Below are 111,735 nucleotides of genomic sequence, written 5' to 3' on the forward strand. Positions count from 1 at the left end.
TGTTGATTTCCACGCAGAACTGACCCACTGCCACAGGTAATTTCCGTCCAAATCTGACCCACGTAAGAACCCTAACCTGCTGCTTTTTGCGGCAGGAGCACAGGAGTGATTGACGTGGCGACATTGAGTGTCATCAGGCGTTGGGCACTGCGTGAGCATCTGTCCCTGCGCGAGATAGCCCGGCGCACCGGCCTGTCTCGCAACACCATCAAGAAGTACCTGCGGGCCGGTGAGGCYGAGCCGCGTTATGCCAAGCGCGTGGGCATCAGCAAGCTGGACCCCTTTGCTGAGAAGCTGTCYGGCTGGCTCAAGACCGAGACCGGCAAGTCGCGCAAGCAGCGGCGCACGGTCAAGCAGATGCATGCCGACCTGGCCGCGCTGGGCTACGACGGCTCGTACAACCGCGTGGCGGCCTTCGCGCGTGTCTGGCTGGCCAAGCGGCAAGAGGCCGAGCGGACCACCGGCCGCGGCACCTTCGTTCCGTTGACCTTCGGCGTTGGCGAGGCGTTCCAGTTCGACTGGAGCGAGGACTGGGCTCTGATTGGCGGTGAGCGGACCAAGCTGCAAGTGGCCCACACCAAACTTAGCCATAGCCGGGCCTTCATCGTGCGAGCCTACCTGCTGCAAACCCACGAGATGCTGTTCGACGCCCACAACCACGCGTTCCGCGTACTGGGCGGCGTGCCGCGGCGCGGCATCTACGACAACATGAAGACCGCCGTCGACAAGGTGCGCCGGGGCAAGGAGCGCGACGTCAATGCGCGCTTCAGCGCCATGGTCAGCCACTTCCTGTTCGAGGCGGAATTCTGCAACCCGGCCTCTGGCTGGGAGAAGGGCCAGGTCGAGAAGAACGTGCGCGATGCGCGCCACCGGCTCTGGCAGCCCGTGCCGGCCTTCGCCACGCTGGCGGCCTTGAACGACTGGCTGGAGGCGCGGTGCACGGCCCTGTGGCGCGAGATTGAGCACGGCAAGCTGCCAGGCACCGTCGCCGACGTCTGGGCCCAGGAGCGGGCACTGCTGATGCCGCTGCCGCGTCCCTTCGATGGCTTCGTGGAGCACACCAAGCGCGTCTCGCCCACCTGCCTGGTGACCTTCGAGCGGGTGCGCTACAGCGTGCCGGCCTCGCACGCGAATCGGCCGGTGAGCCTGCGCGTCTATGCGGAGCGGATTGTGGTGGCGGCCGAAGGCCGGCTGCTCTGCGAGCACCGGCGCATCATCGAGCGACGCCACGACAGCGCCGGCCACACCGTCTACGACTGGCGGCACTACCTGGCGGTGCTGCAGCGCAAGCCCGGAGCGCTGCGCAACGGTGCACCCTTCGTTGAACTGCCAGCGGCGTTCCGCCAGCTGCAGGCCGCTCTGCTCAAGCAACCCGGCGGTGACCGCGAGATGGTCGAGGTGCTGGCCTTGGTGCTGCACCACGAAGAGCAGGCCGTGCTGACCGCCGTCGAGCTGGCTCTGGAGGCCGGCGTGCCGACCAAGATGCACGTGCTCAATGTGCTGCACCGACTTCTGGACAGCAAGGCCGCGCCGCCACCGGTGACCGCACCTCAGGCGCTGCGCCTGGTCCGTGAACCGCTTGCCAACGTGAACCGCTACGRCGACCTACGCGCATCGGAAAGGAAGGTGCGCCATGCGCCATGACCCYGCCAKYGCRGCCCTCGTCATCATGCTGCGCGAACTGAAGATGTTCGGCATGGCGCAGGCCGTCTCTGAACTCGCCGAGCAAGGGGCACCGGCCTTCGAGGCCGCGCAGCCGATGCTCGCGCAGCTGCTCAAGGCCGAGACGGCTGAGCGCGAAGTGCGGGCCGTGGCCTACCAGCTCAAGCAGGCCAAGCTGCCGGCGTACCGGGACTTGGCCGGCTTCGACTTCAGCAACAGCGAGGTGAACGAAGCCCTGGTGCGCCAGCTGCACCGCTGCGAGTTCATGGAGAACGCGGAGAACGTGGTGCTGGTCGGCGGTCCAGGCACCGGCAAGACGCACTTGGCCAGCGCCATCGGRGTGCAGGCCGTCGAGCACCATCGACGCCGGGTTCGCTTCTTCTCCACGGTCGAGCTGGTCAACTTGCTGGAGCAGGAGAAGGGCTGCAACAAGAGCGGGCAGATGGCCCATCGCCTGGCCCACATGGACATGGTCGTGCTCGACGAGCTGGGCTACCTGCCCTTCAGCGCCTCGGGCGGGGCCTTGCTGTTCCACCTGCTCAGCAAGCTCTACGAGCGCACCAGCGTGGTCATCACGACNGGACATGGTGGTGCTCGACGAGCTGGGCTACCTGCCCTTCAGCGCCTCGGGCGGGGCCTTGCTGTTCCACCTGCTCAGCAAGCTCTACGAGCGCACCAGCGTGGTCATCACGACCAACCTGAGCTTCAGCGAGTGGGCCAGCGTGTTCGGCGATGCCAAGATGACCACGGCGCTGCTGGACCGCCTCACGCATCACTGTCATATCCTTGAGACCGGCAACGACAGCTACCGGTTCAAGAACAGCTCCGCGCAACCCATCAAGAAGGAGTCCAAGACCAAGAAGTTATCCACACCGTGAGCCCTGCTGGGCTCTATCCAGGGTGGGTCAAAGTTCGATGGAAATGGTGGGTCAGGAATACGTGGAAATCAACACTGTGGCGTGCCCAAGGCCGTGGCGAACTGCTTGCGCAATTCCTTGGACAGCGGCCACCTGGNACCAAGAAGTTATCCACACCGTGAGCCCTGCTGGGCTCTATCCAGGGTGGGTCAAAGTTCGATGGAAATGGTGGGTCAGGAATACGTGGAAATCAACACTGTGGCGTGCCCAAGGCCGTGGCGAACTGCTTGCGCAATTCCTCCACCACAGCCGGCTGCGTACCCTTGGGCAAGAGGATGCCAAACCAGGCAGATGCCTCCATCGAAGGCAGAACGGTCTCGGCGACCGTGGGCACGTCCGGCAGCAAGCTCGCGCGGCTCTTGTTCATCACGGCAAGGATCCGCACCTTGCCAGCGCTGACCATGGGCAGCATGGCGCTGACGTTGTCGCTGTCGCAGTCGATCTCGCCACCAAGCAATGCGGTCAGCGCCGGAGCGGAGCCCTTGTAGGGAACCGCAGCGATGTCGAGCCTGAGATCGGCTTTCATCTGCTCGAACGCGAGATTGGTGACGGTGGCACCACCCCCGCCGCCGGCGCAGTTGAGCTTGCCGGGCCGCTTGCGGGCCGCTTCCACGAAGTCGCCGATGGTGCGGTAGGGCGCGTCCGCCTTGACGGCGATGACGATCGGCGACTGCGACACGCCCATCAACGGCGTGAAGTCGGCCACGGGGTCGTAGGAGAGCTTCGGGTACAGAGCGCGCTGTCCGGCATGGCCAGCGGTGATGAACAGGACCGTGTGGCCATCCGGCGCGGCCTTGGCGACAGCCGCCGCTGCGATCGTGCCGCCGGCGCCTGGCTTGTTGTCGATGACCACCGGCTGCTTCAGATGGACATTCTGTGCGAGGACGCGCGCCACCACGTCGGCTGCACCACCTGGCGAGAACGGGACGACCACCGTGACGGGCCTGGTGGGGAAGTTCTGGGCACAAGCGCTGGCCAAGCCGGCAAGGGCAATGCCGATGCCGGCTGCAAGGCTGCGCAGCAAGTGGCGGTTTCCGGTGTGCATGAGGTCTCCTTGTGGGGCGCACTCGCCCTGGGTGAAAGTCGCCAAACTGTAGAAGCTCAGGGCGTTTCGGAAAAGTGATCATTTCGAATCATGCGATGCAAGAATCGCAACATACTTTGGAGACTGTGAGCATGGCCCGAAGCGCCCTTCCCATCGAACAGCAGCGGCTGGCCCGCCGCGCGCATCTCTTGCCGGATTTCCTCGCGGTGGCGCGTGCGGGCGGCGTGCGTCAAGCTGCACAGCAGGTTGCGGTGACGCAGTCGGCGCTCACGAGACGCATCCAGGAACTGGAGTCGGCGCTGGGTGTCCAGCTTTTCGAGCGCAGCGTCCTCGGCATGCGGCTGACGCCGTTCGGTGAGGCCCTTCGCCACCATGCAGAGCTGATGGAACTGGACTGCAGTTACGCGGCTGCGGAGATTGCCGAGTTGCTGGATGGCGAGGCGGGCGAGCTGCGAATCGCCGCCGGGCCAGCCTGGGCCCATGAGATCGCACCCGACGCTGCAGGCGCCTTGGTCGACAGCATGCCGGGCGTGCGCTTGACGATGCTGACCGGCATGAACGAAGTGACCTTGCCGATGCTCCGGGCGGGTGAACTGGACGTCGTGCTCGGTGGGCTGCCGCCCGACGACGAGCGCCTGCCAGAGCTGGCCTATCTTCCCTTGATACGTGTCGAGCATGAGGTGTTCGCCGCGACGGACCACCCGCTGCATCGGCAGAAGCAGGTCCCGATCAAGACGCTCGCCCATCAGCCCTGGATCTGGCTGAGGGATTCCGTCTCAGCGCGCACGCATTTGTCGCGGGCACTTCGCAAGGCGGGCGCGCCGATGCCGCCGGTGTCGATCGAAACCACGTCTATACAGTTTGCATTTCGACTGCTCAAGCGAGCCCGACATCTGATGGTGCTGCCTTCGACGCTGCGCGCCTCGGCAGCGCGCGAGCAGGTGGCACCGCTCGCGTTGTCGGCAACGATGGGTTCCTTCGACGCCGGCGCGATGTACCGCCCGACGCTGGAGCGATTGAAGGCGTTCCGCTGCCTGAAGGAGGCTCTGCTTGAACAATGTTCCGCGGTGTCGCCGCGCGTGACCTAGTTGCGGCAAGGGCATCCGCGATGGAGAGCCCTGCGCCTTGCTGGTCGCCGCGAAGCGGCGCACCTGAGCCACGAGCAGGCGCTCAACGGCACCAGCTTCATGTTGCGTTCGGGCATCCCGTGGGAGGATCTGTCGCAAGAGTTGGGCTTTGGCAGCGGCATGACCTGCTGGCGGCGGTTGCGCGATGGCCAGGCGGCAGGTGCGTGGCATGGTCTGCACTTTGCGTTGCTCGCCGAACTACGCCACAGTGATCAGCCCACGCACCGCACGCAGCCAGGTTGAAGGCGGAGTACGTCATTCCGGTCGCTGCGACATCGGACGCGTCGAGGTCGACTGCGTCGGAAAGCCCGATCGCCCCTTCAACGCGCTCGGCGCGCAGGCCGGGGCCCAGGCTCATGGAAGCCGCTCGCGCAGGACCTGGATGAATGCCTGCAGTGCAGAGGGAATCTGCCGATGCCCAGGGTAGTACAGGAAGAGACCTGGTCCAGGCGGGCACCATTCCTCCAGCACGGTGACCAGGCGGCCACTGCGCAGGAACGGCGCAACGGCGGGGCGCGGCACGAACGCCACGCCCCGGTGTTCGAGCGCCGCGTCCACCATCAAAGCGATGCTGTTCAGGGTCAGCCGGCCGGGCACATCGAGCACAGCCTTCTCGCCGCGCCGCTCGAACTCCCAGCGGTACAGCTTGCCGCTGGGCATCCGGTGACGCACGCATGCGTGAAGGTGCAGATCTTCCGGTGCCTTGGGGTGCCCCGCCCGCTTGAGATAAGCCGGCGACGCCGCCATGACGAACTGCATGTCGCCCCCGAAGCGCACGGCAACCATGTCCTGCGGCACCGTTTCGCCCAAACGCACGCCAGCGTCGAAGCCGGCTTCGACGATGTCCACGAACCGGCCTTCGGTGACCAGGTCCACCGCCACCTCGGGGAAGCGGTCCAGCACCCACGGGACCACGTCGCGCGCGAGCATCAGCGCGGCGGTCTCCGGCGCGTTGATGCGCACGGTACCGGCCGGCACATCGCGCGTGGCAGACGCCTCCGCCAACGCCGCGTTCACGTCTTCCAGCACCGGTGACAGCCGCGCAAGCAGGCGGTCGCCGGCCTCGGTGAGGGCGACGCTGCGCGTGGTGCGGTTCAACAGGCGCACGCCGAGGTTGGCCTCCAGCGTCTTCATGGCGTGGCTCAGTGACGACGGCGCCATGCCGAGCTCGTCGGCGGCGCGGCGAAAACTGCGGCGGGTCGCGACCAGCACGAAGGCACTCAAGTCATTGAACGACGGACGGGGCATGTCGGGTGGATTTCTGTGGAGCGGCGCGTGCCGGATTGGTGGCCCATTTTCACCAGCACGTTCGATGCTGTCCCACCAATCCGCGGCCGTCCGGGGCCTACGCTCGATGCATTCCCTTTCCACGACGGACCAGCATGAACAAGACATGGCTCATCACCGGAATCTCCTCCGGCATCGGCCGGCTATTGGCCGAGAAGGCGCTGGCCCGCGGCGACCAGGTCTTCGGAACCAGCCGCAACGGCGACGCGCTGGGCGACCTGCGTGAACGCCATGCGCAGCGGCTCCACGTCCTCGGCCTGGACCTGCGGGTGCCGGACGCTGTGCGCCAGGCCGTGGACAGCGCATTCCGGCGCGCCGGACGCATCGACTTCGTCGTCAGCAATGCGGGGTACGGCGTTTTCGGTGCAGCCGAGGAGACGAACGATCGGCAGCTGCAGGACATCGTCGGGGTCAACCTCGTCGGCTCGATCGCGCTGGTCCGCGCCGCACTGCCACACCTGCGCGCGCAGGGCGGTGGGCGCATCCTGCAGATCTCCAGCGAAGGCGGCCAGCGCGCGTATCCGGGCTTCAGCCTCTACCACGCCACGAAGTGGGGCGTGGAAGGCTTCATCGAGGCCGTGCGCCAGGAGGTGGCGGCCTTCGGCATCCAGATCGTCCTGGTCGAGCCCGGCCCGGCACGGACCGACTTCGGCCGCCATCTGGTGAGGACCGCACCCATGGCCGCGTACGCAGGCACGCCAGTGCAGGCACTGCGCCAGGCGCTCGACGGCGGTTGGCCCATCAAGGGAGATCCGGACCGGATGACGACCGCCATGCTGGCGCTCGCAGACCGGCCAGGGCCCCTGCCCATGCGGCTCGTCCTCGGTGCCGACGCCTATGCCGGGCTCAAAGAAGCTTTTGCCGGCCGGCTGTCCGAACTCGAAGACCAGAAGGACGTCGCGCTGTCGGCCGACCACACCCCGCAAGAACTGGCCCGGATGCAAACGCAGCCGCCAGGCAACCAACCCAAGGAACTGTAATGAAACGCCTGCCGCCCCGTTCTTCCCGCAGGACCGCCATGGCCCGGGTTTCGGCGGGCCTCGCCATCGGCATGCTGGCGGCCGGTGCGGCAGCGCAGCCGTCCCAGGCCGTACCGAACAAGGTGGCCGGCACCTGGCAGATGGTGAGCGCATCCATCGATCCCGACGGCGCCCGCATCCCGGCCTACGGCGCCCGGCCGCGCGGGATGCTGGTCTTCACCACCGACATGCGCTACGTCGAAGTGCTGACCGACGGCGATCTGCCCCGGTTCGCCTCGGACGTCCGCGGCCAGGGAACGGACGAGGAGAACCGCAAGGCCATGGCCGCCAGCATCGGCATGTTCGGCCGCTACACCGTCGACGCACAAGGCGACTTCTCCGGCAACGTGGTGGAGGGTGCCACCTTCCCCAACTGGATCGGCAATGTGCGGACCACGGCCGAGCTTCGCTTGCGTGTCGAGGGCGACCGGATGTTCGAGGAGTTCCGCCGGCCCGACGGGACACGCATCGCGATCGAGTTCCAGCGCGTGCGTTGAGCGCGACTGCGCCCATCGGCCTGGCGGCATGTGGACATCGGCCGCCAGGCATGGGCAGGAAGCAGGCGCCTCGAAACAATCCAGCCAGGCCCGCGCCCGTGCGGGCCGGAGCACTCCAACACGCCATGCAGAACATCCCGAGACACGACAACCATCCCGCCGGGCAGGGCGCATGCGCCACTTGGCACCGGCAGGCACACCATCTGCTGCTGAGCGCGGCCGCCACGTTCGCGTGCACGACCGCCACCGCTGCCGACGACTATCCGACCCGGCCGATCCGGATGGTGGTCCCCGTCTCCGCGGGCAGCAGCGCCGACACGGCGGCACGCGCCTTCGCCCAGAAGCTCGGCGAGACGCTGGGCAAGCCTGTCGTCGTGGAGAACAAGGTCGGTGCCGGGGGGCGCATCGGCGCTGCCGAGGTAGCACGCGCCACGCCCGACGGCTACACGCTGCTGTACGGCACGTCGATCACGCAGGCGCTGTACCCGGCCCTGGGCAACAACGTGACCTACGACCCGTTCAAGGACTTCGACGCGCTGGGGCAGACCTTCTGGTTCGCCACCGCGGTCGTGTGCCACAACCAGGTCCCGTTCAATGACTTCAAGGGCTTGCTCGCCTATGCCAGGGCCAACCCCGGCAAGTTGACCTTCGCCAATTCCGGCAGCGGCGGTGGCAACCACTTCAGCACCGAACTGCTGGCGACGATGGCGGGCATCAAGATCCACCATGTGCCGTTCCGGGGCAACGCACCCGGCATCCAGGCCGTGCTCGGGCATGTGGTCGACTGCACGCTGCAAACGGAGGTCAAGCCCTTCGTCGAATCCGGCCAGTTGCGTGCGTTCGCAACGACGGGCAAGGAGCGCGACCCCCGGTTCGCCAATGTGCCGTCCGTCGAAGAACTCGGCGTCAGCGGCTACGTGACCACGTGGTGGCATGCCGTGTACACGCCTGCGGGAGCGCCGCCGGCCGTGCGCCGCATGCTGGAGAGCGCAGTCAAGCGCGTCGCGCAGGATCCCGCAGTCTCCGCACGCACGGCCGAGATCGGCCTGCTGCCGCAGTACCTGCCACCGGACGAGGTGACGCAGCGGACCAGGACCGACATCGCGACCTTCAAGCGCATCGCGGCCGACAGCCGCATTGCGCTGGATTGAACAACGCCGAGCTCCCACCAGCACGATCCATCCGAACCATGGCGAGTGAACCGAAGAGGATCCTGATCACTGGCGCAGCGCGGGGCCTCGGCCGTGCGTTGGCGATCGAGGCTGTCCGGCACGGGCACCACGTTGCCATCAACTACAGGTCCGATCGGGCCAGGGCCGAGGCACTGGCCGCAGAACTGCGCTGCGGCACCGGCCAAGCCGTCGCCCTGCAGGCCGACGTGACCGATGCCGCACAGGTGCAGGGCCTGGTGGATGCCACCGTCGCGCACTTCGGCGGCCTGGACTGCGTCGTCAACAACGCCGGGGTCGGCACCGTCGTCGATCTGGCCATGCTCGACGAGGCGACCTTCGAATCCGTCTTGCGGGCCAACCTGACGAGCGCCTTCCTGGTCTCGCAGGCCGCATGGCCGCACATGCTGGCCGAGGGTGGCCGTCTCGTGTTTCTCTCCTCGGGCGCAGCGCGCTCGGGCGGGCGCCTGTCTGCAGCCTACGCTGCGTCCAAGGCGGGCATGGAGGGCCTGATGCACTACTACGCCACCTACCTGCGCGCGCGCCGGATCACAGCCAACGCCATCGCGCCGGCCATGGTCCAGAGCGACATGGTCGAGGGCATGGCACCGGTCGACACCGCCAGCCTGCCTTTCGGCCGTCTCGGTCGCGCTGCTGAACTGTGGCCGGCGCTGCGCATGGTCCTGGACACCGAATACCTGACGGGCCAGACGATCCACATCGATGGTGGCCGCTACATGACATGAACGGTCACCGGGCGCCGTCACCGCTGGGCGCCGCGAACGGTGCCAGCCGGATCAACCTCCAGCTGCTGTCCTATCTGGTCATGCTGGTGTCCGAGGAGCACGTCACCCGGGCAGCCGACCGCATGGGCATCTCGCAGCCGGCCATGAGCACCGCGCTGGCCAGGCTGCGCCGGGTGTTCAAGGACCCGATCCTGGTGCGCACGACGTCTGGCATGCAGCCGACGGCGCGTGCGCTCCAGCTCGCGGAGAAGGCGCGCGTCGCGCTCGAACTGCTCGATGGCGGCAGCCAGGACGGCGCGTTCGACCCGGCCCTGGCGAACGGCCACTTCCGGATCATGGCGACCGAGGGTGTGGCTGCCGTGGTGATCCCGGAGCTGCTGGCCGCTGTGCGCCAGAGCGCCCGCAACCTGCGGTTCACCGTCAAGTCCGGCGACATCCGCCGTTCCCCCGAATTCCTGCGCGATGGCGAGCTCGAATTCGCCATGGCCTTCACGCAGAGCAAGACGGACGACCTGCACCAGATGCTGCTGTACCCCCAACGCATCGTATGCCTGGCCAGCCGCCAGCATCCGCAGATCCAGGGCCAGCTCTCGTTCGACCAGTTCATCGCCCAGGGCCATGTGGTCTGGGGGGCGGACCCGGTCCCTTTCCCGGCGATCGAGACGTTGGTGGACGAGGCGCTGGCGCTGCGTGGCGTGTCCCGCCATGTCGTCGCCCGCGTGGCCAATCTGTCGACATCCGCCGCGCTCGTGGCCAGCTCCGACCTGCTGGCCATCGTGCCGCAGCGCATGGCCATGGATGGCGCGGTCAGGGCGCGCTGCCAGGTGCTCGCGCTGCCGTTTCCGACACCGGCTTTCGATGTGCGCCTGATCTGGCATGCGCGCTGGCACCACGACCGCACCCACACCTGGCTGCGCCAGCTGTTCCGCCAGTGCGCGGCATCCATCCAGTCGCGCGGCGGCGCCTCCGGCTGAGCGCGCGCCGCTGCCTGCCCAAAGCGGCCCGGATCCACCACCGCGGCCGCAGCGCGATAACGCCTGGCGCATGTCGGCATCGGTACCGCGGCATGGCCGGCCGGCCCGCGGAAACCTAGAGTCGACGCCGACATGCCGCACCCGGCGCGCATGCACTTGACCGAACGAGGACGACGAATGAGCAGACTGGACGCAAGCCCCCAGGACATGGGGTTCGATGACGAGAAGCTGGCACTGCTGCTGGGGTCCGTGCAACGCGAGATCGACGACGGCGTGTCCGATGGCTCGGTGCTGCTGATCGCCCGGCGTGGAAAGATCGTCCTGCACCAGGCGCTCGGGTTCGCCAACCGCAAGGAGCGCCGGCTCGCCAGCACCGATGACGTGGTTCCCGTGATGTCGCTGACCAAGCAACTGACCGCGGCTGCCGTCTTCCGCTACATCGACCGCGGGCAGCTCAGCCTGACCACACGCATCGCCGAGGTGGTGCCTGAGTTCGCGCAACACGGCAAGGGCGGCGTCACGGTGCGGGACGCACTGAGCCACCAGGCCGGACTGCCGATGCAGCATCCTGTGGAGGACTGGCGAGAAGGCAACGCGTCCTATGTCGCCAAGATCTGCGCGATGCGGCCCGAGCCGGCCCCGCCGGGCGTGGTCAATTACCACGCCGGTGCCGCCCACGCCATCCTCGGCGAGGTGATGCGCCGTGTGGACGCGGGGCAGCGCTCGCTGACGCGGATCCTGGCCGAGGAGATCTTCGTGCCGGCCGGAATGTCGGACACGGCGCTGACGCTGATGGGCCGCAGCGATCTGGCACGGCGCCTCGCGCCCATCAACATGCTGCTGGACGCCGAGGGAACCATCCCGCAGCGCGACATCGAGCAGATCGCGGAGATCTCGGCCACGACCGAGTTCCTGGCGGGCGACGCGTCATCCACCGCCTACGACATCTTCAGGTTCGCGGAGATGTTCCGCTGCGGCGGTGCGCTGGAGGGCCGCCAGATCCTCTCGCCGGCCATCGTCGATGCGGCCATGACGATCCAGACCGGCGACAAGGTCAGCGGTCTGTACAAGGCCGCCGTCGAGTCGCAGGCGGAGACGCCGTTTCCCGCCAATATCGGCCTGTCGTTCTACGTGCGTGGAACAGGTGTCTTCCTGGCCAGCATGGGCACGCTCAGTTCACCGCGGACCTTCGGCGGGTCCGGCTTCGGCGGCCAGCTGTTCTGGGTCGATCCCGACAGGGAGATCACCTTCGTTCACCTGGTGGTCGGCTACCCCCAGCTCTACACCTCGCGCAAGCGCTCGCAGCGGCTGTCCGACCAGGTGGTCACCGCGCTCAAGCATCCGTCCGCCCGATAGCGGCCCGCACCGGTTTCGGGTGTGCCACCCCAGCCATTCAACGCCACACGGCCTGTGCGACTGGGCAAGAACCGGCCTGAGCAGGTCGCGACGACGCGAGCGGCCCGTTCCACCACGTGAACGCGGCCTGGCTGCGTATTTGAAAAGATGTTGTCCGCACGGTCGCCTCCACATTTCATGCGGGCCATCCGCGCCGTGTTCCGGGCGGACGGCCTGGCGGCCGTCGCGTGGCGTGCCTAGCGCGGGCCGGTCGCCCAGTCGAGCGCGAAGCGGTCCCGCGGCGCCCGCCGGATGTAGGTGGCGTAGGGTGGGCCGAAGTGCATCGGCAGCAGCAGGGCCTGGTGGTCGGCGCAGTGCGACAGGATCTCGTAGCGGCTGCGGCGCGCCTGCGCCTTGTCCTCGCAGGGCCGCGAGTTCACTTCCCAGTGCAGCACCTGCAGCGGCGTGTGCAGCATGTCGCCGCAGAAGCTCGCGTGGCGGTCCTGCGACAGCAGGTCGGCGCGGCAGTTGCCCGGCGTGTGTCCGGGGGCCGGCCGGACGATGAAGTTGTCGTCCACCTGGTGCGTGCCGTCCAGCAGGCAGGCCAGCCTGGCGTCGACCACCGGCAGGATGCTGTCGGCGTACATGTTGCGCTGCCAGGCCGGCCGCGCCGCGTCATGGCTGCGCTGCGCCCAGGTGTCGTGCTCGGTGCGCGACATCAGGTAGCGCGCATTCTTGAAGGTCGGCACCCAGCGGCCGTTCTCCAGGCGCGTGTTCCAGCCCACGTGGTCCGCATGGAGGTGGGTGCAGAACACGAAGTCGACCTCGTCCGGGTGCACGCCGGCGGCGGTGAGCCGGTCCAGGTACCGGGTGTCGAGCTGGTCCGACATGGGCAGGCCTGGGCGCGGCTTGTGGTTGCCGTTGCAGGTGTCGACGAGGATGGTGTGGTGCCGGGTCCGCACCACCCACGAATGGAAGTGGAACAGCGTGGACCGCGTGGCCGGATCGTAGTGGTTCGGCGCCAGCCAGTGCGCGTGGGCCTGCAGGCATTCCTCCGTGAGTTCGGGAAAGAAGCCGAGCATGGGCTCGGGCAGAGGCGCGCGTTCCTGCACGCGCGTCACCACCACGTCGCCGATCAGATGCTGGTCCATCGTGCTTGTCTCCTGCAGTGTGTTGGTCGGTTCAGGCGCCGCGCAGCGTGTCGATGCGCGCCAGCGCGTCGTCCGGCACGGCATCGCCACGCCAGGCGACATGGCCGTCCGGCCGAACGAGGGCCAGGCCCGCGCCATAGGCAGCCCAGGCAGCGCGCGCGGCCGCAGGGTTCGAGTCGCGGGTCTGCAAGGGCGCACCCCGGGTGGCCGCAGCCGCCTGCCGTGCCGCCGTGTCCGCCGTGGGGTCCAGCCGCAGCAGCACGAAGCCACGCCCGAAGTCCTCGAGGCTGGAGCGGCCTTCGGCCAGCCAGACATGCGGCGCGCGTGCGCCCGGACGCGCGGTCTGGGTGTAGGTCATCACCCCGGTGGCCGGCACGGGCGTGCCATCGGCCACGACGATGGGCGCGTCGTCGTAGCGGTAGCCCAGCGCCAGCCCTTCGGTCTCGAGTTCGCGGTGGAAGCCGCCGTGGCGGATGGGGGGCCTGACCTTCTCGCGCAGCCATTCGCCGTCGACACCCGGGGTGTGGACCTCCGGGCCGGTCGGGATGCCCGACAGCCGCCGGGCGTTCTCGCCGGCTTCGCCCACGTTCAGGGCGGCCTGGGGACTGTGCTCGGCCAGCCCGTCCAGCCGCGTGCGGGAATGCAGGCGCACCGAGGGCTGCGCCGCGGCGTGGCGCTGCAGGATGGGCACGACGAAGGTCTGCGGGCAGGTGCACGACACCTCGGGCGTGTTCGCGGCAGCGGCCTGCCGCTCGGCGCGGGTGCCGTCGTCGTGGTCGTGCAGCAGCTCGCCGTCCAGCGCGGTGACGAAGGCCACGCGGCGCGGAACGTCGAGCGGGGAGCCCGACTGCTTGACCTCCTCGGCGATGCCCCGGCGGCCGCAGCACTCCATGGTGCGCGACCAGTGCCTGCGCCAGGCCGACAGGGCCGGACCGGACGATCGCGATGCGCACATCAAGCTCCCTGCCCGAAGCGCGGCAGCACGTCGCGTCGCCAGACCTTGAGGCTGCCGTCGGCCTGACGCTTGTAGCTGTCCTGGCCGACCGCGACCAGGAAGGGGTTTGCGTCGTGCGTCGCCTCGTCGCTGCGGAACAGGGTGAGCACCCATTGCGCGCGCACCAGCTCCGGCGTGCTCTCCTGGATGCGCAGGTTCGAGATGGTGTGCTGCGAGGTGCGTTGCACCATGGCCTGCCGGCGCTCGAAGGCGGCGGTGATCTCGGCAATGCCCACGCTGCGGTTGCCCAGCAGGTTCTGCTCCGCGTCGGCACAGAACAGCGCGGCCGCCGCTGCCGCGCGCCCTTCGTCGATGCACCAGGCCCACGCGCTCAGCAGCTCCTGCACCTGCAGGTGGGTTTGTATGTCCGTAGAGGTCATGACGCCCTCCGTTCGACCGGGTTGCTCAGCGTACCGATGCCGTCGACGCACACGTCGACGCGGTCGCCGGGCTGCAGCCAGACCGGTGGCGTGCGGGACAGGCCCACGCCCGCAGGCGTGCCGGTGGCGATGACGTCGCCGCGCTTGAGCGGCGTCCAGGTGGAGATGTAGGCCATGATGGCGGGAATGTCGTAGATGAGCTGGCGGGCGCTGGCGTGCTGCATCTGCTGGCCGTTCACCAGCGTGGTCAGCGTCAGTGCGCGGGGATCGGGAACTTCGTCGGCCGTGACGATCCAGGGCCCCATGGCCCCTGACTCCGCGAAGTTCTTGCCGACGGCCAGGGATTGCTTCTGGTAGTCGCGCACGCTGCCGTCCATGAAGCAGCTGTAGCCGAACACGTGCTGCAAGGCCTGCGCGCGCGCGATGTCGCGGCCCGGCTGGCCCACGACCACCGCGATCTCGCCCTCGAAGTCGAACTGCGGCGACACCGCCGGATAGGCCAGCGGCTGCAGATGCCCTCGCAGGCTTTCGAGGGTTCGCAGGAACACCGAGGGCTGACCCGGCACCTGGCGGCCGACCTCGGCCGCATGGTCCTGGTAGTTGACACCCACGCAGAAGATGCGGGCGCCGGCGGTCACCGGCGGCAGCAGTTGGACCTGCGCGAGCGGCAGCGGCCCCTGCGCCGTGTGCGCCGACGCCGTTGCGGGCAGCGTGAAGCCCGCACCGGGCGCGTCGGCGGGCCACAGGGCGTGCGCGCGCACCATGTCGCCCTCGACGATGCCCTGCCCGCGCTGGCCACGGTGTTCGAAATGGACGATCTTCATGGCATTTCCACCGCAGCCGGCGTGGGCAGCGCGTCCGCAGCGGTGCGCTGTGCGATGAACTGCTCCGGGTCGATCGGGTGTCCCTCGACGTTCTGCCGGAACCCGTCCGAGCCGAAGAAGGCCATGTACTCCTGCTCGGTGGCGAAGTTGACCGCAGAGAGCTCCACGGTGTTGCCGTCGGGATCGCGGTAGTAGAAGCTGCTGCTGGGCCCGTGGTTGAAGCAGTGGGTGGGGGTCACGCCCTGGTCCTTCAGCATGGCATAGCGCACGAACAGGTCGGCCAGGCTGCGTTCGCGGAACTGCATGTGGTCCAGACCGGCCTGCATGCGCGGCGCCACGTCCGCGCCAGGCACCTCGAAGATGCCCAGCACCTGGGTATAGGGAAACGCGGCGTGGATGCGCAGGAAGCACAAGCGCTCGATGTGGGGTACCGACTTCAAGCGGCCGCCGGTGCCCGTCTCCAGGCTCGGACGCAGGCCGCCGAAAAAGACCTGGTACCAGTCCTTCAGCGCATCGAACCTGCTGGTGCGCAGGATGATCTCGCTGATCTGCAAGGGGCCGGGTGGCCGGGGAGGTGTGGTGGTGTGCATGGAGGGCTCGCAGGGGGTGGGACGCGCCGCAGCGCGCGGGAAGGATGGGCCGGCACGGGACCTCACTCGCGCTTGAGGCCGATCTGCCGGGCGAAGCGGGACCACTGCGCGGGGTTCCTGTCGAGGAAGGCGCCGAACTCCCGGTGCGCCCAGCGAGGCTTGTCGACGCAGATGCCGGGGCCGCCCAGCAGGGCCAGCGCATGTCGTCGGTTGTGTTGCATCGCGTCTCCCGTGCTCGTTGTTCGGTGTCGCGTCGGCATCTTGTCAGGAGTCGGATGCGCAGCCCGCTACAACTTTTTCATAGGGTCATAGCGGTTTGCTATGTGCCGCATGCCTGCGGCCAGTGGCGCACCTGCAATGCCCGCGCTGACCGGCACCGGCCGCGACGGCACCGCGGGGTATAGGCGATTGGCATGGCCACATCGTGGGTTTGAATGGGGCGGGCATGCATGGGCGTCCTAAGCTTTGCAGTACAAGCATGGAGACCCAGATGCGCATTGCCATGAGAAGAATCACCCGCCGCGGGCTCGTCGCCGCGGGATGTCTGTGGGGGCTCGCCGTCGCGGCCCAGACCTACCCCACGCGGCCGGTGACGCTGATCGTTCCATTTCCGCCGGGTGGTGGCACCGACGTGGCGGCGCGCCTCTTCGCGAAGGAACTCGGCGATCGCCTCGGGCAGAGCGTGGTCGTCGACAACCGGGCCGGTGCCGCTGGCAACCTGGGAACCGGTGTCTTCGTGCGCGCGGCGGCCGATGGCTACACGCTGCTGTTCACCGCCCAGAGCCCGGTGACCATCGCGGACAGCATCAGCCCGAAGCTGCCGTACAGCCCGACCCGAGACCTCGTGCCTATCGCCTTGACGCAGCTGACGCCCGTGCTGGTCGTGGTGCCCGCCAACCTGCCGGTGAAGTCGCTGGCCGAACTGGCCAAGGTGTCCCGCGCCAACCCTTCCAGCCTGTTCTTCGGGTCGCCGGGCACGGGCAACGAGCTGCATCTGGCGGGGGAATGGCTCAAGCGCGAAGCACGGATGGACATCACCCACGTGCCCTACAAAGGCTCCGGCCCCGCGTTGCAGGACTTGCTCGCCGGCAGGATCCAGATGCTGGTCGCTTCGCCGGCTTCGGTCAGCCAGCACATCGCCGACGGCAGGCTGCGGGCCATCGCCACGCTGTCGACGCAGCGTCTGGCGGGCTTCCCCGACGTGCCGACGGCGGCCGAGAGCGGCTACCCGCAGTTGGTCTACGACGCCTGGTTCGGCCTCTTCGCGCCGAAGAACACGCCGGCGCCGGTGGTCAAGCGGCTGGAACAGGAGGCGGCCGCGATCGCGTCGGTGCCCGGCTACCGCAGGCAGTTGTCCGATCTGGGGGTGCTGGCCTCGGGCGACGGCGCGCAGGCATTCGCCGGCACCATCGGGAAAAACCGTGCCGTCTGGTCCGACCTGGTCAAGTCACTCCACCTGACGGAAGACATCTACAAATGACGCAAGCCCTCCCCGCGAACAGAACCCGCATCCATGTGGTGGTCTGCAGCACGCGCCCGTCACGGATCGGCCCCGCCATCGCGCAATGGTTCATGCGGGCGGCGCAGCCGCACGCAGCGGCCGACCTTTGCCTCGTCGATCTGGCCGAGTTCGCGCTCCCGGTGTTCGACGAACCGAAGCATCCGCGGCTTCGGCAGTACGCCCACGACCACACCCTGCGCTGGGCGGCCAGCGTGGACCGGGCCGACGCCTTCGTCTTCGTCACGCCCGAGTACAACTACGGGCCGCCGCCTTCGCTGCTCAATGCCATGACCTACCTGGTGCACGAGTGGAAGTACAAGCCGCTGGCCTTCGTCAGCTACGGCGGGGTGTCCGGCGGTCTGCGCGGCGTGCAGGTGACCAAGCAGGTGGCGACGACGCTGCGAATGGTGCCGATTTTCGAAGCGGTCGTGATCCCGGGGGCGCCAACCCAGATCGATGCCGAAGGCGTCTTTGTCCCGAACGCGCTGCAGGAGGCCTCTGTGGCGCCGCTGCTGGAAGAGCTCGACCGGCTCGCCACGGCGCTGTCGGTTCTCAGGCGCTGAAGCGGACCGGGCGGTCAGCGACGCGCCTCACGTAGCCGATGCCGGCCGCGCTTTCGCAGGGGACCTGTTGTCGAAGCCGGACTCCCGGTAGCGCCGCAGCAGGCTGTCCAGCAGACGACGGGAGAACTCGGAATGCTCCGTCAGCCGGAGCGCTCCGATCGGCTGTCCCTGCGGCTCCATCTGGATGGGCAGCCGCACCATGCGGCCGTCGCGCACCAGCTCGTGGACATGGTGGACCTGGAACGCCGACAGCAGGTCCGACTCGGGCACCAGCGTGCGCCGCAGCGGCACTTCCTCGACCTCGATGGCCACGTTCGGTGCCAGGTCGTGTTCGGCCAGCATGTGGTCGACGCGGCTGCGCATCATGGAGCCGGGCGGCCCGAGCACCCACTGGGCCTGCGCCAGGTCGGCCAGCCGCACCGAGGGCTGCCGGGCCAAGGCATGGCCGGCACGGCAGTAGACGCCGGCCTGGTCGTGGTACAGCACGTCCTGGCGCAGCAGCGGGTAGTCGGCACTGTGGAGCAGCTTGCCGAACACCATCTCGACCCGGCCCTCGTTGAGGGCTTGCAGCATTTCTTCCTGGGTGCCGGTGACGATGCTGATGTGCACATCCTGGAAGGCCTCGGAACATTCGACGATGGCCTGGCTGAACTGCAGGATGGGATGGACCGACACCGCGCCGAGGCGCACGGCATTGCGCCGGTCCTGGCGGAAGCGCTCCACAGTCTGCTGCAGCTGTTTCATCTCCGCGCGCAAGGCCTTCACACGGTCCATCAGCACGGCGCCCAGGGGCGTCAGCGTCACCCCCTTGGAGCCGCGCTCGAAGATCCGCTCGCCCAGGCGGATCTCGAAGTCGCGCACCGTGCGCGTCAGCGACGGCTGCGACACGTGCAGGATGTCGGCCGCGCTGTTGATGCTGCCGCTCTCGGCCACGGTCAACAGCACCAGCAGGCCATCTGCGCTGATCGGACGGGTCGTCATGGTTCCATTGCCTCGTTGGAGCGTCCGGCGCCGAGTGTACCGACGTGTACCGGCCCCACAGCGTCGGCACGGGCCGGAGCGGCACGCCACGACAGGCAAGCACATAACGGGATAGCAACATCGGATAGCCCGCTGCGACCCGGCGCCGCGAACATCCGCACGACGGTTCCCACAACAAGGAGACAGCAGTTGAGTGCCTCATCCCCCCTGGTCATCGACACCCATGCCCACGCCATCATGCAGCAGTGGCTGTCTGCGCTCGAGCAGTCCCGCGGACCGGCCGCCGGCCCGCTGCGCATCGCCGGCTCGCCGGTGCCACCCTGGACGCCCCGGATCCACGTGGACGCGATGGACACCCACGGCATCGGCGCCAGCGTGCTGTCGTGGCCCAGCGCGACCTCGTTCCTGACGGGGCAGGCCGCGCGGTCGCTGGCCCGCGCCATGAACGAGGAGTTCGCGCAGGCCATCGCCGACCATCCCACCCGTTTCGGTGCCTTCGCGATCCTGCCTTGGGACGACATGGACGCGGCCCAGCGCGAGATGGAGTACGCACTGGACGTGCTGCAGCTCGACGGCGTGTCCTCGGCCACGCAGTACCGCGGCACCTACCTGGGGGCGCCCGCGCACCAGGAGCTGCTGGCCGAGATGAACCGGCGCGCCGTGCCGCTGTTCGTGCATCCCACCACGCCGCCCGGCTTCGACCTGGTCAGCATGGGCTTGAACGCCGCCCTCATGGAGTTCATGTTCGACTCCACGCGCATGGCGACGCACATGGTGCTGACCGGCTCGAAGGCGCGCTTCCCCAGGATCGACGTGATCTGCTCGCACGGCGGTGGCACCGTACCCTACCTGGCCCAGCGCATCGGCATGCTGGAGACGCACTTCGGCGCCGGCGAAGGCCGCACCACGCTGACGGCCGACGAGGTGCAGGCCGGCCTGGCCTCCTTCCACTACGACCTGACCGCCGCCACCTCGGCGGCGCAGCTGGACGCCATCCGTCGGCTGGTGCCGGTGGAGCAACTGCTGATGGGCTTCGACTACCCCATGATGCCGGAGTGGACCATCCAGCCCGCGCGCCAGCGCTTCGCGCGCTACGAGGGCTTGAACGCGGCGCAGAAGGCCCGCATCTACAGCGGCAACGCACTGAAGCTGTTGCCCGGCCTGGCGGCGCGCCTGCAGGCGGAGCCGGCGCTGCCATGACCCCGCAACCATCGACCGGCGCCCAGAGCATGGTGCGCACGCTGGTGGCCTGCGGCGTGGACGTCTGCTTCGCCAACCCCGGCACTTCCGAGATGCACTTCATGGACGCGCTGGACACCGTGCCCGGCGTGCGTGGCGTGCTGGGCCTGTTCGAAGGCGTGGTCACCGGCGCGGCCGACGGTTATGCGCGCATGGCCGACCGGCCGGCCGCGACCCTGCTGCACCTGGGCCCGGGCCTGGCCAATGCCGCGGCGAACATCCACAACGCGCGCCGGGCCCGCTCGCCGATGGTCAACATCGTGGGCGAACATGCGAGCAGCCACCTGCAGCACGACGCACCGCTGACCTCGGACATCGCGGGCATCGCCCGGCCGTTCTCGGACTGGGTGCACACGGTGGCAGGCGCCGGCACCGCCGCGGCCGACACGGCGCGCGCGGTCCGTGCCGCGCGCAGCGCGCCCGGCCAGATCGCCACGCTGATCCTGCCGGCCGATGCGGCCTGGAGCGCCGCAGGAGATGTCGCGGGGCCGCTGGACGTGCCGGCCCTGGCACCCGCGGACGACGCCGCGCTGCGCCAGGCCGTGGCCGTCCTGCGCTCCGGCGAGCCCACTGCCATCGTGATGACGGGCCTGGCGCTGCGCGAGGCGCCCTTGCAGGTCGCCGGGCGCATCGCGGCGGCCACCGGCGCGCAGCTGCTGGCGCAGACCTCCAACGGCCGTGTCGCACGGGGCGCCGGCCGCGTCGAGGCACGGCGCATTCCCTACGCGGTGGACGCGGCGCTGGCTTTCCTCGCGCCGTTCCGCCACCTGATCCTCGTCGGCGCGAAGGCGCCGGTGGCCTTCTTCGCCTATCCCGGCAAGCCCAGCGTGCTGACACCGCGGGGCTGCAGCATCCACCAGCTCGCGACCGCGGAGCAGGACGGCCCCGCGGCGCTGCAGGCGCTGGCCGATGCGCTGGATGCCAGCCACGTGCAGCCCGTGCTGCCGCCCGCGTGGCCGGACGACCCGGCCGCGGACGGCCCGCTGAACCCCGCCACCATCGCCGCCGTCGTGGCCGAGCTGCTGCCCGACAACTCCATCGTGGCGGACGAGTCCGTCACCACCGGCCGCGACTTCTTCCGCCTCACGCGCAGCGCCCGGCCGCACGACTGGCTGCAGGTCACGGGCGGCGCCATCGGCTGCGGCATCCCGCTGGCCTGCGGCGCGGCCATCGCCTGCCCGGACCGCAAGGTCATCAACCTGGAGGCCGACGGCAGCGCGATGTACACGGTGCAGGGCCTGTGGACGCAGGCGCGCGAGAACCTCGACGTGGTGACGGTCGTCCTGAACAACCGCGCCTATGCGACGCTGGCGAAGGAAATGGAGAACGTGGGCATCCCGCGCCCCGGGCCCAAGGCCCTGGCCATGATCGAACTGCAGCGGCCCGCCATCGACTGGATGGCCGTGGCCCGCACTTTCGGCATCCCGGGGCTGCGCGCCACCACGGTGGCCGAGTTCCGCCGTCACCTGCAGGCGGCCGTGCGCGAACGCGGCCCGATGCTCATCGAAGTCCAGTGCTGACCCCATCCCATGACGACGCTCCAAACCCAGGACCTGCAGTCCTCGCCGGCCAAGCTGGCGCACATCGTGTTCAAGACCCGCGACAAGGCCCGCATGCTGCAGTGGTACCGGCAGGTACTGAATGCGCGCATCGTGTTCGACGCCAGCTTCATCGGATTCCTGACCTACGACGACGAACACCACCGCGTGGCCGTGATCGAGAGCCCGGACTTCGGTGTGCCGGCTCCCGCGGCCGCAGGCCTGCACCACACGGCCTTCACCTACGACACGCTGGCCCAGCTGCTGGGCACCTATGTGCGGCTGCGCGACAGCGGCATCCGGCCTGCGCACGCCATCAACCACGGGCCGACCACGTCCATCTACTACCTGGACCCGGACGGCAACCGGGTGGAGCTGCAGATCGACAACTTCGATTCGGTGGCCGAGGGCCAGGCCTGGTTCGAGTCGCCGGCGTTCAGCGAGAACCCCATCGGCGTGGACTTCGATCCGGAGGTGCTGTTGCAGCGCTTCCAGGCCGGCGAACCCGAGGCGGCGCTGAAGATGCGCCCGAACATCGGCCCGCGCGGGCTGCCGATGCGGTGAGGCCCGCGAGCCGGTCGCCTTTGCACTTCTGAAAGAACAAGAGCCGCGTCCTTCGGAAGGACGCGGCTCTTGCGGCGCGTGGCGGACGGTCTCAGGCAGCGGTCGATGCGGCCTCGAAAGCCAATCCTTCCAGGCTGGCCTGCAACGCTGCACGGGCCTGCGCATCGCAGCGCTGCACCACCCGTGCGATGTGGCCATCGGGCCGCACCAGGATGGCACCACCGGCGCGCAGCACGGCCGCGCCCAGCCAGTCGCTCTCGAAATCCACCACCAGAGGCAAGGCGGCGAGGGTGCATTCCGGCAGGTCCGCCAGCGCGGCGCGCCACTGCGTCGCATGGCCCTGGCAGGCCAGCAGCGTGCACCGCTTCAGGTCCACCAGGTCGAGCGTGGAGCGCCGCGCGCCCGCCGCCGTGAACCAGGCATGCGGCAGCCGGGCGCCTGGCGCCAGCGAGGGCGTGTAGTGCAGGGGGTCGGGTGCTCCCTGCACAGGCGGGCCGTAGGTGAAGCCGAGCTGCATGCCTTCGCTGAGGAAGTGCTCGCGGTGGGTCTCGATCTCTGCGCCCAGCGCGGCGCGGCCGCCGGCATCCGCCGGGCCCTGGGCCAGCGTGTCGGCGGCCAGCGCGAACAGCCCGGTGAGCTTCTGCGCGTTGTGCACGCTCTGCGCGGTGTTGATGCGGGCCACGGGCTGCCGCTCGGCCTCGTAGCTCGCGAGCAGCGCCTCGCCGGCGCGACCCTCCAGCACCGCGGCCAGCTTCCACGCCAGATTGTGTGCGTCCTGGATGCCGGTGTTGAGGCCGAAACCACCGGTGGGCGGAAAGCGGTGGGCCGCATCGCCGACCAGGAAGCAGCGGCCCTGCGCGTAGCGCTCCGCCACCTGCGCCGCCATCATCCAGGGCACCACGTGCCGGATCTCGACCGGTACCTGGTCGGTGCCCAGCGCCGCGTGGATCAACCGGCGGCAATGGTCGTGCGTGTAGTCCGCCCTGTCAAAGGCCTCGGGCGCCACGCGCGGCGTGTAGACCCAGGTGCTGGCCGCGTCGTAGCAGATGAAGGTGCCATGGGCCGCGGGATCGAGGATCCAGTACAGGACGGCGGGCCGGTCCCGCACCAGCGCGCGCAGGTCGGCCTCGAAGTGGATGGTCACGCGCGGCCGGATCGCGGGAATGCCGTCCATCGCGATGCCCAGGACGTCGCGCACCGCGCTGTTGGCACCGTCGGCGGCAACGAGGTGGCTGCCGCTCTCGACATAGGCCCCGTCGGGGGAATCGATCTGCACCGTCACGCCCTCGGTGGCCGAGGTGCAGGCCGTGAAGCTGTGGCCGCGGCGGACCTCGATCTCCGGCAGCGTCTGCGCGTGCTGCAGCAGCACGCTTTCGAACAGCGGCTGCGCTAGGTTCAGCAGCGGCGTGGGGCTGGGGCAGGGCCGCACGGCGTCGTACGGCGTGTCCAGCGGCAGCTTGCCGAACGCGGTACCGGTCAGCCGATCCAGGAAGCGCGCGCAGTTGCCGTCGGTCTCGTGCGCGGAGAGTTCCCTCAGCGCCTGCACGTCGATGCCGAAGCTGCGGCAGATCTCCAGGCTGCGGGGGTTGAGCACATGGGCCTTGGGTGCGCTGGACGCGCGCGGCAGCTTCTTCTCGAAAACGACGCAGCGGTGGCCCAGCCGGGCCAGGAAGATGGCCATGGCGAGGCCGACAGGACCGCCGCCCACGATCAGCACGCGGGCGTTCTGACAGACAGTGCGCATGGGCATCTACCCGATGACGATCTTCGCGTCGCGGATCACGTCGCCCCACAGGCGCCGCTCGCGCGCGAGCCGCTCGCCCATTTCCGCGGGCGATTCTGTCTGCGGGTCGCTGAAGGTGCTGTCCAGCCGCTGCCTCACGTCGGGCAGTTCGGCGAAGCGGACCAACTCGGCGCTGAGCCGCGCGATGATGGCTGCGGGCGTGCCGGACACGCCGACGAAGCCCAGCCAGATGCGCACGTCGATCTGCGGGAAGCCGGCCTCCGCGCAGGTCGGCAGGTTCGGGATGCGCGGGTCGCGTTTGGCGCCGGTGACCGCGATCGGTACCAGCCGGCCGGCGTCGATCAGCGGCTTGGAATTGCCGTAGCTGTCGGCACCGTAGTCGGCCTCTCCTTTGGCCAGGGCCTGCAGCACGGCGGCGGTGCCGGGGTAGTTGACGTGTTGGACCTTGATGCCCGCCAACTGGCACAGGTGCTCGTTCGTCAGGTGGCCTACGCTGCCGACGCCGAAGGTGGCGAAGTTGAGTGCACCCGGGTTCTGCTTGGCATGCGCGATCAGACCGGGCAGGTCGCGGAAGGGCAGGTTCGTGCGGCCGAGGATCAGCGCAGGATAGCTTGTGAAGATGCCCACCGGTGCGTAGTCGCGCGTGGGGTCGTAGCCTGGGTTCTTCTGCAGCAGCGGCGTGACCACGAAGGTCGAGTTCGATCCGATGAGAAAGGTGTAGCCGTCGGCAGGGCCGCGCACCAGGGTCTGCGAGGCGATCGACCCGGTGGCGCCGGGGCGGTTCTCCACCACGAAGGGGCTGTTGAACGTGCGGGCGCAATGCTCCGCGAACAGTCGCGCGTACAGGTCGGCCGGTCCGCCGGGCGGCGCGGGGACCAGAAAGCGGACCGGACGGCTGGGCCAGTTGCCGCCCTGCGCCAGCGCCGCGCCACTGGCCAGCGCGGCCATTGCGCCGACCACCGACCTGCGGGTCCAGGCCATGCCCGCGAGGGCGCCAGATGCCAAACGCTCCATCGTGTCTCCTTTGTCTTCTGATCCGAAAGCGGTGCCAGGAATCGTAGTGACGCAGCTTGCGCACGGGGTATTCGAACTGGACATAGGGTTGATAAAGGCACGTTGGCGCACTCCAAGCCAACTCGCACGCGGCCAGCTGGGGCTGCACCCGAACCCTGGAGGGCATAGGGTGGCTTCAACCGGTCGTCGCAACACCTCAATCAAGGAGGTGTATGGGGGCCGACCTGCTGGTCGGATCCAGAAGCTGACAAGGCGTGGTGCGATGCGCTCACCTGGGGCTCCATCGCCAGCATCGACAAGTGCGGTTGGGTGCCCAGCTCCCCGGCGCGTGCACGCCATGCTGCAGGCGAATTCCCCGTGTCACCACCTACGCGTACATCGGTAGATCGAACGCGCCAGCCTCGCCGCGCGCAAGCGCCGCAGATGCGGCACGCGGAGAGCGCGTTTGACTTGCGGCAGAGCACAAGCTCGCGTCGCACTGGCTGTTGTGCGGGCGCAGCGAGAAAAGCCGCTTCAGAAAAATTCCCAGGTTGATGCAGCTCCCGCCGCAACGCCTGGGGCATTTCGGCCAGTTCGCCGGGCACTTTCGGTCATGGTCAATGCCGCGCCGGACTCCTAACCTCCATGGCATCGGAGCCGAAGGCGGCATGCATCGGTCTGAACCAAATCCGAAGTGGAGACAAGCAAATGCAGGAACATCTGGTGCCCAGCCTGGACATGGATCTACGGCTCGCCGCCCGCCGGGAGGAGGCGCGCGGCATTGTGTCTTTCGAACTCGTGCATCCGCAGGGCCGCGTGCTGCCGCCGTTCGAAGCCGGTGCGCACATCCTGGTGCAGGCGGCGCCGGGCATCGCACGTGCCTATTCGCTGTGCAATGACCCGTCCGAGCGGCACCGTTACGTGATCGGGGTGCTGCGTGCGCCCGATTCGCGTGGCGGTTCGGCGGGCTTGCACGACGCGCTGCACGCCGGCATGGTCGTGCGCACGAGCGGGCCACGCAACGCGTTCGCCCTGGCGCCGGCTGCCTGCCGCAGCATCCTGTTGGGCGGCGGCATCGGCATCACGCCGCTGCTGGCGATGGCCGCGCACCTGGCGGCCACGCAGGCGGATTTCGTTCTGCACTACTGCACGCGCGACGCCGGCCGCACCGCGTTCGCGGGCCACATCGCTCAGGCACCGTATGCAAGGCAGGTGCGCTGGCATCGGGATGACGGCCCGCACGCGCAGCGCTTTGACGCCGCCCAGGCGCTCGGCCGGCCCACGCCCGGAACGCATGTCTACGTGTGCGGCCCGGCGGGCTTCATGGCGCATGCGATGTCGACCGCCGCCGGCCTGGGCTGGCCGGCCAGCCAGCTGCACAGCGAGTACTTCACGCCGCCGGAGCCGCCTGCCGGCGCGCCCGCTGCAGACGCCGTGTTCGACCTGGTGCTGGCTTCGAGCGGCCGCCGCATCGCCGTGGGCGCCGGCCAGAGCGCGGCGCAGGCGCTGCAGGAGGCCGGCGTGCCGCTGGTGATGTCGTGCGAACAGGGCATCTGCGGCACCTGCGTGACCACCGTGCTGCAAGGCACGCCCGACCACCGCGACCACTACCTCACGGACGAAGACCGGCAGCGCAACGATTGCTTCATGCCCTGCCGTTCGCGCGCATGCAGCGCCGAACTGGTGATCGACCTCTGAATTTCCCCGCTTCCCACAACCAAGGAGACCACACGATGGGCATTTCCGATCTGGACGGCGAGATCGCCAGCCACCAGCTTTACGCAGACCCGGAGCGCATGCACGCGGTGTTCGACCGCCTGCGGCGCGACGACCCGCTGCACTGGACCCAGGCCCCCGGCCATCCGCCGTTCTGGGCGGTCAGCAAGCATGCGGACGTGGTCGAGGTCGGCAAGCACCCGGACGTGTTCATCGCCGAGCCCAAGACCTTCCTGCTCGACGACGAGGACCTGCGCGTCCGCATCGCCGAGACCGCCGCGACCGGCGGCAAGCTCGTGCGCACCATGATCCACATGGACGACCCGGACCACAAGAAGTACCGCGGCCTCACCCAGTCGTACTTCATGCCGGCCAACATCAAGCGGCTCGAGGCCATCGTGCAGGACCGCGCCCGGGCCCTGGTGGGGCGCATGCTCGAGCGCGAGGATGGGTGCGAGTTCTGCAACGAGATCGCAGTCTGGTATCCGCTGCAGATCATCATGACGCTGCTGGCGGTGCCGGAGAGCGACCACGCCTACCTGCTCAAGCTGACCCAGCAGTTCCTGGCGCCCAAGGACCCCACGCTCAAGCGCGACGGGCCCGAGGCCCAGGGCAAGGGGGCGGTCGCACGCGAGTACTTCGCCTACTTCGGCAAGATGCTGGCCGAGCGCCGCGCCGCACCGCCGACCGACGACCTGGGTTCGCTCATCGCGCACGCGCAGGTGGACGGCAAACCGCTGGGCATGATGGAGGCGGTGTCCTACTACGTGATCCTGGCCACCGCCGGGCACGACACCACCAGCTCCTCGATGGGCAGCGGGCTGTACCACCTGCTGCGCCAGCCCGGCGAGCTGGAGCGCCTGCGCGCGCGGCCCGAGTGGATGCCGTCGGCCGTCGAGGAAATGTTCCGCCACGGCACCCCGGTCAAGCATTTCGTGCGCACGGCGGCGCGCGACCACGTCCTGCGCGGCCAGACGATCCGTGCCGGCGAAGAGGTGGCATTGATGTACCACTGCGCGAACTTCGACGACGAGGTGTTCGAGGATCCACGGGCCTTTCGCATCGATCGCAGCCCGAACCGCCATGTCGCGTTCGGCTTCGGCGTGCACGCCTGCCTCGGCCAGAACCTGGCACGCGCCAGCATGCGCACCTTCTTCCAGGAACTGCTGGCGCGCACGGCACGGATCGAACTGCTCGGCGATGCGGCCTTCATCGCCAGCAACCAGGTCGGTGGCCTGAAGACACTGCATGTGCGGGTGACGCCCGCGGCGGCCACAGCGAAGGCCGCGCAAGGCGAGGGCGCTGCCGCATGAGCGGGCCGGCGACCCCCATGCTGTGCACCCCGGCCATGACCATCGGCGGCCGGGCCGTGCCGGGCGCGCGCAGCTTCGATGTCCTCGACCCTGCGACCGGCCAGGTGGTCGGGCAGGCGCCCGACGCCAGCGACGAACAGCTGGACGCCGCCGTCCAGGCGGCGCGCGCCGCGTTGCCCGACTGGGCTGCGCGGCCCTGGCGGGAGCGCCAGGGCCTGCTGGTCGAGGTGGCCAAGGTCTACATGGCCCACCAGGAAGAACTGGCGCAGCTGTTGACGCGGGAGCAGGGCAAGCCCCTGGTGCGCTCGCGCTCGGAGATCGCGGGCGCCGCGCACTGGCATGCGGAGTTCGCGAAGATGGAACTGGCAGACCTGGTGCTGCAGGACACGCCGCAGGCCTATGTGGCGGTGCGGCGGATGCCGGTGGGCGTGGTCGGCGCCATGGTGCCCTGGAACTATCCGGTGGTGCTGGCCGCCTGGAAGACGGCGCCCGCGCTACTGGCCGGCAACACCATGGTGCTCAAACCCTCGCCGTTCACGCCGCTGGGCACGCTGCGCCTGGGCGAACTGCTGCGTGACGTGCTGCCGCCCGGTGTGCTCAACACCGTGAGCGGCGGCGACGCCCTGGGCCCGCGCATGACGGCGCATGCCGGCTTCGACAAGCTGTCGTTCACCGGCTCGTCCGCCACCGGCCGCGCCGTCATGCGCGGGGCCTCCGGCACGCTCAAGCGGCTGACGCTGGAGCTGGGCGGCAACGATGCCGCGATCGTCATGCCCGACGTCGACATCGACGCGGTGGCGAAGGAGCTGTTCTGGGGCGCCCTGGTCAACAGCGGGCAGATCTGCATCGCCGCCAAGCGCCTCTACATCCACGAGTCCATCTACGAGCGCATGGCGCAGGCCCTGGTGGCGCTGGCGGCATCGACCCGCATGGGCCCCGGCACCTGCGATGGCGTGGAGCTCGGCCCCGTGCAGAACCGCCGGCAGTTCGACCGCCTGCGCGAGCTGCTGGCCGACTGCCGGCAACGCGGACTGCGGCTGCTCTGCGGTGGCGAGCCCGCCCCCGGTCCGGGGCTGTTCTTTCCGGTCACGCTGGTCGACAACCCGCCCGACGATGCCCGGATCGTGCAGGAGGAGCCATTCGGCCCCATCGTGCCGCTGCTGAAGTTCCGCGACGTCGACGAGGTGGTGGCCCGTGCCAACGCCTGCGCGTACGGCCTGGCCGGTTCGGTGTGGTGCCGGGACGAGGATCAGGCGCTGGCCATCGCGCGGCGCCTGGAGACGGGCACGGTCTGGATCAACGAGATCCAGACCGCCTCGCCGCACAAGCCCATGGCCGGCCGCAAGCAGTCCGGCCTGGGCGTGGAGAACGGCCAGGAGGGCCTGATGGGCTACACGCAGCCGCAGACCATCTCGCTCAAGCGCGCCGCATAGACGCCACCCTCACCAACGAAAGCACACCATGCAACTGAAAGACAAAGTCATCCTCGTCACCGGCGCGGCCAGCGGCATCGGCCGCCAGGCCTGCCTGACCCTGGCCAAAGGCGGCGCACGCGTCTTCGCGACCGACCTGAATGGCGCCGGCGCCGCCGAGACGGTCGGGCGCATCGAGGCCGAAGGCGGCCAGGCCGCCAGCGTTGCACACGATGTGACCGACCCGCAGGATTGGCAGCGTGTGGTCGGCGACATCGACCGCTTGGCAGGCCGGCTCGACGGATTGGTCAACTGTGCCGGCCTCATGGTCGTGCGGCCGTTCCAGGACACCGACTTCGCGCTCTACCGCCGCCAGCAGACCGTGAACGTCGACAGCGTCTGGCTGGGCTGCCAGGCCGCGCGCGCCTTGATGGCGAAGACCGCGGCGCTGGGCAAGGCCTGTTCGATCGTCAACCTCTCGTCGATCCTCGGACAGAAAGGTGGCAGCATGCATGCGGCCTACTGCACGTCCAAAGGCGCGGTGCGGCTGATGAGCAAGGCGCTCGCGGTGGAACTGGGCCGCTGGCAGATCCGCGTGAACTCGGTGCATCCCGGCCTGGTGGAGACACCGCTGGGGATCGGCTCGATGCAGGACATGATCAGCCACGGTGTGCCCATTCCCTCCGTCGAGGCCGCGGTTGGCATGGTGGCGCAGCGCACACCCCTGGGCCGCATGGCGCAGCCGCAGGACGTGGCGAACGTCATCGCCTTCCTGTGTGCGGACGAGTCGGCCTACGTCACGGGCAGCGAGCTGACCGTGGACGGCGGCTACAGCATCAACTGAGCGGTGCCGCTGGCGCCGCGCCGCGTTGGCGCCGGTAGTCCAGCGCGGTCATGCCGGTGGCGCGCTTGAAGGCCCGGTAGAAGGCGCTGGGGTCCGAGAACCCCAGCCGGTAGCCGACCTCGGCCACGCTCAGCTCCGATTGTCCGAGCAACCGCATGGCGGCATCGCGGCGCAGCGTGTCGATGATGGTGCGGTAGCTCTGGCTTTCCTCGTGCAGCCGGCGGCGCATGATCTTGGCGGTCAGCCCCATGGTGCCGGCCAGGGTCGGCAGGGCGGGCAGCTGCGCGATGTCCCAGCGCTTGAGGCAGCGCCGCACCTGCAGGGCCAGCGGCACGTCCTCGCGGTAGGGCGCGAGGCGGCGCAGCGGCCAGTGCAGGATGAAGGTCCGGAGACCGCGCATGTCGGGCACCACGCGGGCGTCCAGCCAGCGGGCCTCGAACACGATGCGGCTCGGCCTGCCACGGCGCAGCGGCGCTTCGAACAGGCTGTCGGCCGGCGCCGCATCGGAGTAAGAGGCCGGCAGCGCCACCTCGCGCAGCACGATGGACTGCTGCACCATCCACGACATCAGGCCGATCGCGGCGTACAGCAGCACCAGATGTCCGGTGGCGCGGTAGGTGTCGGGCAGCGTCAGGTCGACGATCTCCAGCGACGCGGTGTTGCCCTCCACGCGCAGCCGGGGCACGAAGTCCTCCAGCAGCAGCCGGTACAGGCTGCAGCCCAGCCGCAGCGCCTCGCCCAGGGTGGCGCAGCGCAACATCTGCTGGGCCACGAGCAGGAAGGTGCCCGGGCGCACCGGCCGCGTGCCCAGCGCCATCATCTCGTCGCGCAAGGCGTGCTGCATGCCGCGCAGCGCGCTCGCGAACTGGACCAGGGTCACCACATGGGACGGGTCCGCCAGCTGGGCGGGTGTCAGATGGCAGCGGCGCAGCAATTCCTCCGTGTCCAACCCCCTGGCGCGTGCGGGCTCGAGCAGCAGCCGCAGGTAGCGCAGCGCCAGGCCGTCGCCAATGGGTACTGCGCAAGGCTCCGGCATCGGTGTATCGGTTTCACCGCGGCAGGCCCAGCCCGCGCTGGGCGATCAGGCTGCGCTGGATCTCGTTGGTGCCGATGCTGATGGCCCACATCAGCGCATGCCGCAGGTTCTGCTCGATCCGGCCGCGCAGGATGGCGCCCGGGCTGCCTTCGCCCAGGGTCGCCACCATGCCCAGGATGTCGAGCGCGGCCTCGCCGAAACGCTCCATGAGTTCGCCCGAATACACCTTGCTGACGGCGGCGTCCTGCAACGGGGTTTCGCCGCCGTCGACCTGGGACGCGCAGTGCATCATCATCTGGCGGCCGGCCTCGATCTGCGCGGCCAGGTCGCCGATGCGGTCGCGCACCAGCGCGTCGTCGCGCAAGGGGCGCCCGTGGGCCTCGGCCGTGCGCACGTGGGCGCAGAGCAGCTCGAAGGCGCGCGCGACCTTCATCACGATGCCGCCGCCGATCAGGCCGCGCTCGGTGGCCAGTGCGCCGGTCAAGGCCTTCCATCCCCCGTTGACCTCGCCCACGATGGCATCGGCCGGCAGGCGCACGTTGTCGTAGAACACGTTGGCGAAGCTGCCGCCGTACATCGTGGTGGAGGTCTTGATGGTGATGCCCGGCGTGTCCATCGGCACGATGAACAGGCTCAGGCCCGCGTGGCGAGGCTTGGCGTCGGGGTCGGTGCGGGCGGCCAGCAGCATGTAGTCGCCCCAATAGGTCGTGGTCCAGATCTTCTGACCATTGATCAGCCAGCCATCGCCCTTCTCGTCGTGCACGCGCTCGGCGCGGGTGCGCATCGATGCGAGGTCGGATCCGGCGTCGGGCTCGCTGTAACCCATGCCGTAGATGGCCTCGCCGCGCAGGATCTCCGGCAGCAGCCGCTCCTGTTGCTCCGGCGTGCCATAGACCTGCAGGATGGCGGCCTGCACCGGCGCACCGACACGCGGGGCATCGACGCGCTCGATCTCTTCCACGAAGGCGATCTGCTCCAGCGCGCTGCGCTCCTGGCCGCCGAAGCGGCGTGGCCAGGACAGCCCCACCCATCCGGTCCGTCCCAGGGCATGGGCGAACTCCTTGTTGTATTCGCGCTTCTTGAACGACAGCTTCTCGTGGGCTTCGCGCTGTTGTCCCGCCCAGTTCTCGGCCAGCCACGCCCGCACTTCCTGCCGGAAGGCGTTGCCGGCCACACCCAGGTCGTACTCCGGCAAGGTGCCGCCGTCGCCATCCAGGAAGAAGGCCGCCAGTTCCTCCCGTGCGCGCCGGCCGCCGCCGTGGCGCAGCACGTCCAGGTGCACCTGCTTGAAATGCCGCGGGGCTTCGTGCTCCTCGCTGTAGCCGATGGCGCCGAACGTGTGCTGGATCTCCAGCATCGCCAGGCGCAGGTTGCTGCCGGCCAGGGACCATGCGGCCGCGCTGAACCAGTGCCACTGCGCCGTGCCCAGGTCGTATTGCAGCGCGGCGTTGGCGTTGCACAACTGCAGCCCTTGCAGCGCGATGTGCACATTGGCCAGCTTGTGCTGGATCGCCTGGAAGCTGCCGATGGCCTGGCCGAACTGCCGACGGATCTTGGCGTAGTCCACGACCAGCTCGAATGCGCGCTGGGCGGCGCCCCAGGCGCGCCCGGACAGGCCGAGCCGGGACCAGGCGGCCAGGTCGCGTGGCGCGCCGGCAGGCAGCGGCCGGTGCACGCCCGCCACGCCGTCGAGCCGCAACCGGTACAGGCCCTGCGTTCCCATCGCAGGCGTGGCGTCCAGGTGCACACCCTCGGCATTGGCCTGCACGAAGACCACGGCCGGGCCGGGCACCAGCAGGGCGAAATGCGTGGCCGCATGGGCCGCTTCGACATACGCGATCTCGCCGCTGATCCGATTGTCGGCCCAGGTGAGCGCAGGTGCAGCATCGGCGCCGTCCATCGCCAGGACCACGCAGGCGTCGCCGCCGCGCATGGCGGCCAGCGGTGTGTCGCGCTCGTCCAGGCGCAGCAGGTTCAGCAACGCGGCCGACAGGACCGGGGCAGGGGAGGCCGCACGGCCCAGCTCTTCGATGACCAGAACGATCTCGCGCATGCCGCCTTCCGCGGGGTCCGTGCCGAGGGCCGCGACCCCCTGTTCGGCCAGCAGCTTCCACTGCGCGCGGACGGCCGTGCCGCTGCGCGACAGCTCGACGGCCTGGTCGACCGGCCAATGGCGCTCCAGGAGCCGGCGTACGGCGTCGCGCAGGAGGCCGCGTTCTTCGTCGGAGGGGAATGTGCGTTCGTTCATGTTGCCCAGATTTTTGTCAATGGTTGCACCATTATGGCGGCAATGCACGGGATTGGGAACAGTGGCGGGCCAGACCTCGTCTTATCATGCGGACCCAAGCACCCAGCGGTCGGCGCCATTCGATCGTTCCTGCGCCATGTCATTTCCATCTTCTCGCGCCCAAGAGGGAGTAGTTCAGTGCCCCGTTCCAGAATCGACAGTGCCGCGGCCGACGCCGCACCGAAGGCCGAGCCGTCCGCATCGTTCAGCGCCATCAAGTCGGCGCGCGCATTCGAGGAAATTGCCACCCAGATCCGCGACGAGCTGATCGCGGGGCGGCTCAAGGTCGGCAGCCGTCTGCCGGCCGAGCGCGCCCTGTCGGAACAGTTCGGGGTGTCGCGCAACACCTTGCGCGAAGCACTGCGCTCGCTCGAGCATGCGGGGCTGATCCGCCTGCAGAAGGGCGCCAGCGGCGGCGCGTTCATCAGCGAACGCAGCGGACAAGCCATCGTGACCGGCCTGCTGGACATGTACCACGTCGGCGCCATCCAGCCGGCCCAGTTGACGGAGGCGCGCATCTGGCTCGAATCGGTGATCGTGCGCGAAGCCTGCGTGCGCGCCACGCCGGAAGACCTGGCCCTGCTGCACCACAACATCGAAGAGGCCGCCCAGGCCAATGCGGAAGGCAACTTTCCGCTGCGGGCGCAGAAGCACCTGGAGTTCCACCGCATCCTGGCGCGCATGACCGGCAATCCGATCATGGTGATCATGATGAACGGCATGCTCGACGTGCTGCAGCACTTCATCAACTCCATCGGCGACTACAGCAACGTCTTCGTGCTGCCGTCGCGGCGCCGGTTCATGAAGCACATGGAAGAGGGCAACGTGGCCGCCGCGGTGGAGGAGATGGAGACCAGCCTGAAGCGCCTGCAGCGCAGCTACCTGTCGCGTGTGGAGGTCAAGGCCGATGCCACAGCGGCCGCGCCGACGCCGGCACCGGTGGGCAGGAGCACCAGGCCGGCCCGCAAGACGCGGGCCGAGCCCGACTGAACCGACGCGCCTCCCCAGCGTTGTCCGGCCAGCCGCTTGCGGCTGGCTTTTTTTTGCGCGCGGTCACGCGTTGACAGAAGTCGCCCAGGACGCATAACATGAGTCAATGGTTGGACCATAAAGCCTGACTGCCTCGTGGCGCGGCCCGCCATCCGCCGAGGGCAAAGCGCCAGTTCTGCCAGCGATCCCCCATTGATACCGACGAGAGACAAGCCATGCCCCAGACCCCCCCCGACCGGCCCGGCATCCTCGATGGCGTGCGCGTCATCGATTTCACCGCCATGATGTCCGGCCCCTACGCCACGCGGCTGCTGGCCGACTTGGGTGCCGAGGTCATCAAGATCGAGCCACCCGAGGGCGACCACATCCGCAGCCGCCCGCCGCGGCGCGAGGGCCACAGCACCTATTTCGCGCAGCTCAACTGCGGCAAGAAGAGTCTCGCGCTGGACCTCAAGAAGAAGTCCGCCATTGCGCTGGTCAAGCAGCTGGTCGCCACCGCCGACGTGCTGGTCGAGAACTACCGTCCCGGCGTGATGCAGCGCCTGGGCCTGGACTACGCCACGCTGTCCGCGCTGAACCCCAGGCTCGTGTACTGCTCGATCTCGGGCTTCGGCCAGACCGGCGAGTGGGCCGGGCGCAGTGCCTACGCGCCGGTGCTGCACGCGGCTTGCGGCTTCGACCTGGCCAACCTGGCCTACCAGGACGGCATCGAGCGGCCCTTGAAGAACGGCATCTTCATCGCCGACGTGCTGGGCGGCTCGCTGGCCTTCGGCGCGATCCAGGCGGCGCTGCTGCGCGCGGCGCGCACCGGGCAGGGCGACCAGGTGGATCTCTCGCTGATGGACGCCATGGTCGGCATGCTGGTCTACGAATGCCAGGAGGCGCAGTTCCCCGCCGAGCGCCGCCGCCCGCTGTACCAGCCCACCAAGGCGAGCGACGGCTTCCTGCTGATCGCGCCTGTGAGCCAGAACAACTTCGAGGCCATGGCCCGCGCGGCCGGCCACCCGGAATGGATCGCCGACCCGCGTTTTGCCACCATCCAGGCGCGCGAACACCACTGGGGTGAACTCATGGCGCTGCTGGACGACTGGGCCGCCAGCCGCACCGCCGCGCAATGCGAGGACGCGATGAACGCGGGCGGCGTGCCCAGTTCGCGCTACTTCAACATCCGCGAGGCCATGCAGTTGCCGCCCGTCGCCGGGCGCGGCGCGCTGCAGACGATCCACGACGGAGCCGGTGCGTTCCAGGTTCCCAATCCTGCCTTCCGCTTCCACCACACGGCTGCGCACGCGCGCGACAGCGTGCCCGAGCTCGGCGCGGACGGCCCGGCGCTGTTGCAGTCCCTGGGGCTGAGCGAAGCCGAGATCGAAGCCATGTGCGCCGAGGGTGCCGTGCATTGGCGCGCACCGGCCGAGCAGGCCTGACCCCCACCCGGCGACAACGAGGAGACCGACATGCATTCCCATCCGCTGCGGCGCCGCGGCGCCCTGGCCCTGCTCGCGGCCACCGCCGCGTTGCCCGCCTGGGTGGCGGCGCAGAATTTCCCCAGCCGCCCCATCACCATCGTTGTGCCTTATCCGCCGGGCGGCACCACCGACGTGCTGGCGCGCGCGCTGCAGGACCCGCTGCAAAAACTGCTGGGCCAGCCGGTGATCGTGGAGAACCGGCCGGGCGCCTCGGCCATGCTGGGCGCCAAGCTGGTGGCGCGCGCGCCCGCGGACGGCTACACGCTGCTGTTTCCGAACAACGGCCTGGTGATTTCTCCGCACATCACCAAGGATGCGGGCTATGCCCCGTTGACCGATTTCGCGCCGGTGTCGCTGGTGTCGCTGCAACCCATGGTGCTCGTGGTCAACCCGTCGGTGCCGGCCAGGACCTTGCCGGAATTCATTGCCTACGCCCGGGCCAACCCCGGCAAGATCAACTACGCCAGCGCCGGCCCGGCCTCCTTCGGCCACCTGGCCACCGTGCAGTTCGCGCGGGCTGCGGGTCTGGCGCTGGAGCACATTCCCTACAAGGGCCAGGCGCCGACCACACAGGCGGTGTTGTCCGGCGAGGTGCAGATGCTGCTGTCGACCAGTTCGGCCCAGATGAACGCCTTCATCAAGGAAGGCCGGGTGCGGCTGCTGGGTGTCAGCTCGGCCCAGCCGTCGCCGCTGGTGCCCGGCGGCGTGCCGATCGCCCAGACCCTGCCGAACTTCCAGGCCGATGTGTGGTTCGGATTGTTCGCGCCGGCGGCGACGCCCAAGGACGTGGTCGCGCGCCTGAACGATGCCATCGGCAAGGCACTGCAGCAGCCCGAACTGCGGGCCCGCTTCGAAACCGCAGGCGGCCAGGCGGTGGGCAGCACGCCGGAGCAGATGAAGGCGCGCATCACCCAGGAGTCCGAGGGCTGGGCCACCGTCATCAAGGACGCCAACATCAAGGAAGAGTGAGACGACGCGCGTCCGTGCCACAGGATGGCGCGGACGCAGGCCGCCGGTCAGCGGGCGCCAGCCTTCGGTGCCGGGCCGAAGCCGGTGTAGGGTGGCGGACGCTTGGCCAGCATGGCCTCGACCGCCAGCCGCGGTTCCGGCGCCGCAAAGGCCGCGCCCTGGCTGTTCGCCTCGATCGTGAACATGGTGTGCTGGTCGGAGTCCAGCGAGGCGTTGAGCGCCGCCTTGGTCAGGCCCAGCGCGGTCGGCGACGCATGCGTGAGCCGCAGGGCGATGTCGCGGGCGCGCGCCTCGATGTCCTCGCTGGCATGCACCTCCATCACCAGGCCCATGGCGCGGGCCTCCTCGGCATCGAGCTCGCGCGCTGAGAAGATCAGCTCCTTGGCGCGCTGCAGGCCGACCATGCGCGGCAGCAGGTAGGTCGGCCCCAGGTCGGGCACCACGCCCAGCTTGAGGTAGGACATGGCAAAGCGCGCCTGGGGCGTGGCCAGCACGATGTCGGCCGTCAGCGCGAGCGTGAAGCCGGCGCCGAACGCCGGCCCGTCCACCACCGCGATCAACGGGCGCGTCAGGTGCAGCAGGTCGTTGATCAGGCGCAGGCCCGACTGCAGGCGCTGCTGCCAGTAGGCCGGCCCGGCATCGAGCTGCTCCTGGATGAACTGCAGACTGCCCCCTGCGCAGAACGCGCCGGGCGTTCCTGCGAGCACCAGCACCCGGATGCCGAGGTCGGCACGCACGCGGTCCAGCACCTGGATCAGGTCCTCGCGCAGTTCACTGTCGAACGGGTTGCGCTTCTTGGGCCGGTTCAGGCGGATCCAGCCGATGCCGTCTTCCGCTTCGAAATCGAGGGTTTGCAACTGCAGCATGCGCAACGCCTCAGGCAGGCGTGAACATGGGCACCACGCCGCCGCCTTCGGCCGGCTTGAAGCAGACCTGCACGCGCTGGCCGATGCGCAGTGCATCGAGATCGCAGTCGACGATGTTGGTCAGCATGGTCACGCCCTCGTCCAGCGTCACGTAGGCGATGGCATAGGGGATGGGCCCGGCGCGGCGTGTCACGCTCACGCTGTAGATGCTGCCTGTGCCCTTGGTGTCTTCCCATGCGGTGTCGCCCATGCAGAACGGGCACACCGGCCGCGGGTACCAGTGCGGCTTGTGGCAATCCGTGCAGCGGCGCAGGCGCAGCACGCCATCCCTGGCGCCGGCGAAGAACGTCTCGGTCGCCGCGTCGATGGCGTTGGCCGCAAGGGGTCGGTCCTGGTGCATCGTGGTCATCGTGTTCACTCCCGTTCCATGATCAGTGTGGCGCTGCCGTGGCGCGAACCCAGCAGACCGCCCGTGCCCTGGGCCAGCGCCAGCGTGCAATTCGGCACCTGGACTTTCGGGTGGGCCTCGCCGCGCAGCTGGCGCACGGCCTCGATCACCTTGGTGATGCCGCCTCGGTTGGCCGGATGGTTGTTGCACAGCCCGCCGCCGTCGGTGTTGAAGGGCAGCCTGCCCACCCCCGAGATCAGGTTGCCGTCGGCAACGAACCGGCCGCCTTCGCCCTTCTTGCAAAAACCCAGGTCTTCCAGCTGCATCAGCACGGTGATCGTGAAGCTGTCGTAAATCGAGGCGTACTGGATGTCGGTCGGCAGCACCCTGGCTTCCTCGAAGGCGCGCGGCCCCGACAGGGCGGCGCCCGACCAGGTCAGGTCGACCTGCCCGCCGAGCTGGCCCTTGATGGCTTCGCCGGCGCCCAGCACATTGACGACGGGCCGCTTCAGCGCGCGGGCGATCTCCGGGCGCGTGACGACCAGCGCGCCGCCGCCGTCGCTGACCACGCAGCAATCCAGCTTGCGCAGCGGGTCGCTGATCATGGGGGAGGCCAGCACGTCTTCGACGGTGACCACCTCGCGCAGCATGGCATGCGGGTTGTGCTGCGCATGGGTGGAGGCGGCCACCTTGATCCAGGCCAGTTGCTCGGCCGTGGTGCCGTACTCGTGCATGTGCCGCGCCGCGGCCAGCGCGTACATGTTGACCGTGACGGGTCCGTATGGCATCTCCCAGGGCACGTCGGGCGTGCCCGCGGCCACGATGCGCGGCGCGACACCGCTGGAGCCTTCGCTGCGTGGACGTCCGGCCAGCGTGATGAGGGCCACGTTGCACTTGCCCAGGGCGATGGCCTGGGCCGCGTGGGCGACGTGGATCAGGTAGGCCGAACCGCCGGTGTCGGTGCTGTCCACGTGGCGCAGCTTCAACCCCAGGTAGTCGGCCATGTTGTTGGCGCCCAGGCCCGGCGCGTCGCCGGCGCAGAAGTAGCCGTCGACGTCCTGCAGCGTCAGGCCGGCGTCCGCCAGCGCGCCGCGCGCGCATTCGGCGTGCAGCTGGGCGACGGTCTTGTCCGGTGCCTTGCGGGTGGGGTGTTCGTAGGCGCCTGCGATGCACGCGCGTCTGCGGATGGTCATGGAGGTCTCGTGTTGACGTTGGAACGGCCATGATCGTATCATTGGTTCTACCATCAAACAAGGAAACCCATGTCTTCTGTCGCTCCCATCGTCTCGCTCGAAGGCCGCACCGTGGTTGTCACCGGTGCTGGCCAAGGCATCGGCAAGGCCCTCGCTGAACTGACCATTGCGCTCGGCGGCAACGTTGTCGCCGTGGACCTCAACAGCGAGACCTTGCATGCTGCGATGGCCCCGCTGCCGCAGCACCGCGTGTTGGCTGTGGTCGGCAGCGTCGTCGATCCCGACCTGGCGGCGCAGGCAGTCTTCGATGCGGCAGAGCGTTTCGGCGCTGTGCACGGCCTGGTCAACAACGCCGGCATCACGCGTCCGGCCATGATCGACAAGATGACGGCCAAGCAGTGGCAGGACGTCATCGATGTGCATCTGACGGGCACCTTCTTCTGGACGCAGGCCGTGGGCCGCCACATGCTGGAACGCGCCAAAAGCGGCGACAAGACGGGCGGCTCCATCGTCAACATCTCCTCGGACGCCGGACGCAAGGGCTCCATCGGCCAGATCAACTACGCCGCGGCCAAGGCCGGCATGCTGGGCATGACCATGACCGCCGCGCGCGAATGGAGCAAGCACAACATCCGCAGCAACTCGATCTGCTTCGGCGTCGTCGAGACGCCGATGACCGAAGTGGTGCGCGGCGAGAAGTTCCGCGACGGCATGCTGGCGCAGATCCCGATGGGCCGCTGGTCCACGCCCGAAGAGGTGGTCAAGACCGTGTGCTTCCTGCTGTCCGATGGCGCCAGCTACGTGACCGGGCAGCACCTGGCGGTCAACGGCGGCTTCCACATCAGCCTGTGACCGGGCAGCCAGACGCCGACCGGCTGGCCGCATTCGTGCGCGAGCGGGTCGAACCCTTCGATGGCGCTCTCGCTTTGCGCCGCATCGAGGGCGGGCAGTCCAACCCGACCTGGATCGTCGATGCCGGCGCACGCCGCTATGTACTGCGCAGCAAGCCCGCCGGCGTGCTGTTGCCATCGGCCCATGCCATCGAGCGCGAGTTCCGGGTCATGCAGGGCCTGGCCGGCACGGCCGTGCCGGTGCCGCGTGTGCGCGCGCTGTGCGAGGACGCCGGCGTGCTGGGCAGCGCCTTCTACCTGATGGACTTCGTCGAGGGCCGCATCCTGACGGACCAGACCCTGCCCGGCATGGCGCCGGCCGAGCGCGCGGCCCACTACGCGGAACTTGCGCGTGTGCTGGCCGCGTTGCATGCCGTGGACCATCGGTCCGCGGGACTGGCCGACTTCGGCCGCGAAGGCCGCTACGTGGAACGCCAGATCGAACGCTGGACACGCCAGTACCGCGCCAGCGAGACGGAGTCCATCGGCGACATGGAGCGGCTGATCGACTGGCTGGCCGCCCACGTGCCCGCGCAGTCGGCCACCTGCCTGGTGCATGGCGACTACCGGCTGGACAACGTGGTGTTCCACGCCACGCAGCCGCGCATCGTGGCGGTGCTGGACTGGGAGCTTTCCACGCTGGGCGATCCGCTGGTGGACCTGGCCTACCACTGCATGGGCTGGCACATCGCGCTGGGCACGCACCGCACGCTGGCCGGCGTGGACCTCGGGCCTCTGGGCATCCCGGACGAGGCGGCGCAGATCGCCAGCTACTGCCGGGCCGCCGGACGCGGCGAGGACATCGCGCACTGGCCGTTCTACCTGGCCTTCAACCTGTTCCGCCTGGCCGCGATCCAGCAGGGCGTGGCCCGGCGTGCGCTGCTGGGCAATGCCGCCAACAGCCGCGCCCGGGCGGTGGCCGAACGCGTGGCCGCCACGGCCGCGGCGGGCTGGGCCATGGCCCAGCGGGCAGCACCTGCGCTGCCACCCTGACCCATCCCAGAATTGACGGAGACCCCATGTACATGCCCCCCGACAGCCGGTTGCGGCTGGACCCGAGCGACGAATACACGCACACGCCCGAAGCGGCCGGCAACTACAACGAAAGCATGTACTTCAATGCCTTCGATGCCGGCGCCGGCCTGGGGCTGTGGCTGCGCCTGGGCAACCGCCCCAACGAAGGCCACGCCGAGATGAGCTGCTGCGTCTACCTGCCCGATGGCCGCGTCGGTTTCATGCACGCGCGGCCCGCGATCGCCGACAACCGGGCCATGGACGCCGGCGGTCTGCGCATCGAGGTGCTGGAGCCCTTCCAGCGCCTGCGCGTGCGTTACGAAGGCGATCTGCTGCTGATGGACGACCCGCTGGCCATGGCCGACCCGAGCAGCGCGTTCAAGCGCTACCCCAAGCGGCCGGCGTCGATCGCGCTGGAATTCGAGGGCGTCTCGCCCATGCACGGCGGCGAGATCGTGGCGCTGGACGGCTCGCCCATCGCGCTCGACCCCGAGCACGCGGTCTACCGCGGCCACACCGAGCAGAACATGGCCGTCCACGGCCATGTGACCATCGCCGGCGTGCGCCACGCCATCGCCAACGGCACCGGCTACCGCGACAAGAGCTGGGGTCCGCGGCACTGGCACAGCTTCTACTGGTACAAGTGGTTGCCGGTCACGTTCAGCCGCGATTTCGGCGTGCTGCTGTCCATCAAGGGCCGGCCCGACGGCGGGCCGCACCGCATCAGCGGCAACGTGCTGCGCAATGGCGTCTACGAGGAGGTGATCGACGGCCGGATCGACACCGACTACGACGGGCAGTTCATGCCGCGCGCGCTGACCGCGGAGGTGGTCACGCGCGAGGGCCGCTACACGCTGAGCGCACGGGTGCTGGCCACCGTGCCGCTGCGGCACAAGCGCGTGGGCGGCGACGCGCGCAACTACACCCGCATCACCGAGAGCATGAGCGAATACCGCTGCGGCGACCTGCGCGCACTGGGCATGACCGAATACTGCGACATCGTGCGTGACGGCGTTCCGATCTCGATCGCGCTGGAGGGCGCCGCACCATGAGCACGGCGACCTTGAGGGTCACGCACGACGACGGCGTGGCGACGATCACCCTCGACCGCCCGGAGGCCAGGAACGCCTTGTCGCCGCAGATGGCCGACGAGTTGCTGGCCGCGCTCGACGCGCTGCAACGCGACGACGCCGTGGGCGCCATCGTGCTGACCGGCGCGGGCGGCAGCTTCTGCTCCGGCGGAGACGTCAAGGGCATGGGGCAGGGCGCTGCGCGCAGCACCGAGCAACGGCGCGCCGGCATGCAGCGCTACCGCCACCTGACGATGGCCCTGCTGGGGCTGGACAAGCCCCTGGTCGCGGCACTCGACGGCGTGGCCTACGGCGCCGGCTTCAGCATGGCCCTGGCCGCCGACGTCGTGCTGGTCAGCGAGCGCGTGCGGCTGGCCATGGTGTTCCACCGCATCGGCCTGGTGCCCGACCTGGGCGCCTGGTACACGCTGCCGCGCGTGGTCGGGCTGCAGCGGGCCAAGGAACTGGTCTATTCGGCGCGCGAGATCGGTGCCGCCGAGGCATTTCGCATCGGCCTGGCCTTCGAGGTGGTGGCGCCCGATGCGCTGCTGCCGCGTGCCACGGCCATCGCCCGCAGCTTCTGCGGCGCGTCGGCGCTGGCCATGAGCCTGTCCAAGCGCGCGCTGCAGTCGTCGCTGCAAAGCGAGCTGGCCGCCATGCTGGACATGGAGGCGGCCGGCCAGGCCATCGCCAGCGGCAGCGACTACGCGCGCGAAGCCGTGCGCCGCTTCGCCGCCAAGGAGGCGCCGCAGTTCCAGTGGCCTGCCACCCCGACTTCCCCCAACTGAACGAGCTTTCCCATGATCGACTTCGACAAGACGCGCGCCTGGCAATCGGACGACGTGCGCCACAGCTACACCCACAAGGACAGCATCCTCTACGCGCTTGGCGTCGGCCTGGGCGCCGACCCGCTGGATGCGGCCCAGCTGCGCTTCACCTACGAGAAGGACCTGGTCACGCTGCCCACCATGGCCGCCGTGCTGGCCTCGCCCGGCTTCTGGATGCGCGAACGCAGCGAGCTGGGCATCGACTTCACCAAGCTCGTGCACGGCGAGCAGAGCGTGACCCTGCATGCGCCGCTGCCGGCCGCCGCGACGGTGGTCGGCAAGAGCCGTGTCACGCGCATCGTCGACAAGGGCGAAGGCAAGGGCGCGGTCATGCACGTGGAGAAGACCCTGACCGACGCCGCCAACGGCCAGCTGCTGGCCACCACCGAGCAGGTGCTGTTCCTGCGCGGCGATGGCGGCTTCTCGGCGCGGGGCGGCGGCGACGCGCCCGGCACGCCGCTGCCGGCCACGCCGGAGACCGCGCCCGACCTGGTGCTGGACCTGCCGACGCGCCCCGATGCCGCGCTGCTGTACCGGCTCTCGGGCGACATCAATCCCCTGCATGCCGACCCGGCTTTCGCCGCCAAGGCCGGCTTTGCGCGGCCCATCCTGCACGGGCTGGCGACGTTCGGCGTGGCCTGCCACGGCCTGGTCAAGGGCTTGTGCGACTACGACCCGACGCGGCTGAAGTCCATCCGTGCGCGCCTGTCGGCGCCGGTGTACCCGGGCGAGACGCTGAGGCTGGAAACCTGGCGCCTGGACGGCGGCGCGCTGGCCTTCCGCGGCCGGCTGGTGGAGCGCGACGTGACGGTGCTGACGCACGGCCGCGCGCAGCTGTGACGCGGCCTGGCCGGCGCGCTGCGCTGCAGCCGCAGCACGCCGCGACACGGGCCGTGGCGCAACCGTTCGCCTTGCGGCCGTGCTGAACGTCACCGGCGCATCTCGCCTGGGCCGCTGGTTTCCCGCCCTGGCCGAACCCGACGTGCGCCTGTACCTGGGCGGCCAGGCGCTCTCGATGATGGGCACCTGGATGCTCGACATCACGCTGAACCTGCTGGTGTGGCAGCTGTCCGGATCGCCGCTGCTGCTCGGCGTCCTCAACTTCGTGCTGTACGGGCCGGGCGTGCTCGTCGTGCCCTTGTTCTCCGGCCGGCTGACGGCGGCCAACGCCCGGCGCTGCACGCTGTGGGTGCTGGCCGCCGCGCTCGCCGTGGCCCTCGCGCTGGCCGTGCTCACCGCGCTGGACCGTTTGACGATTGGCCTGCTGTTCGCGCTGGCGCTGGCCCGTGGCGTGCTGAACGGCATGGAGGTGCCGTCGCGCCAGATGCTGCTGACCAGTTCGATCCGCAGCTCGGAGCGCATGGCCAGTGCGGTCGCGCTCAACACCGTGGTGTTCCAGCTCGCGCGCATGCTCGGGCCCGCGCTGGCCGGCGTCGTGTTCGCGACGGCAGGGCCGCTCTGCGCGTTCTCGCTGACCGCGCTGGGCCAGCTGTGCATGATCGCCTGCGTGTTCCGGCTGCGTGGGGCGGCCTCGCCCGCCGCGGCTCCGGGCGCTGGGGCGGGCCGGGGCGGTGTGCGCGGCGCGATGGACTTCGTGCGGGCAGACCGCTTCGCCAGCCTGTTCCTGCCGGTGCTGGTGTGCATGGGCCTGTTCGCCGGTTCCTACCAGACGCTGGTGCCGGTGCTGGCCGACCATGTGTTCGGCAACACCACGCGCTGGACCAGCGCCTTCTTCGCGGCCGTGGGTGTCGGCGCGGTGGTGGTCTCGGTGCTGCTCAGCACGCCGCAGATCGACCGGCTCATCAGCCGTTGCCAGGTCAGCGTGCCCTGGCTCGCTGTACTGGCCCTGGTCGGCCTGGGGCTGAGCCGCTGGCCGCTGCTGTCGCTGGCCTCGTTCGTGTTGCTCGGCGCCTGCATGGCCTTCATTGCCACGGCCACCAATGCCGTCATGCACCAGCGCGTGCCGCCGCATGCGCGCGGTGGCCTGATCGCGCTGTTCCTGATGTCCTTCGTGGGCACGATCCCGTTGGGCCAGCTGCTGGCCGGCTGGCTGGCGCAGTGGCTGTCGGTGCAGGCCACGTTCCTGTGGCTCGCCGCTGGCCTGGGCGCAGCGTTGCTGCTGTTGTTCGTGCCGCGCTGGCGTGCACTGGGGCGCCTGGAGCTCGACGCGCGACGGATCTGAGTGCGCCTGCGGCCGCTCAGGCCGGCCGGCCGCCCCCCTCGGCCGCCGCGCGGTGGGCGCGCCGGTAGGCCCCCGGCGTGGCGCCGGTCCATTGCTTGAAGCTGCGGTGGAACGTGCTGGTCTCGGAGAACGCCAGGCGTTGCGCGACCTGGTCCAGGCCCAATGCCGTCTGCGTCAGCAGATCGATGGCCGCATCGCGGCGCAGCGCGTTCTTGATGTCCTGAAAGCTCGTGCCTTGCCCGGCCAGGCGGCGGCGCAGGGCATGGGGCGTCATCTTCAGGTTCCATGCCGTCTGTTCGAGCGAGGGCAGGCCGCTGGACATCTGGCGCAGCAGGCACTGCCGCACCTTCACCCCCAGGCTGCCCTGGTCGCGAAAGCGCAGCAGCAATGCCTCGGGCAGGCGCTGCAGCAGCTCGCGCAGCTGCGCTTCGTCGGCGACGACGGGCTGCGCCAGCCAGCGCGCGTCGAACGCGATGCTGCTGTGGCGTTGCCCGCATTGCAGCGCGATGCCGAACAGATGGCGCGCTTCGCGGTGGGGCTCAGGCGGTGCGGCATGGCCCAGCGCGGCAGCATGGATGGGAATGCGCTGCTGCACCAGCCAGCAGGCCAGCCCCCAGGCCCAGTGCAGGAATGCGCAGTGCACGAACCGTCCCTGCGCCAGGGCATTCCGGTCGACCAGGACGATGCGCGCCATGCCGTCGCGCACATGCAGGTGCGCGCCGAAGTCGTCGATGGCGAGCCGGTAGATGCCAAGCCCGGTCCGCAGTGCCTGCTCCAGCGTGGCGCCGCGGCGCATTTCGGTGGCCGCCAGTGCCAGGGTGCCGGGCTTCACCGGGCGGCTGCAGCAGCCCAGAAATTCGTCGCGCAGGCGGTGGGACAGCTGCTTGAGCAGCTGCGCAAACTGCGCGATGGGCACGCGCGACAGCCCCGTGCCCGGCGCTGCGGGCGGAATGCCCTGCCGGGCCATGAGCGCGTCGGCATCGACACCGTGCCGCCGCGCCCCGCGCAGGAACGCCTCCACCCGGTTCCTGGGGATCGTGGGCTGCACGTCGGGGTGTTCGGAGGCACGCCCGCCCGCCATGCGCTGCAACGGCTGGAAGGCGAGAGGCCTGGGGAGCGGCTGGCCAGCCATGGCGTCTCCTGCAGAGTCGGCTGTTCTAATGGTTCGGCCAATGGTAGTTGGAGTGGCTTGGCTGTCAATCCGCATGGACGCGCGTTTGCGCCAATCGGTCTGCGTTGAAGCGCCATCGCCACCGGCCGCGTGGATGCGCACACTGCGCGCATGACACCATTCAACGGGCTCAAGGTGCTGGACATCGGCAGCTTTGTCGCGGCGCCCATGGCAGCGACCATGCTGGCCGACTTCGGCGCAGACGTGGTCAAGATCGAACCGCCCGAAGGCGATGGCTACCGACGCATGCACCGGCTGCCGAATCTTCCGAAGAGCGAGCACAACTACGCCTGGGCGCTGGCAGCACGCAGCAAGCGCGCCCTCGTGCTGGACCTGAAGCAGCCGGCCGGGCGGGAGGTTCTGCACCGGCTGGTCGAAGCGACCGATGTGCTGGTCACGAACTACCCGCCGCAGGTCCGCGCGCGGCTCGGCCTGGCGTACGCGCAGCTGCGGGTGCTGAATCCGCGCCTGGTCTACGCATCGCTGACCGGCTACGGAGAAACCGGCCCCGACGCCAACAAGCCGGGCTTCGACGCCACCGCCTACTGGGCGCGCTCCGGCCTGGCCGACATGGTGCGCACCGATGCGCAGGCGCCGCCCGTGGCGCCGGCGCTGGGCATGGGAGACCAGCCGACCGCAGCCATGCTCTACGGGGCCATCGTGACCGCCCTGTACCGGCGCGAACGCACGGGGGAGGGCGCCGAGGTCACGTCCTCGCTGCTGGCCAACGGCATCTGGGCCAATGGCCCCATGCTGCAGGCCGCGCTGTGCGGTGCCGAGATCCGCTACCGGGAGCCGCGGGCCACGCCGCGCAGCGCGCTCAGCAACTTCTACCGTTGCCGCGACGGGCGCTGGTTCTCCATCGCCATGGTGGAGGAGGAAAAGCTCTGGCCGGAGATCGCGCGCCTGGTGGGCGTGGAGCCCTTGTTGGCCGACGAGCGCTTTGCCACCTTGCCGGCGCGGCGCGCCAACGCGCCGGCCCTGGTCGTCGAACTGGACCGCGCGTTCGCGCAGCACGACAGCGGCGAGTGGAGCAGGCGCTTCGAGGGCACGGCCACCACGGTCAGCGTGGTGGCGCGCATGGACGATGTGCAGCGCGACCCGCAGGCCCGCTGCAGCGGCGCACTGGTCGAAGGCGACGGCCTGGGCGGCACCACGCTCACGATCGACAGCCCGTTCCGGATCACCGGCGTCGACAAGCGCCGGCCCGCCCGCGCACCGGCCCTGGGCGAGCACAGCGAAGAGGTGCTGCGCGCGCACGGCTTCGACGCCGCGGCCATCGCATCGCTGCGGCGCCACGGTGTGATCGGCTGAAGCCGGATGCCCTTGCCCCCTTCCATCGCGAGCCGCCTGGCGCTGCCCTTGATCGCGGCGCCCATGCTGAAGGTGTCCGGCCCCGACCTGGTGATCGCGGCCTGCCGCAGCGGCGCCATCGGCGCCTTCCCGACCGCCAACGCCCGCAGCGAGGAAGCGCTGGACGACTGGCTCGGCCGCACCATGGATGCGCTGCGCGGTGTGGACGCTGGGGGGCGTGCCGCGGCGCCGTGTTGCCCCAACCTCATCATGCACCGGTCGCCCCAGGCCCTCGCGCGCGACATCGCATGCCTGGTGCGCCACCGGGTGGAGATGGTCATCACCAGCGTCGGGTCGCCCCAGCCCGTGGTGGCCCCGCTGCACGCGGCCGGCTGCCTGGTGTTCGCCGATGTGGCCACCGTGCACCACGCGCGCAACGCGGTGCAGGCCGGTGCCGATGGGCTGGTGCTGCTGAGCGCCGGCGCCGGCGGGCAGACCGGCTGGCTCAACGGGCTGGCGTTCGTGCGCGCGGTGCGCCGGTTCTACGCAGGACCGCTGGTGCTGGCCGGAGGCGTGTCCGACGGCGCGGCGCTGTGGGCGGCGCGCGCGCTGGGCTGCGACCTCGCCTACATGGGCACCCGCTTCATCGCCACCGACGAGTCCATGGCGGCGCCCGGCTACAAGCAGATGCTGGTGCAGTCCCAGGCCGACGACGTGCAGCTGACGCGCGCGTTCACCGGGTTGCCGGCCAACATGCTGCGTCCGTCCATCGTGGCGGCCGGGCTGGACCCGCAGGCGCTGGACGAGCGCATCGGACCGGAGCAGGCGCGCGCGCTGTTCGGCGCGGCGCGCGACACCTTCACGGACACGCAGCAGCGCGCCGGACCGAAGCGCTGGAGCGATGTCTGGAGCGCCGGCCACAGCGTCAGCGGGGTGGACGCCATCGTGCCCGTCGCGCAGCTGGTACAGGACACCGCGCGGGAGTACCACCAGGCCATGGCCAGCAGCGTCGCTCTGGCCGCCGAGGCCGCATCATCCTCGTTGTCGAAGGAGACATCCGCATGAACATCGGCCGCAGAACCGTCGTGGTGGCATGGGCCGCCGCAGTGGGCATGGGCGCTGGGATGGCGCGCGCGCAGCCCGGGGCCTATCCGAACCGCGCGATCCGGCTGGTGGTGCCGGTGTCGGCTGGCAGCTCGCTCGACGTGATCGCGCGCGAGTACGGCGAGCAGTTGCAGGGCGCGCTCGGCCAGCCCATCGTGGTGGACAACAAGCCCGGGGCCAACCAGTCGATCGGAATCGGCCATGTGGTGGCTTCGCCGGCCGACGGCTACACGCTGCTGCTGAGCACGACCGAGCTGGTGCGGGCGCCGCTCACCTTCCCGCACATCCGGTACGACCCGTTCAAGGAGTTCGTTCCGCTGGCGCACATCGCCTCGACCTCGATCTTCCTCGTGGTGCCGGCCAGCAGCCCGGCGCGCACGCTGCAGGAGCTGGTGGAGCTGTCGAAGAAGGCACCCAACCCGCTGAGCTACGGCACCATCGGCCATGGGTCGGGCCCGCATTTCTACGGCGAGATGATCGCCGTGCAGACCGGCGCGCGCCTGAGCGATGTGCCCTACAAGGGGGAAGTCCCCATGCTGCCCGACCTGCTGGGCGGGCGGCTCGATGCGGCCTGGGTCAGCGGCCTGCCTGCGGCCCAGTACGCGAAGGAAGGGCGGCTGCGGATCCTGGCAGGCGCCAGCCTGAGCCGGCGGGCCACCAGCCTGCCCGACGTGCCCACGCTTGCCGAGCTCGGGGTGCAGGGGACGGACATCGAGGGCTTCATCGGCTACTTCGTCGCCAGGGGCACCCCATCCGCCGTGGTCCAGCGGCTGTCGGCCGAGCTCGACCGGATCGCCGCCACCCCGCGCATGCGCCAGCGGATGGTGGAGCTGGGATTCGAGCCGCGCTCGGGCGGCACCGTGGAATCCTTCCAGGCCACCATGCAGGGCGTGCACGACGGCTGGAGCCGGGCCAACAAGCTGGTCAACATCAAGATCGAGTGAACCTGGAACCGTGGCGTCAGTGCAGCAGCTGCCGCGCAATCATGTTGCGGTGGATCTCGGAGGCGCCTTCGTAGATGCGCAGCACCCGCAGGTCGCGGTAGACGCGTTCGACCACGGTGCCGCGGCAGTAGCCCGAGCCGCCGAAGATCTGCAGCGCCTTGTCGGCGATGCGGCAGGCCGCCTCGGTGCAGATCACCTTGACCATGGAGGCCTTCAGGCGCGCATCCTCGCCCCGCGCGGCGCGCCACACGGCTTCCCACAGCACCATGCGCGCGGCGTGCAGGTCCATCGCCATGTCCGCGATCATGTGCTGGATGGCCTGGTGCTCGGCCAGCGCCTGGCCGAAGGTGACGCGGGTCTTGGCATGCTCGATGGTCTGTTCCAGCGCGATCGTGGCCGGCCCCAGCGCCTGGCAGCCCACGTTCAGTCGGCCCTCGTTCAGGCCCGACATGGCGTAGCCCAGGCCGCGGCCTTCCTCGCCCAGCAGGTGGCTGGCGGGTATGCGGCAGTCGGTGAACGTGACCTCGCACAGGCTGTCGTCCATCCAGCCCATGGTGGGCATGGTGCGCGTCACCTGGAAGCCCTGCGTGCGGGTGTCCAGCAGGAAGGCCGAGATGCCGTTCTTGCCCTGGCTGCGGTCGGTGGAGGCGAGCACCGTGACGCTCTGGCAGTGGTTGGCGTTGGAGATGAAGATCTTGCTGCCGTTCAGCACGTAATGGTCGCCGTCGCGCACGGCGGTGGTGCTCATCCGGGCGGCGTCGGAGCCCGCATGCGGCTCGGTGATGGCGATGCAGTTGCGCGAGGTGCCGGCGGCGATGCCGGGCAGCCACTGCCGCTTCACCTCCTCCGAACCATGGTCCACGATGATGTGCACGCCCGGGCCCAGCGCGGAGCGCACGAATGGCCAGAACTGCGGCGGCAGCCGGCCCAGCTCGAGCTGGATCGCGGTGCTGGTGATGCGGTCCAGCGGGTTGCCGCCATAGGCCTCGGGGATGGACATGCCGTAGAAGCCCATCGCGCGCAGCGCGTCCTCGACCGCGTCGGGCACCTGGCCGGTGGCGTGGTACTGGGGCTCGAGCTGCAGCAGCTCGTCGACGACCTTGCGTGTGGCGGCCTGCATCTCGGCGGCGTCGGGGGGGAGGTTGAAGTCCATGGGTCTCTCTGTGGGATGGATACCCAATGGTAAATGGTTGGACCAATGAGATCAACCCCGAAGCCACGCCCGGTTCAGCCGGCGGGCCAGCGCCCCAGGACGGCTTCGACCGTGCTGGCTTGCGTGGGCGCCAGCCCTTGCACCTGCGACGGCGTGCGCGAGAAGCGCGGCGCCGGTGCCGGCTGCACCACGCCCTGCACGTCGACGAACGCCGCGCGCGCGCGGTTGTGCGGGTGCTCGCACGCCCGGCTGAGCGGCAGCACGGGCGCGAAGCAGGCGTCGCTGCCTTCCAGCAGTTCGCACCACTGGGCCTGGGTGCGCATGGCGAACAGGCGCTCGAACTCGGCGCGCAGCGCGGGCCAGGCCGCGCGGTCGCCCTGCGATCCGCGCAGGTGCTCGGCCACGCCGATGCGCTCGCACAGCTGCGCGAAGAACTGCGGCTCGATGGGCCCGATGCTCACGTACTCGCCGTCGGCCGTGCGGTAGCTGCCGTAGTAGGGCGCGCCGCCGTCCAGCAGGTTGCTGCCGCGCTGCTCCACGAAGCTGCCGCGCAGCGCCATCGTGGCGAAGGTGCTCATGAGCGAGATGGTGCCGTCGGTGATGGCGGCATCGACCACCTGGCCGCGGCCCGAGCGCTGGCGCTCGTGCAGCGCCGCCAGGATGCCGCTGACCAGGTACAGGCTGCCGCCGGCGTAGTCGCCCACCAGGTTCAGCGGCGGGCTCGGTGGCCCGTCCTTCGGGCCGATGGCGTGCAGCGCGCCGGTCAGCGCGATGTAGTTGATGTCGTGGCCGGCCGCCTTGGCCAGCGGGCCGGTCTGGCCCCAGCCGGTGATGCGGCCGTAGACCAGGCGCGGGTTGAGGGCCGCGACCGCGTCGGGCCCCAGGCCGAGCCGTTCCATCACGCCGGGGCGAAAGCCCTCGACCAGCACGTCGGCCTGTGCCAGCAGCGCCAGCACCTGGGCGCGCGCGGCCGGGTCCTTCAGGTCGGCCTGCACCACGGAACGGCCGCGGCCGACGATGTTCTGGCGGTCGCCCAGCTTCCTGTCGGGCCGGTCGACGGTGACGACATCGGCGCCCATGTCGGACAGCAGCATGCAGGCGAAGGGGCCGGGGCCGATGCCGGCGAATTCGACGACGCGCAGGCCGGTCAGCGGTCCGGCGGGGTGCAGGGGGGAATGGTCCATTGCAGCAGGGTGTGGGGAAAGGGTTGGGAATGGTGTTCGAAGACACCGGTGACGGGCGCGCCGATGTGCACCTGCTGCAGCGGGTCGCCGAGCAGGTTGCCCAGCATGCGCAGGCCGCCGGCGTCCGGCAGTTCGACCAGCACCACGAGGTAGGGGCCGTGGCCCTTCAGGCAGGCATGCGAGGGGTGCCAGACGCGCTCCCAGCTGAAGATGCGCCCGTGCGGCGCCACGTCGACCCAGGCCGGATCGAAGGCATGGCACTTGTGGCAGATCCATTCGGGGCCGAACTGCCAGGTCTGGCAGTGCGTGCAGCGCTGCACGCGCAGCCGGCTCTCGCGCAGGCCGTCCCAGTAGGGCTTGGAGAGGTCGTCGGATTCGGGCACGGGCGCGGGCAGTCCGGGCGGCAGGTAGGTCGTCGTGCTCACAGCGTGTTCTCCGATCCCAGGAGCAGGTTGCTGGCGGGCGACACCATGGGGCCGCCGATCACCAGCGCCACGTCGCTGCGGCGGGCCTGGCTGGTGGAGGTACCGCGCACCTGGCGCACGGCCTCCAGCACCAGCTCGAAGCCGTGCATGTAGCACTCGGCCAGGTTGCCGCCGCTGGTGTTCAGCGGCAACCGGCCATCGGGGGCCAGCAGGTTCTCGGTGCGCAGGAAGTCGTTGGCCTCCTCGGGCGCGAAGAAGCCGTGCTCGGCCAGCGCCATGACCACGCCGCCCGTGAAGTTCTCGTAGCTCTGCACCACGCCCACATCCTGCGGGCCCAGGCCGGCCATGCGGTACAGGTCGGCGGCCACGCCGCTGTAGTTGGCGCTGGCGTAGCGCGGTGCGGCATGGGGCGATGCCGCGGCGCGGTGCTCCGCGCCGGTCGCCGTGCCCAGGATGTAGGCCGGCTTGGGCGCCAGCGTGCGCGCGCGCTCGGCCGACACCAGCAGCACCGCGGCGGCGCCGTCGTTCTCCATGCAGCAGTCGAACAGCCGCAGCGGCTCGACGATCCAGCGCGCCGCGTCGTAGCGGGCTTCGTCCAGCGGCTTGCCGTGCATCACGGCGCGGGGGTTGGCCTGCGCATGGTGGTAGGAGGCCATGGCGATGGCCCGCAGCGCCGGCCGCGCGATGCCGTGTTCGTGCAGGTAGCGCTGCACGCGCATGGCGAACTTCTGCGGCGGTGCCAGCACGCCGTAGGGCATCTGGTAGGCCATGTCGCCGCTGACGGTGGGCTCGCCACCGCCCTGGCCGAAGCGGCCGAACTGGCCCTGGGCCAGGCCGCGGTAGACCACCACGCAGTCGGCCAGGCCGGCGTGGATGGCGGCCGCACCGTTCGCCACGGCGGCGCAGCAGCCCCCACCGCCGCCGCCCCACTGCATGGTGGCCGAGCGCAGCTGGCGCACGCCCAGCGCGGCCGCCAGGCGTGCCGGGTCGCTGCGGTCGTTGCTGTACGAGGCGAAGCCGTCCACCGTGCGCGGGTCGATGCCCGCGTCCTGGCAGGCTGCCAGGATGGCCTTGAGCACCAGCTTGAACTCGGGGTCGGGCGAACCGCCGTGCTTGTAGTACGGCGTCTCGCCGATGCCCGCCACGGCGACCCGGCCGCGCAGCGTGCGCGCCGCTGTGCTCATCGCGCCGTGGCCGTGGCGATGGCGCCGGCCTGCGCCAGCGCGGCGATGCGCTCGGCGCTGTAGCCCAGCCTGTCGCGCAGGATCTGCTCCGTGTGCTGGCCGATGTCGGGCGCGGCCACGGGGTCGGCCACCGGGGTGGCCGAATAGCGGATCGGCGAGGCCACGTTGGGCACCCAGCCGTGTTGCGGGTGGGCCACGCGGCTCACCAGGCGGCGCTCGGCCGCCTCGGGCGAGCGCAGCGCCTGGCCCACGCTGCGCACCTGGCCGCAGGGGATGGTGGCAGCGCGCATGCGCGGCTGCCAGTGGCTCCACGGCTGCCGGGCGAAGGCTTCGCCGAGGATGGCGAACAGCTCCTCGCGGCGGGCGATGCGTCCCTTGGGCGTGGCGTATTCGGGCGCGGCGGCCAGGTCGGGCCGTTCCATCACCTGGGTCATCAGGCGCTGGAAGATCTTGCTGTTGCCGCAGTTGATGTAGAAGGCGCCGTCGCTGGCATGGAACACGCCCGACGGGCAGGTGTCCGGGCTGGTGTTGCCATGGCGCTGCGGCTCCTCGCCGCTGAACAGGTGCTGTACGCTGGCGTAGCCTGTCATCAGCACGGCGTTGTCGAACAGCGCCACGTCCACCTGCTGGCCGATGCCGTGGCGCTCGCGCGCCATCAACGCGCCCAGGATGGCGTTGCCGGCCATCATCGCGGTGCTGATGTCCATGACCGGCGACAGCGCGCGCACGCCTTCGCGGTCGGCGTAGCCGTTCATCGAGACGAAGCCGCTCTCGACCTGGGCGATGGGGTCGAATCCCAGGCGGTCGGCGAACGCGCCTTCGCGCCCGTAGGCCGAGACCGAGGCATAGACCAGCCGCGGGTTCTGCGCTTTCAGGCTCTCGTAGCCCAGGCCCAGGCGGTCCATCACGCCGGTGCTGAAGTTCTCGGCCACCACGTCGGCGCCGGCGATCAGCTCGCGCGCGATCTGCTGGCCGTCCAGGCTCTTGAGGTCCAGCGCGATGCTCTGCTTGTTGCGGTTGCACCAGAGGTAGGGGCCGCCCAGCGTGGGGTCGTCGGGATGGGCCGGGGGGTAGTAGCGGTAGGCGTCGCCCTGGCCAATGGCCTCGACCTTGATGACCTCGGCGCCCATGTCGGCCAGGATCATGGTGGCCAGCGGGCCGGCGATGAAGTGGGTGAAGTCCACCACGCGGAGGCCGGCCAGCGGCAGCGGCGCGCCGGCAGGGCGTGGCTGGTGTTCGGGAAAGTCCGCCAGGCGGCTCTGGATGTCGTTGCTGTGCATGTCGTCTCGGTGTTTCACATCTCGATGCGGGCGCCCTGGATCACGGGCTTCCACTGCTGGATCTCGTCCTTGATCAGGTTCTCCATCTCGGCCGGCGTGCTGCTGCGTGCCTCCACGTTGCGGCCGGTGAAGAGCTTGTGGATTTCCGGCCGTGCCACGGCCGCGACCACCGCCGCGTTCAGCTTCTGGACGATCTCGTCGGGCGTGCCCTTGGGCGCGAGCAGGCCGAACCAGGCCGCGCTCTTGAAGCCCGGCAGCGCGTCGGCGATCGCGGGCACGCCGGGCACCACGGGCGTGGCCTTGAGCGTGCTCACGCCCAGGTACTTGACCTTGCCGGTGGCCAGCATGGTGGCGCCGTCCAGCCCGGTCACGAAACTGGCCTGCACCTGCCCGCCGAGCATCGCGGTGGTCAGCGGTGCGCCGCCGTTGTAGGGCACGTGCACCAGGCGGATGCCGGCGGCCGTGTTGAAGTATTCGCTCGTGAGGTGCGAGAACGAGCCGTTGCCCACCGATCCGATGTTGAGCTTGCCGTCCTGCTTCTTGACGTAGGCGACGAACTCCTGGACGCTGCCCGCCGGCAGATCGGCCGGCACGGCCAGGATCATGGGCGTGAACGCCACGGTCGAGATCGGGCGGAAGTCGCGCACCTCGTCGTACGGCGTCTTGCGCATCAGGGACAGCAGGGCGCTGGGCCCGCTGTTGCCGAAGACCAGCGTGTAGCCGTCGGGCGCGGCCTTGGCCACCATGTCGGTGCCGATGGCGCCACCCGCGCCCGGGCGGTTGTCGATGATGACGGGCTGGCCCAGCGCCTCGGCCAATGGCTGCTGCACGGCACGCGCCAGCTGGTCGGTGCTGCCGCCGGCCGCGTACGGCACGATGACGCGGATGGGCTTGCTGGGGTAGGTCTGCGCGGCGGCCGGCAGGGCGACGGCCAGCAGGGCGAGTGCCAGCGCGTGGCGGCGAAGGATGCGGGACTGGGTCATGTCGGTTTCTCGTGGGGATGGGGAACGGAAGAGCGGCGTGGATCAGGGGGCGCTGGCTGGTCGCCGGGGCTGTCGAGCAACTGGTGCCAGTGGCGGCTGGCGCGGTGCATGTGCCCCAGCACCAGCGCCTGGGCGGCGGCCGTGTCGCGCCGTTCGATGCACGCGATCATCTGCCGGTGGTCGGCAGCCGAGGCCGCGCCTTCGGCCCGGTCCTGGAACCAGACGGTGCGCCGGCCGGCCGTGAACTCGTAGAACGCGTTCAGCACCCGCACCAGCACCGAGTTGTGGGTGGCGTCGGCCACCGCCAGGTGGAACTGCGTGTCCTGCCCGGCGATGTTGCCGCCCTCGGCCAGCAGCTGCTCGGTGCGCTGCTGGATGCCATGCAGGCGCTGCAGGTCGGCATCGCTGCGGCGTTGGCAGGCCAGGCCGGCGGCGAGCACCTCCAGGTGGGCCCGCACCTCGGTGGTTTCGGCCACCTCGTTCGGCGTCGGCGTCTCGCCCAGGCCGGTCAGCATGACCAGCGCCTCGAAGCTGCTTTCCTTGGCCATGTGGCGCAGGTAGATGCCCGAGTTGGGCCGCGAATCGACCACGCGCAACGCCACCAGCGTGGCCAGTGCCTCGCGCACGGCATTGCGGCCGACGCCCAGGCGCTCGGCGAAGTCGCGTTCGGACGGCAGGCGGTCGCCCGGCTGCAGCCGCCGTTCGCGCAGGTAGTGCACGATGCCGACCATGGCGGGTTGCGCCGGCAGCTTCGCAGGCGGGGCGTCGTGGGCCATGGAGGAAGCGTCTGCCAGCATGCGTGCGCCTCAGAGGTCCAGCACCAGGGTCGGCGAGCGGGCGCCCGAGCAGCACACCATGATGGCGTCGTTGCAGGCCTTTTCGTCGTCGGACAGGTAGTCGTCGCGGTGGTCGGGCGTGCCGTCGACCACGCGCGTGCGGCAGGTGCCGCAGACGCCGGCCGAGCAGGCGTACTGCACGTCCACGCCGTGGTCCAGCAAGGTGTCCAGGATGGTTTTGCCTTCGGGCACCGTGAAGCGGTGGCCACTGCGCTGCAGCACCAGTTCGAAGCCGCCCGCGGTGGCGGCCGCGCTGCTGGCGGCGAAACGCTCGGTGTGCACCTGCGCGGCGGGGCGGGCGGCGCAGGCGGCGACGAACGCGTCGATCATGCGCGCCGGGCCGCAGCAGTACAGGTGCGCCTCGGGCGGCGCGGCGGCCACGATGGCCGACAAGGGCATGCGCGCCTCGCCGCTGTCGCCCAGGTACAGCTGCACGGCCTGCGCACCGGCGTCCAGTGCGGCGAGTTCGTCCACGAAGGCCGCGGTCCGTGCCGAGCGCGCCGCATAGTGCAGCTGCCAGGGCCGCTGTCCGCGTTGGCGCTGGCGAGCCATGGACAGCAGCGGCGTGATGCCGATGCCGCCGGCGATCAGCACCGCCGGTGCCGCGGTGTCGGCCAGCGCGAAGTCGTTCGACGGGGCGCCGGCCTGCAGCACGTCGCCCACGCGGGGCCGGGTGTGCATCCAGGCCGAGCCGCCGCGGCCTTCCTTGTCGTGCTGCACGGCGATCACGTAGCGGTGCGTCTCGGCCGGGTCGTTCAGCAGCGAATAGCTGCGCACCATCTGCTCGGGCAGGTGCAGGTCGATGTGCGCACCGGCCGTGAAAGCAGGCAGGGCCTGGCCCGTGGCCGACACCAGCTCGTAAGAGGCGATGTCCTCCGCCTCCAGCCGGATCTGGCGCAGGCGCAGCTTGAGCAGGTCGTTCACGTGCGTGTTCCGTCGCCGAGGCTCACAGCGCGTAGCCGAAGTCTTCGCCCAGGCGGGCCGTCATCGCCAGCTTGCCGCCGTCGTCCTTCCACGATGCGCTGGCCGGCAGCGTGAGCGAGACCGCGCGCACCATCCACAGCGCGGGGTCGTCGTAGCGGGGCGGCTTGACGCCCTCGGCCGACAGCTTGCGCACACTGTCCAGCAGCAGGCGGCGGGTCATGGCGATGCCGGTGTCGCTGATGCCCAGGTGCTCCTTGGAGCGGTCGTAGATCGGCGCCACGCCGGACTGGCAGGCGGCGTCCTGCACCCACAGGCCGGGCAGGCCGGAGAACCAGGTCTTGGTCTGCGCGTCGTAGTTGAACAGGAAGCCGGTCTCGTTGTTGAACTTGGTCCAGTACTTGGCGAACGGCTGCGTCGGCGGGCGTGGCACGTAGGCGTCCTGGCTGGGATGCCCGGTCTCGCGGCCGGCGTGGCCTTCCACGAACAGCTTGCGCGTCTTCTCGTAGAACGGCGTGACCGGCGTGTACGAGAACATGATGCACAGCGTGTGGTGGTCGTCCAGCGGCACCCAGGCATGGCCGCTCAGCTCGGGGTACTTGGACTGTGGCGGCACCAGCGTGTAGAAGGGCAGCAGGAACTGGTTCACGCGCCAGTAGTGGGTGTTCTCGTCCAGCACGCGGCGCGAGGCCACGCTCATGCCGAAGTCCTGCTTCTGGCATTCGAAGATCGGGCGCAGGTCGCGCTTGGCCACCCATTCGCTGATGGCGCCCTGCGCGTCGATGCGGCCGTGCAGGATGGCCGCGTGGGCCGAGTCGATCTCGCCTTCCACCGCCTGCAGCCAGTTGCACTCCTGCACGCGGAAGCTCACGTGCACGTTCTCCTGCGGTACCAGGTTCCATTCCATGTCGGGCAGGGGGGGCGGGGCGTCCTGGTCGGGGCCCATGTAGGCCCAGACCATGCCGTTGCGCTCGGTGCAGCGGTAGTGCTTGAGGCGGGTCTTCTCCTTCAGGCGGGTGTCGGCCGGCTCGGCCGGCATGTCCAGCACCTTGCCGTCCACGCCGAACTTCCAGCCGTGGTAGACGCAGCGCAGGCCGCAATCCTCGTTGCGGCCGAACACCAGCGGCGCGCCGCGGTGCGGGCACGCATGGTCCACCAGCCCGAGCCGGCCTTCGCTGTCCTTGAAGGCCAGCAGCTCCTCGCCCAGCAGGCGCACGCGCTGCGGCTGGCCGCCGGGCGGCAGGTCGGTGCTGGGCAGGAAGGGCAGCCAGTACAGGCGCATCAGCTGGCCCATCGGGGTGCCGGGGCCGACACGCGTGAGGCGTTCGTTGTCTTCGGTGGTGAGCATGGTCGGTTCTCGTGGTCAGGGTGGATCGGGGTGGATCGGGGTGGCCTTGGGGCAGTCCCAGGCGCTGGTTGGCCAATGTGGTTCTACCAATATTATTATCATTGGTTGGGCCAATTAAGAGAAATTTGAAGCCGACCGTCGCTGCGCGTTGACGGCCGGACGCATGCTGCCGACAATTGTTTATTGGTTGAACCAACAACGGAGACATCATGCGAACCTTCTTCCCGAGAACCGTGGCCGTGGCAGTGACATGGGCGCTGGCGTTGCTGGGCGGCGCGGCCCAGGCACAGGAGGCACCGTTCCCCTCCAAGCCCGTGCGCTTCGTGATTCCCACGGCGGCCGGCGGCAACCTGGACGTGCTGGCGCGGCTGGTGGCCGAGAATGTGGGCGCGGCCTGGGGACAGCCCGTGATCGTGGAATCCAGGGCCGGCGCCAACAGCATCGTGGCCACGTCCTACGTGGCCAAGAGCGCGCCCGACGGCTACACCGCGCTGTTCACGCTGAGCGGCTTCGTGCAGAACCTGGTGCTGCAGGCGAACCCGCCCTACAAGGCGGCCGACCTGGCGCCGGTCTCGCTGGTGGCCTGGTTCCCGATCGCCCTGGCGGCGAATGCGGACCTGCCGGCGCGCGACCTGGGCAGCGTGGTCGCGCTTGCCCGGCGCAAGCCGGGCGCGCTGTCGTTCGGCAGCTACGGCGCCGGTTCGGCGGGGCACATCATCGGCGAAGGCTTGAACAAGGCGGCCGGCATGCAGATCAAGCATGTCGCCTACAAGGGCGAGGCGGCGGCCTTTCCGGACCTGGCGAGCGGACAGATCGAGCTGGCCTACGGCTCGGTGGGCTTCTATGCCCGGCAGGCCGGCACGGGCCGGGTCCGCATCCTGGCGGTCGCCAACCCGCAGCGGCTCAAGACCTTCCCCGACGTGCCGACCCTGGCCGAGGCCGGCTACCCCGACGTGAACCTGCCCGGCTGGGGCGGCGTGTTCCTGCCGGCGGGCACGCCGCAGGCCATCGTCGACAAGTTTGAACGCGAAGTGCGCCGCGTGACGCTGCTGCCCGACGTGCAGGCGCGCATCCTGGAGCTGGGGTTCGAGCCGGTGGGCAGCAGCGCCGCCGAGTTCTCCACCACCATCGCCGAAGACCTGCAGAAATGGGGCGCGGTGGTGCGCGCCAACAACATCAAGCTGGAGTGAAAGAGAAGATGAACACCATGGATACCCGCGTGAGCCGCCTGCTCGGCATCCGCATTCCCATCGTCCAGGGCGGGATGCAATGGGTCGGCCGCGCCGAGATGGCGGCCGCCGTCAGCAACGCGGGCGGCCTGGGCACGCTGAGCGCGCTGACCCAGCCCACGCCCGAAGACTTGGGCCGCGAGATCGAACGCTGCCGGCGCCTCACGGACCGGCCCTTCGGCGTGAACGTCACCATGCTGCGCTCGACCCAGGCGCCCCCCTACGACCGCATCTTCGCCACCATCGTCGAGCACGGCGTGCGCGTGGTCGAGACCGCCGGCAACGTGCCGCAGGAGGTGTTCGACCGGCTGCGCGGCGCCGGTGTCGCGGTGGTCCACAAGTGCACCTCGGTGCGCCACGCGCTGGCCGCCCAGGAGCGCGGGGTCGACATCGTGAGCATCGACGGCTTCGAATGCGCCGGCCACCCGGGCGAGGACGACGTGCCGGGCCTGGTGCTGATTCCCGCCGCGGTGCGCGCGCTCAAGGTGCCGGTGATCGCCTCGGGCGGCATCGCCGATGGCCGCGGCATGGCCGCCGCACTGGCGCTGGGCGCCGAGGGCGTGAACATGGGCACGCGCTTCGTCGCCACGCGCGAGGCATCGGTGCACCAGAACATCAAGGACGCGCTGGTGGCGGCGCAGCAGACCGACACGCGGCTGATCTTCCGCACGCTGCGCAACACCGCCCGGGTGCTGTCCAACGCGGTCTCCGAGGAAGTGCTGGCGCTGGAGCGCCGGCCCGGCGGCTGCAGCTTCGACGATCTGCGCACGCTGGTGGCCGGCGCCCGCGGGCAGGCGGCGCTGCAATCCGGGCAGGTGGACGGCGGCGTGGTCTGGGCTGGCCAGGTGGTCGGCCTGATCGACGACATCCCGTCTTGCGAGGAACTGCTCGCGCGCATGGTGTCCGAGTGCCGCGAGAGGCTGTCGGCCGCGCTGGCCCTCGCTGCCTGACATGGCGGCCGTCGACCTCGGCTGGCACACGGCCAGCGTTCCCTTCATGCGCACGCTGGGCGTGTGCTGGGAGGGCCAGGATGCGGCCGGCATCCGCATGCGCCTGCCCTGTGCCCCGGCCGTGCTGGATGCGGCCGGCACGGCGGTAGACCTGCGTGCCGTGGTGGCGCTGCTGGACCAGGCCGGCGGCGCGGCGGTCTACGCCGCGCTGCCGTCGGTGGCCGCCGCCACGCTGGAGCTGCGCGTGGATGTGCTGGGTTCGCCCGAGCCAGGGCAGGACGTCTGGGCGCACGCCTGCGTGCATGCGCAGTCCCACGGCAGCGCGCTGGTACTGGGCCAGGCCGCGTCAGGGTCGCTGGACGCGGCCGCCTTCATGCGCATGACGGCGCGCTACATCGTCGGCAGTGGGCCGGGCCAGGCGCCGGCCGATGGCGTCTACCTCGCGCGCCGCGCGCAGGCGGTCGCCCGCTTCGCCGCCGCCGGGGCACCTGCCGCGGGCGGCTTCGACGGGACCCTGGACGGGGCGGCCACGCCAGGTGGGTGGACGCTGCCGTTCGCCGAGCGGCTGGTCGGCTCGGTCACTTTGCCGGCGCTGCACGGCGGTGTGGTCGGCGCCGGGCTGCTGACGGCCGCAGTGCGGGCCGGGTGCGCGTCGCCGGCGCAGCGCCTGTCCGCCATGACGGTGCGCTACCTGCGCGCGGCCAGGGCCGAAGCGTCGATGGTGACGGCACGGCTGGCGAAGGGGGGCGCCCGGGCGTCGTTCGTGCAGGCACGGCTGGTGCAGGGTGAGCGGCTCGTCGCAACGGCGCACTGCTTGTTCGGCTGAACGGCACGGCGGCCCGACGCCGCCAGGCGCTGCCGCGCCGCTCAACCCGTCAGCTTCACACGTCCGTCGTCCACAAGCTTCTTGGCGATCGCCAACTGCTCGGCCATGAAGCCCGCCAGCTTCTCCGGTGGCCAGGCGACCGGCTCGAAACCCAGTTCCAGCAGCTTGGGCTGGATGTCGGGCAGCAGCAGGATGCGGTTGATCTCCGCGCCGAGCTTGTGCAGCACCGGTTTGGGCGTCGCGGCGGGCGCCAGCAGCGCGGCCCAGCCCGGCAGGTTGACACCGGGCAGGCCGGACTCGGCGAAGGTCGGCACGTCCGCGTAGAGCGGAAAGCGCGACGGGCTGGCCACCGCCAGCGCCTTGATCTTGCCGGCGTAGCGCGAGACGCCGCCCAGCGAGACCACGGCCGCGTCGACCTGCTCGCCCAGCAGGTCCTGCAGGGCCGGCGCTTCGCCCTTGTACGGCACATGCACCATGTCGACGCCGGCCGCCGCGTTGATCTGCTCGCCCACGAAGTGCCCGCCGGAGCCTGGCCCGTAGGAGGCATAGCTGAACTTGCCGGGCCGCCGCTTGACCAGGGCCACGAACTCCTGCACGGTGTTGACGTTGAGCGAGGTGCGCACGCCCAGCGCGATGGGTGTGACCGCCATCATGCTGACCGGTGCCAGCTCGCTGAGCTTGTAGGGTGTGTTCGCCTGCAACACCAGGTTGGTCAGCAGCGCGCTGTAGCCGAGCAGCAGCGTCTGCCCGTCGGGCGGCTGCTTGGCGACATAGCCTGCCGCGATGGCGCCGCTGGCACCGGCCTTGGATTCCACGATGGCCGGCTGGCCCCAGGCCTCGGTCAGCTTGGCCCCGATCAGCCGCATCATGGTGTCGTGCCCGCCGCCGGCAGGCGTCGGGATGATGAAGCGGACCGGGCCGCTGGGGTAGGGCGCCTGCGCCCGCGCTGCGGGCCAGGCCGTGGCGGCCAGCAGTGCCAGCGCCGATTGCAGTGCGTCGCGTCGTGTGGGGTTCATCGTTGTCTCCAATGTCATGGGGAAGGGGGCTCAGGACCGCATCAGCTCGCGCGCGATCACCACGCGCTGGATCTGGTTCGTGCCCTCGAAGATCTGGTTCAGCTTGGCGTCGCGCATCATCTTTTCGACCGGGTAGTCGCGCACGTAGCCGTAGCCGCCGAAGACCTGCACGGCGTCGGTGGTGACCTTCATGGCCACGTCGCTGGCGAAGCACTTGGCCATGCTGGCGAAGATCGGCAGCTGGGCCCAGTCCTCGGCGTCGCCCAGGCGCGCGCACTCGTAGGTCAGCGCGCGCGCCGCCTCGATCTGCATCTTCATGTCGGCCAGCATGAACTGGATGCCCTGGAATTCGATGATGGCGCGCTTGAACTGGCGGCGTTGCTTGGCATAGTCCAGCGCCGCGTCGAACGCGCCCTGCGCCAGGCCGACCGAGGCCGCGGCGATGGCCGGGCGGTTCAGGTCCAGCGCGCGCATGGCCGAGCGGAAGCCCTGGCCCTCGGCACCCAGCATGTGGTCCACCGGCACGCGCACGTTGTCCAGGTGGATGGGCACGTTGATCGTGCCCTTCATGCCCATCTTGCGTTCGTTGCGGCCGAAGCTCAGGCCCTTGGCGTTCTTCACGTCGACGATGAAGGCGCTGATGTCGCTGGCGCCGGCCCCGTCGCCGGTCTTGGCGAACAGCATGAGGTAGTCAGCGCGGCTGCCGAAGGTGCACCACTGCTTCTGGCCGTTGATGACGTAGTGGTCGCCTTCGCGCACGGCGCGCGTGCGCATGCCGCCCACGTCCGAGCCGCAGTCGGGCTCGCTGATCGCGATCGCGGTGACGGTGCGGCCCCGGGCCAGCAGGGGCAGGTAGTGCTGCTTCTGCGCCTCGCTGCCGAAGTGCATGATGGGCAGCGCGAACATGGTGTTCATGCCGGCCATCAGCGCGCAGGATTCGGACACGCGCGCGATCTCCTCGCGCGCCAGGCACACCATGGTCAGGTTGGCGCCGGGGCCGCCGTAGGCCTCGGGCACCCACAGCTGCAGCAGCCCCATGTCGCCGTAGACCTCGATCAGCTCTTCGGGGAAGCGGTCGTTCTCGTCGATCTCGGGGGCGATCGGCGCCACGTGGTCCTGCACCAGGCGGCGCACGCCGTCGCGGAACGCGGCTTGTTCTTCACTCAGTTGCATGCTCGGGGCCTTGGTGTTGGTGTTGGTGTTGGTGCGCGGTCCAGCGCGGGTTGTTGATGGCCAACGCCTCGCGCAGCGACTGGCGCAGGTGCTGCACCAGCTCCGGCGCGTGCAGCGGCATGGCGCCCGATGCGATGGCATCGTGCAGGGCCCGGTTCAGCGTGGCGGTGTCGCCCTCGCGCTGCAGCAGGGCGCGCAGGCGCGCGCCGGCCGCGGCGTCGTGCGCGGGTGCCAGTTCGGCCTCGCGCAGCGCGGTGCGCAGCACGTTCGCGGCGATGCGCGTCTGGAACCGGTGGTAGCCGTCCAGCGTGGGCAGCAGTTCGTGCTCCAGGTAGTCGGCCGTGGCCTGCAGCAGCGCGGTGGCGGGCGGGATCATGGCGCGGTCTCCAGCAGCGACAGGAAGTCCCAGAGCGGCTCTTCCAGGCGACGGCCGACCGCGCAAAGCTCCAGGCTGGCGGGCCGGCCGTCGGCGCGCGCGCCCAGCCCGCGGCGCACGCATGCGATGGCCCACTTGAGGTTGCCGAACGCCTCCCAGAAGCGCACGCGCGCCGGGTCCACGGGCGCGCCGCCGGCGGCTTCGTAGGCGGCGTACAGGTCCTCGCGCGTGCCGAAGCCGCCCACCTCGCCGGCTCCACCGAAGCGCCAGGTCCGCATGCACAGCACGCCCAGGTCCTGCATCGGGTCGCCGATCCGCGCGATCTCCCAGTCCAGCACGCAGCGCAGGCCCTGCTGGTCGACGATCAGGTTGCCGTTGCGGAAGTCGGCATGCACCACCCGCGCATCCCACTGCGTCGGCAGGTGCTGGCCGACCCAGCGCAGTGCGTAGGCCAGCGCCGGGTGGGCGATGGCGTGGTCGCGCAGCAGCCCGCCGTAGATCGCCAGTTCGTCGGCCGGCGCCAGCCGGGCCAGGAAGGGCAGGTCGGCCGTCGGCATGCGGTGGATGGCGGCCAGGGCCTCGCCGCACTGGCGGGCGAGCCGCCCGCGCGCGGCGGCAAAGGCGCCGTCGCGGGCCAGCTTGCGGCCCATGGTCTCGCCGGCCACGTGCCCGGTGACGTAGCCCGGCCCCAGGCCGTGCTGCGGCTGCAGCACGAGGCGCACCACGGGTGCCGGCACGCCGGCCTGGCGGGCCGCGCACATGAGCGCGGCGTCCTGGCCGGCGTCCAGCCGGGGCGGATGGCCCGGCGGTGCGGCCCGGGCGGCCGAGCGTTGCAGGATCAGCGCCTCGCTGCTGCCGGGCAGGCACCAGTCGAAGCACCAGGTCTCCTTCGTGGCCCCGCCGGTCAGGCGGCGCAGGCCGCGCACTTCGCCCGCCGGCCCGGCGCCGCGCAGCGCGGCCGCCAGCGCCGCCTCGATCTCCGCGGGCTGCATGCCGGCGTTCAAATGCTGCGGCCTGCGCCTTGCCAGAACGGCTCGCGCAGGCGGCGCTTGAAGATCTTGCCGCTGTCCTCGCGCGGCAGCGCGGCGTGGAAGTCGATGCGCCGCGGCAGCTTGTACTTGGCCAGCCGGGGCTCCAGGTAGGCGCGGATGTCCTGGGCGGTCAGCGTGGCGCCGGGCACGGCCTGGACGGCCGCGGCCAGGGATTCGCCGAACTCGTCGTCGGGAATGCCGAACACCGCGCAGTCCTGCACGCCGGGGCATTGCAGCAGCACCATCTCGATCTCGGCCGGGTAGATGTTGGTGCCGGCCGAGATGACCATGTCGGAACGGCGGTCGCACAGGTACAGGCGCTCGTCCTTCAGGTAGCCGACATCGCCGCAGCTGATCAGCCCGTCGCGTTCGACGCCGGCGCGCTTGGCCTCGTGGTTCAGGTAGGTGAAGTCGGCATACGCCGGCACGCGCATGTAGATCTCGCCGATCTCGCCCGCGGGCACGGGCTGGCCGTCCTCGCCGTAGAACGCGATGCGCGTGCCCGGCGTGGGCACGCCCACGCTGCCGGGGTGGGCCAGCCAGTCCTGCGGCGTGGCCAGCGTGGCGGTGCCGACCTCCGAGCCGCCGTAGGTCTCGTAGACCACCGGGCCCCACCACTCCATCAAGGCCTTCTTGACTTCCACGGGGCAGGGCGCGCCGGTGTGCGTGACCCAGCGCAGCGAGCTCACGTCGTAGCGCGCGCGCACCTCGGCCGGCAGCTTCAGCAGCCGCACGAACATGGTGGGCACCATCACGGCGTGTGTCAGCCGGTGCCGGGCGATCAGGGCCAGCGTTTCCTCGGGGTCGAACTTGGACTGCAGCACCAGCACCTCGGCGTTCGGCAGCGCCTGGCGGCCGTAGGCATTGGGCGAGGCGTGGTACAGCGGGCCCGCCACCAGCGCCCGCACGCCGGGCGTCACGCCGTACACGCTGGCGATCAGCGCGACATAGGCGGCCGCCTGCTCGGGCGTGGCCGCTTCGCGTTTCACGCCCTTGGGGTGGCCGGTCGTGCCGGAGGTGTAGATCATGGTTGCGCGGCTGCGCTTGGGCGGGCCGTCCCAGGGGCTGAAGCCGGCGCACCAGTCGTCCCAGCGCAGGTCGCCCGGCTGCGGCTGCGCCAGCGCCTCGGAGATGCCGTAGCGCTGCTGCACCTCGGGCGGCGTGGGCACGACCAGCAGCTGCAGTCCGGCCGGCAGCTGGCCACGCAGCGGCGCGACCAGGTCGGCATGGGCCACCAGCACCTTGGGCCGGGCGTCGCCAAGCACGTACAGCACTTCCTCGGCCTTGCCGTGCCAGTTGATCGGGACGCAGTAGGCGCCGAGTGCGGCGGCGGCCTGCTGGCCTTCGAAGAACGCGAAGTCGTTGCGCAGCAGCAGTGCGACGAAGTCGCCCTCGCCGACGCCCAGGGCGTCCAGGCCGGTGGCGGCGCGGCGGGCCTGCAGCAGCACGGCGTCGCGCGCCATGGCGCGTTCGTCCAGATAGATCAGCGGGGTGGGCATGGGGCTTGTCTCTGAATTCAATGGTAGTACCAAATAATATCTTCTCGCCTGGCCCGCCGCAAGCGGGTACCGGCGCGCGGGTGGCGTCAGGGCGCGTCGAACGCCGGCTCTGTCCACCAGGGGTAGGACGGCGGCATGTCCGCGGTGGCCGTGCCCGTGAAGCGGGGCGGGCGCTTGTCCAGGAAGGCGCGCACGCCTTCGCGCGCATCGGCTGCGGCGCCGCGTTCGGCGATCAGCCGGCTTTCGACGCGGTGCGCCTGCATCGGATGGGCTGCGCCCAACATGCGCCACATCAGCTGGCGCGTGAGGGCCACGGAGACCGGGGCGGCGTGCTCCGCGATCTCGCGCGCCAGCGCCTGCGCGCGTGGCAGCAGGTCGGCGGACGCCAACACCTCGCTGAGCAGGCCGCCAGCCATGGCTTCGCGGGCCGTCAGCAGGCGGCCCGACACTGTCCAGGCGAGCGCGTTGCCGATGCCCGCCACGCGCGGCAGGAACCAGCTGGCGCAGGCGTCGGGCACGATGCCGCGGCGCGCGAACACGAAGCCCAGCCTGGCGTCCTCGCTGGCGATGCGGATGTCCATGGGCAGCAGCATCGATGCGCCGATGCCCACGGCGGCGCCATTGACGGCTGCGATCAGCGGCTTGTGGCTGGCGAACAGCCGCAGCGCCAGCACGCCGCCGCCGTCGCGCCCTGGCGCGGCATCGGCGGGCCGCGCCGCCGGGTCGAAGGCCGTGTCCCCGGCCGACAGGTCGAAGCCGGCGCAGAAGGCGCGCCCGCTGCCCGTGAAGACCACGGCGCGCACGGCGTCGTCGGCATCGGCCAGATCGAGCGCGCGGCACAGCTCGTCGCGCATGGCGGCCGTCATCGCGTTCAGCACCTGCGGCCGGTGCAGCGTGACGGTCAGCACGCCGCCCTCGCGCTGCAACAGCAGGGTGTCGAAGCGCGGCAGGATCACGCGCGCGGGCCCCAGGCGTCCGCGAGCCGCGCGGCCTGGGCGGCGCTGTCGCCGAACAGCTGGTCCAGCACGTGGATGCGCCGCAACGCATGGCCGACGGCGTACTCCTCGGTCATGCCGATGCCGCCGTGGATCTGCACCGCGTTCTGGCAGAGCTGCCGGGCATGCCGGCCGATCACCAGCTTGGCGCGCAGCAGGTCGGCCGCGGCGTCCGGGCTGCCGGGCCGGTCGGCCGCGATGGCGGCGGCCATCGCCATGCTGCGCGACATTTCCAGGCCCACCTGCATCTCGGCGGCCTTGTGGCGCAGCGCCTGATTCTGCCCGATCAGGCGGCCGAACTGCTGGCGCGTGTTCAGGTAGTCCACCGCGAGTTCGAAGGCCAGTTCCATCGCGCCCAGCATGTCGGCGCAGACCGCCGCCAGGCCGGCGTTCAGCGTGCCCTGCAGCGCTGCGTCGGCGAGCGCGTGGTCGTGCGGGTCGCCGAGCGGCTGGGCGGCGGCGCCGTCCAGGATCAGCTCGGCCGCGGGCGTGTCGTCCACGAGGCGGTAGCCCCGGCGCTGCAGGCCGGCGGCACCGGCATCGACCACGAACAGCGCGGTGCCGCGCGCGGCGTCCGGTGCCCCGTCGATGCGCGCGCTGACGACGAGGTGGTCCGCCGTCTCGCCGTGCAGCACGTGGCTCTTGCGCCCGGTCAGCGTCCAGTGGCCGGCGCGCTGCGTGGCCTGGGTCGCGACCCAGCGGCTGGCGTGGCGCGCGTCCGCCTCGTCGTGCGCCCAGGCCAGCAGCCGCTGGCCGGCGGCGGCGGGCGCGAGCAGCCGCGCCTTGGCGGCGCTGTCGCCGGCCAGCTGCACGGCCGTGGCGCCCAGCACGCTGGACGACAGCACCGGTTCCAGCAACAAGGCATGGCCGCAGGCCTGCAGCACCGGCAGCCGGTCGACCGCACCGCCGCCGAAGCCGCCATGGGCTTCGTCGACGCACAGCGCGGTGACGCCGAGCTCGGCCAGGTGCCGCCACAGGCTGCGCTGGAAGCCGTCGGCCGTGGCCACCGCGGCCCGGCGTTGCTCGAAACGGCCATGGTCGGCCAGCAGGCGGCGCACGCTGTCCTGCAGCTGCGCTTGCTCTTCATTGAGTTCGAAGTTCATCTGTGCGTGCCTTCCGTGTCAGCCGAGGAGCGTCTTGGCCAGGATGTCTTTCTGGACCTCGCTCGTGCCGCCGTAGATGGAGGCCGCGCGCGAGTAGAAGTAGCGCGGCACCAGGGGGCCGGCGTCCAGGTCGTCCAGCGGGCGGCGTTCCAGCCCGGCCGGGCCGGCCAGGCGCGCCAGCAGTGCCCCGATGTCCTGCTGCAGCTCCACGCCCTTGAGCTTGAGCACCGAGGCGAAGCTGGGCAGCGCCTCGCGCGCGCTGTCGGTCAGCAGGAAGCGCCAGTTGGTGATCTCCAGCGCGCGGATCTCCGCGTCCAGGGTGGCGAACTCGCTGCGCAGCTGCGGCGCGTCGATCAGGCGCCGGTGGCCCTCCTGGGTCTTCTCGGCGATCTCGCGTGCGAAGTCCAGCCGCTCGCGGCACAGGCCGACGTTGGCGATGCCGGTGCGCTCGTTGCCCAGCAGGAACTTGGCGCAGTTCCAGCCCTTGTTCTCCTCGCCCACGAGGTTGCCGACCGGCACCCGCACCTCGTCGAAGAAGACTTCGTTGAGATGGTGGTCGCCGTCCAGCGAGACGATGGGGCGGATCGTGATGCCCGGGCTCTTCAGGTCGATCAACAGGAAGGAAATTCCCTCCTGCTTGCGCGCCTGGCTGTCGGTGCGCACCAGCGCGAACACCCAGTCGGCCATGTGCGCGGTGGTGGTCCAGATCTTCTGGCCGTTGACGATGTAGTGCTCGCCCTCGCGGCGCGCCGCGGTGCGCAGCGAGGCGAGATCGGAGCCCGAGCCGGGTTCGGAGAAGCCCTGGCAGAACCACAGGTCCAGGTTGGCCAGTTTGGGCAGGAAGAAGTTGCACTGCTCGGGCGTGCCGAACTTCATCAGCACCGGGCCGAGCATGGTCACGTTGAACACCTGCGGCAGCGGCGCAGGCGCGCGGTACAGCTCGTCCATCAGGATCAGGCGTTCCATCTGGCCCAGCTCGGCGCCGCCGTAGCGCTTGGGCCAGTGCGGCGCAGCCCAGCCGCGTTCGTTCAGGATGCGCTGCCAGGCCACGGTGTCCTGCTTGCGCGGGGGGTGGCCCAGTCGCAGGCGCTCGCGGATGTCGTGCGGCAGGCGCTGCTGCACGAAGCTGCGCACCTCGTCGCGGAACGCCTCCTGTGCAGGGGTCATGTTCAAGTCCATCGGGTCTCCAAGGCAGATTGCTTCGCCGAAAGTGTAGCGATGAAGTTCAATAGGTTCAACCAATAAAATATTGGATGCGCGGCGGATGTCGGGTAGTACGATGTGCGGCACAACAAACGTGTTCCGAACCTCGCCTCCTATGCCCGATTCCAAAGATGCTCCAGCCCTCGCGACGACCGGCGGGCCCATGTTCCAGCCGGTGCGCACGCGCCGAACCTTCGAGGCGGTGTGCGATGAGATCCGCCGCCAGATCTCCAATGGAACCCTGCAGCCCGGCCACCGTTTGCCCGGCGAGCGGGAACTGGCCGAGCAGTTCGACATCAGCCGCAGCGGTGTGCGCGAGGCGCTGCGCAGCCTGGAGGTGGCCGGCCTGGTCGAGGCGCGCACCGGGGTCCATGGCGGCTTCTTCATCAACACCCGCCAGCCCGAGGGCCTGGCCCAGGCGGTGCGCGACATGGTGTCGCTGGGCCAGATCCCGACCACCAGTGTGACCGAGGCGCGCATCGAGCTGACCTGCGTCGCCATCCGGCTGGCCTGCCAGCGCGCCACCGATGCCGAGTTCGACGCCATCGAGGCCGACATCGATTTCCACGCGGCGCTGTTCCGCGAAGGCGGCGGCTCGCGCAACACGCGCTCGGTGGGCGAGTTCTACCGCCTGCTGGCGCGGGCCACGCACAACGACGTGATCGTGATGCTGGTCGATGCGCTGTCGGAGATCGTGCGCAGCCTGCTCGCGCGCATCGACCCCAAGCCGCGCGAGGACATCATCCAGGTGCGGCGCAAGGTCCTGCGCCACCTGCGTGCGCGCGACGCGGACAAGGCCTGCGCCGCGATGGCCGAGCACCTGAACAACCTGAACGACTACCTGGAAGAGCAGAGCCGGGCGCGTGCCGCCGCGGCTGCGGCGCCGCGGCGGCCTGCACGGCGCGCACCGCGCGGCTGAAGGGGGCGTTCAGCGGCCTGACCAGACTGGCGCGCGCTTCTCGAAGAAGGCGCGCAGGCCTTCGGCGAGGTCGTCGCTGCTGCGGATGCGCGCCAGGGCCTGCTCCGTGGCCTGCCACCCGGCCGCGTCGGCCACCGCCAGCAGACCGTTCATCGCGCCCAAACAGGCCTGGACCGACAGGGGCGCGTTCGCCGCGATCTGTGCAGCCAGTGCCTGTGCCCGGGCCAGGGTGTGTCCGGGCTGCGCGAGATGGTTCACCAGGCCCAGCACGTGGGCGCGCGCCGCGTCCATGGGCTGGCCGGCCAGCACCAGCTCGCGGGCGGTGTGCGGCGGAAGCGCCTGGAGCGCACGGAACAGGGCGCCACAGGTGGGCAACACGCCGCGCTGCACCTCCGGCAGGCCCAGCCGTGCGTCGTCCGCCGCCACGACCATGTCGCAGGCCAGCACGATCTCCAGCCCGCCGCCGAGGGCCATGCCTTCGACGGCGGCGATCAGCGGCTTGCGCCGGTGGCGGCGGATGAGACCGTACTCGCCACCGCGGGCGGTGGCGTAGTCGCCGCGCGACGCCAGATCGCTGCCGGCGCAGAAGAACGTGGGGCCGCCGGACAGCACGCCCACACGCAGATCCGGGTTGTCGTCCAGCGTGTTCAGCGCCGCGTCCAGCGCATCGGCCATGGCGCGGTCGATGGCGTTGCGCTTGTGCGGGCGGTCCAGGGTGATGGTCCAGATTGCGCCGTCGCGCGCGGTGTGGACGGTGCTGGGCGGGTGGGGCGCGTGCATGGGGTTCAGAAGGTGATGACCACGCGGCCGATGCCGCTGCGGTCCTGCGCGTCCTCGGCGGCCTGCGCGAAGCGCTCGACCGGCCATGCACGGCGCAGCACGGGGCGGATGCGGCCGTCGGCGAACCAGGCAACGCACTCGCGCGACAGGGCCTCGGCGCGCTCGGGCTCGCGTTCGCCGAACTGGCGCACGTCGACGCCGACCAGCGCCGCCCCCTTGACGATGGACAGGTTCGTCTTGAGCGCGCCGATCTCGCCGCCGGCAAAACCGATCATCAGGTGGCGGCCGCCCCAGCCCAGGGTACGGAAGGCCGTGTCGGTGGCCGCACCGCCGACCGGGTCGAACACCAGGTCCACGCCGCGCGTGCCGGCCTCCCTCTTCACGGCGTCCTTCCAGTCGCCGCCGCTGTCGATCACGGCGTCGGCACCGGCGGCGCGGACGGCGGCGCGCTTGGCATCGGTGGAGGCCAGGGCCAGCACGCGTGCGCCCAGTTGCCTGCCGATCTGCACCGCCGCGTGGCCGACCGCACCGGCGGCGCCCAGCACCAGCAGCGTGTCGCCGGCCTGCAGGCCACCGCGCGTGCGCAGCGCGTACAGCGCCGTGTAGGCCGACGCCAGCGCCACGGACGCCAGCGCCATGTCCGTTCCGGGCGGCAGCGCGTGGACGCGCGCGGCGGGCACGCAGACGTATTCGGCCCAGGCCCCCTGGCGCGTGCCGCAGACCAGGTCTCCGGGGACCAGGCCGGTCTCGGTGTCCGGGCCGATGGCATCGACCACGCCGGCGTACTCGCTGCCGGGGATGAAGGGCGGGGTCGGGCGCACCTGGTAGGCGCCCCGCGCCAGCAGCAGGTCGACGTACGAGATGCCGCAGGCGTGCACGCGCACGCGCACCTCGCCGGTCCGGGGTTGGGGCTGCGCGACGTCGCGCACCGTGATGTGGTCGTCGGGCCCGTAACCCAGGACTTGCAAGGCTCTCATGCGTTGGTCTCCGCGACCAGGTGGCTGGCGCGGATGGCGATGGTGTTGAACGAAGTGCAGATCCTAGTCCATAATCATCATTGGTTCAACCTATTGTGGTTGGCCATGATCCTGGTGCGTTCCGGATCTCTGGACCGTTCGCCAGCTTCCCCAACAAAACCGACGGAGACACCGATGCCACTTTCGCGCCGCCACACCCTGGCCCTGCTGGGCGCTGCGCCGTTCGCGTCCAGCGCGTGGGCCGACACCAAGTTCCCCGACCGGCCGATCAAGCTGATCGTGCCGTACCCGCCGGGCGGCCAGACCGATGCCGTGGCACGGGTGTTCGCGCAGAAGGTGGAAGCGGCTCTGGGCCAGCCGCTCATCGTGGACAACCGGCCCGGCGCCAACTCGATGATCGGCACGGATGCGGTGGCCCGCTCGCCGGCAGACGGCTACACGCTGCTGTTCAACATGACGGCGCTGGTGACCAACCCGGTGTTGTTGCCGCAGGTGAACTACGACCCCTTCCGCGACTTCGTGCCGGTGGCGCGGTGCTACGAGATCACCGGCATCTGGGGCGTGCCGCCGCAAGGCCCCAAGACCCTGGCCGAGTTCGTGCAGCGGGCCAAGGACGCGCCCAAGCCGCTCAGCTTCGGCACGACCGGCCATGCTTCCTCGTCGCACTACTTCGGCGAGATCCTGGCGCGTGCCGGCGGCTTTGCGTTGAACCATGTGCCCTACAAGGGCGAAGCGCCCATCATTCCCGACCTGATGGCCGGCCGCCTGGATGCCGGCGTGGTCTCCGGCTACTCGGCGATGCAGTTCGCCAGGGACGGCCGCATCCGCGTGCTGGCCACCACCGGCACGCAGCGCATCGCCTCGCTGCCGGATCTGCCGACCTTCCAGGAGCTGGGCATCGGTGGGTTGGCGCCCGAGTCCTTCGCCGGCGTGTTCGCGCCCGCAAGGACGCCCAAGGCCATCGTCGACCGGATCGCCGATGCCTTCGCCCAGGCCGGCGCCGCGCCGGACGTGCGCGAGCGCATCGCCGCGTTCGGGCTGCAGCCGCCGACGCCAATCACGCCGGCCCAGTTCGCGGCGGTGATGCGCAAGTCGCACGACGAGTGGCTGGCGATCAAGAACAGCAGTGCGATCCGCGTGGAATAGCCCCGTGCGCCACCGCTCCCACCTTTTCACTCCAAGCAACGAGAACCCATGACAGAAGCCATGATCTTCGACGCCGTGCGCACCCCGCGCGGCCGGGGGCGCCCCGACGGTGCGCTGTATGAAGTCAATCCGGTCAGCCTGCTGGCCGGCCTGATGCAGGAACTGCAGCGCCGCAATGACCTGGACACCGCGCAGGTCGAGGACGCGCTGATCGGTTGCGTGCAGCCGCATGGGGAGCAGGGCGCCGTGATCGCCAAGATCGCCGCGCTGGCCGCCGGCTGGGACTGGAAGGTGCCCGGCCTGCAGCTGAACCGCTACTGCGGCTCGGGCCTGGAGGCGGCCAACATCGCGGCGCAGAAGGTGCGCTCGGGTTGGGAAGAGCTGGTGGTGGCGGGAGGCGTGGAGTCGATGTCGCGCATCGCCATGGGGGCGGCGCCCAGTGCGCGCGATGCCAATCCGCAGCTGAACTTCCGCATGCAGCCGGTGCCGCAGGGCATCAGCGCCGACCTCATGGCGACACTGGACGGCCACACGCGCGCGCAGGTCGATGCGCTGGCGCTGGCCTCGCACCAGCGCGCGGCGCAGGCACGCGCCGAGGGGCGCTTCGCCCGGTCGCTGGTGCCGGTGAAGGACCTGAACGGCCTGGTGATCCTGGCCGAGGACGAGACCATCCGGCCGGACGCTTCGCTGGACACCCTGGCCCGGCTCAAGCCCTCGTTCGCGGACATGGGCGAGATGGGGTTCGACACGCTGGCCCAGTTCCGCTACCCGCAGGTCGAGCGCATCGCCCATGTGCACACCGCCGGCAACTCGTCCGGCATCGTCGACGGCGCCTCTCTGCTGCTGATCGGCAGCGAAGCCAAGGGCCGCGCGCTCGGCCTCACGCCGCGCGCGCGCTTCGTGTCCGTGGCGGTGACCGGCGCCGAGCCCACCATCATGCTGGCGGCACCCGCGCCGGTGGCCCGCATGGCGCTGGCCAAGGCCGGCCTGCGCGTGCAGGACATCGACCTGTTCGAGGTCAACGAGGCGTTCGCCAGCGTCGTGCTGCGCTTCATGCAGGAGATGGACGTGCCGGCCGACCGCGTGAACGTCAACGGCGGCGCGATCGCCATGGGCCATCCGCTCGGGGCCACCGGCTGCATGCTGGTGGGCACGCTGCTGGACGAACTGGAACGCCGCGGCCTGCAGCGCGGCCTGGTCACGCTGTGCGCCGCCGACGGCATGGGCGTGGCGACCATCATCGAACGTGTTTGAGGAATCCTCCGTGACCGAACCCACCGCCATCACCTACCGCAAGGACGACGACCGCATCGTCACGCTCACCATCGACATGCCCGGGCAGTCCGCGAACACGATGAACGGCGCGTTCCGCGATGCCTATGCCGGCGCGGTCGAGCGCCTGGAGGCCGAGCGCGAGAGCATCGCCGGCGTCATCCTGACCTCGGCCAAGAAGACCTTCTTCGCCGGTGGCGACCTGAACAGCCTGCTGGCGGCCCGGCCCGAGGACGCCGCCGCGCTGTTCGAGCGGGCCGAAGGCATGAAGGCGCTGATGCGCCGGCTCGAGAAGCTGGGGCGTCCCGTGGTCGCGGCCATCAACGGCACGGCGCTGGGCGGGGGCTTCGAGCTGTGCCTGGCCTGCCATGCCCGCTTCGTGGTCGACGACGCCCAGCTGCTGCTGGGCCTGCCCGAAGCCAGCCTGGGGCTGCTGCCGGGTGCGGGCGGCGTCGTGCGCACGGTGCGCATGCTGGGCCTGCAGGCGGCCATGCCGTTGCTGGTCGATGGCACGACCTTCGGCCCCGCGCGCGCGCTCGAGCTCAAGCTGGTGGACGGCGTGGCGCCGGACATGGACGCGGTGCTGGCGCTGGCGCGGGACTGGATCGCCGCCAACCCGGAGCCGCTGCAGCCCTGGGACCGCAAGGGCTTGCGCATCCCGGGCGCCACGGACCGGTCGCCAGCGCCGCTGGCCTGGCTGCGCACGGCGCCCGTGCTGCAGATGAAGAAGCAGCGCGGCCTGTACCCGGCACCTGAGGCGGCCATGTCGGCGGCCATCGAGGGTGCGACGGTGGACTTCGACACGGCATCACGCATCGAGAGCCGCTACCTCGTTCACCTGGCCACGCATCCGGTCGCCAAGAACCTGATCACCACCTTCTTCTTCCAGACCAACGAGATCAAGTCGGGCAAGGGGCGGCCCGCTGGCGTGGCGCCGGCGCGGTTCGCCCGCATCGGCATCCTGGGCGCGGGCTTGATGGGCTCGGGTATCGCGCAGGTCTGCGCCCAGCGCGGGCTGCAGGCGGTCCTGAAGGACGCCACGCTGGAAGGCGCGCAGGCCGGCAAGGCCCGGGTCGAAAAAGCACTGGCCGGGCGCGTGGAGAAGGGCGCGCTGAGCGCCGAGCGCATGCAGCGCACGCTGGCCGCCATCACGCCGGCCGGCACGGCCGCGGACCTGGCGGGTTGCGACCTGATCGTGGAGGCGGTGTTCGAGCAGCGGGAACTCAAGGCCGCCGTCACGCGGGAAGCCGAGCCGCAGCTCGCGCCCGGCGGCATCTTCGCGTCCAACACGTCGACCTTGCCGATCAGCGGCCTGGCGCAGGCGTCGGCCCGGCCGGGGAACTTCATCGGGCTGCACTTCTTCTCGCCGGTGGACCGCATGGCGCTGGTGGAGATCATCAAGGGCGCGCGGACATCGCCCGAGACGCTGGCGCGCGCCTACGACTTCGTGCAGCAGCTGGGCAAGACGCCCATCGTCGTCAACGACAGCCGCGGCTTCTTCACGAGCCGCGTGTTCGGCACCTTCACCAAAGAAGGCGCGGCCCTGCTGGCCGAAGGGGTGCCGGCGGCCGAGATCGAGAACGGCGCGCTCAGCGTCGGCATGCCCGTGGGGCCGCTGGCCGTGATGGACGAAACCTCGATGGCCCTGTCCTGGTCGGTGCGCCAGCAGACGATTGCCGACCTGCAGGCCGCGGGCGAGGCCGTGCCTCAGCATGCGGGCTGGGCCGTGATCGAGAGAATGGTCGCGCTGGGCCGGCCGGGGCGCGCGGGCGGCGGCGGCTACTACGACTATCCCGAGGGCGGCCGCAAGCAGTTGTGGCCGGGCTTGGCAGAGCAGTTCCCCGCTGGCGGCCAGGCGGTGCCCACTGCGGACCTGCGCGACCGGCTGCTCTACGTGCAGGCCATCGAGTCGGTCCGCTGCATGGAGGAGGGCGTGATCGCGGCGGCGCGCGACGCCAACATCGGTTCGGTTCTCGGCATCGGCTTTCCGCGCTGGACCGGCGGCACGCTGCAGTACATCAACAGCGTGGGGCTGCGGGCCTTCGTGCGGCGCAGCAGCGAGCTGGCGCAGCGCTACGGCGAACGGTTCCAGCCGCCCGCGCTGCTGGTCGACATGGCCGAGCGGCAGCAGCTGTTCGCCTGACGGGAGCCCCGCATGCAACGCTCCGACCGTGCCAGCACGTTCGCGCCGGACCTGCTGCGCGGCAAGGTGGCCGTGGTGGCCGGGGCCTCGGGCGGCATCAACCTGGGCATCGCCCAGGCGCTGGCGCATTCCGGCTGCGCCGTCGTCGTGCTGAGCCGAGACCAGGGCCGCATCGATGCCGCGGCCCGCAGCATCGTGGCGCTCGGCGGCCGCGCGCTCGGCTGCGCGGCCGACGTGCGCGACTTCGACGCGGTGGACGCGGTGTTCCGCACGGCGGTGCAGACCTACGGGCCGGTGGACATCGTGGTCTCGGGCGCGGCCGGCAACTTCCATGCGCCGGCGGCCCATCTCTCGGCCAACGGCTTCAAGACCGTGATCGACATCGACCTGATCGGCGGCTTCAACGTGCTGCGCGCGGCCTTCCCGCACCTGCGCAAGCCGGGGGCCTCGCTGCTGTCGGTCACCGCGCCGGGTGCGGTGCGGCCGAGCCTGTTCCAGGTGCACGCCAACGCGGCCAAGGCCGGCATCAACATGATGACGCAATGCCTGGCGATGGAGTGGGGCCCGGCCGGCGTGCGCGTGAATGCGGTCTCGCCCGGCCCGATCGCCGGCACCGAGGGCATGGCGCGGCTGGCGTCCACGCCCGAACGGGAACAGGCCATCAAGTCGCGGCTGGCGCTGCGCGACTACGGCCGGATCGAGGACATCGCGCAGACCGCGCTGTTCCTGTGCAGCGACGCGGCCCGCTACATCACCGGCAGCATCGTCGACTGCGATGGCGGCTCGGTGCTGGGCGATGCGTCGGGCGACGCGCTGAGCGCGCCGCCTGCGCGCGCGGGCTGATCAGCGGCGCGGCGCGCGATCAGGCCAGCCGCTTCTCCATCTCGCGCGCGATCAGCTCCTTCATGATCTCGTTGGTGCCCGCCAGGATGCGGTGCACGCGCACGTTCTGGTAGAGCCGCGCGATCGGGTACTCGGTCATGTAGCCGGCGCCGCCGTGCAGCTGCAGGCATTCGTCCACCACCTTGCCGCAGGCCTCGGTGACCCACCACTTGGCCATGGCCGCCGTGGCGGGCGAGAGCTGGCCGGCCAGCAGGCGGCCAGCGCAGTCGTCAATGAAGGCGCCGGCCAGGTGTGCCTGGGTTTCGCACTCGGCCAGCTTGAAGCGCGTGTTCTGCATGGAGAGCAGCGGCTGGCCGAACACCTTGCGGTCGGCGGTGAACTGCAGCGTGTCCTCGATCGCACGTTCCATGCAGGCCAGCGACATCAGCGCGGTGATGATGCGTTCGCGCGCCAGCTCCTTCATCAACTGCCGAAAGCCCTGGCCCTCCTCGGGGCCGAGCAGGTTCTCGCACGGCACGCGCATGCCGTCGAAGAACAGCTCGCAGGTGTCCTGCGAATGCATGCCGATCTTGTGCAGCGGCTGGCCGCGGCGGAACCCCGTGACCTGCTCGGTCTCGACCACGATGATGGACACGCCGCGCGCGCCCTGGGCCGGGTCGGTCTTGGCCACCAGGCAGATCAGGTTGGCGCTGCCGCCGTTCGTGATGTAGGTCTTGCCGCCGTCCACGACATAGTGGTCGCCGTCGCGCAGCGCCCGGGTCTGGATGGCCTGCAGGTCGGTGCCGGTGCCCGGCTCGGTCATGGCCAGGCCGCCGATGAGTTCGCCGGTGGCCATCTTGGGCAGCCATTTGCGCTTCTGGGCCTCGCTCGCGAAGTTCTCGATGTAATGCGCGACGATGCCGCTGTGCAGCGAGTTGCCCAGGCCGCCCGCGATGGCGCGCGCCTGCTCGGAGAAGATCACGGCTTCGTGCAGGAAGTTGCCGCCGCCGCCGCCGTATTCCTCCGAGATGCCCGGGCACAGCAGGCCGGCGGCGCCGGCCTTGTACCAGACCTCGCGGTCCACATGCTGCTGGGCGCTCCAGCGGGCTTCGTGCGGCACCAGTTCGGTGTCGTAGAACCGCCGCGCGCTGTCGCGCAGCGATTCGAGTTCGGCGTTCATCCAGTGCGGTTGGTGCATGCTGGGTTCGTCTCTCGGGGAAGGGTGGGTTGGGGAGGGTTGCGTCGGCCGTGCCGGCTCATCCGGCCCACTGCACGGCATCGGCCAGCGGTGCGCGGCTGGTGCGAAAGCCGTTGGCCGGATGCGCCGCGTCGGCAAAGCCGAAGGAGATGCCGCAGACCAGGCGCCGGCTGTCGGGCAGCCCGAAGTGCGCGCGCACGAGCGGGCCGCGCGCGGCCAGCGCGGCCTGCGCGATGGTGGCGATGCCCAGGCTGGTGGCGGCCAGCAGGAAGTTGGCCACATAGGCGCCGCAGTCCACCGCGCCATAGAGGCCGAGGGCCTCGTCGGTGGTGACGATCGCGACATGCGGTGCGCCGAACAGCCGGAAGTTCTCCGTCGCCTGCCGCGCCGATGCCTCGCGGTCGCCGCGTGCGATGCCCACGCTGTCGTACAGCGCAAGGCCGCATTCGCGGCGGCGCTGCTGGTAGACGCCCTGGTACTCGCGTGGCCAGGGGAAGTCGGGCGAGGGCGGTGCGCCCGCGTTCTCGAGCAGCAGCTGCCGAAAGCGCTCGGTTGCCTGGCTGCTGGTGACGACCACCTGCCAGGGCTGGGCGTTGCACCACGAGGCGCTGCGCTGCGCCAGGGCCAGCATGCGCTCGATGGTGGCGCGGGGGACCGCATCCGGACGGAACCGCCGGCAGCTGTGGCGCCGGGCGAGCAGGTCTTCTAGGGGCGCACTCTCGTGCGCCGGGGAGGTGGAGTCCATCGATCAGGCCAGGGTCGTTGCGGAACAGTGGTCGATCATATAAAAGGTTGAACCAACATGGAAGCATGTGGCGCGCCGGCTGGCCGCCGTGCCATCCAGGGTCTGCGCCGGATGCAACGCAACGCCGAACCGTGCTAGTATTTCAAATGGTTGAACCAAAATATATACGGCTGCGGGCAAAGCTTGGGTTCGCAGCTTCCCGAGACCCCCGCATTTCTTGACGACGAGACATGACCCACCCCTCCATCGTTGCCCGCAACCACCCCGACAAAGCCGCCGTCGTCATGGCCGGCACCGGTGCCACGCTGCGCTTCGCCGAACTCGTGGCGCGCGCCAACCAGGGCGCGCACCTGATGCGCGCGCTCGGGCTGAAGCCCGGCGACCACCTCGCCGTGCTGATGGAGAACCACATCCGCTTCTACGAGGTCTACTGGGCCGCGATGAGCGCGGGCCTGTACTTCACGCCGATCAGCACGCACCTCAGCGCGGCAGAGGCGGCCTACATCGCCAACGACTGCGGCGCCCGGATGCTGGTGTCGTCGGCGGCGATGCGCGAGGTCGCGCAGCAGATGCCGGCGCTGTGCCCCGGCGTGCAGATGTTCTTTGCGGTGGATGCGGCCTTCGGCCCGTTCGCGCGGTGGGAGGAGGCCATCGCGTCCCGGCCGACCACCGCGATCGCCGACGAGGTCGGCGGCCACAACATGCTGTATTCGTCGGGCACGACCGGCCAGCCCAAGGGCATCAAGGTGCCGTTCGCCAACAACCCGATCGGGGCGATGGTGCCCATCATGGCGCAGTTCGCACGCACGCTGGGCTACGACGCGGACACGGTCTACCTGTCGCCCGCCCCGCTGTACCACGCGGCGCCGCTGGGCTTCAGCACGGCGGTGCAGCGCATGGGCGGCACGGTGGTGGTGATGGAGAAGTTCGATCCCGAAACCTTCCTGTCGCTGGTCGAGCGGCACCGCGTGACGCACACGCAGGTGGTGCCGACGATGTTCGTGCGCATGCTGAAGCTGCCGGACGCGGTGCGGGCGCGGTACGACCTGTCTTCGCTCCGGTGCGCGCTGCACGCGGCGGCCCCGTGCCCGGTCGACGTCAAGCAGCAGATGATCGACTGGTGGGGGCCGTGCATCGTCGAGCAGTACAGCGGCTCGGAAGGCTCGGGCTGCACCTTCATCACGTCCGCCGAATGGCTGTCGCACCCCGGCTCGGTGGGCAAGGCGCTGCTCAACACGGTCCGCATCGTCGGCGATGACGGCCAGCTGCAACCGCCGGGCGTGCCGGGCACGATCTACTTCGAGGGGAGCCGCCGTTTCACGTACCACAACGACCCAGGCAAGACGGAGGGTGTGTTCAACGACAAGGGCTGGTCCACGCTGGGCGACGTCGGCTACCTGGACGATGACGGCTACCTGTACCTCACCGACCGCAAGGCCTACATGATCATCTCGGGCGGCGTGAACATCTACCCGCAGGAGGCCGAGGGCGTGCTGACGCTGCACCCGAAGGTGGTCGACGTGGCGGTGTTCGGCGTGCCCAACGCCGAGTTCGGCGAAGAGGTCAAGGCCGTGGTGCAGCCGCTGGACGTGGCCGAGGCCGGTCCGGCGCTGGAGGCCGAACTGATCGCCTACTGCCGCGCGCGCCTGGCCGCGCTGAAGTGCCCGCGCAGCATCGACTTCGAGGCACAACTGCCGCGCCAGGACAACGGCAAGCTCTACAAGCGCCTGCTGCGCGACCGCTACTGGGCTGGCCGCAGCAGCCGGCTGGTCTGAACGGGGCGCACGGTGCCTGCCATCCCGAGCCATCGCCTTTCCGGGTGGCCGGCCGCTGGCATGGCCGCCGGCGCCATGACGGTGCGCTTTCTCCCCGCTCGCAGACGGGCCGAGGTCCGTAGCCGGACGACGGCGGCTGCGCCATCTATTTCCAGGAGACAGACATGTCCCTTCGACCCCTCTTGACGGCCCGGCTGCGGCTGGCGGTCGCGGCTGCAACGCTCGCGGCAGTGCCAGCGTCGCACGCGCAGGACTACCCCACACGCCCGATCACGCTGGTCCAGCCCTTTCCCGCGGGCTCCCCGGTGGATGCCATGGCGCGCGAGATCGGCGTGGACCTGCGCGCGACACTCGGCCAGCCGGTCTTGGTGGACACAGCACCTCCAGAAGCCGGAGTCGAGGCGCGCTGGAACGCACTGTGGGGCTTCCAGGTCTCCGCGGTGGAGCGCGATGCGTTCGGCGCGCTGATGCGCAAGGATGCCGTGCGCTGGAGCGCGGCCATCCAATCGGCCCGCATCAAGCTGGAATGACCGGCGTGCGCCGGGAACGCCGAGCACGCCGCCGGCTCGCCGTCGCTTCGCGTGTCGACGATGGCTGTCCACGTCGGGGGCGCAGCACTTCGTCTGTTTCTGTTTCCGCCATTCACGAGCCAACACCATGCAAGCCGCTTGCCCACCGTCCCCATCCGCCGACCCGGCGGTCCTGCGCTTCGACGGACGGCGCGTGCTCGTCGTCGGTGGCTCCAGCGGCATCGGCAACGGCGTGGCCCAGGCGTTCCGCGCGGCAGGCGCCGACGTGCACGTCTGGGGAACGCGCGCGCGCGCCGAAGACTACCGGCCGGACGAAGGCTCGGACCTCAGCGGCCTGGGCTTTTCCCAGGTCGACGTCGGCGACGCGCAGGCCATCGCCGCGTGGACACCGCCGTTCGACACGCTCGATGTGCTGGTGCTGTCGCAGGGCATCGTGGAGTACGGCCGCGCCGAGTTCGGCGATGCGACCTTCCGCCGCGTGGTCGAGGTCAACCTCAACAGCGTGATGAGCTGCTGCATGCATTTCCAGCCGGCGCTGAAGGCCGCGGGTGGTTCCGTGGTCGTGATCAGCTCGATCTCGGGCTACAAGTCGTCGATCGGCAACCCGGCCTACGCGGCGTCCAAGGCCGGGGCGATCTCGTTGACGCGCACGCTGGGCGCCGCCATGGCCAGCGACGGCATCCGCGTGAACGGCATCGCGCCCGGGCTGGTCGCGACCAAGCTGACGCAGGCCACCACGCAGCATCCGAAGCGGCTGGCCTCGACCCTGCAGCGCATTCCGCTCAAGCGCGTGGGCACCCCGCAGGACATCGCCGGGGTCGCACTCTTTCTCGCCTCGCCGCTGGCCGCCTACGTGGCCGGACACACCATCCCCGTGGACGGCGGCCTGCACGCCTGACACCCCCTTCCTAGAAAGGAACACCCATGGCCTGGGACTTCGAAACCGATCCGCCATTCCAGCAGCAGCTCGACTGGGTCGACGCCTTCGTCCGCGAGGAGGTGGAGCCGCTCGAACACGTGCTGGTCAGCCCCTACGCGGTGCAGGACCCGCTGCGCAACCGCTTGATCAAGCCGCTGCAGCAGCGCGTGAAGGAGCGCGGGCTCTGGGCCTGCCACCTGGGGCCCGAGCTCGGCGGGCCCGGCTATGGCCAGGTGAAGCTCGCGCTGCTCAACGAAATCCTGGGACGGTCGACCTACGCGCCCACGGTGTTCGGTTGCCAGGCGCCGGATTCGGGCAATGCCGAGATCCTGGCCCACTACGGCACCGAGGAGCAAAAGCGCATGTTCCTCGCGCCGCTGCTGGCCAACGACATCGTCTCGAGCTTCGCGATGACGGAGCCGCACGGCGGATCCGATCCGACCCTGATCCGCACGACGGCGGAGCGCGACGGCGATGCGTGGGTGCTGAACGGCCAGAAGTGGTTCGCTTCCACCTCCAACTACGCATCGTTCTTCATCACGGTGGCCGTCACCGATCCCGACGCGGCTGCGCACCGGCGCCTGTCGGCCTTCATCGTGCCGGCGAACGCGCCCGGCTTGCAGCACATCCGCGACGTGCACCTCGCCGGCCGCAAACCCCAAGGCCATGCCCACGGCTACATCGGTTTCGAGAACGTGCGGCTGCGGGCCGACCAGATGCTGGGCGCGCGCGGCGATGCGTTCGGGGTGGCGCAGACGCGGCTTGGGGGAGGGCGCATCCATCACGCGATGCGCACCATCGGCGAGGCCCGCAAGGCGCTGGACATGTTGCTGGAGCGCGCCGTCTCGCGGCGGTCGCGGCGCGGCAGCCTGGCCGACAAGCAGCTGGTGCAGGCGATGGTCGCGGACTCGTGGATCCAGCTGGAGCAGTTCCGCCTGCTGGTGCTGCGCACGGCCTGGCTGATCGACAAGCACAACGACTACAAGAAGGTGCGCAAGGACATCTCGGCCGTGAAGGCGGCGATGCCCAAGGTGCTGCACGACATCGTCTCGCGTGCGATCCAGGTCCATGGTTCGCTCGGCGTGAGCAACGAGATGCCGTTCTTCGACCAGCTGCTGGCGTCCTACGTGATGGGGCTGGCGGACGGGCCGACCGAGGTGCACCAGGTCACGCTGGCCAAGGAGCTGCTGGCCGCCGTGAAGCCGGCCGACGAGGTCTTCCCGAGCCAGCACCTGCCCGCGCTGCGCCGCAAGGCGCAGGAGCGTTACCGCGAGGTGCTGTGACCAGGGCCGCGGTTCCGGCATCTGCCGGACTCCAGGCGCTGGTCGACACCGAGCGACTGCGGCGCTGGATGGACCAGCGCGGCATCGGCCATGGCGAGCTCACGCGGTGCCAGCTGCTCGCCGGTGGCACCCAGAACATCCTGCTGCGTTTCGAGCGGGGCGGGCAGTGCTACGTGCTGCGCCGCCCGCCGGCGCACCCGCGGCCGGAAAGCAACGCCGCCATGCTGCGCGAAGCACGCGTGCTCGGTGCGCTGGCGGGCAGCGGCGTGCCGCATGCGGGGCTGGTCGCCGCGTGCGACGACACCGAGGTGCTGGGCACGGCCTTCTTCCTGATGCGGGCCGTCGAGGGGTTCAATGCGGGCACGTCCGGCCTGCCGGCGTTGCATGCGTCGCGCCGCGACATGCGCCGGCGCATGGGCCTGGCCATGGCGGAGGCCGCGGCAACGCTCGGCAGCCTGGACCCCGATGCGCTAGGGCTGCAGGACTTCGGCCGGCCGCAGGGCTTCCTGCAACGGCAGGTGGACCGGTGGGGCCGGCAGCTGGACAGTTATGCGCAGCACGCCGCTTGGCCCGGCCCGGCGGGCCTGCCGGCCATCGCGCCGATCGCGCAGTGGCTGCGCAGCCACCAGCCGGCCGACACGGCGCCCGGCATCCTGCACGGCGACTTCCATCTGTCGAACGTCATGTTCCGCCATGACAGCGCGGAGCTGGCGGCCGTGGTGGACTGGGAGATGTCCACCGTGGGGGATCCCCTGGTCGACCTGGGCACGCTGCTGGCCACCTGGCCGCGGCCCGATGGCGCGCACCACATCACGAACAACATCGCGCCCTGGGAGGGCTTCGCGCTGGAGCATGAACTGGTGGCGCACTACGCCCTGCACAGCCCGCGCGACCTGAGCGCATTGCGTTGGTACGCCGTGCTGGCCTGCTACAAGCTTGCCGTCGTGCTGGAAGGAACGCACGCGCGGGCCTGTGCCGGCCTGGCGCCGGCGGCCACCGGGGATCGGCTGCATCAGGCTGCATGCGGGCTGCTATTGCGCGCAACAGAATGGATTGAGCGATGACAGATCCGCCATGCCGTGCAGGAGCAAGGATCGAGCCCGTCTGTTCAAAATAGTGCACCCAGCAGCTGACGCACCCACTGTGTCAGGCCACAAGGCGTTCGTGGGCGGGCTCAGCCGCTTTCTAGGGGAGAGACGCCTACCCGGCCACGCGGTGCCACCGGCGCTGCGCGCAGGAGGCGTCGCCGCGCCCAAGTCCGGCCGGGCCACGGCAAACACGTGATGGTCAGGCGGCCAAGCCTTGCAGGAGAGCCGCTCCTTGTGCGCGCAGCGCCATCCGCCTTGGCCGCCCGTTGCTGTCGATCGTCACCATCCCGTCAGTACCCGCTCTGCGACAGGGAGTTGGCGTTCGCCGTATTTCGGGATGCCGTGACCCATCGGCACAGGCACGCGTGCCCGTTGACAAGCAGGGAGCCATGAACGGCGGTCCTGGAGATCAGGCGCTTCAAGGCCTGTGCGGCCTCAAGCCAGATCCCTGTCAAGCAGGCAGTCGATGAAGGCCCGCAATGCGCCGGGCGAGTGGCGCCTGCTGGGGTGGTACAGGAACAACCCCGGTCGCGTGATCGACCAGGACGCGAGCACCTGAACCAGTTCTCCGCTCGCAAGATGCGTATCGACGCGCTCGCGGTCGAACGCGTAGGCGATGCCCAGTCCGTGCATTGCGGCGGCGACGCCGATGTCCGAATGGTTGGTGACCACCGGCCCGTCGACCGCCACCTCCATGCGCTGTCCCTTCTTCTCGAACTCCCAGCGGTAGGCGCGTCCGTCGATTGGCAGGCGCCAGTTGATGCAGGCATGGCCGTGCAGATGGGCCGGCGACTGCGGCGCGCCGTGACGCTCCAGGTAGTCCGGCGACGCGACTGCGATCATCTTCACGTCGGGGGTGAGGCGCACGGCCACCATGTCCTTCTCCAGCCGCCCGCCCACGCGGATGCCGGCATCGAAGCGGCCGGTGACGATGTCGCTCAGTGCGTCATCGACCACGATGTCCAGCACCACATCCGGATGCGCGCGGTGGAACCGGCCCAGCCGCGGCGCGATGACCTGCCGGGCTGCCATGCCCAGCGTGTTGATGCGCAGTGTTCCACCCGTCTGCCCGGCCGCTGCGCTGGCCTGGGCGACCGCCTCCGCCATGTCTCGCATCAAAGGCGCGATGCGTCCGTACAACTGTTCTCCGGTGGCAGTGGGAGCCACGCTGCGGGTGGTCCGGTTCAGCAGCCGCGCCCCGAGGCGCGCCTCCAGCAGCCGGATGGTCTGGCTCAGCGCCGACGGCGACAGTCCCAGATGCTCCGCTGCGCGCGCGAAGCTCGCCCGCTCGACCACGGCGGCAAAGGCTTTCAGCTCAGCGAATTCCGATCCGCGCATTCTGTATTTATTTCTACATAACTCATCAATATTCTAGGAGATTCACTAATCTCTCCACGGCGCGCATCCTACGGTCTTCGTTCACCACAAGGAGCCAGCACCATGAGCACCCTGAGCCTTCCCGAGCCGATTGCCGCCTACTTCGCGGCCGACCAGCACAACCCCGAAGCCTTTGCCCATTGCTTCACGGCGCAGGCCGTCGTGAAGGACGAGGGCCACACCTACACCGGCCTGGCCGCCATCAAGGCGTGGAAGGCCGCGGCGTCGACCCGGTACAGCTACACGACCGCACCGTTCGCCCTGGAGCGCCAGGATGGCGTACAGGTCGTGCGCGCGCAGGTGGCGGGCAATTTTCCCGGCAGCCCGGTCGATCTGTCGTACCGCTTTCGCCTCGAGCGCGGCCTGATCGCATCGCTGGAGATCACGGCATGAACTTCGATCTCCAACTGAAGGGCCAGCGGGCGCTGGTCACCGGCGGCACCAAAGGCGTGGGCGCCGCAGTCGTGCAAGCCCTGCATGACGCCGGAGTGCAGGTGATGACCACGGCGCGCTCTGCGCCCGCGCAGCCGCTCGATGGCGTCTCGTACGTGGCGGCCGATCTGTCGACGGCCGAAGGTGCGGCCGCGGCGGCACGGTCGGTGCACGAGCATTGGGGTGGCGTCGATATCCTGGTCAACGTGCTCGGTGGTTCCAGCGCGCCTGGCGGTGGCTTCGCGGCGCTGGACGATGCGAAGTGGTTTGACGAACTCAACCAGAACCTCATGCCCGCCGTGCGGCTCGACCGAGCGCTGCTGCCGGCCATGCTGGCGCAGGGCGCGGGCGTGATTTTGCATGTCAGCTCGATCCAGCGCGTGCTGCCGCTGCCGGAATCGACGACCGCCTATGCGGCCGCCAAGGCGGCCTTGTCCACCTACAGCAAGGCCTTGTCGAAAGAGGTGACACCCAAGGGTGTGCGCGTGCTGCGTGTCTCGCCCGGATGGGTGGAGACCGAAGCCTCGGTTGCCCTGGCCAAGCGCCTGGCAGACCAGGCCGGCACGGACTACGAGGGCGGCAAGAAGATCATCATGCAATCGCTGGGCGGCATTCCGCTCGGCCGGCCCGCCAAGCCGCAGGAAGTCGCCGACCTGATCACCTTCCTGGTGTCGCCACGCGCGGCATCGGTGTCGGGCTCGGAACACGTGATCGACGGGGGGACGGTTCCCACGGCCTAGGGCCGATGCGGCACAGCACTTCTGGCGCGCGCCCGCCCTGGTCGCACGTTGGCAGGTGTCCCAAGCCTGATGCGGGAGGCTGTGCCGCAGGTCAGGCTGGCTTCGGCAGCAGGCAGGATTCGAACAACTGCAGGCCTGCTTCCAGCGCCGCAAAGCCGCCCGGGACTGCGCCGAACGGCGCGAGCAGTGCATCGAAGGACTGCCGCAGGGTTTCCAGGATGGTGTCCACGATCTGCTTGCCCTGCGCGGTGAGGCCGATCAGGTAGCCCCGCCGGTCCTTGGGATCCGGCACACGCGTCACCAGTTCGCGCTTGACGAGCTGGTCGAGCCGGTAGGTCGCGGTGCCCGAGGTCACGCTGTGCATCTTGAGGATGTCGCTGGGCCGAAGCGCATAGGGTTCGCCGATGCGCCGCAAGGCCATCAGCAAGATGAACTCGTGGTGCTTGATGCCATGTTGTGTGCACTGCTCGATGATGAGTTTGTCGATCACCATGCCGACCCGACGGATGCGGATTCCCATGAGGACGGCGTCCGTGCCTTCGCTTCCCAGCTCACGCTGCCACTGGTCGACGAGAACGTCTCCATTGCCCCAGATCGGATGCTGATCGGCCACCGCCGTCTTGGGCCCCAACACCTGCGCATAAGCCTCCAACAGCGGCAGGACCGCGTCGGCAGCGGGATGGACCGGCTTCTTGCCCTTGGAGTTGCTCGGCATTTATTTTAAATTTCAAGTTACTTTAAATTCAACTTAATCGTGCCTAGAATACTTCAGATTCGTCCAACCTGGCGGGAAGAGACCTGCCATTCCTTCGAAGGGAGTCGGCAATGGATCGTGCGCATCCTGATCTCCACGGCCACCATCCAGTCGACCGGTGCCCGGACGAAATGCATCCCCTGGCGCAACCCACGCCGGCAAGCCGCAAGGCGCGCTGCGCAGAACCGCACACGGGCGTGAGCCCGCCACCCGCCAGTGCCGCCGCCAGCGCCCAAGCGGCACCCGGCGGCTTGCGGTTCGACCGCTTCCAGATCCACCCGGCCCAGCGCACTTTGCTGGAGGATGGCAAGGTGCTGCGCCTGGGAAGCCGCGCCTTCGATCTGCTCGTGGCGCTGTGTGAGCGCGCCGGTGAAGTCGTATCGACCCGTGAACTGCTGGCCGCGGCCTGGCCGAACGCCATCGTCGAGGAAGGCAGCGTGCGCGTGCACATCGCCAGCCTGCGCAAGGTGTTGAAGGACGGCAGCGATGGCAGGCGCTTCGTCACCAATGTGCCGCTGCGCGGTTATTGCTTCGTGGCGCCCGTCGAGCAGATGGCCGTCAGCGCGCCCGGGACGGCCGCGCCGCAGGCACATCGCCTGGCCGCCGATGCCATCGTTGCAGCGGACGAGGCGCCGTGTCCGACCTTGCTGACGGGCCTGGTGGGCCGCGACCGGGAGGCGGCCGAATTGATGCAGCTGCTGCATACGCACCGCTGCGTCACCCTGGTGGGCGCGGGCGGCATCGGCAAGACCAGTGTTGCGCTGCCGGTCGCGCGCGCTGTCGGCCAGTTGGACGAGTGCCGGGTGGTGGCGGTCGAGCTGGCCGCCCTGTCGCAGCCGGAGCTGGTGCCGATGGCCATCGCGTCGGCTCTGGGTGTCGTGGTCTCGGACTCCCAAGCCTTGCCCGCCATCGCGGCCTTCCTCCGTGGCGATCGGCGCCTGCTGCTCGTGCTGGACAACTGCGAACATGTGATCGACAGCGCGGCTGCTGCTTCCGAACACATCCTGTCGCATGCGCCAGGCGTGAGGATCTTGGCCACCAGCCGGGAAGCGCTGCGCATCCAGGGTGAATGGGTGCATCGCCTGGAGTCGCTGGCGCTGCCGCCGCCGCAGATGCAGTTCCGCGCCGCAGACGCCCTGGCATACCCCGCGGTGCGGCTGTTCGTGGAACGTGCCGCGGCCGGCCCCAGTGCATTCCGCATGGGCGACGCCGAGGCACCGTTGGTGTCCAACATCTGCCGGCGGCTGGACGGCATTCCCCTGGCCATCGAGCTGGCGGCCGGTGCCATCGATGCGGTCGGTCTCAAAGGCCTCGTCGAGCGGCTGGGCAGCCGCCTCGGCGGCCGGCTGGTGGTGATCGGACGGGGTCGCCGCACGGCCTTGCCCCGCCACCAGACATTGCGCGCCACCCTGGACTGGAGCTACGACCTGTTGCCCACCGAAGAGCAGGAGTTGCTGGCGCAGCTGTCGGTCTTTCGCTCCGTGTTCGCGCATGCGGCCGCATTGGCCGTGTTCGATCGTCCGATCGAACTGCTCGACACCTGTCTGGCCGGGTTGGTGAGCAAGTCGCTGGTCGTGCGGGAAGCGAGCGCGGACGCCGTGGCCTACCGGCTGCTGGAGACCACGCGCGAGTACGCGGCCGAGCGCCTGGCAGCCGGCCCGGCAGGCAAGGTGGCGGCGCTGCGCCACGCCAAGTACATGCTGGGGCTGGTACGTCCCGCTGCGGCGGAGCGCGATCCGCAGGGCGCTGCGGCCACGGCCCACGCGCCCCCGCGCTGGATCGACGATCTGCGTGCGGCAATCCATTGGGCCTTTGAGTCCGACGGTGCCCGCCACATGGGTGTCTCGCTGCTGGCCTGGTCGGTGCCGGTGTGGCTTGCCACATCGATGCTGGCGGAATACCGCCAACTGGCCGAGCGCGCCATCGCCTGTATCGACGCGGGCCAGTGCGGCGTGGTCGATGCACAGGAGGAGATGCGTCTGTGCGAGACGCTCGGGCACGCCATCTGGCACACGCGCGGCGGTGGCAGCGCGATGGAAGCCGCGTTCAAACGTGCCTTGGAGATCGCCCAGCGCCTGCAGGCGGCACCTTCTCAGCTGCGCTGTCTGTTCGGGCTTTGGCTGGTCTGCAACGCGGAAGGTGACTATCTGGGTTCGCTGCAACGGGCCGAGCAGTTTGGCGACATTGCCGCGGCGAGCAAGGACGCGAGCGTGCACCAGACCCACGAGCGCATGATGGCATTGGGTGCGCACTTTCAAGGCGACCAGGCCTTGGGGGGCGACTTCGCGCAGCGTGTGGTGGACCAGCCGGTCCACCGCGACCGAGCCCGCCGTGTCCGCGGGTTCCAGTTCGACCAGCGTGTCGCGGGTTTGACGGTGATGGCGCGTGTGCGCTGGATGCAAGGACACCCGGACCAGGCTCTTGCGCACGCCAGCGAAGCCGTGCAGGAGGCGCTGTCGATCGACCATCCCCTGTCCCTGTGCTACGCCATCGCCATCGGTGCGGCGCCGGTCGCGTTCTGGTGCGGTGAAGATGCGCTGGCGCGGCAGTGGTCGGCGATGCTCAAGCGCTTCTCCGACGAGCATTCGCTGCTGTTCTGGCAGTCGTTCGGTGAGGGGTACCGCCACTTGGCCGATCCTGAAGACGGCCGGGACCTGCACCGCCGCGTTGCAGCCGCGTCGGCTCTCGGCACCACGGTGCGTGAAGTCCTGTGCACCGTGCAGCCGGCGTTCCTGGACGACGCGTTGCTGGCCCGTGCGCACCAGGGCGAGGCCGGGTGGTGTGGCCCCGAGTTGCTGCGCGCGCATGGCGAACGCCTGCTGCAGGCTGGCGCGTGGGACGAGGCCGCGAAGGAATTCAGGCGCAGCATCGCGCTGGCGCGCCAGCAGAAGGCGCTGTCGTGGGAGCTGCGCGGCAGCACCAGCCTGGCGCGTCTTCTCGCCCGTCGCGGCGGCCATGCCGAGGCCCTCCGCATCCTCGACGGCGCACTCGGCGTATTCCAGGAAGGCCATGGCACGCGCGATCTGAAGTTGGCCAGGCATGTCATCGCGCATGAATTGGCGGCATCAGCGGCTTGCAAGCCTTCGGCCGCAGCGCCGAGATCGCCTGCCGCAGGGGCAGGCTCCCTGCAGGTCTTGGCGGCATAGCGAAGCACGCGTCTCGCTGCCGCGCAGGCCAGTCGCAGGCCAAGGGCTCAAGCAGCGCAGGCGCCGGTTGTCGCGGCGAAGCCCGCCACCAGGTGGTCAATCAGGCGGCGCACGGCCAGCGGCTGGTTCTTGCGGGAGCGGTACGTGATGTGCACCATCTGCGAGTCGACTTCCCAGCCGCCCAGCACGCGCCGCAGCCGCCCGTGCGGCTGCATCTGCGCCAGTGGCAGCATCACGATGCCGGCGCCGTGGACAGCGGCCTCGAACAGCACCTCGGTGTGGTTCGAGTTCATGCTGCCCTCTACCGCGATCGCCTGGGTCGTCCGGGACGCCACGTGGCGCAGCACCCAGGTCTGCCGGCCCTTGGTAACACTGCAGGTCAGGCAGTCGTGGTTCGATAGCGCACTGGGTTCCAGCGGCTCACCCATGCGTACGAGGTAGTCGTCCGTGGCGAACAGGCCCGTCGGAATTCGCGCCAGCGGCCGCGCGATCTGGGTTGAACGGATGCGGTCGGCCATGCAGAGCGCCAGGTCGGCCTCGTCGTCGAAACCGCTGCCTGCGCCGTCGCTGAGCTGCAGGTCGACCGTGACGTCTGGATGGTCCACGCGGAATGCCGCGATCTGCGAGCCGAGGTAGCGCGGGCCGATCTCTGTCGGAGCGACCAGCCGCACCACGCCGGCGGGCACCTTCACGCTGCTGCTGCCGATGGCGCTGAGTTCGTCGTAGGAGTCCAGCACGCCGTCGATGCGTGCCAGCACATCGGCACCCACGCTCGTCAAGGTCACCCTGCGTGTCGTGCGGTGCAGCAGGCGCGCACCCAGCTGCTCTTCGAGCTCCTGGACGGTCCGGCTCACGGAGGGCGTCGAAAGGTCCAATGTGTTGGCGGCGGCGCAGAAGCTGCCCGCCTGGGCCACCGCTTTGAAGATTTGCAGAGCTTTCAGTCGATCCATGGGGTCCTCCTATGACCAAGTCGATCCGTGCCGGAACTGATGCGTCGGCATGCTCGCCGACCGCCATCGCATGGCTGCATCATGGGCAGCGCCGTTCGGATCTGCCAGTTATGACTTGCCAAGAGTTGCGAGGCCGGCAGAAAGGAATGCGAACGACGCTCTGCATCCTCGGCCACGCGCCACTTGGGTGCACGGGGGGGAGAACGCCACGCCTGCCTGCGCGCCATAACCGTCCGTCCCGCCCCCTTACCAACGATTGACAAGCCATAACTGGCGTAGCAGCGGCCGGGCAGACAACATGCAGCCCATGCCGCTGACACAGGTGTTCAGCGGGCCGAGAAGGAACCGCGATGCAGCATGAACACACCCGCCCGCAGCCCGCCGTGACGCCGCGCACCGCGACGCCATCGTGGCCAGCGGTACGGGTTGGCCGTTGCATTGCGGGCTTGGCCAGACACCGCCGTGTGCTTGCGCTTCCTCGCGCTTTTCCACGCAAAGAGCAGACCCGCTCTTGCAATCCCGGGCGCCACACCAGCGCCTTCCCACCCGCCGGCAGATGCCGGCATCCACTGCCAAGGAGCTTGTCATGAAATCAATGTTCAAACTGTCTGCCCTGATCGCCGCCTTAGGCTTCACCACGCTCGGCATCGTTCCGGCCGCGCAGGCCGCCTCGCCCACCGAGAAGGCCACCGTCGTGCTGGTCCATGGCGCCTTCGCCGATGGATCGAGCTGGGACGACATCATCCCCTCGCTGCACCAGCAGGGCCTGAAGGTCGTGTCCGTGCAGAACCCGCTCAGTTCCCTGGCCGACGACGTGGCTGCCACGCGGCGCGCGCTCGACGCGCAGACCGGCCCTGTGGTGCTCGTGGGCCACTCCTGGGGCGGCATGGTCATCACCGAGGTGGGCAACCACCCGCGCGTGCAGTCGCTGGTCTACGTGGCATCGTTCGCGCCCTCTGTCGGCCAGTCGATCAACGATCTGGCCAAGGACTATCCCAAGCCGAGCGGCCTGGACCACGTCGTCGTGGACAAGGAAGGCTTTGTGACGATGTCGTTCGAGGGCATCTCCAAGCACTTCGCCCAGGACGTTCCCGCGGCGAAGCAGCGCCTGATGACGGCGACCCAGGGCCCCATCCGCGGCGCCGCCTTCGACGAGAAGGTGAGCGTGGCCGCATGGTCGACCAAGCCATCGTGGTTCATCGTGTCGGAGCAGGACCGCATGATCCAGCCGGCGCTGCAGCTGGACAACGCCAAGAAGATCTCGGCCACCACGGTCCGCGTGCAGGCTGGCCACGTGCCCCAGCTCTCCAAGCCCAAGGAAGTGATCAAGGCCATCGTCGATGCGGCCAAGTCCATCCAGAACTGAGCACCGACCACCGCTTGCCTGGAGCGCATGGCCCTGCCTTGGGGGATGCATGTTGCACCCTCGGGTGGCGGCCAGCCGTTCCGCCTTCAGAGATACCGACCGATGGACCACTTCAAAGCCATGCGCACCTTCGTCCGCATCATCGACGAGGGCGGGTTCGCGAGCGCGGCGCGGGCCATGGACGTGGCGCCTGCCGCTGTCACGCGGGCCCTGTCCGATCTGGAGATGCACCTTGGCACACGGCTGATCCACCGCACGACACGGCGGCTGGCATTGACCGAGATCGGTGAGCAGTACCTGGACCGCACCCGCGCGATCCTGGCGGAGGTCGCGTCGGCCGAAGACCTGGTCAGCAGCGCGCACAACGAGCCGCGCGGCACCTTGCGCGTGCGCGTTCCGGCGGCGTTCGCCATCCACCAGCTGGCCAAGCACCTGCCGCGCTTCCATGCGCAATTTCCGCTGGTCACGGTCGAGGTGTGCACGCTGAGCGCGGTGGAGGACGTCGACGAGGGCCACGACCTCACCATCCTGTGGCGCCACCGGCCACTGGACGGAGACTTCATCGCGCGCCGACTGGCCTGCACCGAGGTCATCCTGTGCGCCTCGCCCGAGTACCTGGACCGCCATGGCCGGCCCGACCACCCGAGCGAGCTGAGCGCCCACATGTTGCTGCTGCCGCCCTCCATGAACGGCCGGCCGAACGACCTGTCGTTCACGTCGAACATGGCCGGCGAGGATGCGCAGCCCTGCGCGACGTGGACCGTGACGCCCCAGGCGCGCGCGCCCATGAGCACGATCAACGCCGACCTGTGCTACGCCGGTGCGCTGTCCGGCCTGGGCATCTGCGGCCTGCCGTCCTTCGTGATCGAAGACGCGGTGTTCGAGAGCGCACTGGAGCGGGTGCTGCCCGCGTGGCGCATGCATGAGTTCACCATCTGGGCCTGCATGCCGACGCGCAAGCATGTGCCGGCGCGCACCCGGGCGCTGCTCGATTTCCTGTTGCAGACTTTCGGTGGAGACCCGCGCGATCCGTGGCTGAACCACGAGGTCTGCACGGCGCGCGTCTGAGGCCATCGGGGCGGGGCGCCGACCCCGGGCAACATCCCATCGGTGCGCTCGGGAAGATGCTTCGCGCAAGCGCCAGCCCGGCGCTCCGCTGGCGGATGCCGGGCCGTTTCCCCCGTCGCTTGCGCCAGCGCACTCAGATGGCGTAGAGCGCGCAGATCTCGTCGGCCGCCCGCTCGCCGATCACCACGCAGGGCGCCATCGTGTTGCCGCTGGTGACGTGTGGCATGACGGATGCATCGGCCACGCGCAGCCCCTGCACGCCGTAGACCCGGAGCTGGGCATCGACGACGGACATGGCGTCCCTTCCCATCTTGGCCGTGCAGGACTGGTGCCAGTACGTGACCGCGGCATTGCGCACGTAGTGGTCCAGCGCCTTCGCATCCAGTTTGCCCGGCAGGCTCTCGCCTTTCACCAGACCCTTGAACGCGGCTTGCGCGCCGAGTTCCTGCACGAACCGGATGTTCTCCAGGGCGCAGCGCATGTCCGCAGGGTGCGCGAGCGTGTTGGCCTGCACGATGGGCGCGTCGGTGACGCCGGGGCCGGAGAGGATGACGCGGCCGCGGCTGTGCGGATGTGCGAGGCCTGCGAACATCGTCCAGCCATGCGCGGGCACGCCCCGTTGCGCGTTCTCCGCGCTCGGCACCGGGAACTCCACCTGGCAATGGAACATGTCGGGCAGACGCATGGCGCTGTCGCTGCTCCAGTAGAGCGTTGCCTCCGAGCCGCCGTACCCCACCGGCTGCGGCGCCTCGTACGCGAAGATGACCGCGAACGACACGTGGTCCTGGTGGTTGGCGCCGACACCCGGCAGGTGCTGGACCAGCGCAATGCCGTGGCGGGCCAGTTCTTCCTGCGGCCCCACGCCCGACTGCATCAACACCTTGGGTGTGTTGACGGCGCCCAGCGACAGCACGACTTCCTTGTCGGCCGTGAAGCGCTCCGTCCGGCCATTCCTGACCGCTTCCACGCCCACGACGCGCCGGCCCTCGAACACGAGCCGGCTGACCAATGTGTCCGCGAGGACCGTGAGGTTCGGCTGTCCCCGGAGCGGGTGCACATAGGCCCGGTACATCGAGTGGCGTTGGCCATTCCTGACAATCAGGTCGTTGATGGCGGCTCCGCCGCGGCCCTCCATCATCTCGCCGTTGGGATTGTCGAACGTGGGAATGCCCATGCCTCGGGCGGCGCTGACCATGGCCTTGGCGATCGGCTGGGCGTCGCGCGCGGGACTGATGTGCACCGGTCCACCGGCGCCGCGGCGCATGGTGTCGGGCGTGCCCTGGTAGTCCTCCACACGCTTGTAGATCTCGAGAACGGATGCGTAGCTCCATGCCGCATCGCCGCTCTCTGCCGCGAAGTCCTCCCAGTCGTTCTGGTGGCCACGGGCCCACAGCATGACGTTGACGCTGGACCCACCGCCCAGGCCGCGCCCCATGTTCAACGGGATGCGCCTGTCGTTCAGGTGTGGGTTCGGGGCGCCCGTGAAGTTCCAGTCGCGCTCGCTGCCGAGATTGAGCGGCCAGTTGCCGGGCTGCAGCACATTCGGGTGTTCGTCGTGGCCGCCGGCTTCGATGAGCAGGACGCGGACCTCGGGGTTGCGGGCAAGACGGCCGGCGACCACGGAACCGGCGGTGCCAGCGCCGCAGACGATGAAATCGAAATGCCGGCCTGTGTCGCCAGCAGGCGCAGACGCTGCGCGCGGTGCAATGACGTGATGGTTCACAGTGTTCTTTCAAGAAGTGACGGGGTGCGGTCTTCCAGCACGGTGCAGAGCGCCCGCGCTCGAGGCACTGCCCGCTGGGCAGTGCGCGTGGCGCGCGTCGGCGCGCCGTACAGGGATCTAGATCTCGCCGCCGGCCGTCAAGCCGCTGCGCACGGCGTACACCGCCTCGGCGTGGACATCCGCACGCGAGCGCGCCATGGCCTTCGGGTCGGCGATGGCGCGGTGGTCCGCGTCAGCGCCTTCACGGTAGGACGGCAACTGCCCAGCGCGCGCAGCCTGCAGGTAGGCGCCGCGCACTTCCGAGCGCGTGGCCCGCACTGCGTTGGCTGGAGCCGTCATGGCGTTGCGGCCGTGGTCCTCGTTCTCGCCCAACGCCGGCAGCGTGCCGCTGCGCCGCGCCTGCAGGACTTCCTCGTGCACCTGCGCGCGGGTGCGTTGGCTGGCAAGAGGCTGCGCGGCGACGATGCCGCCAGTTTCACCTCGGTGGTGCTGTGCGAAGGCGGGCGAGTGTGCAGCGCTGGCGGTGGCGATCAAGGCGATGGCGAAGAACTTGGCGGACATGGTCTGACCTTTCGTCTGGTGGTGGATGGACCGCAGAGACTTCGGGTCCGCGGCATCGATGACGGGCGGGAAAGCGTGCATCGACGGGCAGAACTTTAGGGATCGCCGGCGAGAAGAAAAACAGCACGCGGCGCAATGCATCGTTTAGAAATTCTTGTGTAGTTGGCAGCGATCTGCGCCGCGATCAAACGCTTTCTGCACACCCGATCGGCCCGCGAAATGGAACGGCCGCTGTGCGCTGCCGGTCCGGGCGCAGCACTGGGCGGCGCTATCGGCGCCAGCCAGGGCAGCGTGCAGGCGCAGGCCAAGGCCGGCAATGCGCAACGCTGCGACGACATCGCCTGCCTGCAGTGCATGTGCGCCAACGGAAACGCGGTGCCCGTGCGTAGCAGCTGACAGTGGGCCGCTGCCTGCGCCACATCCCCGAGCACGCCCGGGTGCATGCGCTGCGGACTGAACCGACCCACGAAGACTTCTTCAGCAGGGACCTGGCGCACGACCGCTGCCCGGCGACCGCGTGCGTGTCCACCTGCGGTTAAGACCTCTTGAGAATCCTTCGCTGGCCGTGGGGCTGGTCGGTGCCTAGACTGCCAACCAACTGAACGGCACGAGGTTTTCCGATGAATTGCAAACATGCACTGGCGGCTGGACTGGCGGCGATCGCGGTCTGCGCGACGCCCGCCGCGGACGCCCAGACGGCGAGCTACCCGAACCAGCCCATTCGGCTGGTGATTGGCTGGACCGCCGGCGGCGCCACCGACATCCTGGCGCGCCAGTTGGCCGCCCACATGGCCAGGCAGCTGGAGCAGTCCGTGGTGGTGGACAACCGCCCCGGCGCCGTGGGCACGATCGCCCAGGGCGAAGTGAGCCGCGCCAAGCCGGACGGCTACACCCTGACCCTGGCCACGAACAGCACCTACGCGATCGCCCCGCACCTGATCAAGTCGCTGCCGTATGGGCCTGGCGCGCTCGTCCCGGTGTCCCTCGTCGGCGTCAGTCCCCTCATCCTGGCAGTCAAGACGGGCCTCGACGTGCAGGGCGTCAAGGGCGTACTCGAGATGGCGCGCAAGCAACCCGGCCAGCTGAACTACTCGTCGGGCGGCAACGGCTCCACCAGCCACCTGGCGGCGGAATTGTTCAAGGATCTGACACGCACGGCCATCACCCACATTCCCTACAAAGGGGGTGGCCCCGCGACGCTGGCCGTGGCCGCCGGCGAAGTGGATCTGGGATTCGTCGACATCGGCGTGGCCCTGCCCTTGATCCGCGCCGGCCGCCTGAAGCCGGTGGCGGTGTCCGGCAGCGCCCGCAGCCCGCTCCTGCCGCAGGTGCCCACCGTCGAGGAAGCAGGTGTGCCGCGCTTCGAGTCGGCCACCAAGTTCGCGCTGTTCGCGCCGGCCGGCACGCCTTCCCCCATCATCGAGCGGCTGTACGAGGCGGTGCGCAGCGCCCAGAAGAACGACGAGCTGAACGACAAGTTGCGCCAGCAAGGCATCGAGCTGGTGGCCAGCAGCCCGGCCGAACTGGGCAGGGACGCGTCCGAAGGGTTCGCCAAGTGGGGCCGCCTGATTGCCGAACGCAAGCTGTCGCTGGAATGAAGACCGTGCAAGGACTGCCCATGCGCGCGCCAGCGCTCCCCATCGACAGGTGCTGCGGCTTGCCGCGCACCCCCGCTGCGGCATGACGGCGCGCGTTGCCATCGTCGGCGCCGGCCCCATCGGCTGTGCCGCCGCCGCCTTCCTCGTCCGTGCCGGACATGCGCCGGCCATGTGGTCACCCACCGGCAGCCGCCTGCACCACAAAGCAGGACGGACCAGCATCGCTTGCACCGGCGCCCTGCAAGGCGAGGTGGAATGCGAACTGCTGGCCTCCCCGGACCGGCTCGCGGAGTTCCCCGTCGTGCTGGTCTGCCTGCCGGCCAACGCTTACGCCGCGGTACTGGGGCCACTGAACGCCCATTGGCGCAGTGGCCAGCATGTGGTCCTCAGTGGTGCGCTGTCGCTGGCCCCGCTGTGGATCGCGGCGGCGGCCGCGGACGTGCAGGTCACGGGCTGGGCAACCACGCTCACCACCGCGCACTTCCAACCGGACGGCCTGCTGCATGTGAACCCGCTGCGCGGCCGCATCGACATGGCCACCGTGGGGGCGACAGGTTCCGTGTCCGCGCAGCTGCAGTGCGAGGAACTGTTCGGCGAGCGCTTTGTCGCCGCAGAAAGTCTGCTGGCGCCGGCACTGGCCAACATCAACCCGATAGCGCATGCGGCGGAGGTCATCCCCAACCTCACGCGCATGGAGTCGGGCGAAGCCTGGTCGCTGTTCGGCCACTTCACGCCGGTGGTGGGCCGGCTCGCGGAAGGACTGGACCACGAGCGCAGCGCCGTGGCGCAGGCCTTCGGACTGGAGCTGCCCTCGTTGCGCCAGCACTATGCGCGGTCCTACCACGTACCGCCAGGGCCGCTGCACGCCATGGCGCAGGAGATCGTCCGCCGTGGCATGAGCCCCAACGGCCCCGCCGTGCTGGAGCACCGCTACGTGCTGGAGGATGCGCCCTTCGGCCTGGCCTTCCTGGAAGCGCTGGGTGGCGTCGCCGACGTGCGCACGCCCGTGCTCACGGCGTGCCTCAGCCTGCTCGGCGCTGCCTATGCGCGCGACTTCCGTGCCGAGAACTTCTTGCTGGACGCGTTGGACATCTCGGCTACCGGTGTCGATGCACTGCGGGCCCGTTGCGCGGCGGCCGCCAGTGCGGCGAGCCGAGCGCGGTAGTTGCCGCTGCGTCGATACACCATCACGATGGCCACCGGCGGCGGCAGGTCTTCCATGGTCAGCTCCACCAGAACACCGCGCCGCAGCCGGTCGGCGAGCGTGCCCTGTGCTGCCAGCGTCAGGCCCAGGTTCTGCTCGGCCATCTGCAGGTGGGTGATCGCGTTCATGGTTTCGATGAAGGGGACCAGTGCGGGCAGGGCGTGGTCCTGCAGCGACTGCTCCAGCATCATCCGCGAATGGGTGGGCCGCGGCGGCAGGATCCAGTGCTCCTGCGCCACGTCGGCCCACTTCAATGCGGCGCCCTTGCGTGCCTGCCCGGCCGCCAGGGGATGGCGCGGCGAACAGACCACCCGCCATTGCTCCATGCCGATGCGCTCGATGGTGAATCCCTGCCTGGACAGGCTGCCGAGTTCGGACGGGGTGTCCATCGTGACGAGGGCATCCACCTCGCCGGCCTCCAGCTGGCGCGAGATGTCCGCCAGTCGCCCCTCCATCAGCAGCAGGCCCGGCAGCAGGCCGCCCTCCGCCATGTCTGCAAGGATGCCCGGCAGCAGAGTCCACGCGAGGAACGGCGTGGCGCCGATCTTCAGGCGCTCGTGCAGCGGCCGCAGCGGCGACGCCAGCTCGTCGGACAGCTGCTCCATCTCGGCCAGCAGCACGCGGCCGCGCTGCACCACCAGTGTGCCGGCCACGGTGGGCACGACGCCGCGGGGAAGGCGGTGGAACAAGGTCTGCTCGAACAGTGCCTCGACGTCCTTGAGCCCCTTGCTGACGGCGGCCGTGGTCATGTGCAGCCGTTGCGCCGTCGCCCGCATGTTGCCGGTATCGGCCAGCGTGCTGAGCAGCTCCAACTGACGAAAGCGCAGCGCCGCCATCAGCCGCTGCGATGCATTCCTGCGGCCAACCGCCATGCCATTTCTTTCCGAACCCACTTCCATGCCAGACCTCGCCCAAGAATTGTCCACGGCCCCGAACCCGGGTGCCGCCTGCATCATGGTGCTCGGCACGGGCGGCACCATCGCCGGAACCGGCGCCAGCGCGGCCTCGCCCCTGGACTACCGCGCCGGCGTGCTGCCCGTCACGCAGCTGCTGTCCAGCATACCGTCCATGGCGAGCCTGCCGGTCCGCGCAGAGCAGCTGGCCCAGATTGACAGCAAGGACATGTCGGCAGCGGTCTGGCGCAGCCTGGCCACGCGCTGCGCCGAGCTGCTGACACAGCCGCAGGTGCGGGGGATCGTCGTGACCCATGGCACCGACACCGTGGAAGAGACCGCCTTCCTGCTGCACCAGCTGCTGGCGGCCGACAAGCCGGTGGTGCTGACCTGCGCCATGCGGCCGGCGACCGACCTCGGGTCCGACGGGCCACAGAACCTCGCAGACGCGATCGCGGTGGCGAACACGCCGGGCGCAGCCGGTGTGCTGCTGGTCTGCTCGGGCCGGATCCATGACGCGGTCCACGCCAGCAAGGTCCACCACTACCGGCTGGATGCCTTCGATTCGGGCGACGCCGGGCCGGTCGGCTTCGTGGAGGACGGCCGGGTGCGCTTGGTGCGGCCCTGGCGGTCGGCCGGTGCCGGCGGTTGCCGCCTGCCGGCCTTGCTGGAGGTGGCGCAGTGGCCGTGGGTCGAGATCCTGACCAGCCACGCCTGCGCCACGGGCACCGCAGTGCATCTGCTGTGCGCGGCGGGTGTCGCGGGGATCGTCGTCGCCGGCACCGGCAACGGGTCGCTGCACGCAGAATTGGAGGCCGCGCTGCTGCACGCGCAGGCCCTCGGCATCCGGGTCGTGCGATCGAGCCGCTGCGGTGCCGGCCGCGTGCTGCCTGGCACGGCCGACCGCCTGCCCGCCAGCCCGCTCAATGCCGTCAAGGCCAGGATCGCCCTGCAGCTGGAGCTGCTTGCCGCCGGTGACGACCGTCTCGGTGGTTCTTGAGCTGGGCTAGCCTGACGAGATGGCCCGGCGCGCGGCGCTCTCGATGGTCGGCAACGCCCAGGAGGATGTGCGATGCCTGGCAGTCATCCTGACATAGGACGCCGGTCCGGTGACCCTCGCGCTGTGCGCGTTTCCGCCGATTCTCTGAAACAGCGTCTGGGTCGCCCTGATCGCAGGCAGCGCGGCCCGCCCCGGCGCCTCCTCAATTGAACCGATCCAACTCCCCCACCACCCATGGATACACCTCCTTCGCCGCCCCGCGCCCCACGAACAGGTCCATGTGCGCATACCCCTCGAAGACCTGGCGCCGGTACAACGCCGGATCGTTGTACCGCTGCAGCCAGGCCTGCGTGCGCAGCGAGGTCTCGGGAAAGAACAGCTGGTTGTCGGCCCCCGCCATGAAACTGATGGGCAGCGCGAGCCGCGGCGCGTTGGCAGGTGTCGCATAGCGGTCCTTGCCGTCCGCGTCCACGGCCTTGCCGCGCTGCATGATCAGGCTCAGCTGCTCGAAGGGGTGCAGCGAGACCGTGCCGAACATGCCGGCCAGTGCGGAGTGCGTGGCATGGTTGAGCTGGCTGTGCGTCCACGAGGGGCCGAACACCGCGAACACGCGGCGGCACAGCGGGTTCTTGCAGGCCTCGCCCTCGGGCACGGGCAGCTTGTAGGCCAGCGTGTCGATGGTGCGGTCGAGGTCCGTGGTGCCGGGCACGCTGTCGAAGCGGCCCTGCAAGGGCGCATAGCCTTCCAGCAGCCGGGCCAGGCCGATGTCGGCCTTGGCTGCGTTGAGCCAGTTGGTCACGGGGTGCAGCGTGAGCTGCGAGGCGATCAGCGAACGCACGCCTTCCATGCCGTCGAGCAGAGCCATCATGAGGCTCATCGCCCCCACGCAGTGCGCCATGGCCTGCACCGAGGCGGCGCCGGTGGCTTCCCGGACCGTGCGCACGGCCGCCGGCCAGTCCTCGCGCACGATGTCGTCGACCGTGAACGGCGCCACCGGGCTGCCGGAGTCGCTGCTGGCGCGGTAGTCGAACAGCCAGCAGTCGTAGCCGCGCGCGCACAGCGCCTCCACGAGATTCTGGTCCACGGTGTCGGTGGCGAACGAGCTCGCGCGCACGGAGAAGCCTGGGGCCAGCACCACCGGGCCGCGCGTGCCGCCGCGGTAGCGCGTGAGCCGGATCTGAAAGCCACGCGCCGGGTCGCCCACCGGCACCTGCACCACTTCGGGCTGGGGCGCGCGCAGCATGCGGCGCGGCAGGTGGGGCGCGTCCTGCGCCGGGAAGTTGTTGAGGTCGGCCAGCAGGCCGCCGTAGGCGCGCATCAGCGTGGTGCCGAAGAAGCCCGCGAACTTGCCCAGGTAGACCTGCGAGATCGCGTCGCGCGCGCGGGGCACGGCGTTCTCGAGCTGGCCGATCCAGCTGGTCGGCGGGGCCAGACGGATGGTCGAGGCCTGCCAGGCCAGGTCTTCCAGGCCCAGCGTGAGCAGGCCCTGCGCCACCAGCGGCATGGTGGCCTCGTCGAGGTCGTAGACCTTGACCATCAGCGTGGTGGTGTCGGTCCAGGGCGAGGAGCCGGGCCGCTGGCGCAGCACCTTGTGGCCCTTGAAGCGCAGGCGTGTGCCGTTGGCGCGCTGCAGCACCATCTCGTAGCCCATGGTCCAGGTCTCCACCTGCTGCGGATCGACCGGGAACAGGTGGAACACGCCGCTCTGCACGGTCATGGGCGCCGGGCTCAGCGCCGCACAGGTCACCGTGCCGCGGATCTGGGCCGGGTGCGTGGGGTCGTCGAGCAGGCGCGCCAGGTCGTCGGTGTGGATGGTCAGCTCGAAGGCCATGGACTGGCCGGCCGCACGGCCCCAGGCGGCCGCCACGGCGTAGTCGCTGGCCAGCCGCTGGTCGCTGGCGCTGCGCGGGGTGACGGCCTGGGTGCTGATCCAGCCCGACATGGTTTCGGTGAATTCGAAGCTCGGCGACAGCCGCGCGGGGTCGTGCGCGATGAGTTCGGCCACGGCCTTCTTGGCGGCGTCGAGCAGGCCGTCCTCGACCACGTCGAGCGCGCGCTGCCACCAGTGGCGGTGCTTGCCCGGCGGCGTGGCCGGCGCGGGCAGGGGCGTGCGCGGGTTCAGCGCGGTGTCGATGGTCCAGCCGCGCGCATCGCACAGGTGCTGCAGCGCGCGCTCGGCCAGTGCGGAGATGGTGAGCAGCGGGTTCACGCCCACGGCGCCGGGCAGGATGGCGCCGTCGCAGACGAACAGGCCCTCGTGCACGGCCGTGCCGGTGGCGCCCGCGAACACGCGGCCCAGGTGGTCGACCGCGCCGCGCGTGGCGTCGTCGCCCATGCCGCAGCCGCCCAGCGGGTGCACGGTGATGAGCTTGTTGCCCAGCGGCTGGCTCCACAGCGGGTTGGCGACGAACTGGCCCGAGATGGCCTGGCTGGCGAGGTTGAGCCAGTCGTTGTCGCGCACGATGGCCGGGCTGCTGCCGGCGCCAGGCCAGTGGATGCGCAGGCGGTCGTTCTGCAGGCGCAGCTCGCCGGCCGACTCGTCCACGCTCATGACCAGGTAGGTCTGCGTGCGCGCGACGGCGCCGGCATAGGCGGTGGCCGCGAGTTCGCCGGGGTGTTGCACGGCATCGGCCATGGCCTGGGCGTCGAGCATCCGCGCCTTGGCCTGGGCTGCGCCGAAAGTGAACTCGCCGCCGTTCAGCGCTTCGTTGAAGAACAGCGCGGGCGTCAGCAGCGTGGCCAGCGCGCCGGGGATCACGCCTTCCTCGATCACCAGGCCGTCGGCCAGCTGCGGCGTGGCGCGCATGTCGATCAGGCCGGTGATGCAGGGGCCGGGCAACTGCTCCTTGGGCACGGGGTTGGTACCGGCGCCCACGCCGTTGATGTTGCGGCGCTGGTCCTTGCCGTCGGCGGTCGCGGGTTGCGGGTTCCAGTCGGCGTCGAAGCCCAGGGCCAGCACGTCGCCGTTGCCCGAGAAGCGCTGGCCCACACGGCCGGACAGGGCCAGACCCTGTTCGCGCGAGCGCAGCAGGATCTCGGTGGAACCGAGCGCGCCGGCGCCCAGCAGCACCAGGTCGGCGTAGACGCTGTCGGGCGCGGCTGGGTCGGTGGCGCCGGGCTCGGCACCGCGCAGCGCCACGGCCTCGAAGAACACGCGCCAGCCCTGGCCTTCGCGTGCGACGTGGCGCACGCGCGCGCCCGTGAAGATCTGCGCGCCGTGCGCATGCGCGTCCGGCAGGTAGTTCATGCGCGTGGTGTTCTTGGCGCCCACGTTGCAGCCGCTGGTGCAGTCGCCGCACAGCGTGCAGGCCGGCTGCGGCACACCGAAGGGGTTGGTCTGGTTCTCGAAGTTGACCGCGATGGGCGGGCGCGAGAAGGGCTTGCCCAGCACCTGGGCCGACTTGCGCAGCGCCTCCAGCTTGTTGAGCGTGGGGAAGTGCTCGGGGTAGGGCGTGGGTGCGAGCACCTGGCGCGCCCGCTCGATGTAGGGTGCGAGCAGGGCCGGGTCGTCGCGGAAGGGCTGGGGCCAGGCCTCGGTCGCGAAGTGGCGCGGATCGATCTCCAGCGCCACGTTGGCGTTGATCAGCGAGGTGCCGCCCAGGCCGCAGCCGACCATGGCCAGCATGTCGTCGTTGAGATGCAGGTTGTACAGGCCGTCGGCCGCGCCGAGCCGGCCGCGCGCGGTGTCGATCTGCATGTCGGCGCGTGCGCTGGCCAGTCCGTCCGGGAACTGGCCGGGCAGGATCTCGCGGCCGCGCTCGAGCACGCAGACCGACTGGCCGGCGCGCGCCAGCCGCGCGGCCGCCACGCCGGCGCCGTAGCCCGAGCCGACCACCACGGCGGTGTAGCGCGCGCCGATGGTGTGCAGCGGGCGGGCGATGGGTTGCAGGTTCACGCGGTCTCCAGGGTGTCTTGTTGTTGCAGGTGCTTCATGCCGCCTCGGCCGTGTCGAAGAAGTCGTCGAGCAGCTGGCGTGCGCGCTGCTCCAGCGCTTCCTGGGCGCAGCCCGAGAACTGCTGCCAGGCGTCGGCGGTCTGCGCCAGTGCTTCGTTCAAAGTGGCCAGCATGGGGTTGGCCGCGTCGCTGAAATCGCCCACGCCGGCGGCGCGCACGGGTGCCATGCGGCCGTTGATGGGGTCGTTGAACAGGCGCAGCGCAGCCATGTTCAGCTCGGCGTCCAGCAGCACCATGGAGGCGCCCTGCGTGGGCGTGAGCGTGGGCTGGTCCATGACCCAGCCGCCGGTGTTGAAGACCGACACGGGGCGCTCGAAGCCGGCCACGGGCAGGCTGTCCTCGAAGGGCTTGTGGGTGTGGCCGAACACGAAGCCCAGGTCCAGCTTCTCGGGGTGCAGGATGCCGCTGCGGCGCAGCTGGCGCCGGGTCGGGCCGCCGATGTACCAGGCGAGGTCTGCCGTGTCGGCGGCCGTCATGGTCTGGGCGTAGCTGGCGCGCTGCGACTGCGCCACCTGGCCCAGCGTGGCGTCCACCGCGCCCAGCACCAGCTGGTCGAGCGTGATGCCCTGCACCAGGGCGGCGCGGCCGCTGGTCTCGAAGGTCTTGCCGATCCAGGCCACGAGCTTGGTGGCGAGCTTGCGCGAGAAGCTGTGCGAGGCCCCGCCGTCGCGCATGATGTCGTACAGCCGCATGGCGGTGTGGCCGGTGGAGCCCGCGCTGCCCAGGTCGGACCACAGGAAGTCGACCCAGGCGCCGTTCTCGGCCTCCAGCTGCGCCACCGTCAGCGAATCGGCCGGCCGCGGCGTGCGGGCCAGGCCGGGCAGCTGGGCGTTGAGCGTGGAGACCATGCGGTACATCGGGTCCACGTAGTGGCCGTGGTGCAGCACGCGGCAGCGCGTGGTGGCGGCGTCGACGAGCGCGAGGTTGGGGTAGGCGATGTCGCAGCGCATGCCGGCCAGGCCCGGCACGCTGCGCAGCAGCCGCGTGAGCAGCGGCGAGGGTGGCAGCGGGGCGTCGGGCTGGTCGGTGAGCGCGGTGTGCTGCAGCAGGTCGCGCGGGATGCGGCCGACGTCCAGCGCGGCCTGGAACTGCTGGTCCTGGGCGGCGCGCCACAGGTGGTGGTCGTGGTTGCCGGGCACGCACAGCACGCGCGGGGCGAACAGCGGCTCGCCGTCGGCGTCCACCAGCGCCGCGCGTGCGAACTGGGCGAAGGACTGGGCCACGGCGCCCATGGGCGACAGGCCCATGTCCAGCACGTCGCCGAGCAGGATCAGCGTGGGGCGCTCGGCGCCGGGCGGCACCAGGCGCTGCAGCAGCTGGCGCAGCGCGGCGCCGAAGGCGGACAGCGTGTCGCTGCAGCGCGTGGGGTCGGGCTGGCCGGCCGCATCGGTGCCGACGAGGCAGCTGTAGGCCGCGCCCAGGTGGAGGTCGGAGAGGCAGAGGTAGCGCAGTGCGGTCATGGGGGTGTTCTAGGCGGGCTGCGGGGCATAGCGCGGCGCCGGTCGCGGCGCGCGCTCGGCGTCGGCGGCGGGCAGATGGGCGCTGATGTGGTGGCGCGGCGGCAGCACGTCCAGGTGGCGCGCGAAGAAGCTGGCCACGCGGATCTCGTAGGCCAGCGGCAGCGCGCGGTACGAGCCGCTGTGGCCCTCGCTGTCGGTGCGCCAGCATTCTCCGCCACAGGCCGTGGCCAGCGCGTGGGCGTCGGTGGCAGGCACGAAGCGGTCGCCCTGGCTGTGGATCACGAGCACGGGCCGGCCGCGCAGCCGCGGCATGCACGACAGCGGCTGCACGCGGCGCACGTCCACGCCCAGCAGCAGCCGGGCGGCCGCCAGCGTGCCGGGCAGGAACCAGGCCGGCAGCCGCGACAGACGCGAGAACTGGCGGCCCAGCATCTGCTCGAAGCTGGCGAAGGCGCTGTCCAGCACCAGCGCGCCGATGGCCGGTTCGTCGACGGCGGCCAGGGCCGCGGTGCCGGCGCCCAGCGAGACGCCCAGCACGCCGATGCGGCCCGGCGCATAGCCGCGCGCCAGCAGGAAGTCCACCGCGCCGAGCACGTCGTGGCGTTCGTGCCAGCCGTAGCTCAGCCGCGCCGGGCTGCTGCCACCGTGGCCGCGCAGGTCGATCAGCAGCACCGACATGCCGACATCGCGCAGCCGTTCGGCCAGCGCCAGCGAGGGCGCCTTGCCCTGCTCGCCGCGGCAGGCGTCCTTGCCGTGCACGAGGATCACGGCGCCCTGGCGCGGCGCGGCCGGCAGGTACCAGGCGTCGATGCGGGCGCGGCCGTCGCGGGCGGCGAACTGCACGGCATGTTCGCGCAGCTGCGGATGGCTCTGGTGCGGCGAGCGGCGGTCCGGACGCACACGGGTGAAGCGGTGGGCGATGCAGGTGCAGGCCAGCGCATAGGCCAGGCCCAGCACGGCGAACAGCGCGAAGCTGGCCAGGGGAGGGGCGAAATCGGAGAGGTTCATGGTGCGGCGCTCCGGTGAAGACGGGCAGGCCGCTACTGTCGGGAAAACCCGCGCGAAAGTCCTGAAATGTGCCTGAAAGCTGCCTGAAACTTCGGTGCCGACGGCCGGCTCCCCCGCGCCGGCCGCCGTGGCCCCGCACCCTGGTTGCTCAGCTGATGTGGGCGATGGCGGCGCCGGCCTCCAGGTAGCTTGCGGCTGCGACCTGCAGCGCGATGCGCCCGGCGCGGTGTGCGACCACCTGCATCTCCATCTTCATGGCCTCCATGACGGCGATGGTCTGGCCTTCGGCCACCGTGTCGCCGTCCTGCACCCTCCAGGCCTGCAGTGTGCCGGAGACCGGGGCGGGAACGGCCTGCGCAGCAGCGGCGGACACGGCCGGCGCCTGCGGATCGGCTGCGGCGGTGCCGGCCGACAGCCCGCGCAGCAGCGCCGGCGGCAGCGCGATGGCGACGCGGCGTCCGTCGATCTCGATGGCCATGCGCTGCAGCACCGTGGGCTCTGGCGGCCCCGGCCGCGCGTGGGGCGCGGGCTCGGGCACATAGTCGGTCTCGATCCAGCGCGTGTGCACACGGAAGTCCTCGCCGGCAAAGTCCGGATGTGCCAGCACCGCGGCGTGGAAGGGCAGTACCGAGGCCACGCCTTCGATCTGGAACTCGCGTAGCGCGCGGCGCGCCCGGGCGATGGCCTGGTCGCGGGTGGCGCCCGTCACGACGAGCTTGGCCATCAGCGAGTCGAAGCTGCCGTGCACCAGCGAGCCGGTCTGCACGCCGGTATCCAGGCGCACGCCGGGGCCGCTGGGCGCCTCGAAGCGCGTGATGCGGCCCGGGTGCGGCACGAAGCCACGGGCCACGTCCTCGGCATTGATGCGCAGCTCGATGGCATGGCCGCGCGGCACCGGTGTGGCCGTGAGCGACAGCGGCAACCCGTCGGCCACGCGCAGCTGCTCCACCACGAGGTCCAGGCCGCAGGTTTCCTCGGTCACCGGATGCTCCACCTGCAGCCGCGTGTTGACCTCCAGGAAGGAGATGGCTCCGCCGGCGCTGAGCAGGAATTCCACCGTGCCCGCGCCCACGTAGCCCGCGTGCGCACAGATGGCGTGCGCTGCGTCGTGGATGCGCGCGCGCTGCGCGTCGGTCAGGAAGGGCGCGGGAGCTTCTTCCACCAGCTTCTGGTTGCGCCGCTGCAGCGAGCAGTCGCGCGTGCCCAGCACCAGCACCCGGCCGTGGGTGTCGGCAATGACCTGGGCCTCGACATGGCGCGGCTTGTCCAGGAACTGCTCGACGAAGCACTCTCCGCGGCCGAAGGCGGTGACGGCCTCGCGCACGGCCGAGTGGTAAAGGTCTTCGACCTCGTCCATGCGCCAGGCCACCTTGAGGCCGCGGCCGCCACCGCCGAACGCCGCCTTGATGGCGATCGGCAGGCCGTGGCGCTCGGCGAAGGCGAGCACTTCGTCCGCGCTTTGGACCGGGTCGGCCGTGCCCTGCACCAGTGGCGCGCCGACCTCCAGGGCGAGCTTGCGGGCCTGCACCTTGTCGCCCAGGCGCTCGATCACGGCCGGCGGCGGGCCGATCCAGGTCAACCCCGCCTCGAGCACGGCGCGTGCGAAGGCCGCGTTCTCGGACAGGAAGCCGTAGCCCGGGTGCACGGCGTCGGCGCCGCTGCGCCGGGCCACGTCGAGCAGCTTGGCGATGTGCAGGTAGGTGTCGGCAGGGCGGTCGCCGTCCAGGCCCCAGGCCTCGTCGGCGCGCTGTACATGCAGGGCGTCGGCATCGGCGTCGGCATAAACGGCCACGCTGCGCACCCCGTAGTCGGCGCAGGCGCGTGCGATGCGCACCGCGATCTCCCCGCGGTTGGCGATCAGGACTTTCTTCATCTTCGTGGAGCCAGCAAATGGGTCAGGCGCCTGCCTCGACGGGGTCGAAGGCGGACACCGGGTTGAAGCGAACGCGGGCATGGACCGGGATCTGGCCCGCGCGGTCGAGGTGGTGGGTGGCCACGGTGGCGATCACCGGGTAGCCGCCCGTGAGCGGGTGGTCGGCCATGAACAGCACCGGGTGGCCGCTGGGCGGCACCTGCAAGGCGCCCAGGGCCGTGCCCTCGCTGGGCAGCTCGCCGGCCACGGCGCGCAGCAGCGGCTGCGCACCTTCCAGGCGCAGGCCGACGCGGTTGGATTGCGGCGTGACCCGCCATTCCTGCGCGAACAGACGCGCCACGCCCTCAGGCGTGAACCAGTCGGTGCGCGGACCCATGACCACGTCCAGCACCACGGTCTCGTCCACGCAGGGCAGTGGCGGCGGCTCGGCCGGCGCGCCCACGGCGCAGCCGCCGCGGGTGGCACGCACGGGCAGCCGGTCGCCCGCGGCCAACGGCGCGG

Annotated in this window: 100 protein-coding genes and 3 pseudogenes (1 of these 103 only partly in view); 54 read left to right on the plus strand and 49 right to left on the minus strand. The window is 70.1% G+C overall.

What is annotated here, in order from left to right; translation table 11 throughout:
• Positions 1 to 105: 105 nt before the first annotated feature.
• From istA to ASF45_RS34760, 3 genes and pseudogenes are all read left to right on the plus strand, one after another.
• Positions 106 to 1,644 (plus strand): IS21 family transposase, encoded by a 1,539-nt coding sequence (istA, locus tag ASF45_RS21645; protein WP_056667729.1) that lies wholly within the window; start codon positions 106 to 108, stop codon positions 1,642 to 1,644.
• Positions 1,634 to 2,241 (plus strand): IS21-like element helper ATPase IstB (istB, locus tag ASF45_RS37145; protein ID WP_056668747.1); only part of this gene is annotated, 608 nt, incomplete at its 3' end. The genes istA and istB, both read left to right, overlap by 11 nt.
• Before the next feature lies 1 nt (position 2,242).
• Positions 2,243 to 2,540, plus strand: a pseudogene (locus ASF45_RS34760) (ATP-binding protein); the annotation flags it as partial.
• Positions 2,541 to 2,769: 229 nt separating this feature from the next.
• Here the strand turns inward: ASF45_RS34760 and ASF45_RS21655 are convergent.
• Positions 2,770 to 3,624 (minus strand): tripartite tricarboxylate transporter substrate binding protein, encoded by an 855-nt coding sequence (locus ASF45_RS21655; protein ID WP_056667733.1) that lies wholly within the window; start codon positions 3,622 to 3,624, stop codon positions 2,770 to 2,772.
• A gap of 131 nt (positions 3,625 to 3,755) precedes the next feature.
• Between ASF45_RS21655 and ASF45_RS21660 the strand changes: the two genes are divergently transcribed.
• A complete protein-coding gene (locus ASF45_RS21660) occupies positions 3,756 to 4,712 on the plus strand; it encodes a LysR family transcriptional regulator (RefSeq protein ID WP_056667736.1) in 957 nt (318 codons plus the stop codon).
• Between the two features lie 78 nt (positions 4,713 to 4,790).
• Positions 4,791 to 4,967 (plus strand): annotated as a pseudogene (locus ASF45_RS36600) (transposase); the annotation flags it as partial.
• Between the two features lie 138 nt (positions 4,968 to 5,105).
• On the opposite strand, the gene ASF45_RS21665 reads toward ASF45_RS36600, so the two are convergent.
• Complete coding sequence (locus ASF45_RS21665; protein ID WP_056667739.1) at positions 5,106 to 5,999, minus strand: LysR family transcriptional regulator; 894 nt, start codon at positions 5,997 to 5,999, stop codon at positions 5,106 to 5,108.
• Between the two features lie 134 nt (positions 6,000 to 6,133).
• Here ASF45_RS21665 and ASF45_RS21670 point away from each other — a divergent pair, with 134 nt between their 5' ends.
• From ASF45_RS21670 to ASF45_RS21695, 6 genes are all read left to right on the plus strand, one after another.
• Complete coding sequence (locus ASF45_RS21670; protein ID WP_056667742.1) at positions 6,134 to 7,018, plus strand: SDR family oxidoreductase; 885 nt, start codon at positions 6,134 to 6,136, stop codon at positions 7,016 to 7,018.
• A complete protein-coding gene (locus ASF45_RS21675) occupies positions 7,018 to 7,554 on the plus strand; it encodes a lipocalin-like domain-containing protein (protein ID WP_200932187.1) in 537 nt (178 codons plus the stop codon). Before ASF45_RS21670 ends, ASF45_RS21675 begins: the two co-directional genes overlap by 1 nt.
• Positions 7,555 to 7,679: 125 nt before the next feature.
• Entirely contained in the window at positions 7,680 to 8,705 is a 1,026-nt protein-coding gene (locus tag ASF45_RS21680) for a tripartite tricarboxylate transporter substrate binding protein (RefSeq protein ID WP_056667747.1), read from the plus strand.
• Between the two features lie 38 nt (positions 8,706 to 8,743).
• Positions 8,744 to 9,469: an SDR family NAD(P)-dependent oxidoreductase gene (locus ASF45_RS21685; protein WP_063887740.1), complete on the plus strand. Its 726-nt coding sequence runs from the start codon at positions 8,744 to 8,746 to the stop codon at positions 9,467 to 9,469.
• The gene (locus ASF45_RS21690; RefSeq protein ID WP_056667753.1) at positions 9,466 to 10,443 is read left to right on the plus strand and encodes a LysR family transcriptional regulator; all 978 of its coding nucleotides are present in this window, start codon (positions 9,466 to 9,468) and stop codon (positions 10,441 to 10,443) included. The genes ASF45_RS21685 and ASF45_RS21690 overlap by 4 nt, the downstream gene beginning before the upstream one ends.
• Before the next feature lie 177 nt (positions 10,444 to 10,620).
• Positions 10,621 to 11,799, plus strand: a complete 1,179-nt coding sequence (locus tag ASF45_RS21695; RefSeq protein ID WP_162244042.1) for a serine hydrolase — start codon at positions 10,621 to 10,623, stop codon at positions 11,797 to 11,799.
• Between the two features lie 236 nt (positions 11,800 to 12,035).
• Here ASF45_RS21695 and ASF45_RS21700 read toward each other — a convergent pair whose 3' ends face one another.
• The 6 genes from ASF45_RS21700 to ASF45_RS35540 all read right to left on the minus strand — a co-directional run bounded on the left by ASF45_RS21700 (position 12,036) and on the right by ASF45_RS35540 (position 15,938).
• Positions 12,036 to 12,929 (minus strand): MBL fold metallo-hydrolase, encoded by an 894-nt coding sequence (locus ASF45_RS21700; RefSeq protein WP_056667758.1) that lies wholly within the window; start codon positions 12,927 to 12,929, stop codon positions 12,036 to 12,038.
• Between the two features lie 31 nt (positions 12,930 to 12,960).
• Positions 12,961 to 13,884, minus strand: coding sequence for an FAD-dependent monooxygenase (locus tag ASF45_RS21705; RefSeq protein WP_162244043.1), 924 nt, complete (start codon positions 13,882 to 13,884; stop codon positions 12,961 to 12,963).
• Entirely contained in the window at positions 13,884 to 14,303 is a 420-nt protein-coding gene (locus tag ASF45_RS21710; protein WP_082551193.1) for a nuclear transport factor 2 family protein, read from the minus strand. Before ASF45_RS21710 ends, ASF45_RS21705 begins: the two co-directional genes overlap by 1 nt.
• Entirely contained in the window at positions 14,300 to 15,127 is an 828-nt protein-coding gene (locus ASF45_RS21715) for a fumarylacetoacetate hydrolase family protein (protein ID WP_056667769.1), read from the minus strand. Before ASF45_RS21715 ends, ASF45_RS21710 begins: the two co-directional genes overlap by 4 nt.
• On the minus strand, positions 15,124 to 15,717 hold the full coding sequence (locus tag ASF45_RS21720; protein ID WP_156473134.1) for a VOC family protein: 594 nt from the start codon (positions 15,715 to 15,717) through the stop codon (positions 15,124 to 15,126). Before ASF45_RS21720 ends, ASF45_RS21715 begins: the two co-directional genes overlap by 4 nt.
• Before the next feature lie 62 nt (positions 15,718 to 15,779).
• Complete coding sequence (locus ASF45_RS35540; protein WP_156473135.1) at positions 15,780 to 15,938, minus strand: hypothetical protein; 159 nt, start codon at positions 15,936 to 15,938, stop codon at positions 15,780 to 15,782.
• 257 nt (positions 15,939 to 16,195) lie between these two features.
• Between ASF45_RS35540 and ASF45_RS21725 the strand changes: the two genes are divergently transcribed.
• A complete protein-coding gene (locus ASF45_RS21725; RefSeq protein ID WP_063887741.1) occupies positions 16,196 to 17,197 on the plus strand; it encodes a tripartite tricarboxylate transporter substrate binding protein in 1,002 nt (333 codons plus the stop codon).
• A complete protein-coding gene (locus tag ASF45_RS21730; RefSeq protein ID WP_056667779.1) occupies positions 17,194 to 17,781 on the plus strand; it encodes an NADPH-dependent FMN reductase in 588 nt (195 codons plus the stop codon). Before ASF45_RS21725 ends, ASF45_RS21730 begins: the two co-directional genes overlap by 4 nt.
• A 27-nt stretch (positions 17,782 to 17,808) precedes the next feature.
• Here ASF45_RS21730 and ASF45_RS21735 read toward each other — a convergent pair whose 3' ends face one another.
• The gene (locus tag ASF45_RS21735; protein ID WP_056667782.1) at positions 17,809 to 18,762 is read right to left on the minus strand and encodes a LysR family transcriptional regulator; all 954 of its coding nucleotides are present in this window, start codon (positions 18,760 to 18,762) and stop codon (positions 17,809 to 17,811) included.
• Between the two features lie 189 nt (positions 18,763 to 18,951).
• On the opposite strand from ASF45_RS21735, the gene ASF45_RS21740 reads away from it, so the two are divergent.
• The 3 genes from ASF45_RS21740 to ASF45_RS21750 are packed head-to-tail and all read left to right on the plus strand — an operon-like array spanning position 18,952 to position 22,103.
• Positions 18,952 to 19,962 (plus strand): amidohydrolase family protein, encoded by a 1,011-nt coding sequence (locus ASF45_RS21740; protein ID WP_056667785.1) that lies wholly within the window; start codon positions 18,952 to 18,954, stop codon positions 19,960 to 19,962.
• A complete protein-coding gene (locus ASF45_RS21745) occupies positions 19,959 to 21,521 on the plus strand; it encodes an acetolactate synthase large subunit (RefSeq protein WP_056667788.1) in 1,563 nt (520 codons plus the stop codon). Before ASF45_RS21740 ends, ASF45_RS21745 begins: the two co-directional genes overlap by 4 nt.
• A 9-nt stretch (positions 21,522 to 21,530) precedes the next feature.
• Positions 21,531 to 22,103 carry a VOC family protein gene (locus ASF45_RS21750; protein ID WP_056667790.1) on the plus strand — a complete coding sequence of 191 codons (573 nt, stop codon included), beginning with the start codon at positions 21,531 to 21,533 and terminating at the stop codon, positions 22,101 to 22,103.
• A gap of 91 nt (positions 22,104 to 22,194) precedes the next feature.
• Here the strand turns inward: ASF45_RS21750 and ASF45_RS21755 are convergent, their stop codons facing one another.
• Entirely contained in the window at positions 22,195 to 23,847 is a 1,653-nt protein-coding gene (locus ASF45_RS21755) for an FAD-dependent oxidoreductase (RefSeq protein ID WP_162244044.1), read from the minus strand.
• 6 nt (positions 23,848 to 23,853) lie between these two features.
• On the minus strand, positions 23,854 to 24,861 hold the full coding sequence (locus ASF45_RS21760; protein ID WP_056667795.1) for a tripartite tricarboxylate transporter substrate binding protein: 1,008 nt from the start codon (positions 24,859 to 24,861) through the stop codon (positions 23,854 to 23,856).
• A gap of 687 nt (positions 24,862 to 25,548) precedes the next feature.
• On the opposite strand from ASF45_RS21760, the gene ASF45_RS21765 reads away from it, so the two are divergent.
• The 4 genes from ASF45_RS21765 to ASF45_RS21780 are packed head-to-tail and all read left to right on the plus strand — an operon-like array spanning position 25,549 to position 30,125.
• Positions 25,549 to 26,538 carry a PDR/VanB family oxidoreductase gene (locus ASF45_RS21765; protein ID WP_200932188.1) on the plus strand — a complete coding sequence of 330 codons (990 nt, stop codon included), beginning with the start codon at positions 25,549 to 25,551 and terminating at the stop codon, positions 26,536 to 26,538.
• Between the two features lie 35 nt (positions 26,539 to 26,573).
• Positions 26,574 to 27,869 (plus strand): cytochrome P450, encoded by a 1,296-nt coding sequence (locus tag ASF45_RS21770; protein ID WP_056667798.1) that lies wholly within the window; start codon positions 26,574 to 26,576, stop codon positions 27,867 to 27,869.
• A 17-nt stretch (positions 27,870 to 27,886) separates the two neighbouring features.
• Entirely contained in the window at positions 27,887 to 29,302 is a 1,416-nt protein-coding gene (locus tag ASF45_RS21775) for an aldehyde dehydrogenase family protein (RefSeq protein WP_056667801.1), read from the plus strand.
• A 28-nt stretch (positions 29,303 to 29,330) separates the two neighbouring features.
• Positions 29,331 to 30,125: an SDR family NAD(P)-dependent oxidoreductase gene (locus ASF45_RS21780; RefSeq protein ID WP_056667803.1), complete on the plus strand. Its 795-nt coding sequence runs from the start codon at positions 29,331 to 29,333 to the stop codon at positions 30,123 to 30,125.
• Here the strand turns inward: ASF45_RS21780 and ASF45_RS21785 are convergent.
• Together ASF45_RS21785 and ASF45_RS21790 are read right to left on the minus strand one after the other, a co-directional pair.
• Entirely contained in the window at positions 30,118 to 31,161 is a 1,044-nt protein-coding gene (locus ASF45_RS21785; RefSeq protein ID WP_056667806.1) for an AraC family transcriptional regulator, read from the minus strand. The two genes, ASF45_RS21780 and ASF45_RS21785, sit on opposite strands and share 8 nt — an antisense overlap.
• Before the next feature lie 13 nt (positions 31,162 to 31,174).
• Positions 31,175 to 33,409, minus strand: coding sequence for an acyl-CoA dehydrogenase (locus tag ASF45_RS21790; RefSeq protein WP_056667809.1), 2,235 nt, complete (start codon positions 33,407 to 33,409; stop codon positions 31,175 to 31,177).
• A 177-nt stretch (positions 33,410 to 33,586) separates the two neighbouring features.
• Here ASF45_RS21790 and ASF45_RS21795 point away from each other — a divergent pair, with 177 nt between their 5' ends.
• The 3 genes from ASF45_RS21795 (at position 33,587) to ASF45_RS21805 (ending at position 36,873) form a co-directional block, all read left to right on the plus strand.
• On the plus strand, positions 33,587 to 34,438 hold the full coding sequence (locus tag ASF45_RS21795) for a FadR/GntR family transcriptional regulator (protein WP_235580996.1): 852 nt from the start codon (positions 33,587 to 33,589) through the stop codon (positions 34,436 to 34,438).
• A 215-nt stretch (positions 34,439 to 34,653) separates the two neighbouring features.
• Positions 34,654 to 35,862, plus strand: coding sequence for a CaiB/BaiF CoA-transferase family protein (locus tag ASF45_RS21800; protein ID WP_056667812.1), 1,209 nt, complete (start codon positions 34,654 to 34,656; stop codon positions 35,860 to 35,862).
• Between the two features lie 30 nt (positions 35,863 to 35,892).
• On the plus strand, positions 35,893 to 36,873 hold the full coding sequence (locus ASF45_RS21805; protein ID WP_056667817.1) for a tripartite tricarboxylate transporter substrate binding protein: 981 nt from the start codon (positions 35,893 to 35,895) through the stop codon (positions 36,871 to 36,873).
• A 47-nt stretch (positions 36,874 to 36,920) separates the two neighbouring features.
• Here ASF45_RS21805 and ASF45_RS21810 read toward each other — a convergent pair whose 3' ends face one another.
• From ASF45_RS21810 to ASF45_RS21820, 3 genes are read right to left on the minus strand one after another with little or no spacing between them, the layout of a single operon-like run.
• Entirely contained in the window at positions 36,921 to 37,739 is an 819-nt protein-coding gene (locus ASF45_RS21810; RefSeq protein ID WP_056667820.1) for an enoyl-CoA hydratase/isomerase family protein, read from the minus strand.
• Between the two features lie 10 nt (positions 37,740 to 37,749).
• A complete protein-coding gene (locus ASF45_RS21815; protein WP_056668755.1) occupies positions 37,750 to 38,148 on the minus strand; it encodes a Zn-ribbon domain-containing OB-fold protein in 399 nt (132 codons plus the stop codon).
• A gap of 5 nt (positions 38,149 to 38,153) precedes the next feature.
• Entirely contained in the window at positions 38,154 to 39,320 is a 1,167-nt protein-coding gene (locus tag ASF45_RS21820) for a thiolase domain-containing protein (protein ID WP_056667822.1), read from the minus strand.
• A gap of 69 nt (positions 39,321 to 39,389) precedes the next feature.
• On the opposite strand from ASF45_RS21820, the gene ASF45_RS21825 reads away from it, so the two are divergent.
• The 6 genes from ASF45_RS21825 to ASF45_RS21850 all read left to right on the plus strand — a co-directional run bounded on the left by ASF45_RS21825 (position 39,390) and on the right by ASF45_RS21850 (position 45,303).
• A complete protein-coding gene (locus ASF45_RS21825; RefSeq protein WP_056667825.1) occupies positions 39,390 to 40,172 on the plus strand; it encodes an SDR family NAD(P)-dependent oxidoreductase in 783 nt (260 codons plus the stop codon).
• Complete coding sequence (locus tag ASF45_RS21830; protein ID WP_056667828.1) at positions 40,169 to 41,203, plus strand: phosphotransferase; 1,035 nt, start codon at positions 40,169 to 40,171, stop codon at positions 41,201 to 41,203. Before ASF45_RS21825 ends, ASF45_RS21830 begins: the two co-directional genes overlap by 4 nt.
• 26 nt (positions 41,204 to 41,229) lie before the next feature.
• Complete coding sequence (locus ASF45_RS21835) at positions 41,230 to 42,276, plus strand: hypothetical protein (protein ID WP_056667831.1); 1,047 nt, start codon at positions 41,230 to 41,232, stop codon at positions 42,274 to 42,276.
• A complete protein-coding gene (locus ASF45_RS21840) occupies positions 42,273 to 43,082 on the plus strand; it encodes an enoyl-CoA hydratase/isomerase family protein (RefSeq protein WP_056667834.1) in 810 nt (269 codons plus the stop codon). Before ASF45_RS21835 ends, ASF45_RS21840 begins: the two co-directional genes overlap by 4 nt.
• 12 nt (positions 43,083 to 43,094) lie before the next feature.
• A complete protein-coding gene (locus ASF45_RS21845) occupies positions 43,095 to 43,961 on the plus strand; it encodes a MaoC/PaaZ C-terminal domain-containing protein (protein ID WP_056667838.1) in 867 nt (288 codons plus the stop codon).
• A gap of 79 nt (positions 43,962 to 44,040) precedes the next feature.
• Positions 44,041 to 45,303 (plus strand): MFS transporter, encoded by a 1,263-nt coding sequence (locus ASF45_RS21850; RefSeq protein WP_056667840.1) that lies wholly within the window; start codon positions 44,041 to 44,043, stop codon positions 45,301 to 45,303.
• A 16-nt stretch (positions 45,304 to 45,319) separates the two neighbouring features.
• Here ASF45_RS21850 and ASF45_RS21855 read toward each other — a convergent pair whose 3' ends face one another.
• Complete coding sequence (locus ASF45_RS21855) at positions 45,320 to 46,435, minus strand: AraC family transcriptional regulator (protein WP_056667843.1); 1,116 nt, start codon at positions 46,433 to 46,435, stop codon at positions 45,320 to 45,322.
• Positions 46,436 to 46,585: 150 nt separating this feature from the next.
• Between ASF45_RS21855 and ASF45_RS21860 the strand changes: the two genes are divergently transcribed.
• From ASF45_RS21860 to ASF45_RS21870, 3 genes are read left to right on the plus strand one after another with little or no spacing between them, the layout of a single operon-like run.
• The gene (locus ASF45_RS21860) at positions 46,586 to 47,788 is read left to right on the plus strand and encodes a CaiB/BaiF CoA-transferase family protein (RefSeq protein WP_056667846.1); all 1,203 of its coding nucleotides are present in this window, start codon (positions 46,586 to 46,588) and stop codon (positions 47,786 to 47,788) included.
• A 12-nt stretch (positions 47,789 to 47,800) separates the two neighbouring features.
• Entirely contained in the window at positions 47,801 to 48,832 is a 1,032-nt protein-coding gene (locus ASF45_RS21865) for an NAD(P)H-dependent flavin oxidoreductase (protein WP_369802154.1), read from the plus strand.
• Entirely contained in the window at positions 48,829 to 49,815 is a 987-nt protein-coding gene (locus tag ASF45_RS21870) for a tripartite tricarboxylate transporter substrate binding protein (protein ID WP_056667851.1), read from the plus strand. The genes ASF45_RS21865 and ASF45_RS21870 overlap by 4 nt, the downstream gene beginning before the upstream one ends.
• Positions 49,816 to 49,831: 16 nt before the next feature.
• On the opposite strand, the gene ASF45_RS21875 is transcribed toward ASF45_RS21870, so the two are convergent.
• From ASF45_RS21875 to ASF45_RS21915, 9 genes are all read right to left on the minus strand, one after another.
• Complete coding sequence (locus ASF45_RS21875) at positions 49,832 to 50,968, minus strand: acyl-CoA dehydrogenase family protein (protein ID WP_056667854.1); 1,137 nt, start codon at positions 50,966 to 50,968, stop codon at positions 49,832 to 49,834.
• A gap of 74 nt (positions 50,969 to 51,042) precedes the next feature.
• The gene (locus ASF45_RS21880; RefSeq protein ID WP_056667858.1) at positions 51,043 to 52,152 is read right to left on the minus strand and encodes a CaiB/BaiF CoA-transferase family protein; all 1,110 of its coding nucleotides are present in this window, start codon (positions 52,150 to 52,152) and stop codon (positions 51,043 to 51,045) included.
• Complete coding sequence (locus ASF45_RS21885) at positions 52,116 to 52,577, minus strand: Zn-ribbon domain-containing OB-fold protein (RefSeq protein WP_082551200.1); 462 nt, start codon at positions 52,575 to 52,577, stop codon at positions 52,116 to 52,118. Before ASF45_RS21885 ends, ASF45_RS21880 begins: the two co-directional genes overlap by 37 nt.
• Complete coding sequence (locus ASF45_RS21890) at positions 52,574 to 53,761, minus strand: hypothetical protein (protein ID WP_056667862.1); 1,188 nt, start codon at positions 53,759 to 53,761, stop codon at positions 52,574 to 52,576. The genes ASF45_RS21885 and ASF45_RS21890 overlap by 4 nt, the downstream gene beginning before the upstream one ends.
• On the minus strand, positions 53,758 to 55,041 hold the full coding sequence (locus tag ASF45_RS21895) for a CaiB/BaiF CoA-transferase family protein (protein WP_056667865.1): 1,284 nt from the start codon (positions 55,039 to 55,041) through the stop codon (positions 53,758 to 53,760). The genes ASF45_RS21890 and ASF45_RS21895 overlap by 4 nt, the downstream gene beginning before the upstream one ends.
• A gap of 14 nt (positions 55,042 to 55,055) precedes the next feature.
• Positions 55,056 to 56,024, minus strand: a complete 969-nt coding sequence (locus ASF45_RS21900) for a tripartite tricarboxylate transporter substrate binding protein (RefSeq protein WP_056667868.1) — start codon at positions 56,022 to 56,024, stop codon at positions 55,056 to 55,058.
• Positions 56,021 to 56,821 (minus strand): FadR/GntR family transcriptional regulator, encoded by an 801-nt coding sequence (locus ASF45_RS21905; protein ID WP_056667871.1) that lies wholly within the window; start codon positions 56,819 to 56,821, stop codon positions 56,021 to 56,023. Before ASF45_RS21905 ends, ASF45_RS21900 begins: the two co-directional genes overlap by 4 nt.
• A 9-nt stretch (positions 56,822 to 56,830) precedes the next feature.
• Positions 56,831 to 57,784: a PDR/VanB family oxidoreductase gene (locus ASF45_RS21910; protein ID WP_056667874.1), complete on the minus strand. Its 954-nt coding sequence runs from the start codon at positions 57,782 to 57,784 to the stop codon at positions 56,831 to 56,833.
• A 22-nt stretch (positions 57,785 to 57,806) separates the two neighbouring features.
• Positions 57,807 to 59,129, minus strand: a complete 1,323-nt coding sequence (locus ASF45_RS21915) for a Rieske 2Fe-2S domain-containing protein (protein WP_056667877.1) — start codon at positions 59,127 to 59,129, stop codon at positions 57,807 to 57,809.
• A 209-nt stretch (positions 59,130 to 59,338) separates the two neighbouring features.
• Between ASF45_RS21915 and ASF45_RS21920 the strand changes: the two genes are divergently transcribed.
• The 3 genes from ASF45_RS21920 to ASF45_RS21930 are packed head-to-tail and all read left to right on the plus strand — an operon-like array spanning position 59,339 to position 62,134.
• The gene (locus tag ASF45_RS21920; RefSeq protein WP_063887742.1) at positions 59,339 to 60,319 is read left to right on the plus strand and encodes a tripartite tricarboxylate transporter substrate binding protein; all 981 of its coding nucleotides are present in this window, start codon (positions 59,339 to 59,341) and stop codon (positions 60,317 to 60,319) included.
• Between the two features lie 17 nt (positions 60,320 to 60,336).
• Positions 60,337 to 61,308, plus strand: coding sequence for a nitronate monooxygenase family protein (locus ASF45_RS21925; protein WP_056668761.1), 972 nt, complete (start codon positions 60,337 to 60,339; stop codon positions 61,306 to 61,308).
• A 1-nt stretch (position 61,309) separates the two neighbouring features.
• Positions 61,310 to 62,134, plus strand: a complete 825-nt coding sequence (locus tag ASF45_RS21930; RefSeq protein WP_056667883.1) for an acyl-CoA thioesterase domain-containing protein — start codon at positions 61,310 to 61,312, stop codon at positions 62,132 to 62,134.
• Between the two features lie 41 nt (positions 62,135 to 62,175).
• On the opposite strand, the gene ASF45_RS21935 is transcribed toward ASF45_RS21930, so the two are convergent.
• The 8 genes from ASF45_RS21935 to ASF45_RS21970 form a co-directional block, all read right to left on the minus strand.
• Positions 62,176 to 63,150: a tripartite tricarboxylate transporter substrate binding protein gene (locus ASF45_RS21935; protein WP_056667885.1), complete on the minus strand. Its 975-nt coding sequence runs from the start codon at positions 63,148 to 63,150 to the stop codon at positions 62,176 to 62,178.
• 30 nt (positions 63,151 to 63,180) lie between these two features.
• On the minus strand, positions 63,181 to 64,323 hold the full coding sequence (locus ASF45_RS21940) for an acyl-CoA dehydrogenase family protein (RefSeq protein WP_056667888.1): 1,143 nt from the start codon (positions 64,321 to 64,323) through the stop codon (positions 63,181 to 63,183).
• Positions 64,310 to 64,699, minus strand: a complete 390-nt coding sequence (locus ASF45_RS21945; protein WP_056667891.1) for a DUF6285 domain-containing protein — start codon at positions 64,697 to 64,699, stop codon at positions 64,310 to 64,312. Before ASF45_RS21945 ends, ASF45_RS21940 begins: the two co-directional genes overlap by 14 nt.
• A complete protein-coding gene (locus ASF45_RS21950) occupies positions 64,696 to 65,691 on the minus strand; it encodes a phosphotransferase family protein (RefSeq protein WP_056667894.1) in 996 nt (331 codons plus the stop codon). The genes ASF45_RS21945 and ASF45_RS21950 overlap by 4 nt, the downstream gene beginning before the upstream one ends.
• 8 nt (positions 65,692 to 65,699) lie before the next feature.
• Positions 65,700 to 67,229, minus strand: coding sequence for an acyl-CoA synthetase (locus ASF45_RS21955; protein ID WP_056667897.1), 1,530 nt, complete (start codon positions 67,227 to 67,229; stop codon positions 65,700 to 65,702).
• Positions 67,230 to 67,315: 86 nt separating this feature from the next.
• A complete protein-coding gene (locus tag ASF45_RS21960) occupies positions 67,316 to 68,185 on the minus strand; it encodes an enoyl-CoA hydratase-related protein (RefSeq protein ID WP_056667901.1) in 870 nt (289 codons plus the stop codon).
• Positions 68,182 to 69,327, minus strand: coding sequence for an acyl-CoA dehydrogenase family protein (locus tag ASF45_RS21965; protein ID WP_056667903.1), 1,146 nt, complete (start codon positions 69,325 to 69,327; stop codon positions 68,182 to 68,184). The genes ASF45_RS21960 and ASF45_RS21965 overlap by 4 nt, the downstream gene beginning before the upstream one ends.
• A gap of 18 nt (positions 69,328 to 69,345) precedes the next feature.
• Positions 69,346 to 70,506: an acyl-CoA dehydrogenase family protein gene (locus ASF45_RS21970; RefSeq protein ID WP_056667906.1), complete on the minus strand. Its 1,161-nt coding sequence runs from the start codon at positions 70,504 to 70,506 to the stop codon at positions 69,346 to 69,348.
• A gap of 139 nt (positions 70,507 to 70,645) precedes the next feature.
• On the opposite strand from ASF45_RS21970, the gene ASF45_RS21975 reads away from it, so the two are divergent.
• On the plus strand, positions 70,646 to 71,449 hold the full coding sequence (locus ASF45_RS21975) for a FadR/GntR family transcriptional regulator (protein ID WP_063887743.1): 804 nt from the start codon (positions 70,646 to 70,648) through the stop codon (positions 71,447 to 71,449).
• A gap of 9 nt (positions 71,450 to 71,458) precedes the next feature.
• Here the strand turns inward: ASF45_RS21975 and ASF45_RS21980 are convergent, their stop codons facing one another.
• Together ASF45_RS21980 and ASF45_RS21985 are read right to left on the minus strand one after the other, a co-directional pair.
• Positions 71,459 to 72,229, minus strand: a complete 771-nt coding sequence (locus tag ASF45_RS21980; RefSeq protein WP_056667912.1) for an enoyl-CoA hydratase-related protein — start codon at positions 72,227 to 72,229, stop codon at positions 71,459 to 71,461.
• A gap of 5 nt (positions 72,230 to 72,234) precedes the next feature.
• The gene (locus tag ASF45_RS21985; RefSeq protein WP_063887744.1) at positions 72,235 to 73,206 is read right to left on the minus strand and encodes an NADPH:quinone oxidoreductase family protein; all 972 of its coding nucleotides are present in this window, start codon (positions 73,204 to 73,206) and stop codon (positions 72,235 to 72,237) included.
• A 174-nt stretch (positions 73,207 to 73,380) separates the two neighbouring features.
• Between ASF45_RS21985 and ASF45_RS21990 the strand changes: the two genes are divergently transcribed.
• From ASF45_RS21990 to ASF45_RS22005, 4 genes are read left to right on the plus strand one after another with little or no spacing between them, the layout of a single operon-like run.
• A complete protein-coding gene (locus ASF45_RS21990; RefSeq protein WP_056667919.1) occupies positions 73,381 to 74,352 on the plus strand; it encodes a tripartite tricarboxylate transporter substrate binding protein in 972 nt (323 codons plus the stop codon).
• A gap of 48 nt (positions 74,353 to 74,400) precedes the next feature.
• Entirely contained in the window at positions 74,401 to 75,606 is a 1,206-nt protein-coding gene (locus tag ASF45_RS21995) for an acetyl-CoA C-acetyltransferase (RefSeq protein ID WP_056667922.1), read from the plus strand.
• 10 nt (positions 75,607 to 75,616) lie between these two features.
• Positions 75,617 to 77,767 carry a 3-hydroxyacyl-CoA dehydrogenase NAD-binding domain-containing protein gene (locus ASF45_RS22000; RefSeq protein WP_082551204.1) on the plus strand — a complete coding sequence of 717 codons (2,151 nt, stop codon included), beginning with the start codon at positions 75,617 to 75,619 and terminating at the stop codon, positions 77,765 to 77,767.
• Positions 77,768 to 77,779: 12 nt separating this feature from the next.
• Positions 77,780 to 78,610, plus strand: coding sequence for an SDR family oxidoreductase (locus tag ASF45_RS22005; RefSeq protein WP_056667924.1), 831 nt, complete (start codon positions 77,780 to 77,782; stop codon positions 78,608 to 78,610).
• Between the two features lie 19 nt (positions 78,611 to 78,629).
• On the opposite strand, the gene ASF45_RS22010 is transcribed toward ASF45_RS22005, so the two are convergent.
• Together ASF45_RS22010 and ASF45_RS22015 are read right to left on the minus strand one after the other, a co-directional pair.
• Positions 78,630 to 79,787: an acyl-CoA dehydrogenase family protein gene (locus tag ASF45_RS22010; RefSeq protein ID WP_056667927.1), complete on the minus strand. Its 1,158-nt coding sequence runs from the start codon at positions 79,785 to 79,787 to the stop codon at positions 78,630 to 78,632.
• A 58-nt stretch (positions 79,788 to 79,845) separates the two neighbouring features.
• A complete protein-coding gene (locus tag ASF45_RS22015; RefSeq protein ID WP_056667930.1) occupies positions 79,846 to 80,532 on the minus strand; it encodes a nitroreductase in 687 nt (228 codons plus the stop codon).
• Between the two features lie 230 nt (positions 80,533 to 80,762).
• On the opposite strand from ASF45_RS22015, the gene ASF45_RS22020 reads away from it, so the two are divergent.
• From ASF45_RS22020 to ASF45_RS22040, 5 genes are all read left to right on the plus strand, one after another.
• On the plus strand, positions 80,763 to 82,307 hold the full coding sequence (locus ASF45_RS22020; RefSeq protein WP_056667933.1) for an acyl-CoA synthetase: 1,545 nt from the start codon (positions 80,763 to 80,765) through the stop codon (positions 82,305 to 82,307).
• Between the two features lie 164 nt (positions 82,308 to 82,471).
• The gene (locus ASF45_RS22025; RefSeq protein WP_156473138.1) at positions 82,472 to 82,837 is read left to right on the plus strand and encodes a hypothetical protein; all 366 of its coding nucleotides are present in this window, start codon (positions 82,472 to 82,474) and stop codon (positions 82,835 to 82,837) included.
• A gap of 127 nt (positions 82,838 to 82,964) precedes the next feature.
• Positions 82,965 to 83,735, plus strand: a complete 771-nt coding sequence (locus ASF45_RS22030; RefSeq protein WP_056667939.1) for an SDR family NAD(P)-dependent oxidoreductase — start codon at positions 82,965 to 82,967, stop codon at positions 83,733 to 83,735.
• 26 nt (positions 83,736 to 83,761) lie between these two features.
• Entirely contained in the window at positions 83,762 to 85,039 is a 1,278-nt protein-coding gene (locus ASF45_RS22035) for an acyl-CoA dehydrogenase family protein (RefSeq protein ID WP_056667942.1), read from the plus strand.
• A complete protein-coding gene (locus ASF45_RS22040) occupies positions 85,036 to 86,103 on the plus strand; it encodes a phosphotransferase family protein (RefSeq protein WP_235580997.1) in 1,068 nt (355 codons plus the stop codon). Before ASF45_RS22035 ends, ASF45_RS22040 begins: the two co-directional genes overlap by 4 nt.
• 459 nt (positions 86,104 to 86,562) lie before the next feature.
• Here ASF45_RS22040 and ASF45_RS22045 read toward each other — a convergent pair whose 3' ends face one another.
• Positions 86,563 to 87,465, minus strand: coding sequence for a LysR family transcriptional regulator (locus tag ASF45_RS22045; RefSeq protein WP_056667951.1), 903 nt, complete (start codon positions 87,463 to 87,465; stop codon positions 86,563 to 86,565).
• A gap of 102 nt (positions 87,466 to 87,567) precedes the next feature.
• Between ASF45_RS22045 and ASF45_RS22050 the strand changes: the two genes are divergently transcribed.
• Entirely contained in the window at positions 87,568 to 87,897 is a 330-nt protein-coding gene (locus ASF45_RS22050; RefSeq protein ID WP_056667954.1) for a nuclear transport factor 2 family protein, read from the plus strand.
• Complete coding sequence (locus ASF45_RS22055) at positions 87,894 to 88,676, plus strand: SDR family oxidoreductase (RefSeq protein ID WP_056667957.1); 783 nt, start codon at positions 87,894 to 87,896, stop codon at positions 88,674 to 88,676. The genes ASF45_RS22050 and ASF45_RS22055 overlap by 4 nt, the downstream gene beginning before the upstream one ends.
• A 91-nt stretch (positions 88,677 to 88,767) precedes the next feature.
• Here ASF45_RS22055 and ASF45_RS22060 read toward each other — a convergent pair whose 3' ends face one another.
• Positions 88,768 to 89,391 (minus strand): MarR family winged helix-turn-helix transcriptional regulator, encoded by a 624-nt coding sequence (locus ASF45_RS22060; protein WP_056667960.1) that lies wholly within the window; start codon positions 89,389 to 89,391, stop codon positions 88,768 to 88,770.
• 110 nt (positions 89,392 to 89,501) lie between these two features.
• Between ASF45_RS22060 and ASF45_RS22065 the strand changes: the two genes are divergently transcribed.
• Positions 89,502 to 92,576 carry a winged helix-turn-helix domain-containing protein gene (locus ASF45_RS22065; protein ID WP_082551205.1) on the plus strand — a complete coding sequence of 1,025 codons (3,075 nt, stop codon included), beginning with the start codon at positions 89,502 to 89,504 and terminating at the stop codon, positions 92,574 to 92,576.
• Between the two features lie 47 nt (positions 92,577 to 92,623).
• Here the strand turns inward: ASF45_RS22065 and ASF45_RS22070 are convergent, their stop codons facing one another.
• Positions 92,624 to 93,526 (minus strand): LysR family transcriptional regulator, encoded by a 903-nt coding sequence (locus tag ASF45_RS22070; RefSeq protein WP_082551206.1) that lies wholly within the window; start codon positions 93,524 to 93,526, stop codon positions 92,624 to 92,626.
• Between the two features lie 586 nt (positions 93,527 to 94,112).
• Between ASF45_RS22070 and ASF45_RS22075 the strand changes: the two genes are divergently transcribed.
• Both ASF45_RS22075 and ASF45_RS22080 read left to right on the plus strand, forming a co-directional pair.
• Positions 94,113 to 94,892 carry an alpha/beta fold hydrolase gene (locus tag ASF45_RS22075; RefSeq protein WP_056667968.1) on the plus strand — a complete coding sequence of 260 codons (780 nt, stop codon included), beginning with the start codon at positions 94,113 to 94,115 and terminating at the stop codon, positions 94,890 to 94,892.
• A 120-nt stretch (positions 94,893 to 95,012) separates the two neighbouring features.
• Complete coding sequence (locus ASF45_RS22080) at positions 95,013 to 95,960, plus strand: LysR family transcriptional regulator (RefSeq protein WP_235580998.1); 948 nt, start codon at positions 95,013 to 95,015, stop codon at positions 95,958 to 95,960.
• Positions 95,961 to 96,093: 133 nt separating this feature from the next.
• Here ASF45_RS22080 and ASF45_RS22085 read toward each other — a convergent pair whose 3' ends face one another.
• Positions 96,094 to 97,683: a GMC family oxidoreductase gene (locus tag ASF45_RS22085; protein WP_082551207.1), complete on the minus strand. Its 1,590-nt coding sequence runs from the start codon at positions 97,681 to 97,683 to the stop codon at positions 96,094 to 96,096.
• A 117-nt stretch (positions 97,684 to 97,800) separates the two neighbouring features.
• The gene (locus ASF45_RS22090; RefSeq protein WP_162244045.1) at positions 97,801 to 98,244 is read right to left on the minus strand and encodes a DUF4148 domain-containing protein; all 444 of its coding nucleotides are present in this window, start codon (positions 98,242 to 98,244) and stop codon (positions 97,801 to 97,803) included.
• Positions 98,245 to 98,406: 162 nt separating this feature from the next.
• On the opposite strand from ASF45_RS22090, the gene ASF45_RS35545 reads away from it, so the two are divergent.
• The 3 genes from ASF45_RS35545 (at position 98,407) to ASF45_RS36605 (ending at position 101,007) form a co-directional block, all read left to right on the plus strand.
• Positions 98,407 to 98,640: a hypothetical protein gene (locus tag ASF45_RS35545; RefSeq protein ID WP_156473139.1), complete on the plus strand. Its 234-nt coding sequence runs from the start codon at positions 98,407 to 98,409 to the stop codon at positions 98,638 to 98,640.
• Positions 98,641 to 98,864: 224 nt separating this feature from the next.
• Positions 98,865 to 99,842 (plus strand): tripartite tricarboxylate transporter substrate binding protein, encoded by a 978-nt coding sequence (locus ASF45_RS22095; protein ID WP_056667977.1) that lies wholly within the window; start codon positions 98,865 to 98,867, stop codon positions 99,840 to 99,842.
• An 82-nt stretch (positions 99,843 to 99,924) separates the two neighbouring features.
• Positions 99,925 to 101,007 (plus strand): NAD/NADP octopine/nopaline dehydrogenase family protein, encoded by a 1,083-nt coding sequence (locus tag ASF45_RS36605; RefSeq protein WP_156473140.1) that lies wholly within the window; start codon positions 99,925 to 99,927, stop codon positions 101,005 to 101,007.
• A 17-nt stretch (positions 101,008 to 101,024) separates the two neighbouring features.
• Here the strand turns inward: ASF45_RS36605 and ASF45_RS34770 are convergent.
• A pseudogene (locus ASF45_RS34770) lies at positions 101,025 to 102,026 on the minus strand (LysR family transcriptional regulator); the annotation flags it as partial.
• Here ASF45_RS34770 and ASF45_RS22105 point away from each other — a divergent pair.
• Positions 101,965 to 102,939 carry an asparaginase gene (locus ASF45_RS22105; RefSeq protein WP_369802155.1) on the plus strand — a complete coding sequence of 325 codons (975 nt, stop codon included), beginning with the start codon at positions 101,965 to 101,967 and terminating at the stop codon, positions 102,937 to 102,939. The pseudogene ASF45_RS34770 and the gene ASF45_RS22105 sit on opposite strands and share 62 nt — an antisense overlap.
• A 202-nt stretch (positions 102,940 to 103,141) precedes the next feature.
• Here ASF45_RS22105 and ASF45_RS22110 read toward each other — a convergent pair whose 3' ends face one another.
• The 5 genes from ASF45_RS22110 to ASF45_RS22130 all read right to left on the minus strand — a co-directional run.
• Positions 103,142 to 106,834, minus strand: a complete 3,693-nt coding sequence (locus ASF45_RS22110; RefSeq protein ID WP_056667986.1) for an alpha/beta fold hydrolase — start codon at positions 106,832 to 106,834, stop codon at positions 103,142 to 103,144.
• Positions 106,835 to 106,868: 34 nt separating this feature from the next.
• Positions 106,869 to 108,353 carry a metallophosphoesterase gene (locus ASF45_RS22115; RefSeq protein ID WP_056667989.1) on the minus strand — a complete coding sequence of 495 codons (1,485 nt, stop codon included), beginning with the start codon at positions 108,351 to 108,353 and terminating at the stop codon, positions 106,869 to 106,871.
• A 9-nt stretch (positions 108,354 to 108,362) separates the two neighbouring features.
• The gene (locus tag ASF45_RS22120) at positions 108,363 to 109,361 is read right to left on the minus strand and encodes an alpha/beta hydrolase (RefSeq protein ID WP_056667992.1); all 999 of its coding nucleotides are present in this window, start codon (positions 109,359 to 109,361) and stop codon (positions 108,363 to 108,365) included.
• 148 nt (positions 109,362 to 109,509) lie between these two features.
• Positions 109,510 to 111,234: a biotin carboxylase N-terminal domain-containing protein gene (locus tag ASF45_RS22125; RefSeq protein WP_056667995.1), complete on the minus strand. Its 1,725-nt coding sequence runs from the start codon at positions 111,232 to 111,234 to the stop codon at positions 109,510 to 109,512.
• 22 nt (positions 111,235 to 111,256) lie between these two features.
• Positions 111,257 to 111,735 carry the final stretch of an urea amidolyase family protein gene (locus tag ASF45_RS22130; protein ID WP_056667998.1) on the minus strand. It continues 1,111 nt past the right edge of the window, so only the last 479 of its 1,590 coding nucleotides appear in the window; the start codon falls outside the window, past its right edge; its stop codon occupies positions 111,257 to 111,259.

The sequence above is a fragment of the Pseudorhodoferax sp. Leaf265 genome (genome assembly GCF_001422365.1).
Taxonomy (GTDB): domain Bacteria; phylum Pseudomonadota; class Gammaproteobacteria; order Burkholderiales; family Burkholderiaceae_C; genus Pseudorhodoferax.

Excerpts from the sequence above, each read along its gene's own strand:
- ASF45_RS21750 (WP_056667790.1), top strand. The coding sequence starts at position 21,531 with ATGACGACGCTCCAAACCCAGGACCTGCAGTCCTCGCCGGCCAAGCTG.
- ASF45_RS21970 (WP_056667906.1), bottom strand. The coding sequence starts at position 70,506 with ATGGACTTGAACATGACCCCTGCACAGGAGGCGTTCCGCGACGAGGTG.
- ASF45_RS21700 (WP_056667758.1), bottom strand. The coding sequence starts at position 12,929 with ATGGACCAGCATCTGATCGGCGACGTGGTGGTGACGCGCGTGCAGGAA.
- ASF45_RS21715 (WP_056667769.1), bottom strand. The coding sequence starts at position 15,127 with ATGAAGATCGTCCATTTCGAACACCGTGGCCAGCGCGGGCAGGGCATC.
- ASF45_RS21905 (WP_056667871.1), bottom strand. The coding sequence starts at position 56,821 with ATGCTGGCAGACGCTTCCTCCATGGCCCACGACGCCCCGCCTGCGAAG.
- ASF45_RS21835 (WP_056667831.1), top strand. The coding sequence starts at position 41,230 with ATGTACATGCCCCCCGACAGCCGGTTGCGGCTGGACCCGAGCGACGAA.
- ASF45_RS21735 (WP_056667782.1), bottom strand. The coding sequence starts at position 18,762 with ATGACGACCCGTCCGATCAGCGCAGATGGCCTGCTGGTGCTGTTGACC.
- ASF45_RS21695 (WP_162244042.1), top strand. The coding sequence starts at position 10,621 with ATGAGCAGACTGGACGCAAGCCCCCAGGACATGGGGTTCGATGACGAG.
- ASF45_RS21940 (WP_056667888.1), bottom strand. The coding sequence starts at position 64,323 with ATGCAACTGAGTGAAGAACAAGCCGCGTTCCGCGACGGCGTGCGCCGC.
- ASF45_RS21875 (WP_056667854.1), bottom strand. The coding sequence starts at position 50,968 with ATGGACTTCAACCTCCCCCCCGACGCCGCCGAGATGCAGGCCGCCACA.
- ASF45_RS21730 (WP_056667779.1), top strand. The coding sequence starts at position 17,194 with ATGACGCAAGCCCTCCCCGCGAACAGAACCCGCATCCATGTGGTGGTC.
- ASF45_RS22095 (WP_056667977.1), top strand. The coding sequence starts at position 98,865 with ATGAATTGCAAACATGCACTGGCGGCTGGACTGGCGGCGATCGCGGTC.
- ASF45_RS21870 (WP_056667851.1), top strand. The coding sequence starts at position 48,829 with ATGAACATCGGCCGCAGAACCGTCGTGGTGGCATGGGCCGCCGCAGTG.
- ASF45_RS21915 (WP_056667877.1), bottom strand. The coding sequence starts at position 59,129 with ATGCTCACCACCGAAGACAACGAACGCCTCACGCGTGTCGGCCCCGGC.
- ASF45_RS22080 (WP_235580998.1), top strand. The coding sequence starts at position 95,013 with ATGCGCACCTTCGTCCGCATCATCGACGAGGGCGGGTTCGCGAGCGCG.
- ASF45_RS21665 (WP_056667739.1), bottom strand. The coding sequence starts at position 5,999 with ATGCCCCGTCCGTCGTTCAATGACTTGAGTGCCTTCGTGCTGGTCGCG.
- ASF45_RS21895 (WP_056667865.1), bottom strand. The coding sequence starts at position 55,041 with ATGCACAGCAACGACATCCAGAGCCGCCTGGCGGACTTTCCCGAACAC.
- ASF45_RS21710 (WP_082551193.1), bottom strand. The coding sequence starts at position 14,303 with ATGACCTCTACGGACATACAAACCCACCTGCAGGTGCAGGAGCTGCTG.
- ASF45_RS21785 (WP_056667806.1), bottom strand. The coding sequence starts at position 31,161 with ATGCCGGAGCCTTGCGCAGTACCCATTGGCGACGGCCTGGCGCTGCGC.
- ASF45_RS21660 (WP_056667736.1), top strand. The coding sequence starts at position 3,756 with ATGGCCCGAAGCGCCCTTCCCATCGAACAGCAGCGGCTGGCCCGCCGC.
- ASF45_RS21805 (WP_056667817.1), top strand. The coding sequence starts at position 35,893 with ATGCATTCCCATCCGCTGCGGCGCCGCGGCGCCCTGGCCCTGCTCGCG.
- ASF45_RS21720 (WP_156473134.1), bottom strand. The coding sequence starts at position 15,717 with ATGCACACCACCACACCTCCCCGGCCACCCGGCCCCTTGCAGATCAGC.
- ASF45_RS21775 (WP_056667801.1), top strand. The coding sequence starts at position 27,887 with ATGCTGTGCACCCCGGCCATGACCATCGGCGGCCGGGCCGTGCCGGGC.
- ASF45_RS21680 (WP_056667747.1), top strand. The coding sequence starts at position 7,680 with ATGCAGAACATCCCGAGACACGACAACCATCCCGCCGGGCAGGGCGCA.
- ASF45_RS21900 (WP_056667868.1), bottom strand. The coding sequence starts at position 56,024 with ATGACCCAGTCCCGCATCCTTCGCCGCCACGCGCTGGCACTCGCCCTG.
- ASF45_RS21880 (WP_056667858.1), bottom strand. The coding sequence starts at position 52,152 with ATGGACCATTCCCCCCTGCACCCCGCCGGACCGCTGACCGGCCTGCGC.
- ASF45_RS21760 (WP_056667795.1), bottom strand. The coding sequence starts at position 24,861 with ATGGAGCGTTTGGCATCTGGCGCCCTCGCGGGCATGGCCTGGACCCGC.
- ASF45_RS21920 (WP_063887742.1), top strand. The coding sequence starts at position 59,339 with ATGCGAACCTTCTTCCCGAGAACCGTGGCCGTGGCAGTGACATGGGCG.
- ASF45_RS22075 (WP_056667968.1), top strand. The coding sequence starts at position 94,113 with ATGAAATCAATGTTCAAACTGTCTGCCCTGATCGCCGCCTTAGGCTTC.
- ASF45_RS21950 (WP_056667894.1), bottom strand. The coding sequence starts at position 65,691 with ATGCAGCCCGCGGAGATCGAGGCGGCGCTGGCGGCCGCGCTGCGCGGC.
- ASF45_RS22005 (WP_056667924.1), top strand. The coding sequence starts at position 77,780 with ATGCAACGCTCCGACCGTGCCAGCACGTTCGCGCCGGACCTGCTGCGC.
- ASF45_RS21890 (WP_056667862.1), bottom strand. The coding sequence starts at position 53,761 with ATGAGCACAGCGGCGCGCACGCTGCGCGGCCGGGTCGCCGTGGCGGGC.
- ASF45_RS21755 (WP_162244044.1), bottom strand. The coding sequence starts at position 23,847 with ATGCGCACTGTCTGTCAGAACGCCCGCGTGCTGATCGTGGGCGGCGGT.
- ASF45_RS21995 (WP_056667922.1), top strand. The coding sequence starts at position 74,401 with ATGACAGAAGCCATGATCTTCGACGCCGTGCGCACCCCGCGCGGCCGG.
- ASF45_RS21965 (WP_056667903.1), bottom strand. The coding sequence starts at position 69,327 with ATGAACTTCGAACTCAATGAAGAGCAAGCGCAGCTGCAGGACAGCGTG.
- ASF45_RS21685 (WP_063887740.1), top strand. The coding sequence starts at position 8,744 with ATGGCGAGTGAACCGAAGAGGATCCTGATCACTGGCGCAGCGCGGGGC.
- ASF45_RS21655 (WP_056667733.1), bottom strand. The coding sequence starts at position 3,624 with ATGCACACCGGAAACCGCCACTTGCTGCGCAGCCTTGCAGCCGGCATC.
- ASF45_RS22010 (WP_056667927.1), bottom strand. The coding sequence starts at position 79,787 with ATGCACCAACCGCACTGGATGAACGCCGAACTCGAATCGCTGCGCGAC.
- ASF45_RS22015 (WP_056667930.1), bottom strand. The coding sequence starts at position 80,532 with ATGGACTCCACCTCCCCGGCGCACGAGAGTGCGCCCCTAGAAGACCTG.
- ASF45_RS22070 (WP_082551206.1), bottom strand. The coding sequence starts at position 93,526 with ATGGATCGACTGAAAGCTCTGCAAATCTTCAAAGCGGTGGCCCAGGCG.
- ASF45_RS22025 (WP_156473138.1), top strand. The coding sequence starts at position 82,472 with ATGTCCCTTCGACCCCTCTTGACGGCCCGGCTGCGGCTGGCGGTCGCG.
- ASF45_RS21860 (WP_056667846.1), top strand. The coding sequence starts at position 46,586 with ATGACACCATTCAACGGGCTCAAGGTGCTGGACATCGGCAGCTTTGTC.
- ASF45_RS21855 (WP_056667843.1), bottom strand. The coding sequence starts at position 46,435 with ATGGCTGGCCAGCCGCTCCCCAGGCCTCTCGCCTTCCAGCCGTTGCAG.
- ASF45_RS21675 (WP_200932187.1), top strand. The coding sequence starts at position 7,018 with ATGAAACGCCTGCCGCCCCGTTCTTCCCGCAGGACCGCCATGGCCCGG.
- ASF45_RS22065 (WP_082551205.1), top strand. The coding sequence starts at position 89,502 with ATGGATCGTGCGCATCCTGATCTCCACGGCCACCATCCAGTCGACCGG.
- ASF45_RS21765 (WP_200932188.1), top strand. The coding sequence starts at position 25,549 with ATGCAGGAACATCTGGTGCCCAGCCTGGACATGGATCTACGGCTCGCC.
- ASF45_RS21945 (WP_056667891.1), bottom strand. The coding sequence starts at position 64,699 with ATGATCCCGCCCGCCACCGCGCTGCTGCAGGCCACGGCCGACTACCTG.
- ASF45_RS21825 (WP_056667825.1), top strand. The coding sequence starts at position 39,390 with ATGTCTTCTGTCGCTCCCATCGTCTCGCTCGAAGGCCGCACCGTGGTT.
- ASF45_RS21980 (WP_056667912.1), bottom strand. The coding sequence starts at position 72,229 with ATGCACGCGCCCCACCCGCCCAGCACCGTCCACACCGCGCGCGACGGC.
- ASF45_RS21985 (WP_063887744.1), bottom strand. The coding sequence starts at position 73,206 with ATGAGAGCCTTGCAAGTCCTGGGTTACGGGCCCGACGACCACATCACG.
- ASF45_RS21770 (WP_056667798.1), top strand. The coding sequence starts at position 26,574 with ATGGGCATTTCCGATCTGGACGGCGAGATCGCCAGCCACCAGCTTTAC.
- ASF45_RS21790 (WP_056667809.1), bottom strand. The coding sequence starts at position 33,409 with ATGAACGAACGCACATTCCCCTCCGACGAAGAACGCGGCCTCCTGCGC.
- ASF45_RS22050 (WP_056667954.1), top strand. The coding sequence starts at position 87,568 with ATGAGCACCCTGAGCCTTCCCGAGCCGATTGCCGCCTACTTCGCGGCC.
- ASF45_RS21925 (WP_056668761.1), top strand. The coding sequence starts at position 60,337 with ATGGATACCCGCGTGAGCCGCCTGCTCGGCATCCGCATTCCCATCGTC.
- ASF45_RS22060 (WP_056667960.1), bottom strand. The coding sequence starts at position 89,391 with ATGCCGAGCAACTCCAAGGGCAAGAAGCCGGTCCATCCCGCTGCCGAC.
- ASF45_RS22030 (WP_056667939.1), top strand. The coding sequence starts at position 82,965 with ATGCAAGCCGCTTGCCCACCGTCCCCATCCGCCGACCCGGCGGTCCTG.
- ASF45_RS21955 (WP_056667897.1), bottom strand. The coding sequence starts at position 67,229 with ATGCCCACCCCGCTGATCTATCTGGACGAACGCGCCATGGCGCGCGAC.
- ASF45_RS22090 (WP_162244045.1), bottom strand. The coding sequence starts at position 98,244 with ATGTCCGCCAAGTTCTTCGCCATCGCCTTGATCGCCACCGCCAGCGCT.
- ASF45_RS21690 (WP_056667753.1), top strand. The coding sequence starts at position 9,466 with ATGAACGGTCACCGGGCGCCGTCACCGCTGGGCGCCGCGAACGGTGCC.
- ASF45_RS22125 (WP_056667995.1), bottom strand. The coding sequence starts at position 111,234 with ATGAAGAAAGTCCTGATCGCCAACCGCGGGGAGATCGCGGTGCGCATC.
- ASF45_RS21990 (WP_056667919.1), top strand. The coding sequence starts at position 73,381 with ATGCCACTTTCGCGCCGCCACACCCTGGCCCTGCTGGGCGCTGCGCCG.
- ASF45_RS22120 (WP_056667992.1), bottom strand. The coding sequence starts at position 109,361 with ATGAACCTCTCCGATTTCGCCCCTCCCCTGGCCAGCTTCGCGCTGTTC.
- ASF45_RS21820 (WP_056667822.1), bottom strand. The coding sequence starts at position 39,320 with ATGACCATCCGCAGACGCGCGTGCATCGCAGGCGCCTACGAACACCCC.
- ASF45_RS21810 (WP_056667820.1), bottom strand. The coding sequence starts at position 37,739 with ATGCTGCAGTTGCAAACCCTCGATTTCGAAGCGGAAGACGGCATCGGC.
- ASF45_RS21930 (WP_056667883.1), top strand. The coding sequence starts at position 61,310 with ATGGCGGCCGTCGACCTCGGCTGGCACACGGCCAGCGTTCCCTTCATG.
- ASF45_RS21840 (WP_056667834.1), top strand. The coding sequence starts at position 42,273 with ATGAGCACGGCGACCTTGAGGGTCACGCACGACGACGGCGTGGCGACG.
- ASF45_RS36605 (WP_156473140.1), top strand. The coding sequence starts at position 99,925 with ATGACGGCGCGCGTTGCCATCGTCGGCGCCGGCCCCATCGGCTGTGCC.
- ASF45_RS22055 (WP_056667957.1), top strand. The coding sequence starts at position 87,894 with ATGAACTTCGATCTCCAACTGAAGGGCCAGCGGGCGCTGGTCACCGGC.
- ASF45_RS21935 (WP_056667885.1), bottom strand. The coding sequence starts at position 63,150 with ATGAACCCCACACGACGCGACGCACTGCAATCGGCGCTGGCACTGCTG.
- ASF45_RS21780 (WP_056667803.1), top strand. The coding sequence starts at position 29,331 with ATGCAACTGAAAGACAAAGTCATCCTCGTCACCGGCGCGGCCAGCGGC.
- ASF45_RS21670 (WP_056667742.1), top strand. The coding sequence starts at position 6,134 with ATGAACAAGACATGGCTCATCACCGGAATCTCCTCCGGCATCGGCCGG.
- ASF45_RS21725 (WP_063887741.1), top strand. The coding sequence starts at position 16,196 with ATGGAGACCCAGATGCGCATTGCCATGAGAAGAATCACCCGCCGCGGG.
- ASF45_RS22035 (WP_056667942.1), top strand. The coding sequence starts at position 83,762 with ATGGCCTGGGACTTCGAAACCGATCCGCCATTCCAGCAGCAGCTCGAC.
- ASF45_RS22045 (WP_056667951.1), bottom strand. The coding sequence starts at position 87,465 with ATGCGCGGATCGGAATTCGCTGAGCTGAAAGCCTTTGCCGCCGTGGTC.
- ASF45_RS22020 (WP_056667933.1), top strand. The coding sequence starts at position 80,763 with ATGACCCACCCCTCCATCGTTGCCCGCAACCACCCCGACAAAGCCGCC.
- ASF45_RS21745 (WP_056667788.1), top strand. The coding sequence starts at position 19,959 with ATGACCCCGCAACCATCGACCGGCGCCCAGAGCATGGTGCGCACGCTG.
- ASF45_RS21815 (WP_056668755.1), bottom strand. The coding sequence starts at position 38,148 with ATGACCACGATGCACCAGGACCGACCCCTTGCGGCCAACGCCATCGAC.
- ASF45_RS22115 (WP_056667989.1), bottom strand. The coding sequence starts at position 108,353 with ATGACCGCACTGCGCTACCTCTGCCTCTCCGACCTCCACCTGGGCGCG.
- ASF45_RS21975 (WP_063887743.1), top strand. The coding sequence starts at position 70,646 with ATGCCCGATTCCAAAGATGCTCCAGCCCTCGCGACGACCGGCGGGCCC.
- ASF45_RS21845 (WP_056667838.1), top strand. The coding sequence starts at position 43,095 with ATGATCGACTTCGACAAGACGCGCGCCTGGCAATCGGACGACGTGCGC.
- ASF45_RS35540 (WP_156473135.1), bottom strand. The coding sequence starts at position 15,938 with ATGCAACACAACCGACGACATGCGCTGGCCCTGCTGGGCGGCCCCGGC.
- ASF45_RS21705 (WP_162244043.1), bottom strand. The coding sequence starts at position 13,884 with ATGTGCGCATCGCGATCGTCCGGTCCGGCCCTGTCGGCCTGGCGCAGG.
- ASF45_RS21800 (WP_056667812.1), top strand. The coding sequence starts at position 34,654 with ATGCCCCAGACCCCCCCCGACCGGCCCGGCATCCTCGATGGCGTGCGC.